The sequence below is a fragment of the Streptomyces sp. NPDC107546 genome (assembly GCF_055639175.1).
Map to the genome: position 1 here is coordinate 1,152 of NZ_JBVKBA010000008.1, position 113,639 is coordinate 114,790.

The following is a 113,639-nucleotide window of genomic DNA, read 5'->3' on the forward strand; positions in this document are numbered from 1 at the left end:
GCGCCGTGATGACAGCCGCGAGGTCCGTGGCTACCGCCGTGACGACACCCGTTCCGAGGGCGGCTACCGCCGTGACGATCGGCCGTCCGGCCCGCGCCGTGATGACAGCCGCGAGGTCCGTGGCTACCGCCGTGACGACACCCGTTCCGAGGGCGGCTACCGCCGTGACGATCGGCCGTCCGGCCCGCGGCGTGATGACAGCCGCGAGGTCCGTGGCTACCGCCGTGACGACACCCGTTCCGAGGGCGGCTACCGCCGTGACGATCGGCCGTCCGGCCCGCGGCGTGATGACAGCCGCGAGGTCCGTGGCTACCGCCGTGACGACACCCGTTCCGACCGCGGCGGTTTCCGTGGGCGTGACGACCGCGGTGGACGTCCCGGTGGCTTCCGTGGGCGTGACGACCGCGGCGGTCGCCCCGGAGGCTTCCGTGGCCGTGACGACCGGCGTGGCGACGACCGGCGTGGCGACGACCGCCGCGGTGGCGGCGGCCGGTTCCGCGAGGACCGGGACCGGGAGCGCGAGCCGATCAAGCGGCTGCCGATCCCCGAGGACGTCACCGGGGAGGAGATCGACAAGGACGTACGGCAGGAGCTTCAGAGCCTGCCCAAGACGCTCGCCGAGGATGTCGCCAAGAACCTGGTGATGGTCGCCCGGCTCATCGACGAGGACCCGGAGAGCGCATACGCGTACTCGAGGGTGGCGCTGCGCCTCGCGTCCCGCGTCGCCGCCGTGCGCGAGGCGGCAGGCTTCGCCGCGTACGCCAACCACAAGTACGGTGAGGCGCTCGCCGAGTTCCGGGCCGCCCGGCGTATGACGGGCAGCGTCGACCTGTGGCCCGTCATGGCGGACTGCGAGCGTGGTCTCGGCCGGCCCGAAAAGGCGCTGGACATGGCCGGTGCGCCCGAGGTGCACAAGCTCGACAAGGCCGGTCAGGTCGAGATGCGGCTGGTGGCAGCCGGTGCGCGCCGCGACATGGGGCAGCTCGACGCGGCGATCGTGACGCTGCAGAGCCCCGAGCTGGCGTCCAACTCCGTCCAGCCGTGGACCGCGCGGCTGCGGTACGCGTACGCCGACGCGCTGCTGGCCGCCGGTCGTGAGGGCGAGGCACGTGAGTGGTTCGCCAAGGCCGTCGAGGCCGACAGGGACGGCAGCACGGACGCTTCCGACCGGCTCGCCGAGCTGGACGGTGTGGAGTTCGTCGACGCCTTGGACGAGGGCGAGAGCGAGTCCGACGCAGCCGGGGACGACGGCGACAACGACTGACGCCGGTAGGCGACACCGGGACGAGACAGGGCGGGACCCCAGCGGGTCCCGCCCTGTGGCATGTCAGAGCTCCAACGCTCGCAGCACCAGCCCCGACGCCGGTTTCGGGCCGAAGGACGTCGACTTGCGCGGCATCGTCACGCCCTGGCGGGCCAGTTCGCGGACGACCTCCTCGCGGACCGGGTGCATCAGGACCGCCGTGCCGCCGTCGCGCTCCGCCTTCTCGACCGTGGCGGCCGTGTCGTGGATGTAGGCGATGTGTTGCGGCGAGTCCTCGGGGATGCGCCAGACGTGTTCCAGGAGCGCGGCGTGCAGGACCGTCGCGTCCAGCGTGCGCCAGGCCTGGGGGCGGTCCGCCGGCACCGTACGGGCCAGGAGGTCCTGGGACGGCTGGTCGACCAGGTGGAAGGCGCCGTCGCCGGCGAGGAGGTAGGCGTTGCCGGCGCAGGCGGCGTCGGCCAGCACCTCCAGGGCCTCGGGCAGCGGCAGGCGCAGGTCGCGTACGCGGAACAGACCCTCGAGGGCGGACAGCGCCTCGGCGACCGGGAGCCGGTGCAGGAGGCGGTGGATCGCCCGGACCCGCAGCGGGTAGCGGACGGTGTCCACCAGCAGGACCAGGCCGTAGTCCCATGGGCTGGGGGAGGGGTGCTCCGCGCGTAGACGCACATAGGTCGCCCAGCGGTGGTGGCCGTCGGCGATCAGGGCCTGGTGCCGGGCCAGATCCGACCGGATCTCCGCCAGGGCATCAGGATCCGTCACCGACCACAGGCGGTGGCTGAAACCGTCCTCCGTGGTGGTGGCCAGCAATGGCAGGCGTTCGACGGTGCGTTCGACGACGGCCGTCGCGCCGGTCTCGGAGCCGGTGCCGCGGTAGGTGAGCAGCAGGGGTTCGAGGTTGGCGCAGGTGGCGCGCATCAGGGCCGCACGGTCCGCGATGACGTGCGGCATGACGTCCTCGTGGGGCAGCACCACCCCCTCCGAGGGCTCCGAGACACGCAGCGCCCCTATGAGGCCGCGCTGGAGCACCCCGCCGCCCCGCTGCTCGTAGACGTACAGGCCGGGCTCGGTGTCCGTCCTCAGGACGCCCTCGGCGAGCCAGCGGCGCAGGGTCTCCGCCGCCTGCTTGGTGCGCGCCGCCGGGGTGGCCGCCTGGGGCAGTATGAGGCGCACGATGTTGTGCGGGTCGGCCGACTCCAGATGGAGGAGTCCGTCCGGGCGCACGACGACGTCGTACGGCGGCGAGGTGACCGCGGCGAGGCTGCCGACGCGGTCAGGGTCGTAGCGCAGGCCCCGGAAGGGGGCCAGGTCAAGGCCCGTGTGCGCCGGTACGTCCCCGCGACCTGCAGTGTTCATTGATGCATCGTAAGTGCGTCAGTGCCGTGCGGGATGATCGGGGGAAGGCGATCGAACGAGGAGCGATGCGTAATGAGCCAGACCGTCAGGACGCGGCCCGAGGGCAGTGACGCACCCCTGAGCGAGGCGTACGACACGGCGCTGCTCGACCTGGACGGCGTGGTGTACGCGGGCGGGAGCGCGATCGCGCACGCCGTGGAGTCGCTGGGCGCGGCGAGCCGGGGCGGGATGCATCTGGCGTACGTGACGAACAACGCGCTGCGTACGCCGGACGTGGTGGCCGAGCATCTGACGGGGCTGGGGATACCGACGGGTGCCTCGGACGTCATCACGTCGGCGCAGGCGGTGGCCCGGCTGATCAGCGAGCAGGTGCCCGCCGGGGCGCGGGTGCTGGTGATCGGCGGCGAGGGTCTGCGGGTCGCGCTGCGGGAGCGGGGGCTCGTGCCGGTGGAGTCGGCCGACGACGACCCGGTGGCCGTGGTGCAGGGCTATGGCGGGCCCGAGCTGCCGTGGGGGCGGTTCGCGGAGGCGTGCTACGCCATCGCGCGCGGGGTTCCGTGGTTCGCGTCGAACACGGATCTGACGATCCCGAGCGCCCGAGGTATCGCGCCGGGGAACGGGGCGGCCGTCGAGGTCGTACGGATCGCGACCGGCGCGGAGCCGCAGGTGGCGGGCAAGCCGCTGCCGCCGATGCATCGCGAGACGATTCTGCGCACGGGCGCGCAGCGGCCGCTGGTGGTGGGGGACCGGCTGGACACGGACATCGAGGGCGCGTTCAACGGCGGAGTCGATTCGTTGCTGGTCCTGACGGGCGTGACGGACGGCGCGCAGCTGCTGGCGGCGCCTGCGCAGCACCGGCCGACGTACGTGGACGCGGATCTGCGCGGGCTGCTGACGGGGCAGCCGGAGGTGGTCGCGGCGGGCGGCGGTTTCCGCTGCGGCGGCTGGACGGCGACAGCGCAGGAGGAGAGGTTGCAGCTGGAGGGTGACGGGGAGGCCCTGGACGGGCTGCGGGCGCTGTGTGCGGCTGCCTGGGCGGCAGCCGGGGAGGGTTCCTGCGGGCTGGACGGCGCGAAGGCGCTGGCGCGGCTGGGGCTGTGAGCGGAGGGGACGGCCGGTCGAGACGTAAGCGAGGGTAGGCTAACCTAACTTGGGTGTTGGTCGACAGCCCTCCCGAACCGCGCGCGGACTCCGCCCCCGCGCCCCCGACCCGCCGGGCGATACGGTCCCTCGGGCTCCTCGTCTCGGTCGTGATCCTGGCGTTCATCGCGCTGGCGAGCATCGCGATCGGGGCCAAAGGGCTCTCGCCGGCGGAGGTCTGGCACGGCCTGTTCCACGACTCGGGGACGTACCCCGACGTCGTGGTCGGCGACCGGCTGTCGCGCACGGTGCTCGGCCTGCTCGCCGGCGCCGCGCTCGGTCTCGCCGGTGCCGTCCTGCAGGCGCTCACCCGCAACCCGCTGGCCGATCCGGGCCTGCTCGGCATCAATGCGGGCGCGTCCGCTGCGGTCGTCACCGCCATCACGTACTTCGGTGTCACCAGCCTGAGCGGCTATGTGTGGTTCGCCTTCCTCGGCGCGGCCGCCGTCGGGGCCCTGGTGTGGTTCCTCGGCGGCAGCCGGGGCGCCACACCGGTGCGGCTGGCGCTCGCCGGAACCGCGATCAGCGCCGCGCTCTACGGCTACCTCCAGGCCGTGATGATCACGGACGACGCGGCACTCGGCAAGATGCGCTTCTGGACCGTCGGCTCACTGGCCTCGGCCACGGACGCGACCATCCGGCAGGTCCTGCCGTTCCTGCTGGCCGGTACGGTCCTCTCACTCGCGCTCGCCCGCCCGCTGAACGCCGTGGCGATGGGCGACGACACCGCCCGTGCACTCGGCGCGCACCTGGGTCGCACCCGCGCCCTGTCCATGGCCGCCGCCACCGTGCTCTGCGGGGCCGCGACCGCCGCCTGCGGGCCGATCGTGTTCGTCGGGCTGATGGTCCCGCACGCCGTACGGTCCTTCACCGGCCCCGACCTGCGATGGATCCTGCCGTACGCGACCGTCCTGTCGCCGGTGCTGCTGCTCGGCGCCGACGTCGTCGGCCGAGTCGTCGCCCGGCCCGCCGAGCTCCAGGTCGGCATCGTGACCGCGCTGCTCGGCGGTCCGGTCTTCATCTTTCTCGTACGGCGACGGAGGACGGCCCAACTGTGAAGTCTCAGCATGTCCTCAGGGCCCCCGGCGGGCTGTCCTTCCGACTGGACGTCCGGGCGCTCGCCGTCGTCGTCCTGCTCCTGCTCGTCGCGCTCACCGGGAGCGTGCTGCTGATCGGCACCGGCGACTTCCCGATCCCGGCCGGGGACGTCCTCAGAACACTGGCCGGCGACGGCAAACCGGGTCAGGAGTTCATCGTCACCGAGCTGCGGCTGCCGCGCGTGCTCGTCGGCCTGCTGGTCGGCGCCTCGCTCGGACTCGGCGGTGCCCTCTTCCAGTCCGTCTCCCGCAATCCGCTGGGCAGCCCGGACGTGCTCGGCCTCAATCAGGGGGCGACGGCAGGGGCGCTGGTGGTGATCGTGCTGTTCTCCGGCAACGCCACCCAGGTCGCCCTGGGCGCGCTCGCCGGTGGCCTGGTGACCGGAGCCGCCATCTATCTGCTCGCCTGGAAGCAGGGCGTGCACGGTTACCGGCTCGTTCTGGTCGGCATCGGGGTGTCCGCGATCGCGACGGCGGTCAACGGGTTTCTGCTCACCAAGGCCGACATGGTCGACGCGGCCCGCGCGGTCGTCTGGATGACGGGCTCGCTCAATGGCCGCGACTGGGACCAGGTCGGGCCGCTGTTCGCCCTCTGCGCCGTGCTCGTACCGTTCGTCCTCGGCAACGCGCGTGGGCTGCGGATGATGGAGATGGGCGACGACGTCTCGTGCGCCCTCGGGGTACGGGTGGAGCGCGTACGGCTGCTGCTGATGGTGTCCGCGGTGCTGCTCACCGCCGGTGCCACGGCCGCCGCGGGCCCGGTCGGGTTCGTGGCGCTGACCGCGCCGCAGCTCGCCCGCCGACTCACCCGCTCGCGGCCGAACCTGGTGCCCTCCATGGTCATGGGCGCCACCCTGCTGATCGTCGCCGACTGGGCCTCGCAGCGTCTCTTCGGGGCGGACCAGCTTCCCGTGGGCGTGGTGACCGGAGTCCTCGGCGGCGCCTATCTGCTGTGGCTGCTGGTCACCGAGCGCAGGGCGGGCCGGATATGAGCCCGCGGAAGGGCCGGACATGAAGGCCGTGGGCGGACCGGACACGAACGACACCAGGACCACGAGGAGCACTGTGAACCGCCTCTGCGCCGACGGCGTCACCCTCGCCTACGACCAGCGCGTGATCGCCGAGCGGTTGTCCGTGGAGATACCCGACAACTCCTTCACCGTGATCGTCGGTCCGAACGCCTGCGGCAAGTCCACGCTGCTGCGTGCCCTGTCCCGGATGCTCAAGCCCGCGCAGGGGCGGGTACTGCTGGACGGGCAGGTCATCCAGTCGATGCCCGCGAAGAAGGTCGCGCGCACCCTGGGCCTGCTCCCGCAGTCCTCCATCGCACCCGACGGGATCACCGTCGCGGATCTGGTCGGGCGCGGCCGGTACCCGCACCAGGGACTCCTGCGCCAGTGGTCCGGCGAGGACGAGCGGGTCGTGAAGGAGTCCATGGCACGGACCGGCGTCGAGGAACTGGCCGACCGCTACGTCGACGAGCTCTCCGGCGGCCAGCGGCAGCGCGTGTGGATCGCCATGGCGCTCGCCCAGCAGACCCCGCTGCTGCTGCTCGACGAGCCGACCACCTACCTGGACATCCAGCACCAGATCGACGTGCTCGACCTGTGCGCGGAACTCCACGAGGAGCAGGGGCGCACCCTGGTCGCGGTCCTGCACGACCTCAACCACGCCGCCCGGTACGCCACCCATCTCATCGCCCTGCGCGGCGGCGGGGTGGTCGCCGAGGGAGCCCCGAACGACATCGTCACGGCCGAGCTGGTGGAGGAGGTCTTCGGCCTGCGCTGCCAGGTCATCCCCGACCCTCAGACGGGAACGCCGCTGGTGGTCCCGGCGGCGCGCAGGGCACGGGCACAGGCGGCCGCCGCTGCCGCTAAAGAAGCTTCCTGAGGCGGAACAGGTCCCGCAGTCCGGCCTCCAGCTTGACCCGGCCCGAGCCCCACGCCTTGGCGAAGTGCAGTTCCCCGTCGACCATCGCCACCAGGTCGTCCCCGGCCATGGCGAGTCTGATCTGGGCCTTCTCGCGCGGTGGCCCCTGGAGCGTGTCCAGCACCTCGATCCGGCCGTCCTCGAGGCGGCCGACGAAGGTGACGTCCAGGTCGGTGATATGGCAGCTCAGCGAGCGGTCCAGGGCCGCGGCCTCCCGCACGTCCCCTTCGGCGCCCGTCAGGTTGTCCGAGAACTTCTCGAGTGCGCTGCGGCACTCCTCAATCGTCGCCATCGTGAGCGACGGTACCTCAGAGCCTGTCAGCGCTTCGCGGTAGCGTCGTGGCATGAGCGACTCTGTGACGGAGACCGGGGCCCGGGCCCTGGCGGAAGCAGCGGCACCGGGGCCGGATGCTCCGGCCGACTCCGCGTCCGGGCCGGCGGACGTCCCCTCCGCGCCCGCCCCGCTGAACGTGCCCCGGACCCCCACCGGCGACGCCGATGTGGACGCGGCCCTGGAGCGTCTCGCCGACGCCGACCACCTCGCCACGGACGGGCACATCGAGGTGTACGAGGATGTGCATCGGGGGCTGCGCGACGCGCTCACCGCGCTCGACGCCCGACCAGGGCCTCCGGCTCCCACCCGTCACCAGACCACCACCCCTCAATGAGACCCTTCGGGCCGTACCTTTTGAATGACGTACGGGAACAGGAGCTGAACCGAACGTGGCAGGAGTCGCACGCCGCCGTCTCGACGCGGAGCTGGTCCGCCGGAAGCTCGCGCGCTCACGCGAGCACGCCGGCCAGCTGATCGCCGCCGGCCGGGTCACCGTCGGCAAGACCGTCGCGACGAAACCCGCCACGCAGGTCGAGACCGCTGCCGCGATCGTGGTGGCACGGGACCACAGCGACCCCGACTACGTCTCGCGCGGCGGCCACAAGCTCGCCGGCGCCCTGAAGGTCTTCGTCCCCCGGGGCCTGGTCGTCGAGGGACGGCGGGCGCTGGACGCCGGCGCGTCCACCGGCGGCTTCACCGACGTCCTGCTGCGCGCGGGCGCCGCGCATGTCGTCGCCGTAGACGTGGGATACGGACAACTCGCCTGGTCTCTCCGGAGTGATGAACGCGTCACCGTCAAGGACCGTACGAACGTACGCGAGTTGACGCTCGAAGCGATCGATGGGGAGCCAGTGGATCTTGTCGTGGGGGATCTGTCCTTCATCCCGCTCGGACTGGTGCTGCCCGCCCTGGTGCGGTGCGTGAAGCCGGACGCCGACCTGGTGATGATGGTCAAGCCGCAGTTCGAGGTGGGGAAGGAACGACTGGGCAGCGGCGGCGTGGTGCGCAGCCCGCAGCTGCGCGCCGAGGCCGTGCGCCAGGTGGCCGAGCGGGCCGCGGAACTGGGACTCGGGGTGAACGGCGTGACAGCCAGCCCGCTGCCCGGGCCGTCGGGCAATGTCGAGTACTTTCTGTGGCTGCGAGCCGGAGCACCCGCGCTGGACCCGGCCGACGTTGACCGTGCTGTGGCGGAGGGGCCGCGTTGACAACGAACCGAGCTCGTACTGTTTTCCTGCTGGCCCACACCGGTCGGTCCGCCGCCATCCGCAGTGCCGAGCTCGTGGTCAAGGGCCTGCTGCGCTCCGGGATCGGTGTGCGCGCTCTGGAGGACGAGGCGGCCGACCTTCCGCTGCCGGACGATGTGCAGCTGGTCAAGGAGGCCACCCCGCAGTGCCTCGACGGGTGCGAGCTGCTCATCGTGCTCGGCGGTGACGGCACCCTGCTGCGCGGCGCCGAGTTCGCCCGCGCCTCCGGGGTGCCGATGCTGGGCGTCAACCTCGGCCGGGTCGGCTTCCTCGCCGAGGCCGAGCGCGACGACCTCGACCGGGTCGTCGACCGGGTGGTGATGAAGGCGTACGAGGTCGAGGAGCGCATGACGGTCGACGTCGTCGTGCACAGGAACGGCGACATCGTGCACACCGACTGGGCGCTGAACGAGGCGGCCGTGCAGAAGGTCTCCGCCGAGAAGCTGCTCGAGGTCGTCCTGGAGATCGACGGGCGGCCGGTGACGGGGTTCGGCTGCGACGGCATCGTGTGCGCCACCCCCACCGGGTCCACCGCGTACGCCTTCTCCGCGGGTGGGCCCGTGGTGTGGCCGGAGGTGGAGGCGCTGTTGATGGTGCCGATCAGCGCGCACGCGCTGTTCGCCAAGCCGCTGGTGACCTCGCCGGACTCCGTGCTCGCCGTGGAGGTGCAGCCGGACACGTCGCACGGGGTGCTGTGGTGCGACGGGCGGCGGATGGTGGAGCTGCCGCAGGGGGCCCGGGTCGAGGTGCGGCGGGGGGCTGTGCCGGTGCGGCTGGCCCGGCTGCACCACGCTTCTTTCACCGACCGGCTTGTGGCCAAGTTCGCGCTTCCGGTCTCGGGGTGGCGGGGGCGGCCACAGTAGGGGACAACGGTTCGTCCGGTGCGGGTCCGTCGTGGCTTGGCGCTCCCCCAGGTTCCCGGCTTCGCTCGAACAGGGGGACCCCCATCGCGGCGGAGTCGCACATCGACACGGCCCCGCACCCCCTTCCGGGGCGCGGTGTACCCCCTGGAGTGACATGGGCCGCTCGCACTTCTCCCCGCCGACCTCGTAAGGTCTTCCCCGTGTTGGAGGAGATGCGGATACGGTCTCTCGGAGTCATCGACGACGCGGTCGTCGAGCTGTCGCCGGGCTTCACCGCGGTGACCGGTGAGACGGGTGCGGGCAAGACCATGGTCGTCACCAGCCTCGGGCTGCTGCTCGGCGGGCGCGCCGACCCCGCACTCGTGCGGATCGGGGCGAAGAACGCGGTCGTCGAGGGCCGGATCGCCCTGCCCGAGGACGCCTCAGTCGCCGTACGCGCCGAAGAGGCCGGGGCCGAGCTCGACGACGGGGCGCTGATCGTCAGCCGTACCGTTTCCGCCGAGGGACGCTCCAGGGCGCACCTGGGCGGGCGTTCCGTGCCCGTCGGCGTGCTGGCGGAGCTGGCCGACGAACTGGTCGCCGTGCACGGGCAGACCGACCAGCAGGGCCTGCTCAAGCAGTCCCGGCAGCGGCAGGCGCTGGACCGGTACGCCGGGGACGCCGTCGCCGTACCGCTCGCCAAGTACCAGGAGGCCTACCGGCGGCTGCGCGCGGTCTCCGCCGAGCTCGACGAGATCACCACGCGCGCCCGTGAGCGCGCCCAGGAAGCCGACATGCTGCGCTTCGGGCTCGAGGAGATCGCGGCCGTGGAGCCGCGGCCGGGCGAGGACGTGGAGCTGGCCGAGGAGGCCGAGCGGCTCGGGCACGCCGAGGCGCTGGCGTCTGCGGCGACGGCCGCGCACACGGCGCTCGCGGGCAACCCCGAGGATCCCGAGGGCGTCGACGCCTCCACCCTGGTCGCGGGCGCCCACCGGGCGCTGGAGGCGGTGCGGTCGCACGACCCGGCGCTTGCGGGGCTCGCCGACAGGATCGGGGAGATCGGCATCCTGCTGGGCGATGTGGCCGGTGAGCTGGCCGGGTACGCCGACGACCTGGACGCCGACCCGCTGCGGCTCGCGGCCGTGGAGGAGCGGCGGGCCGCACTCACCGCACTGACCCGGAAGTACGGCGAGGACGTGGGCGCCGTTCTCGCCTGGGCCGAGCAGAGCGCCACCCGGCTGACCGAACTCGACGGCGACGACGAGCGGATCGAGGAGCTGACCGCCGAGCGGGACGCCTTGCGGGCCGAACTGGGAGGTCTGGCACAGGAGTTGACGGACGCGCGGGCGGAGGCCGCCGAGCGGTTCGCCGCCGCCGTCACCGCCGAGCTGGCCTCACTCGCCATGCCGCACGCACGCGTGTCGTTCGAGATCCGGCAGACCGATGACCCGAACGGGGTCGAGGTCGGCGGGCGTACGGTCGCCTACGGGCCGTCGGGCGTCGACGAGGTCGAGCTGCTGCTCGCCCCGCACCCCGGCGCGCCGCCGCGACCCATCGCCAAGGGCGCCTCGGGCGGTGAGCTGTCGCGCGTGATGCTCGCCGTGGAGGTCGTCTTCGCGGGCACCGACCCCGTGCCGACGTACCTCTTCGACGAGGTCGACGCGGGTGTCGGCGGGAAGGCGGCGGTCGAGATCGGGCGCCGGCTCGCGAAACTCGCGAAGACCGCGCAGGTCGTGGTCGTCACCCATCTGCCGCAGGTGGCGGCATTCGCCGACCGACAGCTGCTGGTGGAGAAGACCAACGACGGCTCGGTCACACGCTCCGGGGTGAAGGTCCTGGAGGGCGAGGACCGGATCCGTGAGCTGTCCCGGATGCTGGCGGGCCAGGAGGACTCGGAGACCGCCCGCGCCCACGCGGAGGAACTGCTGGCCACGGCACGGGCGGACCGGTAGGCCACGGTCCGGACCTCTTGGACACGGTTTTGGACCTGTGGGGCACGGCTCCGGCGGGCGGCTTAGGGTGGCGGGATGATCACGCGTACCCGCAGGACCGTTTCGTTCGCGCTCGCCGCCGCCGTCACCCGGGCCGCCACCGCCGCCCTGCGTGCCGCGGCACCGGGCGGGCGGGAGCGTTGGGAGCGGACGAACCACGCCGGGCGGACCGTCGTGCTCTACCCGGGGCCCGCGGTGGCCGCGGCGGCCACGGCCGGGACCTGGCGGGTCTGCCCGGCGGCCGGGTTCGCGGTGCTGGCCGCCGGTGCCTGCGGGGCCTACGACGACATCGCCGGCGCAGGCGACCCGCGGCGGGGGTTCCGGGCGCATCTGTCGGCCCTGCGGGACGGTGACGTCACCACCGGTGCCGTGAAGATGTTCGGGATCTCGGCCGCCGCCCTCGCCGCGGGGGCCGTGCTCAAGGAGCGGCCCCTGGACAAGGTGCTCGCGGGTGTGGTGATCGCCGGAGCCGCGCACTTCGTGAACCTCGTGGACGTACGGCCCGGGCGCGCCGCCGGGGCCGTCCTCGCGCTGGCCGCCCCCGGGCTGCTGCGCAAGGGCGCCTGCGGGGAACTGGCCGCCGTCGCGATCGGGGCCGCGGCCGCCGCCCTCCCCGACGACCTGGGCGAGCGCGCGATGCTCGGCGACACCGGGGCGCACGCCCTGGGTGCCGCGTTCGGCGCCGCCGCCGTAGTGGGCAACGGGCGGGCCGGAGTCCTGGCCCATGCGGTCGCGTTCGTGGCCGCGGCGGTGTGCGGGGACAAGGTGAGCGAAGCGGCGAGGTCGTGGCGGATCGGGCAGCTGCCCGTGGCCCCCCTCCCGCCGGCCACCGTCTCACCCGTGTGAGTGACCGCGGCGCGCCCCCGGGCGCCCCCCGCACCGATCCCGCCCGCGCCCGCCGGTGCCGCAACACCCGCGCGCCCTGGCATCCTTGAGTCAACCGCGGTCCACCTCGCGCGGTCCACGCCCACCGCGCGATCCTTCTGTACGTTTCTTCGTGACCGTCCGACGCCGAACCAGGAGCCCCGGCCACGTGAGCCTCGCCAGCAGCCCCTCACCGCACGGCCGGTCGCCGCTGCGCACCGTGCAGGTGCTCGGCGGGGGCAGCGCGGGCAGCAGTGCGCACGTGCGCACACTGGCGGCGGGGCTGGTCGCCAGGGGCGTGCGTGTGACCGTGTGCGCCCCCTTCGCGGCCGAGCGCACCTACGGTTTCACCGGTGCCGGCGCGCAGCACGTCCCCGTGCCCCGCAGCACGGACCCCGCCTCCCTGGCCGCGCTCCGCATCGCCTGCGGCGACGCCGACCTGGTGCACGCGCACGGTCTGCACGCGGGCCTGCGCGCCGCGCTCGCCCTCGGCGGACGCCGCACCCCGCTCGTCGTCACCTGGCACACCCGGGCACACGCCGAGGGCGCCCGCGCCCATCTGCTGCGCCTGCTGGAGCGGCGGGTGGCCCGGGCCGCGTCCGTCGTGCTCGGCACATCGTCCGACCTGGTCGAACGGGCCCGCCGACGGGGCGCCCGCGACGCCCGGCTCGCCGCCGTCGCGTTCCCCGCACCCCGCAAGCCCACCGAGTACGAGGACCCCGACCGGCTCCGCCCCAAGCTCCGCGCGGAACTCGGCGCCACCGGCCGTCCGTTGCTCATGGCCGTCGGCGCCCTCGACCGGCACCGCGGCCACGACGTGCTGCTCGACGCCTCCCGCGCCTGGCGCGGCATCGACCCGGTGCCGCTGGTCGTGATCGCGGGGGAGGGGCCGCTGCGCACGGTGCTGCAGCGGCGCATCGAGGACGAGGGGCTCCCGGTTCGGCTGCTGGGGCGGCGCGAGGACGTGGCGGAGCTGCTGGCCGCCGCCGACGTCGCGCTGCTGCCCAGCAGTTGGGAGTCCCGGTCCGTGCTCGCCCAGGAGGCCCTGCACGCGCGCGTGCCGCTCGTCGCCACCGACGTCGGCGGCATCCGCGAACTCGTCGGCGACGCCGCCGAACTCGTCCCGTACGGGGACGCGGACGCGCTTGCCACCGCCGTCCTACGCCTCCTCGACGACCCGGCCAGGCGCGAGACGCTGAAGGAGAAGGGCACGAGGCAGGCCGCGACCTGGCCCACCGAGGACGAGACGGTCGCCCAGGTCCTCAGTGTCTACGACGAGTTGACCCAGGTGCGGCCCTACCCCTGAGGACGGTCAGGGCACGTGCCGGCGTGCCCGCAGCGCCAGGCTCAGCGTCAGGACCGTCTGCGGGTCGTCCAGATCCGTGCCCAGCAGCTCCCCGATCCGCGCCAGCCGGTTGTAGAGCGTCTGCCGGTTCAGATGCAGCTCGCGGGCCGTCTCCGCCTTGCGGCCCGCATGCGCCAGATACGCCTGAAGCGTCGGCAGCAGCGGCGGCTTCGAGCGGTCGTCGTGCTCCCGCAGCGGGCCGATCGCGCGGTCCACGAACGCCGCCAGGTCCGGATGGTCGCGCAGCCGCCACAGCAGCAGGTCGATGTCCAGACGGCGGGCGTCGTACCAGGGCAGCTCCGGCAGCCCCTGCGCCGCCGTCGCGGTCTCCGCCGCGTGCCGCAGCCCCGCCGACGCCGAGGCCCAGCCACCCGCCACCCCGACCACCACCACCGGCGGCCTGCCGCCCGGCCGCCGCATACCCGCCCGCTCCACGCCCGCCCGCAGCGTCGCGGCCACCCGGTCGGCGACCGCGGCCCGCTCCGACTCCGAGCGCAGCCCCAGCAGCAGCGGCACCCGCCCCTCCACCGGCCGCACGCCCAGCAGCACCGGCACGCCCAGCGACGCCAGCTCCTCCGCGACCGCCCGCGCCAGCACCGCCCAGCCCCCACCGCCCGGCGTCGGCCCGTCCGCGAGGCGCATCACCACCGGCAGCAGCGGGCTGCGGCCCGGCTTGAAGCCCAGCACCCGGGCCTGGGCGGGCGCGTCCTCGGCGGCGATCCGGCCCTCGGCGAGGTCGGTGAGGAAGTCGCCGCGCCCGCGCGCCGCCAGCTCCTCCTCCTGCCGGGCCTGCATCAGCACCACGGCGAGGCTGCTTGCCGCCCGCTCGGCGGCGATCCGGTGCACCGGCGCCACCGGCCCGCTCACCGGGAGCAGCACCAGCCGGGCCCGTACGGACCCCGCGCCGGGCCCGCCGCCGGGCACGTCCACGATCACCGTTCCGGCGGGCGGCGCGTCCTTGTGGTGGCCTCGCAGCCCCTCCCACACCTGCAAGGGGTCCGTGTCCGCGGGGCCGGTCCCGGCGGCGTAGAGCAGCTGACCGTCGGCGGTCTCCAGGAACACCGGATTGCCGCCGAAGTCGGCCAGGATGCCCAGGACCTGCGGCACCCCGCCCCCGCCGAGCAGCGCCTCGGTGCAGCGACGGTGCACTTCCTCGGCCCGCTGGAGCAGCGCGTAGTGCCCGTTGACGATCTCGGTGTGGATCTCCTCGGTGACCGTCACGAACGGCACCTCGCGGTGCAGCTGCACCAGCGGCAGCCCGGCGGCCTTCGCCGACTCGACGAGGGTGGCGGGCAGCCGGGTGAACCGGGTGCCCAGCTCCACCACCAGGGCCGCGATACCGCGCTCGGCCAGCGTGCGTACGAACGCCCGCTGGTCGGCGGGGCGGGTGCCGAGCCCGTACCCGGTGGTCAGCAGCAGCTCACCGCCCTTGAGCAGCGAGGCGATGTTCGGCACCTCGCCCGCGTGCACCCAGCGCACCGTGCGGCCCAGCCGGTCGGCGCCCGCCAGCACCTCCGGCAGCCCGCTGCGCAGCCCGGGCAGCTCCAGCGCCCGCCGCACCGTGATCCCGGCGCCCTCGGTGCCCGGGAGGTCGAAACGGCTGTCCATGCGGCGACGCTACCTGCGCCGACGCCCCGGGCACAGCGCCGGGCCCCGGTCAGAGGGGCTGGATGTTGTGGTTGTAGCGGAACACGTTGTCCGGGTCGTAGCGCCGCTTGACCCGCGCCAGCCGGTTGAGGTTCTCGGTGCCGAGGCCGGCCACCACCCGGTCCCTGCCCTCGTCCCCGATGAAGTTCAGATAGACCGCGCCCGTGCGCCAGGGCCGGACGTCGGCGCGCACGTCCCGGACCCACCGCAGGGCCCTCTCGTCGTCGGCCGGGTCCTCCCAGACGCCGAAGGGGTGCACGGTCCAGGAGGCGTCCCGGTAGGGGACCGGGTACTCGGAGGGCCCGGCGGCGATCGCGCCGCCCTGGGGGAACAGCACGTGCCGACAGGAGCTGGGAACGGGCATCGAGGGGGCGCGGGCGCAGAAGACGTCGACCAGTTCGTCGGGCAGGCCGGTCAGATACTCGGCCGACCAGTGGTTCCGCAGTCCGGGCGGGTTGTCGAGCATGCACTGGACGTCGGCGTACGGCATCGCGGACACGACCTCAGCCGCGTGCGGCAGTGCCAGCAGCGGCTGGGCGAGCCCCCGCAGGTCGTCCTCGCCGCCGACGTACGTGACCAGCACGGCGCACAGCAGCGTCCCTACCAGGTGATCGGGGACGAACGGCTCGGGCGGACCGGTGATGTACAGCACGGCGCCGCCCACCTCCGGCGGACCGGTGGCGATGACGTCGCGGTAGGTACGGACCGCCTCCGGGCCGGTCTCGGGCACGAACATGAGCAGGGCGAGGGAGAACTCGGGCAACTCGTGCAGTTTCAGCGTGAGCGCGGTCGCGACACCGAAGTTGCCGCCGCCGCCGTGCAACGCCCAGAACAGCTCCGGGTGCTCCCGGGCGGTGGCGAGCACCGTGGAGCCGTCCGCGGTCACCAGTTCGACGCCGAGCAGGTTGTCGACGGCGAGGCCGAAGGCCCGGTCCAGCCAGCCGTTGCCGCCGCCGAGCACGAAGCCGCCGACGCCGGTGCTGGAGACCCGGCCGCCGGTGGTCGCGAGCCCGTGGGGCTGGGTGGCACGGTCCAGATGGCTCATCACCGCTCCGCCCTCCACCCGCACAGACGCCGATCCGGGATGGACCGTCACCCCGTGCATCCGGCGCAGGTCCACCACCAGACCGTTGTCGTTGAGCGCCATGCCCGCGACGCTGTGTCCACCGCCCCGAACGGCGATCTTCAGATCCAGCTCCCGGGCGAAGCGCACCGCCCGTACGACGTCGGCCTTCCCCTCGCACTGCGCGATCACGGCAGGATGGCGGTCGATCATCGCGTTGAAGACCGTCCGTGCCCCGTCGTAGCCCGGATCACCAGGGGCGAAGACCTCGCCGGCCAGCTCCGCCCGGAGCGCGGCGAGCGCCGTGCGCGCCTTCGAAAGGGGAGCCATCGCAGCCGCCCCCTTCCAGCCGGGGTACAGATCCGACTTCAGCGTAGGCGGGCACGGCACAGCGGTCCTGTCCGGCGGAGAGCTCAGCCCCCGTACGCCCCGGAAGCCGTCAGCCGCAGTGCCGTGTCGATCAGCGGCACGTGGCTGAACGCCTGCGGGAAGTTGCCGACCTGACGCTTCAGGCACGGATCCCACTCCTCCGCGAGCAGCCCCACGTCGTTGCGCAGTGCCAGCAGCTTCTCGAACAGCTTGCGGGCCTCGTCCACACGGCCGATCATCGCCAGGTCGTCGGCCATCCAGAACGAGCAGGCGAGGAACGCGCCCTCGTCACCCGGCAGGCCGTCCACGCCCTCCTCGTCGCCCGAGGTCGGGTAGCGCAGGATGAAGCCGTCCGACGTGGACAGCTCGCGCTGGATCGCCTCGATGGTGCCGATCACCCGCTTGTCGTCCGGCGGCAGGAAACCCATCTGCGGGATCAGCAGCAGCGAGGCGTCCAGCTCCTTGGAGCCGTAGGACTGCGTGAAGGTGTTGCGCTCCTTGTCGTAGCCCTTCTCGCACACGTCCCGGTGGATGTCGTCGCGCAGCTCGCGCCACTTCTCCAGCGGGCCGTCCGCGTCGCCGGACTCGATCAGCTTGATCGTGCGGTCCACCGCCACCCAGGCCATCACCTTGGAGTGCACGAAGTGCCGGCGCGGGCCGCGCACCTCCCAGATGCCCTCGTCCGGCTCGTCCCAGTGCTGCTCGAGGTAGCGGATCAGCTTCAGCTGGAGCAGGGAGGCGTAGTCGTTGCGGGCGAGCCCGGTCATATGGGCCAGGTGCAGGGCCTCGGTGACCTCTCCGTACACGTCCAGCTGCAGCTGGTGCGCGGCACCGTTGCCCACGCGCACCGGGGCCGAGTTCTCGTAGCCGGGCAGCCAGTCCAGCTCCGCCTCGCCCAGCTCCCGCTCGCCCGCGATGCCGTACATGATCTGCAGGTTCTCCGGGTCGCCCGCCACGGCCCGCAGCAGCCACTCGCGCCAGGCGCGCGCCTCCTCGCGGTAGCCGGTGCGCAGCAGCGACGACAGGGTGATCGCCGCGTCCCGCAGCCAGGTGTAGCGGTAGTCCCAGTTGCGCACGCCGCCGATCTCCTCCGGCAGGGACGTCGTGGGCGCCGCCACGATGCCGCCGGTCGGCGCGTACGTCAGGGCCTTCAGGGTGATCAGCGAGCGGATGACGGCCTCGCGGTAGGGGCCGTGGTACGTACAGTGCTCGACCCACTCGCGCCAGAAGTCCTCGGTCGCCTCCAGCGACTGCTCGGGCTCCGGCAGCGGCGGCGGCTCCTTGTGCGAGGGCTGCCAGGAGATCGTGAACGCGAACCGGTCACCGGGTGCGACCGTGAAGTCCGCGTACGTGGTCAGACCCTTGCCGTAGGTCTCGGCCTCGGTGTCGAACCACACGGAGTCAGGTCCCGCGACGGCCACCGTGCGGCCCTCGTGCTTGTGCACCCACGGCACGATGCGCCCGTAGGAGAAACGCATGCGCAGAGCCGACCGCATCGGCACCCGGCCCGTGACGCCCTCGACGATCCGGATCAGCTGGGGCGCGCCGTCGCGCGGCGGCATGAGGTCGATGACCCGGACCGTGCCGCGCGGGGTGTCCCACTCGGACTCCAGGATCAGCGACTCGCCGCGGTACGTGCGCCGGGTCGCCCGCGGCGGCTCGGCGTCCGACGCGTGGGCCGGGCCCAGCCGCCAGAAGCCGTGTTCCTCCGTGCCGAGCAGTCCCGCGAAGACGGCATGGGAATCGAAGCGGGGCAGGCACAGCCAGTCCACGGTGCCGTCCCGGCAGACCAGCGCCGCGGTCTGCATGTCTCCGATGAGTGCGTAGTCTTCGATGCGCCCGGCCAATGCAACTCCAGTCGAACGGCCACGTCGCCCCGAGGGGCGGTCGCTCTGTGCGGTCATGGGGGTCATGAGAAACGCGTTGTCCACCGACCCATTCGAAAATGATGCAGTCGATGTTCAACGAACTGACGAGCTCTTGTTGTTCCGGTGACCGGCGGGGGTGGTGCCGTTTTCCGGGAGGGCTCGGCAGAGAGTGTCCGAGCAGGATACGACGCACGTACATGATCCGCGTGCCCCGCCGGGCAACCGGGCTGCCCCGAACGAGTGAGCCGTGGGTGAAACACCGGTGAAAACCTCTTAAGGTTCGCGCGTCCGTGGTGACACGTGCGCGGAGCGTGGCCGGAAGCAGTCCCCTCGCGGCGCTGATACGCTGGTAGCCCGTGGACCGGTGGGCTCGAAACCCCCGAACCGCAGCGACGGCACCCCCGAAAAAAATACTTCGGGACCCAGCCGTACCGCACCCCAGACCGCGACCACGGGAGCCCCCTCTTGGCCATGCCGCCCGCTGCTTTTCGAAACAGCAAAGCCACGACGACCAAGCACATCTTCGTCACCGGGGGTGTCGCCTCCTCGCTCGGCAAGGGTCTGACCGCCTCCAGCCTCGGCATGCTGCTCAAGGCCCGGGGCCTGCGCGTCGTGATGCAGAAGCTCGACCCGTACCTGAACGTCGACCCGGGCACGATGAACCCCTTCCAGCACGGTGAGGTGTTCGTCACCAACGACGGCGCCGAGACCGACCTGGACATCGGGCACTACGAGCGCTTCCTCGACCGCGACCTGGACGGCTCGGCGAACGTCACCACCGGGCAGGTCTACTCGACGGTGATCGCCAAGGAGCGGCGCGGCGAGTACCTGGGCGACACCGTGCAGGTCATCCCGCACATCACCAACGAGATCAAGCACCGCATCCGGCGCATGGCCACCGACGAGGTGGACGTCGTCATCACCGAGGTGGGCGGCACGGTCGGCGACATCGAGTCGCTGCCGTTCCTGGAGACCGTCCGCCAGGTCCGCCACGAGGTCGGCCGCGACAACGTCTTCGTGGTGCACATCTCGCTGCTGCCCTACATCGGCCCCTCCGGCGAGCTGAAGACCAAGCCCACCCAGCACTCCGTGGCCGCGCTGCGCAACATCGGTATCCAGCCGGACGCGATCGTCCTGCGCTGCGACCGCGAGGTCCCCACCGCGATCAAGCGCAAGATCTCCCTGATGTGCGACGTCGACGAGGCCGCCGTCGTCGCCTGCCCCGACGCCCGCTCGATCTACGACATCCCGAAGGTCGTGCACTCCGAGGGCCTCGACGCCTACGTCGTCCGCAAGCTGGACCTGCCCTTCCGCGACGTGGACTGGACGACCTGGGACGACCTGCTCGACCGGGTCCACAACCCCGAGAACGAGGTCACCCTCGCCCTGGTCGGCAAGTACATCGACCTGCCCGACGCCTACCTCTCGGTGACCGAGGCGCTACGCGCGGGCGGCTTCGCCAACAAGGCCCGGGTGAAGATCAAGTGGGTCACCTCCGACGACTGCAAGACCCCGGCGGGCGCCAAGAAGCAGCTGTCCGACGTTGACGCGATCTGCATCCCGGGCGGCTTCGGCGACCGGGGCGTGTCCGGCAAGGTCGGCGCCATCCAGTACGCCCGTGAGAACAGGATCCCGCTGCTCGGCCTCTGCCTCGGCCTGCAGTGCATCGTGATCGAGGCCGCGCGCAACCTGGCCGGCATCCCCGACGCGAACTCCACCGAGTTCGACGCCGCCACCGCCCACCCGGTCATCTCCACCATGGCCGAGCAGCTCGACATCGTCGCGGGCGAGGGCGACATGGGCGGAACGATGCGGCTCGGCATGTACCCGGCCAAGCTCGCCGAGGGCTCGATCGTGCGCGAGGTCTACGACGGCAAGGAATACGTCGAGGAGCGCCACCGCCACCGCTACGAGGTGAACAACGCCTACCGCGCCGAGCTGGAGAAGAAGGCGGGCATCGTGTTCTCCGGGACGTCGCCCGACGGCAAGCTCGTGGAGTACGTGGAGTACCCGCGCGAAGTGCACCCTTACCTGGTGGCGACCCAGGCGCACCCGGAGCTGCGCTCCCGCCCGACCCGCCCGCACCCGCTGTTCGCGGGCCTGGTGAAGGCGGCCGTGGAACGCAAGAACGGGAAGAACGGCAAGTAACACAGGGCCTGTACGGTGGCCGGGGTACGCGTCCTCACGGAGGCGTACCCCGGTTTCGTGCAAGGCGTGGGAGGAACAGGGCGACATGGCGACGATCAAGGACACCGCCGAGGAGTGGGAGATCCGGGCGAGCGAGACCCCGTTCGTCGGCAACAAGACCTCCGTCCGCACCGACGACGTGGTCATGCCGGACGGCTCGGTGGGGCGCCGCGACTACCAGGTCCACCCCGGGTCCGTGGCCGTCCTCGCCCTCGACGACCAGGACCGGGTGCTGGTCATCCGGCAGTACCGCCACCCGGTGCGCCAGAAGCTGTGGGAGATCCCGGCCGGTCTGCTCGACGTCCCCGGTGAGAACCCGCTGCACGCCGCCCAGCGCGAGCTGTACGAGGAGGCGCACCTCAAGGCCGAGGACTGGCGTGTGCTGACCGACGTCTACACCACGCCCGGCGGCTGCGACGAGGCGGTGCGTATCTTCCTCGCCCGCGACCTGTCCGAGGCCGACGGGCAGCGCTTCCAGGTGGAGGACGAGGAGTCCGACATGGAGCTGGCCCGGGTGCCCGTGGCGGACCTCGTGGGGGGCGTCCTGGCGGGCGACCTCCACAACAACTGCCTCGCTGTCGGCGTGCTGTCGCTGGTCGCCGCGCGGACCGGCGAAGGCCTGGACGCCCTGCGCCCGGCCGAGGCTCCGTGGCCGGCCCGGCCGTTCCAGGCGTGACGCCTCCGGCCCGGACGCCTGCCTCAGGGGCTCCGCTCCTTCGCCCCCGGAGCCTTTGGTCGTACCATCGCCTGATCCGATCGGGGGACCTGTGCGCCGTGCTCCGCCGGGATCGTCGCGGAGCGTCAACTAGGCTCTGACAGCGACCCGCCCGAGGCTTCGGCGGGCCCGTGTGCGCAGTGGACGGGAGCGTGGCCCGTGACGGATCAGGCGGTGGACACAGACGGCGGCGTGCGATCGGACAGCGATCCGCGTCCTGTTGTCGGCCACGGTCGGTTCCTCGGTCGCACACGGGAGTTGAAGGAGCTCCGTGCCGACATCGAGCGCGCAGGCCTGGACACCCTCTCCGGACGCAAGGCACCCCGCGCCCGCGTGCTGCTCGTCGCGGGCCGCCCCGGTTACGGCCGCACCGGGCTCGCCGAGGAACTGGTGCGCCAGGTCGCAAACGCCTACCCGGACGGCGTGCTGCGCGCCCGCCTCAGCGAGCCCGACGGCACCCCCGTCCCCACCGAGCGCACCGCCCGCGAGCTGCTGAGCGCCCTCGGTGTGCCCACCCCGCCCGGGGCCGACGAGGACGAGCTGGGCCAGGCGGTGCGTGAGGCCCTCACGGGGCGCCGTGCGCTGCTGCTGCTCGACGACGCGGTGTCCGCCGAGCAGGTGGACGCGGTGCTGCCGGACGCGCCCGACTGCCTCGTCGTCGCCGTAGCCCAGGGCCCGCTGACCGGCATCGCGGACGTGCGCCCCTGCACCCTCGGCGGCCTCGACACCAAGGCCGCCCTGGAGCTGCTCACCCGGTACGCCGGCTCCGTGCGCGTCACCGTCGACCCACGTGCCGCCGAGGGGCTCGTCGAGGAGTGCGCGGGCCAGCCCGCCGCCCTCGTTCTCGCCGGCGGCTGGCTGGCCGCCCAGCCCAAGGCCGCCGTCGCCGACCTCGCCCGGCACCTGCGTACCGGCACCGAGGACGGACCGCCGCTGGCCCGCGCCTTCCGGCTCTCCTACGAGGCGCTGCCGGGTCCCGCCCAGCGGATGCTGCGCCTGCTGTGCCTGGCCCCGGCAGGTCTGCCGGATCCGCACACCGCCTCCGCGCTGGCCGGCTGCCCGGTGGACACCGCCCGCACCGCCCTCGACGACCTCGTGGACCGCGGCTTCCTGCGGCGCCTTGCGACACCGCTGCCGCAGTACGAGGTCCCGGGCTGCCTGCTGCCCCTGCTGCGCGCGCTCGCCGAGCGTCACGACCGCCCGGCCGAGCTGCAACTGGCCCGCGCCCGGATGCTGGAGCGGACGGTACGGCTGCTGCAGTCCTGCCGGGCGATCACCGAGACCGACAGCCCCCAGGCCCGCGAGAAGCTCACCGGGCTGCCCCGCGAGTTGCGCTTCGCGAGCCCCCGAGCGGCCGAGGACTGGCTGCGCCTACGCCAGCCCGCGCTGCTGGCCTCGGCCCGGCTCGCGGTGGCCGACGGCGAGCTGGACACCCTCGCCCGGCGCCTGATGGCCGCACTGGTGCGGGCCATGGTCGCCCACTTCGGCACCCGGGCGGCCGCGCCCGAGCTGTACGGCATCCACCGGCTCGTCCTCGATGTCGCCGAGCGCCGCGGCCTGCACCGCGAGAAGGCGGCGGCCCTGCTGAACCTCGCCGACGTGGACGCGCGGACCGGCCGCACGAGGGAGGCACTGGCCCGCTACCGGGACGCGCTGGACGCCGCACGGGCCGGCAACGACCCGTATGCGACCGGCCGCGCGATGGAATCCGTAGGCGGCGCCCACCAGGAGCTCGGGGACTTCGACCGGGCGGCCGACTGGTACGGCAGGGCCCTGGCCCATCGCCTCGCCCGCGACGAGCGCGCGGAGGCCGCGCGACTGTACGGTCGCCTCGCCACCGTCCAGACCTATGCCGGCCGCTACGGCGAGGCGCAGCGCAACTGGCGCGCGGCGATCGCTTCGCACCGCAGGAGCGGCGATGTGGCCGCGCACGCCCGGGCGTTGAGCGAACTGGCCCGCGTCCAGGAGTACGCCGGACGTCCCGAGGAGTCGCTGCGCACCTGCGAGGAGGCCGTCGAGTGGGCGCGGCAGGCCGACGACACCCGGCTGCAGGCGGCGCTCGGGCTCCGGGTCGCCGACACCCTGGAACGTCTCGGCGACCCGGCGGCCGCCGCCCTGCACCGGTCGGCGGCCGAGCGCATGCTGGGAGACGGCGCGCAGGAGGGCCCACCGGTCCCGGAACACAGCGCTAACGCCTGCGAAATCCGTAGTACACCCGCTGAAGATTGATGCAATGAAAGGCTAGACAGCGGGAACACCTTCATTAAACTGGCTTCGCCGCACGTTCTCCTGCGGTGTCTCCCGGTGTGCTCCCGTGCGTCCGGGTATGTCTTGCAATGCCCCCACATTCCCTGAGCCAAGGACCGTGATCGACGTGAAGGTCGGCATCCCCCGCGAGGTCAAGAACAACGAGTTCCGGGTGGCCATCACCCCCGCCGGCGTGCACGAGCTGGTGCGCCACGGCCACCAGGTCGTCGTCGAGCGGAACGCCGGTGTCGGCTCCTCGATCCCGGACGAGGAGTACATCGCCGCAGGCGCACAGATCCTGGACACCGCCGACGAGGTGTGGGCCACCGCCGACCTGCTGCTGAAGGTCAAGGAGCCCATCGCCGAGGAGTACCACCGCCTCCGCAAGGACCAGACGCTCTTCACCTACCTGCACCTGGCCGCCTCCAGGGAGTGCACGGACGCCCTGCTCGAGTCCGGCACCACGGCGATCGCCTACGAGACGGTCGAGCTGTCGAACCGGGCGCTCCCGCTGCTCGCCCCCATGTCCGAGGTCGCGGGCCGGCTCGCCCCGCAGGTCGGCGCCTACCACCTCATGGCCGCCAACGGCGGTCGCGGTGTGCTGCCCGGCGGCGTCCCGGGCGTGCCCGCCGCCAAGGCCGTCGTCATCGGCGGCGGCGTTTCGGGCTGGAACGCCGCGCAGATCGCCATCGGCATGGGCTTCCACGTCACCCTGCTCGACAAGGACATCAACAAGCTCAAGGAAGCCGACAAGATCTTCGGCACGAAGATCCAGACCGTCGTCTCCAACGCCTTCGAGCTGGAGAAGGCCTGCCTGGACGCCGACCTCGTCATCGGCGCCGTCCTCATCCCGGGTGCCAAGGCCCCCAAGCTGGTCACCAACGAGCTGGTCTCCCGGATGAAGCCCGGAAGTGTCCTTGTCGACATCGCGATCGACCAGGGCGGCTGCTTCGAGGACTCGCGCCCGACCACGCACGCCGAGCCGGCCTTCCGGGTCCACGAGTCGGTCTTCTACTGCGTCGCCAACATGCCCGGCGCCGTCCCCAACACCTCCACCTACGCGCTGACCAACGCCACGCTGCCCTACATCGTCGAACTCGCCGACCGGGGCTGGGTCGAGGCCCTGCGCCGCGACGCCGCGCTGGCCAAGGGCCTCAACACCCATGACGGCAAGGTGGTTTACAAGGAGGTCGCCGAGGCACACGGCCTGGAGCACGTCGAGCTCGAGTCCCTGCTCGGCTAGGTCGTCACCAGGCCGGCCACGGGTACGGGTTCGATTTCCTGTGCCCACAAGGCGATAGGTCAACAGGCCTCGTCAACACCGCTCATCCGGCCGGACCTTGCCCGACAAGGTCCGGCCGGGTGTGTGTATGGTCACTTTGCGACACTCGTTCAAGTCGCCTCGAACGTAACCCTTCCACCGTTTCGCACACCGGTGAAACCGGGCGAACGACGCCCGGACGCCCTTGACAGCGGGATGTTTCATTGCCGACACATCGATCCGGGTCCGGCGGATTGTGTTGCTGCGGACCGCCGACACGCCATAGAGTCGCCAACCGTCGGCATGGTGCCACGCTGACCTATCTAGAAGTTTCCTGGTCACCAAGGAGGTAAGACGACTTGTGAATGAGTCGACATTTACTCCCGGGGGTGGTCAACCAGGAATGCCTGCGCGGGGCACGGGCCCCAGGGGGCTCGAGGCTGTCGGCTCCGTTGCTGTCCGTACCTTCGCAGCCCACCAGAGCCAGAGCCCCCACATGGCTCAGACAGCACACCAGAGCATGGATGGCCAACACGTGAACGCCATGTCCGGCGACGGAAGTGGCGGAGTCCACAACCACTTCGCCGACTACGAAGAGCTGCCCGAGGGGCACTTCTACGACCCCGACGCCGAATACGAGCCAGATCCCGAGTACGCGGCCACGCTCGCGCCCGACGCGGCCCGGCAGCGCCGCGAGCGCATCGGCCCCACCGGCCGCCCACTGCCGTACTTCCCGATCCCCGGACCGCTGACCGATCACGGCCCGGCCACGATCATCGCGATGTGCAACCAGAAGGGCGGCGTCGGCAAGACCACGTCGACCATCAACCTGGGTGCCGCGCTCGCGGAGTACGGGCGCCGGGTGCTGCTCGTCGACTTCGACCCGCAGGGCGCGTTGTCCGTGGGCCTCGGCGTGAACCCCATGGAGCTGGACCTCACCGTCTACAACCTGCTCATGGAGCGGGGCATGTCGGCGGACGAGGTTCTGCTGAAGACCGCGGTCCCCAACATGGACCTGCTGCCGAGCAACATCGACCTCTCGGCCGCCGAGGTCCAGCTGGTGTCGGAGGTCGCGCGCGAGTCCACGCTCCAGCGGGCGCTCAAGCCGCTGCTGCCGGACTACGACTACATCGTGATCGACTGCCAGCCCTCGCTCGGCCTGCTCACCGTGAACGCGCTCACCGCGGCGCACAAGGTGATCGTGCCGCTCGAGTGCGAGTTCTTCGCGCTGCGCGGTGTCGCGCTGCTCACCGAGACCATCGAGAAGGTCCAGGAGCGGCTCAACCCCGACCTCGAGCTCGACGGCATCCTCGCCACGATGTACGACTCCCGGACCGTGCACAGCCGTGAGGTCCTCGCACGCGTCGTCGAGGCGTTCGACGACCACGTCTACCACACGGTGATCGGCCGGACCGTGCGCTTCCCGGAAACCACGGTCGCCGGTGAACCGATCACCACGTACGCCTCCAACTCCGTCGGTGCCGCCGCCTATCGCCAGCTCGCCAGGGAGGTGCTCGCCCGGTGTCACGCCGAGTGAGTCTGCCGGGGGCCGACGAACTGTTCCGTACCACCGGGGGAACGGCGCTCCAGGCGTCCACTCCCAGGCGCCAGGCCAATGGCGAGGCCCGGGTGCCGGCTCCCGCGGGCGAGAGCGACCCGGCGGCCCCGGCGGAGGACGCACCGCCGTCGGTGCCCGTGCAGGGCGGCGACGGGGAGGGCGACGAGCACGTCGCGGCGGACGCGGAGGCCGGGGAGTCCCGTGCACGGTCCGCCGCCGCGGAGCGGACCGCGCGGCGTGGCGCGGCGGCGCAGGAAGGTTCTGCCGGTTCCTCCGCGGCCTCGTCCACGGCCCAGCAGCGCAAGCGGGGGCGTGCGGCCGGGCGGCGGCCCAGCGGCCGCGAGCGGCACGACGAGAAGATCACCGTGTACGTGTCCGCGGAGGAGCTGATGGACCTCGAGCACGCACGGCTGGTGCTCCGGGGCGAGCACGGGCTCGCGGTGGACCGCGGGCGGATCGTGCGGGAGGCCGTCGCCGTGGTGCTGGCGGATCTGGAGTCCCGAGGGGACGCGAGCATTCTCGTACGTCGGCTCCGGGGGCGGTAAGAGGTAGCCTGCGACGGCTATGACCTCGAACGACGGCTCCGCTTCCGCTACCGGTTCCTCCGGCTTGGGCGGGCGTCGGCGTGCGCTGGGGCGGGGCCCCGGAGCGGCACCGGTCGCACCGACGGCGCCTGCCCAGGAGGCGGAGCCGCTCGAAGAGGCAGCGCCGGCCGCCGATCCCGAACCTCGGCCCGAACCCGAAGCTCGGCCCGACCCCGAAGCTCGGCCCGATCCCGAACCCGAACATCGGCCTCGGCGGGAACCCGAGTCTCGGCGTGAACCTGAGCGTCGGCCTGGCCCCGAGCCTCGGCGCGAGCCTGAATCCCCGCCTCAGCCCCGACCGGGGGTCGCGGACGAGGAGCCCCAGGCCCCCGCACCTGCCGTCGACGAGACCGAACCCGGCGACGGTGTCTTCAAGGTCCGGCTCGACAACTTCGAGGGGCCCTTCGATCTGCTCCTGCAGTTGATCTCCAAGCACAAGCTCGACGTGACCGAGGTCGCCCTGTCCAAGGTGACCGACGAGTTCATGGCGCACATCCGGGCCATGGGTCCGGACTGGGACCTGGACCAGACGACCGAGTTCCTCGTCGTCGCCGCCACGCTGCTCGACCTCAAGGCCGCGCGACTGCTGCCCGCCGCCGAGGTGGAGGACGAGGCCGACCTCGCGCTGCTGGAAGCCAGGGACCTGCTGTTCGCGCGGCTGCTGCAGTACCGCGCGTACAAACAGATCGCCGAGATCTTCAACCGGCGCACCGACGACGAGGCCCGGCGGTATCCCCGTACCGTCGGCCTCGAGCCCCACCATGCCGAGCTGCTGCCCGAGGTCGTCATCAGCATCGGGCCCGAAGGGTTCGCGAAGCTCGCCGTCAAGGCGATGCAGCCCAAGCCCAGGCCGCAGGTGTATGTCGACCACATCCACGCCCCGCTCGTCAGCGTGCAGGAGCAGGCCGGGATCGTCGTGGCCCGGCTGAGAGAACTCGGGGAGGCCAGCTTCCGGGCGCTGATCGAGGACACCGACGACACCCTCACCGTCGTCGCCCGCTTCCTCGCCCTGCTGGAGCTGTACCGCGAGAAGGCCGTGGCGCTGGAGCAGGAGGCCGCCCTCGGCGAGCTGGTCGTGCGCTGGACCGGTGGGGACGGGGACACCGACGTCATGGTCACCGACGAGTTCGACCGGCCGCCAGAGGAGCCCGAGCCGGCCAAGGAGGAGGAGGAGAAGGCGTGAGCGAGGACACCATCGACGCACCGGCAGGGCTGAACACCGTCGCCGGCCTCGACCTCAAGCCCGCTCTCGAGGCCGTCCTCATGGTCGTGGACGAGCCCGCCACCGAGGAGCACCTGGCGAAGATCCTGGAGCGGCCCCGGCGGCAGATCGCGGACGCGCTGCGCGAGCTGGCGGACGAGTACACCGTGCAGGGCCGCGGCTTCGAGCTGCGGTTCGTCGCGGGCGGCTGGCGCTTCTACACCCGCGCCCAGTACGCCCCCGCCGTGGAGCGGTTCGTGCTCGACGGGCAGCAGGCCCGCCTCACCCAGGCCGCCCTTGAGACCCTCGCCGTGGTCGCGTACCGTCAGCCGGTCAGCCGCAGCCGCGTCTCGGCGGTGCGCGGAGTGAACTGCGACGGGGTCATGCGCACCCTCCTCCAGCGCGGTCTGGTCGAAGAGGCGGGCACGGAACCCGAAACAGGTGCGATCCTGTACAGGACGACGAACTACTTCCTGGAGCGGATGGGCCTGCGCGGCCTGGACGAGCTTCCGGAGCTCGCGCCCTTCCTCCCGGAGGCGGAGGCGATCGAGGCCGAGACCCAGGAGGGCGTACCGTCGTTCGACCCGGACGCTCCCGATGCTCCGGACGCAGACGACGATCACACGACGAAGACGACGACGGAACTTTGATGCGAAGCAGCGGCAGCGGCAAGAGCGGCGGACGCGGTAACTACCGCGGTGCCGGCAACGACAGGGACCAGAAGCAGGGGCAGGGCCGCCCCCGCAAGCCCCGCCCCGAGGAGCGCCGCTACGACGTCGGCCCGGGCGCGACGAAGGACGGCCCGAAGTCCGGGCGCGGCGGCGCGGCCCGCGGTGGCGCCAAGGGCGGCCCGAAGCAGTCCCAGCAGTCCCAGCAGCGGGGCGGGCGCGGTCGTACGGCCCCGGCGCGCCCGCGCGAGTACGAGGCGCAGATCGAGGAGCGCAACCGCGAGCGGTACGCGGGCAAGAAGGACCTCAAACTGCCCAAGACCTTCCCGGGTGCCGAACAGGAGGGCGAGCGCCTGCAGAAGGTGCTCGCGCGCGCGGGCTACGGCTCCCGGCGCGCCTGCGAGGAACTGATCGAGCAGGCCAGGGTCGAGGTCAACGGCGCGATCGTCACCGAGCAGGGCCTGCGGGTCGACCCCGAGAAGGACGAGATCAAGGTCGACGGGCTGACCGTGGCCACGCAGTCGTACCAGTTCTTCTCGCTCAACAAGCCGGCCGGTGTCGTCTCCACCATGGAGGACCCGGAGGGCCGCCAGTGCCTCGGCGACTACGTCACCAACCGTGAGACCCGGCTCTTCCACGTCGGCCGGCTCGACACCGAGACCGAAGGCGTCATCCTGCTCACCAACCACGGTGAGCTGGCCCACCGGCTGACCCACCCCAAGTACGGCGTGAAGAAGACCTACCTCGCGCACATCGTGGGCCCGATCCCGCGCGACCTGGGCAAGAAGCTCAAGGACGGCATCCAGCTGGAGGACGGGTACGCGCGCGCGGACCACTTCCGGGTGGTCGAGCAGACCGGCAAGAACTACCTCGTCGAGGTGACCCTGCACGAGGGGCGCAAGCACATCGTGCGGCGCATGCTGGCGGAGGCCGGGTTCCCTGTGGACAAGCTGGTCCGCACCGCGTTCGGGCCGATCACACTGGGGGACCAGAAGTCCGGTTGGCTGCGGCGGTTGTCGAACACCGAGGTCGGCATGCTGATGAAGGAAGTCGATCTGTAACGCCTGAGAACTCGGTGCTTGATGCCGGGTGGCGTCTGCGGCTTGGTCGTGGTTGATCGCTCCCCCACGTTTCTGGACTTCGCTCGAACAGGGGGGAGCCCCATCGCGGCGGAGCCGCACATCGTCACAGCCCCGCGCCCCTATCGCGGCGCGGGCTTGCCCTACGCTGGTGACCTGATGTTTTCCGTAGATCAGCAAGGAGCACCACCGTGGCGGTACGAGCGGTTCGTGGCGCCGTTCAGCTCGAGCGGGACGAGGCCGGGCACATGGACGAGCAGGTCGGTGCCCTGCTCACCGCCATCCTGGAGCGCAACGGGCTGACCACCGACGATCTGATCAGCATCTGGTTCACGGCCACGCCCGATCTGCACAGCGACTTCCCGGCGGCAGCCGCCCGGGGGCTCGGCATCGTCGACGTGCCGCTGATCTGCGCCCAGGAGCTGGACATCGAGGGCGCGATGCCCCGGGTCGTCCGCATCCTCGCCCACATCGAGTCCGACAAGCCGCGCGCGGAGATCGCGCATGTCTACCTCGGTGCCGCCGCCGCTCTGCGCAAGGACATCGCCCAGTGAGGACCGCACTTGTCATCGGCACGGGGCTGATCGGCACGTCCGCGGCCCTGGCGCTCGCCGCCCGCGGGGTCACCGTGCACCTCGCCGACCACGACCCTGAGCAGGCCCGTACGGCCGCCGCGCTCGGAGCCGGGACCGACGAGGCGCCCGAGCGTCCGGTCGACCTGGTGATCGTCGCCGCCCCGCCCGCCCACGTGGCCGCCGCGCTCGCCGACGCCATGCGGCGCGGCCTCGGGCGCGGTTACCTCGACGTGGCCAGCGTCAAGGGCGGACCGCGTCGCGAGCTGGAGGCGCTCGGCCTCGACCTGACCCCTTACATCGGCACACACCCCATGTCGGGCCGCGAGAAGTCGGGCCCGCTGGCGGCCAGCGGCGACCTCTTCGAGGGGCGGCCCTGGGTGCTGACCCCGACCCGGGACACCGACACCGAGGTGCTCAACCTCGCCCTGGAGCTGGTCTCGCACTGCCGTGCCGTGCCCGTCGTCATGGACGCCGACGCCCACGACCGGGCCGTCGCGCTCGTCTCGCACATGCCCCACCTGGTCTCCAGCATGGTCGCCGCGCGCCTGGAGCACGCCGAGGAAGCGGCCGTACGGCTGTGCGGGCAGGGCATCCGGGACGTGACCCGGATCGCGGCCTCCGACCCCCGGATGTGGATCGACATCCTGTCCGCCAACCCGGGCCCGGTCGCCGACCTGCTCTCCGAGATCGCCGCCGACCTCGACGAGACCGTCCAGGCCCTGCGGGCCCTGCAGTCCTCCGACGAGGCCAAGCGGCGCGAGGGCACCGAGGGGATCGAGGACGTGCTGCGCCGCGGCAACGCCGGGCAGGTCCGGGTGCCCGGCAAGCACGGCAGCGCCCCGCGGGCGTACGAGACCGTGGCCGTCCTCATCGACGACCAGCCCGGCCAGCTGGCCCGTATCTTCGCGGACGCGGGCAGGGCCGGGATCAACATCGAGGACGTCCGCATCGAGCACGCGACGGGGCAGCAGGCCGGCCTGGTCCAGCTGATGGTGGAGCAGACCGCCGCCCCGGTGCTGAGCGCCGCGCTGCGGGAGCGGGGCTGGGTGATCAGGCAGTAGGGCGGCCGCAGAACCGGTCACAGGTCCGCGCCGGGCGCTGCGGCAACCGGGTGACGAGCGGGCCCGGCATACCGGGCCCTGCGAGCCAGTAACCTTGTCCGGGGCGCCCTCGCGTCCCGCCCGTCCACCCACCCGCCACACCCCACCAGGAAGGTGTTCCCACCGTGGAAAACGGCGCCGCCCGGACCGCCCCGGCAGTGATTGTCGCCATCGACGGCCCCGCCGGCACGGGCAAGTCGAGCACGTCGAAGGCTGTGGCCGCACAGCTCGGGCTCAGCTACCTGGACACCGGCGCCCAGTACCGGGCGATCACCTGGTGGATGGTGAACAACGGCATCGACATAGCGGACCCCACGGCCATCGCGGCGGTGGCGGGCAAGCCGGAGATCGTCTCCGGCACCGACCCGAAGGCCCCCACCATCACCGTGGACGGCACGGACGTCTCCGGGCCGATCCGTTCCCCGGAGGTCTCCTCCAAGGTCAGCGCGGTCAGCGCGGTGCCCGAGGTGCGGGCCCGGATCACCGAGCTGCAGCGCTCGCTGGCCGCCTCCGCCGAGAACGGCATCGTCGTCGAGGGCCGCGACATCGGCACGACCGTGCTGCCCGACGCCGACCTGAAGATCTTCCTCACCGCCTCCCCGGAGGCACGCGCCGCCCGCCGCAACGGCGAGCTGAAGGGCGTGGACCTGCACACCACCCGAGAGGCGCTGATCAAGCGGGACGCGGCCGACTCCAGCCGCAAGACCTCCCCGCTCGCCAAGGCGGACGACGCGGTCGAGGTGGACACCACCGACCTCACCCTGCAGCAGGTCATCGAGTGCGTCGTCACCCTCGTCGAGGAGAAGCGGGCCGGGAAGTGACCGAGGCTCCTTCCGCGCGGAGCGCCGAAGTCGGGCGACGTATCGGCGTCCCGCTGATGTACGGGCTGTGGAAGCCGCGCGTGCTCGGCGCGTGGAGGGTGCCCGCGAGCGGCCCGGTGATCCTCGCCGTGAACCACTCCCACAACGTCGACGGGCCCATGGTCATGGGCGTGGCGCCCAGGCCGACACACTTCCTGATCAAGAAGGAGGCGTTCGTCGGCCCCCTGGACCCCTTCCTGCGCGGCATCGGCCAGCTGAAGGTGGACCGCACGTCCGCCGACCGCACGGCCATCACCCAGGCGCTCGGCGTGCTCCAGAACGGGGGAGTCCTCGGCATCTTCCCCGAGGGCACCCGCGGCGAGGGCGACTTCACCTCGCTGCGCGCCGGGCTCGCCTACTTCGCGGTCCGCAGCGGGGCGCCGATCGTCCCGGTCGCGGTGCTGGGAAGTTCCGAGCGACGGGGACGGTTGATAAAGGGGCTGCCCCCGCTGCGCAGCCGCATCGACGTCGTCTTCGGCGACCCGTTCCAGGCGGGTGACGGCAGCGGGCGGCGTACGCGCAAGGCGCTGGACGAGGCGACCGTGCGCATCCAGAAGCAGCTCACCGAGCACCTGGAAAACGCCAGGCGTTCCACCGGGCGCTAGGCGACACTTGAGTAGTGGATCATCGTAGGCGCGGTGCTCCACCGATCACCACGATGAACGAGGTACGGACTTCATGAACGACCAGATCCAGCCCGACGGCTCGGCCGAGCACGAGTACGAGCACGGGGCGCTCGGTGACGCCGAGTACGCGGAGTTCATGGAGCTCGCCGCGGAAGAGGGCTTCGACCTCGAGGACGTCGAGGGCGCCATCGAGGAGGCCGGACACGGCCCGCTCCCGGTGCTCGCCGTCGTCGGCCGCCCCAATGTCGGCAAGTCGACCCTGGTGAACCGCATCATCGGCCGCCGCGAGGCCGTCGTCGAGGACAAGCCCGGCGTCACCCGCGACCGCGTCACCTACGAGGCCGAGTGGGCGGGCCGCCGCTTCAAGGTCGTCGACACCGGCGGCTGGGAGCAGGACGTCCTCGGTATCGACGCCTCCGTGGCCGCACAGGCCGAGTACGCGATCGAGGCCGCCGACGCGGTCGTGTTCGTCGTCGACGCCAAGGTCGGCGCCACCGACACCGATGAGGCGGTCGTCCGGCTGCTGCGCAAGGCGGGCAAGCCCGTGGTGCTCGCCGCCAACAAGGTCGACGGCCCGAGTGGCGAGGCCGACGCGGCGTACCTGTGGAACCTCGGCCTCGGCGAGCCGTACCCGGTCTCGGCGCTGCACGGCCGTGGCACCGGCGACATGCTGGACGCCGTCCTCGAGGCCCTGCCCGAGGCGCCCGCCCAGACCTTCGGCGCCGCCGGGGTCGGCGGACCGCGCCGCGTCGCCCTGATCGGCCGCCCGAACGTCGGCAAGTCCTCACTGCTGAACAAGGTCGCCGGCGAGGAGCGCGTCGTCGTCAACGAACTTGCAGGCACCACCCGCGACCCGGTCGACGAGCTGATCGAACTCGGTGGCAGGACCTGGAAGTTCGTCGACACGGCCGGCATCCGCAAGCGGGTGCACCTCCAGCAGGGCGCCGACTACTACGCCTCGCTGCGCACCGCCGCCGCCATCGAGAAGGCGGAGGTCGCGGTCGTCCTCATCGACGCCTCCGAATCCATCTCCGTCCAGGACCAGCGCATCGTCACCATGGCGGTGGAGGCGGGCCGTGCGCTCGTCCTCGCCTACAACAAGTGGGACACCCTCGACGAGGAGCGCCGCTACTACCTGGAGCGTGAGATCGAGACCGAGCTGGGCCAGGTGGCGTGGGCGCCGCGGGCGAACGTCTCGGCGCGCACCGGCCGCCACATGGAGAAGCTGGTCCCGGCGATTGAGACCGCCCTCGCGGGCTGGGAGACCCGGGTGCCGACGGGCCGCCTCAACGCGTTCCTCGGCGAGCTGGTGTCCGCGCACCCGCACCCGGTCCGCGGCGGCAAGCAGCCGCGCATCCTCTTCGGCACGCAGGCGGGCACCAAGCCCCCGCGGTTCGTGCTCTTCGCCTCCGGCTTCATCGAGGCGGGCTACCGCCGGTTCATCGAGCGGCGGCTGCGCGAGGAGTTCGGCTTCGAGGGGACGCCGATCCACATCTCGGTCCGCGTGCGCGAGAAGCGCGGCAAGAAGAAGTGACGTGACGTGAAGGGCCGGCCTCGACGGAGGCCGGCCCTTCACGTGTTCTGCGTCCTCTGCCGCCCCGCTCACAGTCCCCTGCGTGGTGCGGGCGGCAGCGCCGGGACGTGGTGCGTGCCGCGCGCGTGCCGCGCCACCTGCTGCCACACGCTGGCCGCCGAGGCCGTATGGCCGTGGTGGGCGGCCAGGTGCCCGGTCCCGTGCTGGGGGGACGCGGAGAAGGCGGTGAAGCCCAGCTCCTCCTCGCCGCTGCGGTCGCCCGGGCACGCCCGGAAGGCCCTGACGTACTCGGCGTAGAGCGCGTCGTAGATCGGCGTGGCGGAGGGGGCCTGGGCCGCTGCCCCGGAGCGGATCGGCTGATAGGACTGGCGGCGGGGGACGTCATATGCGTGCACGTAGGTGCCAACGACCCCGCCGCTCAAGGGATGCGCACGATTAGTCCGCTTCGTCGGCAGCGGCGGCGCCCTGAAGAGAGCCCAGGCCTCAGATGCCCGCCAGCGGCAACGCCGCGGCCACGAGGTTGCCGTTCGCCGCCGCCCTGTCCAGTGCCTCACGCAGCAGGTCCTCGCGCGGCTGACGCCCGATCGATCCCACCGGCGCGGCGAACATCAGCACCTGCTGGTGCTTGTTGGCGGCCGCCCGCCACCCGTCCGTCACCTGCAGCGGCTGGTGGGCCTGCCACCATGCCACCGGCTGCCCGCCGTGCGCCCCGGGCTGCAGCACCGCGTGCAGCTGGCCCACGGCGAGCAGCACCGACCAGCCGTGCAGCACCGGCGGCACCGACTCGATCGCCGTCAGCGGCGTGAAGCCCTGCTCGATGAGCAGCGGCAGGAAGTCGTCGCCGATCCCGGTCGTGCCCGGGCGCGCGATCGGCGCGGTCGGCTCCACGACGAGCGCCGGGTGCAGCTCTCCGGCGAGCAGGACGAGTCCGCTGGTGACACCGAGCACCGCCTGCTCGGGGACGGCCGTGCCGGGCCCGTGGTCGGCGGTGATGGAACGGACGGCGCCCTGGAGCTGTTCCTCGGTGACCTGGACGACCTGGGAGGGCAGGCAGGTGGCGTGGGCGAAGGCGAGGACGGCCGTCTCCTCGCCGACGAACAGGACGGTGCTGGTGCGCTCCTGGTCGGAGTCGCCCGGGGTGCGGCAGGAGGTGCAGTCGTAACTGCCCGGGGTGTTGTCTCCGGCGAGCAGCCGGTCGGCTTCTTCGTCGCCGATCTCGGCGCGTACGGCGTCGCTGACGTCGAGCATGCGCGGCACGGGTGGCTCCCTCGGGATGCGGTACGTGACGGTGCCGGGTGGCTCCCGGCCCATGAGCCCGGGGGTCCCCGGCTCATGAAGATGACAACGGACGATCTGTGGCCGGAGTCACGCCCGAAGGCGAACGGAATCGAACCAACCAGCGCGCAGGGTGAAGCTCGCTGCGGAATCGGTTACTCCATGTCAACTTCTCTCGGTTCGCTGCGAGTTGGTTCCGTGAACTGACTCACAGCCTGTCGCGTTCGCTGGTCGACAAATCCGGAAATCAGCGAATTAAGTGGGTGGCCTAAAATCGACGATACCCGCGGTAACGGCCAACTGGCCTGGAATGACATGGAGTTGGTTGATTCCGGGCCGCCGACCTCCTTACATTCCTCCGCCGTGTGCAACGAGCACCGCCCGGGTACGTCCACCGGCCGCGCCGCACAGCCGGCGCGCAGCACCACCTCCGGCGGACGGGGCGGAGTGCGACGACCGCGTTCCATGCGCGGGACGGCGCGCCTCGCCTTGGGGGATCCGGGTCTGTGGAGAGGGAATTACATGTCTGAATGTGCCGATAACGCCCGTAAGACTCGTACGACCCGTAACTCGGCGGTCCTCGCCGGCGCGGCCCTGCTCGCCCCGCTCGGACTGCTCGCCGCGACCGGCAACGCCGCCGCGGCCGACGGTGGAGTGTGGGACCGCATCGCCCAGTGCGAAAGCGGCGGGAACTGGCACATCAACACCGGCAACGGCTACTACGGAGGACTGCAGTTCTCCGCCGGCACCTGGCGCGCGTACGGCGGCACGGCCTACGCGCCGACCGCCGACCAGGCCTCCCGGCAGGCGCAGATCGCCGTCGCCACCAAGGTCCAGCAGGCCCAGGGCTGGGGCGCCTGGCCGGTCTGCTCGCAGCGCGCCGGAGCCTACGGCAGCGCGCCCGCCGCGTCGGGCGCCGAGGTGAGCACCCGCTCCTCCTCGAAGGCGACCACCACCGAGTCCGCCCCCGCGAAGCAGTCGTGGAAGGCGCCGCAGCGCTCGACGGGCCACGTCAACCGCAGCGCGTCCCGCGGTGACTACACCGTGCGCCAGGGCGACACGCTCAGCGGCATCGCCGAGCGGCACGGCACCACCTGGCAGCGGCTGTACGAGCGCAACAAGGCGGTCATCGGCGGCGACCCCGACCTGATCGTTCCCGGGCAGCGACTCGAACTCTGACCGCGCCCGCTCCTCGGGCCCCGACGTCACAGCGGGACGTCGGGGCCCGAGGCGTTCGTGCACGGCGGACGGGCCACCGCACACCGCGCCCGGGCGCAGCCGGCCCCGCCTTCGACGACGCGCACGAGCCGCCCGACCGTGGGAGGCTGAGAGGACGCGGAGGGCCGGCTCGGCCGGGGCGGTGTGTACGCCTGTCGCGGTGTACCGCATTCACCGGCCCCGCCCCGTCCGGCTGCGCGGTTCGGTCCACCGCACCCGGGCGGTGCCGCTCGGTGGCGCCCAGACAGTTCGGAAGGCCGGGCGCAGCGCACTGAGAAGGGGGCGCCCCGCATGATGACCGAGGCCCCACGCGCCGCCCTGCCCGTTTCCGCCGACTGCGTCGCCGACACCGCGGGGGGACTGACCTTCGACATCGGCGGCACCGCCGAGGCGGGCCCCGCCCATCTGGTGCTGCGCCGCCGCGACGGCGAGGAGTGCGCGCTGCCACTGGCTCCCGCCGAGGGCGGCCGGCTGCGCGCCGCCCTGCCCAGCAGCGTCGATCTGCCCGAGGGCCGCTGGGACGCCTACGCACGGTTCGCCGAGGACGAGCCGCATCCCCTCGTTCCGGGTGTCAACGACCTGCGGTCCCTCGTCGACCGCGTGCCCGGTGAAACGACCGCCCGGATCGCCGTCCGCATCCCGTACACCACCAGGCAGGGCACCTTGGCCGTCCGCAGCTGGCTGCGCGCCCCGCACGCCGAGGCGGAAGAACTGCGGATCGCGCAGGGTGCGTTGACGGTGAGCGGCCGGCTGTACGGCAGCGGGCTCGCGCCCGACGCCTATACCGAGGTCCGCGAGCGGACGGGCGCCAAGGAGGTGCTCCGCGCGGACGTCACCGCCCGGGAGTCGGAGTTCGGCTTCACCGTGCCCTACGCGCCGCTCGCCCCCGGAACCTGGGACCTGTGGCTGCGCCCGGCGGGGGAGGAGGGGCCGCGGGTGCGGATCGCGCGGCTGCTGGACGACGTCGTGGACAAGAAGCCGGTCTTCCGCTACCCGAGGGCGGCGGTGCGGGCGCAGCACGGCGAGGTGCGGGCCTGGCCGTACTACACCGTCGACAACGACCTGTCGGTGACCGTCAGTGCCGTGAGGTGACCCGCCTCCCGTATCCCGCGGACAGAACCTGTCCGCGGGGGCTGGCAGACTCGGGCCCATGCTGGACACCTCGGCCCGACTGCTGCGCCTGCTGTCCCTGCTCCAGGCCCACCGCGAATGGTCCGGGGCCGACCTCGCGCAGCGGCTGGGAGTCAGCCCCCGCACCGTCCGCCGTGACGTGGAACGGCTGCGCGAGATCGGCTATCCCGTCAACGCCAGCCCCGGGACCGGCGGCGGCTACCAGCTCGGCGCCGGGGCCGAGCTGCCGCCGCTGCTGCTGGACGACGACGAGGCCGTCGCCGTGGCCGTGGGGCTGCGCACGGCCGCCGGACAGGGCATCGAGGGCATCGGCGAGAGCTCCGTCCGCGCCCTCGCCAAGCTGGAGCAGGTGCTCCCCGACCGACTGCGCCACCGCGTCGGCGCCCTCAACGCCTTCACCGTGCCGATGCTGCGCGGGCCCGCGCCGTCCCCCGTCGACCCGGGCGTCCTCACGGAGCTGGCCCACCTGTGCCGGGACGCGGAACGGCTGCGCTTCGAGTACCGCGATCACGACGGCGCCGCCACCCGCCGTACGGTCGAGCCGCACCGCCTGGTGTGCACCGAGCGCCGCTGGTACCTGGTCGCCTGGGACCTCGACCGCGACGGCTGGCGCACCTTCCGCGTCGACCGCGTCACCCCCAGGCCGCCGCACGGCCCCCGCTTCACCCCGCGCACACCGCCTGCCGACGACCTGGCCGCGTACGTGTCGCGGGGCGTCTCCACGCGCGCGTACGCCGCGCAGGCCGTTCTACGGCTGCTGGTGCCGCTGCACGAGGCGGCCGAGCGCATCTCCCCGTCGGCCGGGACCCTGGAGGCGGAGAGCGACGGGAGCTGTCTGCTGCGCACCGGGGCCCCGAGCCTCGAGGCGATGGTGGTTCATGTGATGATGACCGGCTTCCCCTTCGAGATCCTGGAGCCCGCCGAGCTCACCGAGACCATCAGGACGGTTCGTGACCGGCTTGATGCCGCTCTGGCTCGGGCTGGGGGGCCTGACCGGCGTACAGCGGATGGTGCAGGTCGAACGCCGGGGACTCCGAGCGGATCCGGGGCAGCGTGACGAAGTTGTGCCGCGGCGGCGGGCACGAGGTCGCCCACTCCAGGGAGCGGCCGAAGCCCCACGGGTCGTCGGACTCCACCTTCGGCGCGTACTGGGCGGTGCGCCACACGTTGTAGAGGAACGGCAGCGTCGACAGGCCGAGCAGGAGCGCGCCGAGCGTCGAGACGGTGTTGAGCGCGGTGAACCCGTCGGCGGCCAGATAGTCGGCGTACCGGCGCGGCATCCCCTCCGCGCCCAGCCAGTGCTGCACCAGGAACGTGGTGTGGAAGCCGATGAACAGGGTCCAGAAGTGGATCTTGCCGAGCCGTTCGTCGAGCATCCTGCCGGTGAACTTGGGCCACCAGAAGTAGAAGCCGCCGAAGGTCGCGAAGACGACGGTGCCGAAGACCACGTAGTGGAAGTGGGCGACCACGAAGTACGAGTCGGTGACGTGGAAGTCCAGCGGCGGCGACGCCAGGATCACCCCGGTCAGCCCGCCGAACAGGAACGACACCAGAAAGCCGGTCGCCCACAGCATCGGCGTGTCGAACGACAGCGAGCCCCGGAGCATCGTGCCGCTCCAGTTGAAGAACTTCACCCCCGTCGGCACCGCGATCATGAAGGACATGAACGAGAAGTACGGCAGCAGCACCGCCTGCGTGGCGAACATGTGGTGCGCCCAGACGACGATCGACAGGCCGGTGATCGCCATGGTGGCGCCCACCAGCGTCAGATAGCCGAAGATCGGCTTGCGGCTGAAGACCGGGATGATCTCCGTGATGATCCCGAAGAACGGCAGCGCGATGATGTAGACCTCGGGATGGCCGAAGAACCAGAACAGGTGCTGCCACAGGATGGCGCCGCCGTTCGCGGACTCGAACACCTGCGAGCCGAACCGCCGGTCCGCCTCCAGGACCAGCAGGGCCGCGGCCAGCACCGGGAACGCCATCAGGACGAGGATCGACGTGAACAGCGTGTTCCAGGTGAAGATCGGCATCCGGAACATCGTCATCCCCGGCGCGCGCATCCCGACGATCGTCGTCAGGAAGTTCACCGCGCCGAGGATCGTGCCGAAGCCGGCCAGCGCGAGTCCCAGGATCCACAGGTCGGCGCCGATGCCCGGTGTGTGCTGGTGGCTGTTGAGCGGGGCGTAGGCGAACCAGCCGAAGTCGGCGGCGCCGTCCGGCGTCAGCAGCGACCCCAGCACGATCAGCCCGCCGAACAGGAACAGCCAGTACGACAGCATGTTCAGCCGCGGGAACGCCACATCGGGGGCGCCGATCTGCAGTGGCATGATCTCGTTCGCGAAGCCCGCGAAGCTCGGGGTCGCGAACAGCAGCAGCATGATCGTGCCGTGCAGGGTGAAAAGCTGGTTGTACTGGGTGTTGCTCATGATCTGCAGACCGGGCCGGGCCAGTTCCGCGCGCATCAGCAGCGCCATGACGCCGCCGATCAGGAAGAAGCCGAACGACGTGACCAGATAGAGGTGGCCGATCTTCTTGTGGTCGGTGGTCGTCAGCCAGTCGACGACCAGCCGCCCGGCCCGCCTCCTCGGTACGGGCCCCGCGATCGCCCGCGCCGTGTCCGTGCCCATGCTTGCCTCTCGCTCGTCGCGCCCTGGGCCTGCCGACGCCCGCGGCTCGGCACTTCCGCGGGCTCACGTCATGCTGCGCGCGCCGCCGACGGCTCCGACCGCAGACATACGGGGATTCTGTGCTGAAGCCGTGTGTTTCTTATGCGGAGTCAGCCGGCGCGGACTCTCCCGGAATCGGAATGGAAAGAGCCGTGGTGAACTGCGTACCTGGCTTTCCGCAGGGTTATTCCGAACCCCTTCCGACCGTGGTCAAGCTAGCCCCGAATTGCGTTCGGCGGTGTGCGCGGCGCGACCGGAACCGCCCGTACGTGTGACGCCGTTGGGGCGAAACGGGTGTCGTGGTCCTGTGACAGAAGTGTGATCGGAGGGGTATCAGGGTCCCGTGTGGCGTTCCGGGCTTCCGCCTCGGGAGCCCGCGGCCTACGGTGGCGGCATGGCACCCCATCCCACACCTGACGCCGAACCCGAGGACTCCCCGGAGCGTTACGTCGGCCTGGAGGCCGGGCAGGCCGAGCGGCTGGCCCGCGAGCGCGGCTGGCGCACGGTCCGCTCACTGCCGCCGGGTTCGATCATCACCATGGAGTACCTCTTCGGACGGATCAACTTCGAGGTCGAGGGCGGCAGGGTCAAGCGCTCCTGGAAGGGCTGACCGAACCGCACGCACCCATGACGAAGGCCCCGGCTCCTGCGAGCCGGGGCCTTAGCCCTGCGGGGAGGCGGGTGTGCGTACCGGTCCCCGCGCTGTATGTCGCTCAGCCGCCCGCCAGGGGCCGGGCCGGGGCGGTGCCGCGGGAGGCGCGGTCCGAGTGCGGCGGGCGGCGGCTGCCCACCGGGGTGACCGGGGTGCGTTCCGCCCGGGTCATGTGCGGTCCCGGGGCCAGGTACGCCGGTGAGCGCGACCCGCGGCCGGCGGTCACCGGCTCCCACGCGGGCGCCGGCTCCTCGGCGGCGCGCGGGGTGACCACCAGCGATGGGGCGCCGACCGGAGCCGGGGCGGGCACCGGGGCGGCACGGCGGCTGCGCAGGCGGTCCCTCAGCGCCAGGATGTGGACCTCGGCGGTGGCGATCGGCGACTCGAAGCAGGGCAGCGCCAGCAGGATCAGCAGGCCCGCGGCCCAGCCGAGGAGGACGTCGCTCAGCCAGTGCGTACCGAGGTAGACGGTGGTCATGCCGACCCCCAGGGAGGTCACCGCGGAGAGCGCGGACAGCCAGCGTCTGGCTCGCGGCGTGGAGGCCAGATAGGCGAGGATGCCCCAGGTCACCACGGCGTTCGCGGTGTGACCGGAGGGGAATATATCGCCGCCGCGCCACATCTCGTTCGACCCGATCATGGTCGCGTAGTGCGGTCCGAGACGGCCCATGCCGTACTTGGCGGCACCGACCGTGATGTTGAGCAGCAGCAGCGCCGCGGCCAGGGTGAGCAGCGGGCGCAGGGTGTGCTGCCGCCAGGAGCGCCAGCCGAGCCAGGCCGCGACCATCACCGCGGTGGGGCCGCGCTGGCCGAGCACCACGTAGTAGTCGAGGAACGCGTGGATCTGCGGCCACTGCTGGTACGGCCGGAAGAACATGACCTGCCAGTCGAGCCGGACCAGCCAGGAGGAGACGACGACAGCCCACACGATCGCCAAGTAGAAGGCCAGAGTTGCCGAGAAGAGAACCACTCGGTGCCGGCTCATCCTGGGCACGTCAATGTGGGCCGGTCGGCTCGGCTCACGGTCCAACCGGGCGAAGACCCGCTCCCAAGGGCTCAGCTTTCGTTCGGTACGCACTCAATCGACGTTACAGCGGGTGAGCTGTGAACCCGCCCGAATCACTGGGGTTGTGATGACGATGTGATGTGGGATTCCTCTCAACAGAGCGTTTATTTCAACGGATTCCGCAATGAGCTGCGAGGAGTGACCTTCAATTCCATTGATCCTCGGGGGTCCGCGTTTATGGCCCTTATCTATTCGTTCACCGAATGCTGGGGCTCAATTCCCCGGCCGATCACCGCCGTCGCGGAGTGGATCACAGGGGACCGGAGGTGTTCAGCCACAACGCTCCGTAGACGGCCGATGCCACCGCGACACCGCTGAGCACCGACGCCGACGTCGATGTCCGTCCCCGGGCGAGAGCACGCGCGAGGGGCAGCAGCAGGGGGAAGGCGGGCATCAGGAGGCGCGGTTTCGAGCCGAAGTAGCTTGCCGCGCCGAGCCCGAGCGCCGTGACCACGCCCGTGTACACGAGCAACGGCAGCGGCTGGCCCTGCCGTACGCACACCACGTACAACCAGACGATCAACGCGACCCCGGCCACCAGGCCCACGCCCGCCGGCACCGAGGCCGGGGACGTGAACTTGGCGGCGGCGAAGCGCGCGAAGGCGTAGCCGGCGTCGAAGCCGTTGCGCCAGCCCGCCTGGACGTCGAGATAGCCGAGCGGGCCCCGGCCGGTGCGATGACCGACCCACAGGACGTACCCGGCGGCGCCGACCGGGGCGAGGAGCATCCCCAGCGCCCGGCGGAAGGGGCCGTCGGGCCGCCCGTTCACCGCCGACACGCCCCGGTCGCGTACGTACGAGCGGATCGTCGCCACCCACACGGCCGCCACCACGGCCGCACCGACCGGACGGGTCAGGCCCGCCAGCGACGCGAGCACGCCCGCACTCACCCAGCGGTCCGTCAGCACCGCGTACAGCGCCCAGGCGGCGAGCGCCGTGAACAGGGACTCGCTGTAGGCCGTCGACTGCACGATCCCGACCGGCAGCACCGCCCACACCAGCACCGCGCAGACCCCGACGCGGCGCCCGTACACATGGTCCGCGACGGCGAAGATCCCCCAGGCCGCGGCGAGCGAGGCGAGCGTCGAGACGGCCAGGCCCGCGTCGGCGTACGACAACGGGGTGAGTGCCGCGCCGAGCCGCTCCAGCCAGGGCAGCAGCGGGAAGAACGCGAGGTTCGAGTGCACGTCGCCGTTCGGCAGACGGACCTCGTAGCCGTAACCGAGCGCGGCGATCCGGGTGTACCACAGCGAGTCCCAACGGGCGCTCAGCAGCGTGTGCGGGCTCGTGCCGCGCGCCGCGCTCCACACGGCGAGCACGACCAGCCCCAGGGCGCGCACGGCGGCGTACCCCGCGAGGGCGGGGGCGGCCCGGCGCACGGTGCCGGTGGGGGGCGGCACCGGGCGCATTGCAAGATCGGTCACGCGCTCGATTATCGGCGCCGTACGGAACCGGAGCGGGCATCCGCACGTGGTGGACGGGGGAGGCGTGGCGCATACCACACCCTCCCCCGGGGGAACGTGAGAGGTCTGCCACTCGACGGTCGGGGGAACTCGCGTACGCTGACCATTCACTCGCTTTGTTGCGTGGGCCGGGAGTACCGCTCCTCCCGGCCGCTACCGCGGGGACGCCCCACCCCGTGGATCCGCCGAAGCGAGGGACCATCTGGGAGGTACGTACATGTCCGGGACGACCACGGCCGCCGCTCGGCTGCGCCGTAGGACGGCCGGGGCGGGTGCCAACCGCTGGGTCGTGCTCGTCGTCCTCTGTGTGAGCCTGCTGCTCGTCGCCCTCGACGCGACCGTGCTGCACGTGGCGATGCCCGCCGTCACCGAGGACCTCAAGCCCGGCGCGATAGAACTGCTCTGGATCGTCGACACCTATCCGCTCGTCTGTGCCTCGCTGCTGATCCTGTTCGGCACGCTGGGCGACCGGATCGGCCGCAGACGCGTCCTGCTGCTCGGCTACGGACTCTTCGGAGTCGCCTCCGGTGTCGCCGCCCTCGCCCAGGACGCCCAGGTGCTGATCACGGCACGGGCGCTGCTCGGCGTGGGCGGCGCGATGATCATGCCGGCGACGCTGTCCATCCTGCGCCAGGTGTTCCCCGACCGGCGCGAGCGGGCGCTGGCGATCGGCATCTGGAGCGCGGTGGCCGCCGTGGGCGCGGCGGTCGGTCCGCTGCTCGGCGGCTTCCTGCTCGAGCACTTCTGGTGGGGGTCGGTCTTCCTGATCAACATCCCGCTGATGCTGGTCAGTCTGCCGGTCGGACGGCTGCTGCTGCCCGAGTCGAGGGGGGAGCGGGACGGCCCGTGGGACGTGGTCGGTGCGCTCATGGCGGCGGGCGGTCTCTTCGGGCTGGTGCTCGCAGTGAAGCGGCTCGGCGGCGGTGAGGCGCCGTTCGGCCCGGCCACACTGCTGCCGCTGCTGGTGGGCGCGGTCCTGCTGGTGGGTTTCGTACGGCGGCAGCGACGCCGCGCACACCCCCTGGTGGACCTCGGGATGTTCGCGCGTCCGGCGTTCAGCACATCGGTGGGGTGCATCGTGCTGGCGATGCTCGCGCTGGTCGGTCTGGAGCTGATCGCGGCGCAGTACCTGCAACTGGTGCTGCGTCTGTCGCCGCTGCAGACGGGCCTCAGGCTGCTGCCGCTGACGTTCGCGGCGATGGCGGCGGGCCTGGTGGGCTCCCACCTGCTGCACCGGTTCGGCCCGCGCCGGATGGTCGCCGTCGGCTTCTGCCTCACCGCCGCGGCGGTGCTCCTGCTGACGGCGATGGGCGGGGAGGACGACCCGGCACTGCTGCTGTCCGGTTTCGTGCTGCTGGGCTTCGGGCTGGAGACCACGCTGTTCGCGGCGTACGAGTCGATGCTGAGCGAGGCGCCGCAGGAGCAGTCCGGTGGCGCGGCGGCGATCGGCGAGACGTCCTACCAGCTGGGCGCGGGCATCGGCATCGCGCTGCTGGGCAGCGTGATGAACGCGGCGTACGCGCCCGGGCTGTCCTCGGTGCCAGGAGTCCCGGCGGGGGCGTCACGGGCGGCGGGGCACTCGCTGGGGGAGGCGTACGAAGTGGCGGACCGGCTGGGCGGGGCGCGGGGCGCCGCACTGCGCCACGCCGCGCGGGACTCCTTCGTGCACGGTCTGCATGTGACGCTGCTGGTGAGTGCGGGGCTGTTGCTGCTGGGGGCCGTGATGGCGGTGAGGCTGCCGCGGGTGATGCACTGTGAGGCGTCTCCGGCGGGGGTGCCGACATCGCGCGAGGCCGCCGACACACGCGTCTCGGCGTAGCCGGGGCCCTGCCCACCCCGGGTGGCGAGTTGCCGGGTGGGCCCGGCCCGGTACTGGACGTGGAGCGCACCGCGCCGTAGCGTCGGCCCCGTCCAACCCTGGCTAGCGCTGTTAGTTTTCAGTGTCACGGAGGCTGCACCCATGACCGCGTCCTCGACGTTGCCGCCCTTCGACCCGGCCGACCCGCTGGGGATCGACGACCTGCTGGACGCCGAGGACCGCGCCATCCGCGACACCGTACGGACCTGGGCGGCGGACCGCGTGCTGCCCCACGTCGCCGAGTGGTACGAGAAGGGGGAGCTGCCCGGCATCCGCGAGCTCGCCCGTGAGCTGGGCGGCATCGGCGCCCTCGGTATGTCCCTCAGCGGCTACGGCTGCGCCGGAGCCAGCGCCGTGCAGTACGGGCTCGCCTGCCTGGAACTCGAGGCCGCGGACTCCGGCATCCGGTCCCTGGTCTCCGTGCAGGGCTCCCTCGCCATGTACGCCATCCACCGCTACGGCAGCGAGGAGCAGAAGCAGCGGTGGCTGCCGCGCATGGCCGCCGGGGAGGTCATCGGCTGCTTCGGGCTCACCGAACCCGACCACGGCTCCGACCCCGCCTCGATGCGGACGTACGCCAAGCGCGACGGCACCGACTGGATCCTGAGCGGCCGCAAGATGTGGATCACCAACGGCTCCGTCGCCGGTGTCGCCGTCGTCTGGGCGCGCACCGACGACGGCATTCGAGGGTTCGTCGTCCCCACCGACAGCCCGGGCTTCTCCGCCCCGGAGATCAAGCACAAGTGGTCCCTGCGCGCCTCCGTCACCAGCGAGCTGGTACTGGACGACGTACGGCTGCCCGCCGACGCCGTACTCCCCGGTGTCGCCGGACTCAAGGGACCGCTCAGCTGTCTCTCCCACGCCCGCTACGGGATCGTGTGGGGTGCCATGGGGGCCGCCCGGTCGTGCCTGGAGGCCGCAGTGGAGTACGCGAAGAGCAGGGAACAGTTCGGCAGGCCCATCGGGGGGTTCCAGCTCACCCAGGCCAAGCTCGCCGACATGGCGGTCGAACTGCACAAGGGGATTCTGCTCGCCCACCATCTGGGGCGGCGCATGGACGCGGGACGGCTGCGTCCCGAACAGGTCAGCTTCGGCAAGCTCAACAACGTCCGCGAGGCCATCGAGATCTGCCGCACCGCGCGCACGATCCTCGGCGCCAACGGGATCTCCCTCGAGTACCCCGTGATGCGGCACGCCACCAATCTGGAGTCGGTGCTCACCTACGAGGGCACCGTCGAAATGCACCAGCTCGTGCTGGGCAAGGCGCTCACCGGACTCGACGCCTTCCGCTGACCCGGAGCCCGGGAGCGGGCAGGGCCGGTGAGCGGCCCTGCCTCAGCTCTGGTTGAAGAAGCCGTCGCCCTGCCGGCTCGCGGTGTCGCCACTGACGATCTCCGTGTTCGCCGGGGTCAGCAGGAACACCCGGCTGGAGACACGGTCGATCGAGCCGCGCAGGCCGAAGATCAGCCCGGCCGCGAAGTCGACCACCCGCTTGGCGTCGCCGGACTCCATGTTGGTGAGGTTCATGATGACCGGGACCCCGTCCCGGAACAGCTCGCCGATGGCCCGGGCGTCCCGGAAGCTGTCCGGGGTGACCGTGCCGATCCGGCGGCCCTTCTCCTCCGCCGTGTCGGAGGCGACCTTGACGCGCGGGTCGGTCACCCAGGCGTCGCCGTGCTCCTGGTCCTCGGCGTAGTCGTCGTCGTAGTAACGCTCGTCATCGTTGTCGTCGACGAGGCCGAGCCAGGCACTCGCCTTGCGCACCGATCCCATGGACGCCTCCTCTCACAGCGGTCTTTTTTCATGCCTTCCGCAACCCCATGGTCGTCCATGATGCGGATGTGGCGCCAAGGGGATAGACGCCGCGCGGGGGTTTCGTGACGGTACTGGTGCACAGCGGATCCGTCGAGAGGCCGTGTGCCCCAAGAGTTCGGGCTCAGACGCCTGCTGACTATGAGTGAAATACGATTTGTCGCGGCGTCCGGGTGACGGTGGGTGCGTACGGGTGAACGAGGCGGCGGATAATCTGCCGCAGCCAACCATCGTACGAGCCACGGGGGAGTGTCGTGTTCGGAATGGTCCGGCCCTGTCGCCACGGGCTCAGCGAGGGCCTGAGGCCCAGTGGATGGCGCACTTGTGCGGGCTGTGCCTCGCGCTGCGCCGGGACCACGGACAGCTCGCGCACATCGTTACCGACTGCGACGGCCTGCCGATCTCCGTTCTGACGCAGGCTCAGGCAGAGCGGACCGCCGGCCGCGGCGCACCGCCGGTCCCTGCCCGCTGCGCGGGATGTGCACCGTGTCCGTCGCGCGGGGGGAGGGGGCACGGCCGGTCCCCCCTCCTGGCCGTCACCGAAGCGACCGAGACCGCCACCGCGGCCGCCTTCGCGTACACCGCGGTCCTCGCCGGGCGCCCCGGCAACGCCGCACCGCTCGCCGAGGCCGGCCGGCTCTTCGGGCGGCTCGCGCACGTCCTGCTCGTCCACGAGCTGCGGCGCTCGGTGGACCGGGCCTTCGGCGCCCAGTCCTGCGGGCACGGCCCCCGGGGCGCCTTCGGGCCACCGCGGCAGGACGGTCCGCACACCACGGAGGATCTCTCGAAGCCCGGCAAGCGGGGCTTCCTGGCCGGCTGCGCGGTCGCCGTGGGGCTGTGCTGCACCTACCAGGTGTGCTGCGCCGACGAGTTCGAAGGACCGTGGTCGCGGAAGAGGCGCGAGGGGTGGTGCAACAAATACGACTGCGAGGGCGACTGCGACTGCGGCGATCGCGGCGACTGCTGTAAGTGCTGCGACAACTGCTGTTCCTGCGGCGACGGATGTGACTGCGGCTGCGACTGCTGAAGTCCGTCACTCAAAACAAGCACATGATCCGGTGACCAGTGCGCCATGGAGATCGTTGGCCGGGGCAGAACGATTTTCTGCCCCTCCGACCATTCGTCCTCCATATAAGGCACTTAAGGCACTCCATCAGTGGACGTCACACCCCCCACCACCCGCGCCAGGCTGCTGAGGTTTCTCGTCCTCGCCCTCGCCGTCCTGCTCGCCCTGCTCGGCGCGGCCGCCGCCCAGCAGATCTCCGAACACCGCGACGCGGCCGCCACCGCCGACCACGCCCGGCTCGAGATCGCCCTCCAAGGGCTCGTCCACGAGCTGCAGAAGGAACGCGGGCTGACCACCGGATACGTCAGCGGCGTACGGCAGTTCGGCGCCAAGCTGCCCGCGCAGCGCAGAGCCACCGACATCGCCCGCGCCCGGCTGGAACGAGAGCTGCGGGGCCGTGACGATGCTGCCGCCGCCTCTGTGCGCGCGTCCCTGGGACGGCTCGAAGGGCTCACAGCGATCCGCCGGCACGCCGACGACGGCACCGGCACCTTCCAGGAGACCTTCGCCTCCTTCAGCACCGGCATCACCGTCCTCGACTGGCTCGAGCTCGGCCTCGACGACGTGTACGACGTCCGGCTCCGGGCCGCCTGCCGGGCGCTCGACATCCTCGGCGAGGCCAAGGAGTCCGCCGACGAGGAGCGCGCCATCGTCCTGGGCTCGGTGCGCACCGGACGGTTCCGCGGCGACGACTACAACCGCTTCCTGCAGCTCCGCGCGGCCAGGCTCGCCGCCCTGGAGAGCTTTCCGCGCTCGGCCACCGCGGCCCAGCGACGGCGCCTGGACGCCGCGCTCGGCACCCCCGAGGCCGAACGCGCCCTCGCCTACGAGAGCGTCGCCGTGCACGCGGACGGCCGCCTCGCCACGGCCGCCGTTCCCCCGATGGGCTGGTGGGAGTCCATGACCTCCACCGACGACGGACTGCGCGCGGTGCAGATGTCGCTCGGCAAGGACGTGGAGGAACGCGCCGCCGCACTCCAGAGCGCCGCCCAGCGCGATCTGCTGTTGTTCGTGCTGTTCGCGTTCGGTACCGTCGCCACGCTCGGCCACCTCGCCCTCGACTGCGTCCGATCCGTCTCGACTCCGCTCGCCGTCCTGGCTCAGCAGGCACTGGAGGTGGCCGCCACACAGCTGCCGCGCGCCGTCGCCGCCGGGAGGCACGGCAGTTGGCTCGAGCACCCCGGCCCACCCGCACCGCTCGCGGTGCCCGGCCGGGCCGGGGCCGAGGTGCTCCACGTCGCCGAGGCGTTCGACCGCGTGCAGCGTGTCGCCTTCGACCTCGCCACCGAGCAGGTACCGCTGCGCCACGCGCCCCTTGGCGACGCGGCGGAACCCGTCAGTTCTTCAGCTCCGGAGGCGAGATCTGCGACGTGCTGATCGCCGAGTCCGTCGTCCCCCACTTCTTCAGGATCTTCTCGTACGTTCCGTCGGCGATCAGATGGTTCACCGCGGCCTGGAAGGCCGCTGCCAGCTGCGTGCCCTTCTTGAAGGCGAAGCCGACGTCGAGGCGGTGGTACTCGTTCAGGAACTTCAGACCCGGTTGCTGAGCGACCGCGTACCGCAGGCCGTTGATCGTCGACATGACCACATCGCTGCGGCCCTGCTGCAGGGACGACCACAGCGCGCCCGACTCGCTGTACGTCTGCACGCCGTAGGCCTTTTTGCCCGCGTCCGTGCAGACGTGCTTGTTCCTCTCCAGCGTCGCCTCGAAGGTCGTGCCGGCGCCGGTCGCCACGTTCAGCCCGCACAGCTGCTTCAGGTCGGCGATCTTCGTGAGGTCGCTGTCCTTGCGGGCGGCGAAGCCCTGACCGTCGTTGATGTAGGTGACGAAGTCGATCGTCTTGCGCCGCTCGTCGGTGACACCGAAGTTGCTCGCACCGAAGTCGTACTTGCCGCTGCCGAGCGCCGGCAGGATCGCCTCGAAGCTCGCCGGTTCGAGCTTCAGCCTGATCCCGAGCGCCTTGGCGACGGCGTTCGAGAAGTCGATGTCCTGCCCGACGAGCGTCTTGCCGTCGTCCAGATAACTGGTGCCCGGCAACTGGCCGGAGACGGCGACCCCCACGGTGAGGTCGTGCACGCCCGCCGGCAGCAGCTTGGCGGCGGGCTCGTACGCCTTGACGGCCGACACGACGTCCGTGGCCGGGATCTTCCCGGCCCTGGCCACGGCCCGGGCATCGGTACCCCCCGATCCGGACGCGTCGCCGGAACCGCACGCGGTGAGCGACAGAGCTGCCGAGACAGCAAGGGCGAAGAGGGTGAAAAGCCTCGTGTTTGTACGTGTCAACGTACGCATGGGTCAGCGGTCTCCTGAGAGCGGAAGTGACAGCGCGCGAGGGAACGCGAAGAGGGGAGGGCGCGTGTGAAGGCGTGGAAAGCGCGTGGGCGAACGCGGAAGAGGCCCTGCCGATCAGGACGTACAGGGCGTGCAGAGCGTCAGGACGTGCAGAGCGTCAGGACGTGCAGAGCGTCAGGACGTGCAGAGCGTCAGGACGTGCAGAGCGTGAGGACGTGCAGGGCGTCAGCTCAACAGGAACAGGACCACACACGACCGAAGTCGATGTGGGAGCGGGTGACCAGCCGCTGCTGTGGGCGCATGTGCCAAGTGGAACAGGCATCCGTTTCCCCGTCAACCGACTTGAGACGCATGACTCACAGTGTGGACGGCCTTGACAGTGCGGGGAAACGGCCACGTACGCTCAGGGCACGGTCCTGCTGAGGGGCTCGGCCGTACAGCGCCTGTGTGAAGGCACCCACCCGTGTTCGACTCGACGTATCACGGAGCCTTCGCATGTCCTCCGAGACCCTCGCCACACCGGCCGCGGCTGCCGAAGAAGCCGCACCCCCGCGTCTCGTCCCGCGACGCCACCCCGGTCAGTGGGCCGCGGCCCTCGTGGTCCTGGTCCTGCTCGGTTTCGCCCTGACCTCCATCGTGCGCAACGAGGCGTTCCAGTGGGACGTCGTCGGCGCCTACTTCACCTCCACCGCCGTCCTGCGCGGCCTGTGGCTGACCCTCTGGCTGACCGCGGTCGTCATGGGCCTCGGCTTCGCCCTGGGCACCCTGCTCGCCGCGGCCCGGCTGTCCGCCAACCCGGTGCTGAGGAGCGTCAGTTGGGGTTACGTCTGGCTCTTCCGCTCGGTGCCGATCCTGGTGCAGCTGCTGTTCTGGTTCAACATCGGCGCCCTGTACCCGCACATCCTCGGCGTGAAGACCGTGAACCTGTTCGGCCCGGTCACCGTCGCCGTCGTCGGCCTGACCCTGCACGAGGCCGCGTACGCCGCGGAGGTGGTGCGCGGCGGCATCCTCTCCGTCGACCGGGGCCAGATCGAGGCCGCGCAGGCGCTCGGTCTGAGCCGGTGGCAGCGCTGGTGGCGGATCGTGCTGCCGCAGGCGATGCGGTCCATCGTGCCGCCGGCCGCGAACATGCTGATCGGCACCCTCAAGGGCACGTCCATCGTCAGCGTCATCGCCGTCCAGGACCTGCTCTACTCGGCGCAGCTCATCTACCACCGCACCTACCAGGTCATCCCGCTGCTGATGGTGGCCACGCTCTGGTACGTCATCGTCACCTCGGTGCTCAGCGTCGGCCAGTACTACGTGGAGAAGCGCTACGCGCGCGGTGCGGAGCGCACACGATGAGCGGTGACCGACCTTCGCTGGTGATCGTGGGGGCCGGGCCGCGGGGGACCGGTTTCCTGGAGCGTATCGCCGCCAACGCGCCCGCCCTCTACGCCGGTTCCGAGCTGGACGTGCACTTGGTGGACCCGTATCCGCCCGGCGGCGGACGCATCTGGCGCCAGGCCCAGTCGCCGCTGCTGTGGATGAACTCGCACGCCGAGGACGTCACCATGTTCACCGACGAGACGGTGACCATGGCGGGCCCGGTGCGCGAGGGCCCCACCCTGCACGAATGGGCGGGCGTCGGCGGGCGTCTGTTCGCCGACCGGCAGCGGCAGGGCGCGTACCTGCGCTGGGTCTACGAGCAGACGGTCGCCGCCCTGCCGCCCGGTGTCCGCGTCCATCACCACCCCCGCCTCGCCGTCCGGGTCGACGGCCCGCGCGACGGCCGGCAGCGGGTCTGGCTGGAGGGGCGGGCCGAGCCGCTGACCGCCGATCTCGTGGTCCTCACGCTCGGCCACCTGGACGCCGAACTCGACGACGAGCAGCGCGCGTTGGCGTCGTACGCCCGCACGCACGGCCTCGTCCATCTGCCACCCGACTTCACGGCCGACAGCGACCTGTCACCGCTGAAGGCCGGCGAGCCGGTCCTCGTGCGCGGGTTCGGGCTCGCCTTCGTCGACCTCATGGTGCTGCTCACCGAGGGGCGCGGCGGACGGTACGAGGGGGACGCCTACGTGCCTTCGGGACGCGAACCGGTCCTGTACGTCGGCTCCCGGCGCGGCGTGCCCTATCACTCCAAGATCGGCTACGACTGGACGGGGGAGAGGCCGCCGCTGCCCCGGTTCTTCGGGCCCGCCGAGGTCGACGCGCTGCTCGCGCGCCCCGAGGGCTTCGACTTCCGGCGCGATGTGTGGCCGTCGGTCGAGAAGGAGCTCGGCTTCGCCCACTACCACCGGCTGTTCACCGCCCATCCCGAGCGCACCGCGGTCGCCTGGAGGGACTTCGAGGAGAAGTACGCGGTGTCGGACTCGGCCTCGCTGCCCGCGCTGGTGGCCGCCGCCGTCCCCGACCCCGCCGACCGGCTCGACCTGAGCGCCCTCGACCGTCCGCTGGACGGAGTGCGCCACGCCTCCTTCGACGACGTCCAGGACGGTCTGCGCCGTTACATCGAGGCCGACCTGGCCCGGCGCCACGACCCCGCCCACAGTCCGGACCTGGCGGTCTTCCTCGGGCTGCTCTCCGTCTACGGGCAGTTGGTGCGGCTCGGCGACATCGGACCCTGGTGGCACGGCTTCTTCAGCTACCTGGCCTCCGGTCCGCCCGGGACACGACTGCGGCAGATGCTCGCGCTGTCACGCGCGGGGGTGCTGAAGTTCCTCGGCGCCGACATGACCGTCACCGCCGAGGACGGCGTCTTCCGGGCGTCGAGCGGCACCGTGCCCGGCACGTTCGTCGAGGCCCGCGCGCTGGTCGAGGCGCGGCTGCCGCACCCCACGGTCGAGCGCACCCGCGACCGGCTGCTGCGGGAGTTGCACGCGGACGGCGCGGCCGCCACCGCCGAGGGACTGCTCGCCGTGGACGCCGCCGACGGGCGCGTCCTGGACCGCTCCGGCCGCCCGCATCCCCGGCGCTTCGCGCTCGGCCCGCACACCGACGCCCGGGGTTCCGGCGCGTTCACCCGGCCCCGCACGGGCGGGCCCGCGTTCCGGCAGAACGACGCGGCGGCACGGGCGGCACTCACCGTCCTGCGCGACCCGTCCACGGCGCTGTGACACCCCATCATCCACAGAAAGGTTTCACTCGAGATGACCCCATCGCACGGTCGGGGGCTGTTGCACCTGGCCGCCGCCGTCGACCAGCGGGAGGCCCGTGATGTCGACCGCCATGTCGAGGCGGTACGGCTCGCGGAGCGCGGTGCGCTCGACTTCGTCACGCTCGGCGACCACTCCTCCTGGCCCGGCCCCCAGTGTTCCGGGGCTCCTGGCCCCGATGCGCTCGCCGTGCTGCACCGCGCCGCGCCCGCAACCCGCCGTATCGGCCTGGTGCCCAGCACGTCCACGGAGCCGTCCCGTGTCCGGGCGGCCCTCGCGACCCTGGACCGGGTCAGCGGCGGCCGGGCGGGTTGGTACCCCGACCCGTCGGCGACCGAGGCAGACACCCGGCTGGGAGCACCTGGGCCTGCCGCGGCCCGCCCACCGGTACGTCGTGACAGGGGGAACGTCATGACGCCGCGCTCCGTGCGACGTTCCCCCGAGCAACGTGTTCCTCCGATCGGGCGCCGCCGATGGGTTCTTCCTCGTACCGCATCCCACCACGCTGCGCCCGCACCCCGGGCGCACGTGTCCCATATGGAAGGGTTGACCACATGACGACGGACGCATCCGACGAGTGGAAGCAGTGGCACGAGCACCGCATCGCGCAGGTGTCGGAGCCGTACGGGCCGCTCGCGTTGACCGGTACCTACTGGCTGGAGGATTATCCGGACGGTCAAATTCCGGACATTCCCGGGCGGTGGACGGACGACGGTGACGCGGTGGCGCTGACGGCCGACGAGGCCGACGGACTGACGGTCGACGGGCGGTCCTTCACCGGTGAGGTCCGCCTGGACGCCGACGCCGGGCCGGTGAGCGCGGCCCGTGTCGCGGCCGGCGAGCGCCGCCTGGTCGTCCTCGCCCGCGAGGGCGTGTGGGGCGTGCGCGACTACGACCCGGCCGCCCCGGCACGCCGGGACTTCCGGGGAATCGACGCCACGCCCCACGATCCGCGCTGGTCCGTCGAGGGGCACTTCACCCCGTACGGGGAGAGCCGCACCGTACGCGTCGAGAACGCCGACGGACGTCACCGCGGGCTCGGCCTCGGGGGAGTGCTCGCCTTCACTCTCGACGGACAGGACCTGACCCTCCAGGTGTCGGTCGAGGGCGATGGCTCGCTGTGGGCCGTGTTCGCCGACGCCACCAGCGGGGACAGCAGTTTCCGCTTCCGGTTCCTGCGGCCGCCCGCGCCCGACGCCGAGGGGCGCACGACCGTGGACTTCAACCGCGCGCTGTTGCCGCCCTGCGCCTTCGCGGACCACTTCATCTGCCCCTTCCCGCCCCCGGGCAACACGCTGGGCGTCGCGATCGAGGCGGGGGAGCGCACGCTGCTGTAGACACAAGGCGCCACCGGGCTGCTGTCAATCCCTGTGGACCCTAGAGAAGTTAAAGACTGCACGGCCGAAAGGCGCCCTTGCGTCCTTCGGTCAGGCGGCCGAATACTCCCCCACAGCGCTTGTCAGGGGCACGGCGTGTTCGGAATCCGGATGACCGGCCCCCGGCTGCGACTCACGGGCCCCATCCCCCACGTGGGCCCCCGACTTCCCTTGGAGGGGAACGACAAGTGAGGTTCAAGCGCACCAACCCCACGAGCGGCCTCGCGAGACGGACCCGGCTGATCGCCGTGGCCACCGGACTCCTGGCCGCGGCCGCGTTCACGGTCCCCAGCGCGAACGCGAGCAACGCACCGACCTTCAGCGCGAACCAACTCACCAAGGCGAGCGACTCGGTGCTCAAGGCCGATGTCCCGGGCACCGCCTGGGCCGTCGACCCGAAGACGAACCGCGTCGTCGTCACCGTCGACAGCACGGTCTCGAACGCCGAGATCGCGAAGATCAAGCAGGAGGCCGGCGGCAACGCCGGTGCCCTCACGATCAAGCACACCCCGGGCAGGTTCAACAAGCTGATCTCCGGCGGCGACGCCATCTATGCGAGTAGCTGGCGCTGCTCGCTCGGCTTCAACGTGCAGGACAACAGCGGGAACTACTACTTCCTGACCGCCGGTCACTGCACCGACGGCGCGGGCACCTGGTGGTCGAACTCGTCGCACTCGACCACGCTCGGCACCACGGCCGGCTCCAGCTTCCCCGGCAACGACTACGGCATCGTGCGCTACACCAACAGCTCGGTGTCCAAGTCCGGCACCGTGGGCAGCGTCGACATCACGAGCGCGGCCACGCCCTCCGTGGGCACCACCGTCTACCGCCGCGGCTCGACCACCGGCATTCACAGCGGCCGCGTCACCGCGCTCAACGCGACGGTCAACTACGGCAACGGTGACATCGTCTACGGCCTCATCCAGACCACGGTGTGCGCCGAGCCCGGCGACTCCGGCGGCCCGCTCTACTCCAACAGCGGCGTCGCCTACGGTCTGACCTCCGGTGGCAGCGGCGACTGCACCTCCGGCGGCACGACCTTCTTCCAGCCGGTCACCGAGGCCCTGAGCGCCTACGGCGTCCACGTCTACTGACGCCGAGGACCTCCACGCCGGCACACCCGCACGGCTGACCTGCATCCAGCAGCAGGCGAGCCCCCGCACGCAACCCGCGTGCGGGGGCTCGCCCTTGTGGCATCCCGGGTCTACCGTCGAAGGCACCGAGCACGCACCTGATGCGCCCACTTCGGACCCTGGGGGCCGGCATGGTCGAGGAGCTGGTGGCGGCGGGGGCGGCACTCGCGTCCGCCGGGGCCGTCTACGCGATGGCGGCGGTCCGGGTCGTCAAGCAGTACGAGCGGGGAGTGGTGTTCCGCCTCGGGCGGCTCAGGCCCGAGGTGCGGGGACCCGGGCTGACGCTGGTCGCGCCGCTCGTCGACCGGCTTCGTCGGGTCAACATGCAGATCGTGACGATGCCGGTGCCCGCGCAGGAGGGCATCACCCGGGACAACGTCACGGTCCGGGTGGACGCCGTGGTGTACTTCCGGGTGACCTCCCCGGCCGACGCGATCGTCCGGGTCGAGGACTACCGGTTCGCCGTCTCGCAGATGGCGCAGACCTCGCTCAGGTCCATCATCGGCAAGAGCGAGCTGGACGACCTGCTCTCCAACCGGGAGAAGCTCAACCAGGGGCTGGAGCTGATGATCGACAGCCCCGCCGTGGAGTGGGGCGTCACCATCGACCGCGTCGACATCAAGGACGTGTCGCTGCCGGAGACCATGAAACGGTCCATGGCCCGGCAGGCCGAGGCCGACCGCGAGCGGCGGGCCCGCGTCATCAACGCCGACGCGGAACTCCAGGCGTCGAAGAAGCTGGCGGAGGCGGCACAGCAGATGGCCGAGACGCCCGCCGCGCTGCAACTGCGACTGCTGCAGACGGTGGTGGCGGTGGCCGCCGAGAAGAACTCGACGCTGGTCCTGCCCTTCCCGGTGGAGCTGCTGCGGTTCCTGGAGCGGGCCCAGCAGCCGGTGGCGCCGCCTCAGCCGCACCCTTCTTCTGGCTTGATTCCGGACCCTGGAGGGGTGGGTTCCGGACAGGACTAGACCACAGCGGCCGCGTAGGGAGAACCCTGCCGACCTGTGTGACGGGGATCGGAGAGGGATGTCCCTGCCCGTGCTGCCGACGGAGCTCCCGCGCCTGCCCGGCCGGAAGGGGCGAGTCTCTTATGCGTGGATTGCCGCTGTTTGTGCCTGAGGCGCGCCGGGAAAGAGGTGTCGTACGACAGTTCGAAAATTGGTCTATGGTGGGGGCGAGGGAGATGGGAACGAACGTTCGAGAGCTATGTGGGTGGCTCACGGGTACAGGAGGTGCGTGTGCCGGGTTTCACGCATCTGCACACCGTCTCCGGGTTCTCCCTGCGGTACGGCGCCTCGCACCCGGAGCGGCTGGCCGAGCGCGCCGGTGAGCTGGGTATGGACGCCCTCGCGCTCACCGACCGGGACACCCTCGCGGGCACGGTCCGGTTCGCCCGGGCCTGCGCGGCGGCGGGGGTCCGGCCGCTGTTCGGGGCGGACCTGGCGGTGGCGGAGTACGAGCCGGTGCGGCGCGAGAGGCGCCGTGCCCCCGTGCGCGGCGGTGCCTTCATCGATGAGTCGACACCCCGCGCGGTCTTCCTCGCCCGGGACGGCGCCCGCGGCTGGGCCGACCTGTGCCGCCTGGTCTCCGCCGCCCACTCCCCCAAGCTCTCGGCTTCGCTCGAGCAGGGGGGACCCCCATCGGGGGGCTCCCCGCTGCTGCCCTGGGCCGACAACCACGCCGACGGCCTGACCGTCCTGCTCGGCCCCGACTCCGACGTGGGTCGCGCCCTCGCCGCCGGGCGCCCGGACCGCGCGGCGAACCTGCTCGCACCCTGGCGTGAGGTCTACGGCGACGCCCTGCGCCTGGAAGCCGTCTGGCACGGCCGCACCGGTACCGGCACCGGTCCCGGCTCCCTGCGCCTGGCCGCGCGCACCGTCGGCTTCGCCGCCGAGCAGCGCGTCCGGCCCGTGCTCAGCAACGCCGTCCGGTACGCCGACCCCGGTCTCGGCCCGGTCGCCGACGTCCTGGACGCCGCCCGCCGCCTGGTCCCCATCGACCCCACCAAGGAGCTGGACTCCGGCGAGGCCTGGCTCAAGGACGCGGGCGCCATGTTCGAGATCGCCGAGCGGGTGGTGGAGGCGGCCGGCTTCCGCCGCGACACCGCCCACCGCCTGCTGGAGCAGACCCGGGCCACGGCCGCCGAGTGCCTGGTCGACCCCGAGGACGACCTGGGCATCGGCACCGTCCACTTCCCCGAACCGCATCTCGTCGGCGCCGGCCGCCGCACCGCCCAGCGCGCGCTCGCCTCCCGGGCGGCGGCGGGCATGGTGCTGCGCGGCTACGCCGGCCGCCGGGACTACTGGGAGCGGATGCACGAGGAGCTGGACATCATCGCCCACCACGGCTTCGCCTCCTACTTCCTCACCGTCGCCCAGGTCGTGGACGACGTGCGGAAGATGGGCATCCGGGTCGCCGCGCGCGGTTCCGGCGCGGGCTCCCTCGTCAACCACCTCCTCGGTATCGCGCACGCCGACCCCATCGAGCACGGGCTGCTGATGGAGCGCTTCCTGTCCAAGCGGCGCATCGCCCTGCCCGACATCGACATCGACGTGGAGTCCGCTCGCCGCCTCGAGGTCTACCGGGCGATCATCGACCGGTTCGGCACCGAGCGGGTCGCCACGGTCGCCATGCCGGAGACGTACCGCGTGCGGCACGCCATCCGCGACGTGGGCGCCGCCCTGTCCATGGACCCGGCCGAGATCGACCGCATCGCCAAGTCCTTCCCGCACATCCGCGCTCGCGACGCCCGCGCGGCGCTGGAGGAGCTGCCCGAGCTGAGGCGGCTGGCGGGGGAGAAGGAGCGGTACGGTCCGCTGTGGGAGCTGGTCGAGGCACTCGACGCCCTCCCGCGCGGGGTCGCCATGCATCCGTGCGGGGTCCTGCTCTCCGACGCCTCCCTCCTGTCCCGTACGCCGGTCATGCCGACCAGCGGCGAGGGCTTCCCCATGTCGCAGTTCGACAAGGACGACGTGGAGGAGCTGGGGCTGCTCAAACTCGATGTGCTCGGGGTGCGGATGCAGTCCGCGATGGCGCACGCCGTCGCGGAGGTGAGGCGGACCTCCGGCAGGCGGATCGACCTGGACTCCCTCGCGCCGGGCGACCCGGCGACGTACCAGCTCATCCGCTCCGCCGAGACCCTGGGTTGCTTCCAGATCGAGTCGCCCGGCCAGCGGGACCTGGTCGGGCGGCTCCAGCCGGCCGGCTTCCACGACCTGGTCGTGGACATCTCCCTGTTCCGGCCGGGGCCGGTCGCGGCCGACATGGTGCGGCCGTTCATCGAGGCGCGGCACGGGCGGGCACCCATCCGCTATCCGCACCCCGACCTGGAGGGGCCGCTGAAGGAGACGTACGGCGTCGTCGTCTTCCACGAGCAGATCATCCACATCGTCGACATCATGACCGGCTGCGGGCGCGGCGAGGCGGACCAGGTGCGGCGCGGGCTGTCCGACCCTCAGGCGCAGGGGCGGATCCGGGTGTGGTTCGCGCAGCGGGCGGCGACGAACGGATACGACGCGGAAACGATCCAGCGGACCTGGGAGATCGTCGAGGCCTTCGGCTCCTACGGCTTCTGCAAGGCGCACGCGGTCGCCTTCGCCGTACCGACGTACCAGTCCGCGTGGCTGAAGACCCATCACCCGGCCGCCTTCTACGCGGGGCTGCTCACCCACGACCCCGGGATGTACCCGAAGCGGCTGCTGCTGGCGGACGCGCGGCGCCGGGGTGTGCCGATCCTGCCGTTGGACGTGAACAAGTCGGGCGTCGCCCACCGTATCGAACTGGTGTCTGAATCACCTGATTCCGGCGGGCCTTGGGGCCTCCGCCTCGCCCTCTCCGACGTGCACGGCATCAGCGAGGCCGAGGCCGGGAGGATCGAGGCCGGGCAGCCGTACGCCTCCCTCCTCGACTTCTGGGAGCGGGCCCGGCCGAGCCGTCCCCTCGCCCAGCGGCTCGCGCAGGTCGGCGCGTTGGACGCGTTCGGCGCCAACCGCCGCGATCTGCAACTGCACCTGACCGAGCTGCACCGGGGCTCCCGGGGCGCGGGCGGCGGTCAGCTCCCCCTGGCCGGCGGACGGAGGACCGCACCGGCCGGGCTGCCCGACCTCACCGCTCAGGAGCGGCTCAGCGCCGAGCTGGGCGTGCTGTCCATGGACGCCTCGCGCAACCTGATGGACGACTACCGCACGTTCCTCGACGAGCTGGGCGTGATCTCGGCACGCCGGTTGCGCGACGCCCGGCACGGCGAGACGGTGCTGGTCGCGGGCGCCAAGGCGGCCACCCAGACCCCGCCGATCCGCTCCGGCAAGCGGGTCATCTTCACCACGCTCGACGACGGCACGGGCCTGGTCGACCTCGCCTTCTTCGACGACTCCCACGACACCTGCGCCCACACCGTCTTCCACTCCTGGCTGCTGCTGGTGCGCGGAGTGGTGCAGCGGCGCGGACCGCGCAGCCTCAGTGTGGTCGGCTCGGCCGCCTGGAACCTCGCCGAACTGGTCGAACTGCGCGCCGAGGGCGGCCTCGACGTGGTGGCGGAGCGGCTGGCGGAGCCCGCGGCGCACCGGCCGGACGGTGACGGGGACGCGGCGAGGGGCCGACGCATCCGGATGTCCACGGGGTACGAGATGAACCCCTGGGCCGACATGCGTCCCGCGGGCGAGGGCCCGGCGGGCGGAAGGAAGTTGTGGCACCAGAGTCCGGGGAGTGCGGGATGACCATCCTCTGCGTACGTTTCCAGCTGCCCGAGCTGTACGAGGCGGCCCTGCCGGGGCTGCTCGGGCTCCTCGAGGAGTTCACGCCCGTCGTCGAGGCGCTGCCGCCCGACGCCGCGCTCGCCGACCTCGGGGGAGCGGAGCGGTACTTCGGACGGGACGCCGTCGAGCTGGCCAGGCTGATCCGCGTACGGGCCCTCGCGCACCACGGGGTCGACTGCGCGATCGGGGCCGGGCCGGGGCCGATGCTGGCCCGTATGGCCCTCGGGGAGACGGCGCCCGGGGAGATCCGGGTGGTGCCCGACGACCCGGACGCCATCACGGAGTTCCTGGCCGACCGTCCGGTCCGCGCGCTGCCCGGAGTCGGCGGCACAACCGCCCGCACCCTGTGCGAGTACGGGCTCGACACCATCGGCAGGCTCGCCGCCGCGCCCCCATCGACGGTGCAGCGGCTCATCGGCGCCCGGGCCGGCCGGGAACTGCACGAGAAGGCGCAGGGCATCGACCGCGGCCGGGTCGTGCCCAACGCCGCCACGCGTTCCCTGGCTACCGAACGCACCTTCCAGCGCGACGAACTGGACCCGGACCGCCACCGCCGCGCCCTGCTGTCGGCCACCGAGGAACTGGGCGCCCGGCTGCGCGCCGTGGAGCGGGTGTGCGGCAGGCTCACCCTCACCGTGCGCTACGCCGACCGCTCCGCGACGACCCGCACCCGCACCCTCGCCGAGCCGACCGCGCACTCCGCGGCGCTCACCGCCGAGGCGTACCGCATGTACGAGGCGCTCGGCCTCCAGCGCGCCCGCGTCCGTGCGATCGCCCTGCGCGCCGAGGACCTGAGCTCCGCCGACCACGCGGCCCACCAGCTCACCTTCGACCCGGTGGACGAGAGGGCCCGCCGCATCGAGGAGGTCGCGGACCGCGCGCGGGCGAAGTTCGGGCCCCGAGCGGTGATACGGGGGTCGCTGGCCGCGTAAGGCGTCAACTCGCCCACGGGGGTCTGATAGGCGTGCCGTCCTCGAGCACCGTCTCGGGAGGTCGCGGCGGACGCCGTGCGGTCATGTGTGGAGCGGCTCGGGGAGGGTGAAATCCGTTCGCCACAGCGCCAGTTGCTGCGTATCGCGCCCTATGGGCGGATCGAACCCGTCTGGTGATGAGTCGCCGCATACGTTCAGGGCATTACCAGGAATCGCTGCTGCGGTCAGCTATCACTGGAAGTTTTTACTGACGCGTAACTTCACTTGTCCGCTACTCGTTCGTAACTTGACGAGTGAACAGCATCCCGTGATCCGGATCACAGGGCGCAAGGTCATCGCTTCTCCCCCGAGCCGCAAGGAGATCACCCGATGCTGCCCTGGAAACGCCTGCTCAGACCGCTTGCCGCCCTGGCGCTGACCGCCGCGGTCGCCTTCGTCCCCGCCGCCACCGCCGAGGCCGCCGCCCCCAGCGCCGGCTGGAACGACTACTCCTGCAAGCCGTTCGCCGCCCACCCCCGCCCGGTCGTCCTCGTCCACGGGACCTTCGCGAACTCGGTCGACAACTGGCTGGCCTTCGCCCCCTACCTGGAGGACCGCGGCTACTGCGTCTTCTCGCTCGACTACGGCCAACTCTCGGGCGTCCCGCTCTTCTACGGCCTCGGCCCCATCGACCGGTCCGCGCAGCAACTGTCCGTCTTCGTCGACAAGGTGCTCGCCGCGACCGGCGCCGCCAAGGCCGACATCGTCGGCCACTCCCAGGGCGGCATGATGCCCCGCTACTACCTCAAGTTCCTCGGCGGCGCCGCCAAGGTGAACACCCTCGTCGGCATCGCGCCCGACAACCACGGCACCACCCTGGACGGACTCACCAACCTGCTGCCGTACTTCCCCGGTGCGCAGGACCTCCTCTCCGCGGCCACGCCCGGGCTCGCCGACCAGGTCGCCGGGTCCGCCTTCCTCACCAGGCTGAACGCGGGAGGCGACACCGTGGCCGGCGTCCACTACACGGTCATCGCCACCAGGTACGACGAGGTGGTCACGCCGTACCGCTCCCAGTTCCTGAGCGGATCCGACGTCCGCAACGTGCTGTTGCAGGACCTGTGCGGGGTGGACCTCTCGGAGCACGTGACGATCGGGCTGTCCGACCGGATCGCCTTCCACGAAGCGGTCAACGCCCTCGACCCGGTCCACGCCACCGCCACCACCTGCGCGTCGGCGTTCAGCTGAAGCGCCGCCGGGGCCTGTCCGGCCTGAGCCGCCGGACAGGTCCCGGAGTGAGGGGCGAACAGCAAGCTAGCCCCAGGAAGCCGTGAAATCGCCTGTTCGGGGCCGGTGGTGGAGATCCTTAGGGTCCCGTTAAGGGGGTGCTGAACCTGCGATCAGGGTAAGTACCGTTCGCCCACGACGGATGTCACGGAAGACGCCGGTACGACCGAGGGGATCAGGGCGGGCCGGCTCTGCACGAACGCGCTGATGGGGGAGAACCGGACGATCTACCCGAAGTACGGATACGAGGTCGTCGGGCGCCGTGTCGACGGGCCGTACGACCGGGTCCACTACCGCAAGCGGCTGGGCTGAGGGCGTCAGCGCCGGCAGTCGAGCGCGACCGCTGTCAGTCTCATCCGCGGGGGCACCCGACCTCCATGACGGTCGGACCGAGAACAGACCCTGCGTTCCGGGTCAGCCGTCCGGCCACCAGACGCGGGCGATGTCCTTGCGGACCTCCGGGCGCTCGGTGGGGCGCTCGTCGGCCTCCTCACGCGCCCGGCGGGAATCGGTCCTCTTCAGGGGCTTGTGCACGGTCACTCGGCGCATGGCTGCCTCCTTGTGCCTACCGGGTTCCGCGTCCGCGCGGAGGTAGACCCTTTCGGCGAGGGTTCCTCATCGGTCGAGGTATGTCTGTGGCGGCTGTCACGATTCGACTGTCAGTGGCGGCTGCCACCCTGGCGTCATGAACCGGGACATCAACACGGACATGACCAGGAACATGGCCCAGAACAGCGGACCCCAAACCTCCGCGGGCACAGACCCCGGCGTGGACTGGGACGCCGAGGCCGCCACCTTCGACGCCGAACCGGACCACGGACTGCGCGACCCGGCGGTGCGCGATGCCTGGGCCGCCCGGCTGGGTACGTGGCTGCCGCGACGGCCGGGCGAGGTCCTGGACCTCGGCTGCGGCACCGGCAGCCTGTCCCTGCTCGCCGCCGAACAGGGACACCGGGTGACAGGGGTGGACCAGTCACCGGCCATGGTCGCGCGTGCCCGCGCCAAACTCGCCGGCCGCGACGCGGTCTTCCTGGTCGGCGACGCGGCGACGCCACCGGTCGGCGAACAGCTCTTCGACGCCGTCCTCGTCCGCCATGTCCTGTGGACCCTGCCCGGCCCCGACCGCGTCCTGCGCCACTGGCGGGACCTGCTCCGCCCCGCCGGCCGCCTGGTGCTGGTGGAGGGCGTGTGGGGGACGGTGAGCCCGGTCGGCATACCCGCCGACCGCCTGACCGCCCTGCTCGCGCCCCTCGCCAGGGATCTGCGCGTCGAGCGGCTGTCGGAGGACGCCCGCTTGTGGGGGAGGGAGGTGGACGACGAGCGCTACGCGGTGGTCGCGGTCGTCTGACGGACGGCTCGGTGGGCGGGTCGGTGCAGCAGGGCCTGGAAGCCTCCTTCCCTGGCCAGGACTTCGAGCTGGTCCAGGGCGTCGACGGCGGCCGCCGCGGCCGCCGGGTCCCTGGCCGCCAGGCCGCTCACCGCGAACTCGTCCTCGTCCAGGCGCAGTACGGCCGTGCCGTCCGCCGAGCGCCACAGGTCCAGGTCGAGGTCCTCCACGACGAGTTCGCGGCCGGATACCGCGGCGGGGCGGGTGATGTCGCAGTACCACCCCTTGAGCGTGCCCCGGCCGTCCCTGACCTCCTTCACCGCGTACCACCGGTCGCGCCAGTAGTACTCGGTGAAGACGTCACCGGGCTCGAACCGTACGAAGCCGAAGTCACGGACGCCGTCGCCCGCCCAGGGGGCGCGTACGGCGATCCGGGTGCCGTCGTCGTGCAGCAGCTCGGCGGGATAACGGATCTTCGTCCGGCCCGCCTTGACCAGGACGACGTCCAGGAGGGGCGCGGGTTCAGCCGAGTTCGCGGACATAGCGCACCTCCGTGCCGCAGATCTCGTAACCGAACCACTTGTTGATCGCGATCATCGGGCCGTTGCCCGCGTCGTTGCCCGTGAACGCCTCCGTGAAGCCGGCGGAGCGGGCGCGGTGCAGGGAGTGGTTCTTGGCGAGCTTGGCGAGGCCCCGGCCGCGGAAGGCGCGGGCCGTGCCGGTCATCACGGTGCCGTAGCGGGTGCCGCCGTCGGTGCGGGCCGCGCTGAACGCTGCGGGGCGGCCGTCGACCACCGCCACCGAGGTCAGCTCGGGGCTGAAGAGGGGGTGGCGCCAGGTCCCCTCCAGCCAGGCCTCGTAGTCGGTGAACTCGTATTCGATGTCGCTCGGCTCGTCGGACATCGTCTCCGCGTCCAGTGCGAACAGGGGGCGAGGGTCGTCGGCGAAGTCGGCGCCGGTGCGCAGCTCGACGCCCGGCGGGGGGTTCTGGAGCGGGGGCAGGGTGCCGTTCGCCAGATCCAGGCGGAGGAAGTGGGCGGAGCGGCTGCTCTTGTAGCCGTGCCGTTCCGCGAAGGCGCGGTTGCCGGGCTCGTCCAGGACCCAGGCGAAGAGTCTGGTGGCGCCCACGGAGGCCAGGTGCTCCTCGGCGGCGCGGACGAGGCGCGAGCCGGCGCCGCGGCGGGTGCGTCCCGGGTGCACGTAGACGTTGAGGTTGCCCTGGCCGGGCTCCCGGCTCTCATGGGCGAGGTGAACCTGGGCCGTGCCGATGATCTCGCCGTCCTCCTCGGCCACGAGCGGGCGGTAGTGGGCGTCGGGATGCATGTGGGCCGCGTCGTAGGCGATGGACTCCGGGGTGTACAGGATGAAGGGGAGGGCGAGGTGCCGGACCCGGGCGAAGCCCTCGGTGTCGGCTCGTACGTCGGGGCGGAGGTCGCGCACGATCACTGTCATGGGGGCGCACGGTATCCGGGCCGGGCGCGGGGGTGCCTCTCATTTTCCGGTGGGTGCGGGAGAATCGGGCCGTGACCTTGAAGATCCACATCGATGGGAGCGCGCCGCCGTACGAACAGGTGCGGGCGCAGATCTCCGAGCAGGCCCGGGCGGGGGTGCTGCCGGTCGGGTACCGGCTGCCGACCGTACGGGGACTGGCCGAGTCCCTCGGCCTCGCGGCGAACACGGTGGCGAAGGCGTACCGGGCGCTGGAGGAGGACGGGGTGATCGAGACACGGGGACGCAACGGAACGTTCGTGGCTGCCGCCGGCCCGGCCGCGGAGCGGGAGGCTGCTGCCGCCGCCTCCGCCTACGCCGAAAGGGCGCGACGGCTGGGGCTGGGTGAGGACGCGGCGTTGGCCGCCGTGCGGGATGCCCTGCGGGCGGCTTACGGGGGTTGAGCAGTGCGGTCGGCCGCCTGCCGGGTCCGCAGGGTGGCGGGGGAGAGGTCGGCACGGCCGGTCTCGCCGTGATGGCTGATCGCCGTTGCGGGGGGAAAGAGGGGACGCACCGCTGCGGCGGGAGACGGTCACGTTGCCGTACCCGTGGATGGGGCGGGCAGCCTTCGTGGCGTGCGTGTCACCCGCATGCCCGCCGTGGTCGCCAACCGCGCGAAGACCGTCGCGTCCAGGACCGCCGCCGCGTGGGGATCGTTGTTGAAGTAGGCGTAGACGTCCACCTCCTCCGGCCACGCCGCCCCGATCCGCTGGACCCACGTGGTCAGGGACCGGCGGCCGTAGCGGGGCCACGGGCGCGCCCGCCCCGTGTGGAAGCGGAGGTAGCCCCAGTCCGTGGTGCGCCACAGCGGGGTGACCGGGCGGGACAGGACGTCGGCCCAGCACAGGGCGGCGCCCCGCGCCTCCAGCACGGCGTGCACCTCGGGTGTCCACCAGGAGTCGTGGCGTGGCTCGACCGCGACCCGGGTGCCGGGCGGGAAGCAGGCGAGGCAGTCGTCCAGGAGCGGCGGATCCGCGCGCAGGGTGGGCGGGAGCTGGAGAAGGACCGGGCCCAGGCGGTCGCCGAGCCCGGCCGCGTGGCTCATCAGCCGGTGCACCGGTTCCTCGGGTTCCTTGAGCCGCTTGATGTGCGTCAGATAGCGGCTCGCCTTCACCGCCACCACGAAGTCCTCCGGCACCCGCTCCCGCCAGGCCTCGAAGGTCTCCCGCGACGGCAGCCGGTAGAACGCGTTGTTGATCTCGACCGTGGCGAACCGCGTCGCGTACTCCTCCAGCCACAGCCGCATGGGGACGTCCGCCGGGTAGAGGACGTCCCGCCAGTCCCGGTACTGCCACCCCGACGTGCCGACGAACAGGGTCATATGTCCATCAAAGCACCGGTGGCCGTCGTGGCGCCGGTCGTGACCCGCTCCAGGTGTCGTGCCCGCGGCGGGCTTCGTGTCCCTACAGGTACAGCCCCGCGCCCGCTCCCGCCCGCTGGTCCGGCACCGACGCCGGGGACGTGCCCCGCCGCAGCGCGTACAGCTCCGCCAGCGTCGCTCCCTCGCGGCCCACCCCCTCCTCGCGGCCCAGCCAGCTCACCGCCTCCGCGCGGGTGAGCGGACCGACCTCGATACGGGCCAGGCAGCGGCCGGGCCGGACGACGGCCGGGTGCAGGCGCTCCAGGTCCTCGTTCGTCGTCACGCCCACCAGCACGTTGCGGCCCTGTCCCAGCAGTCCGTCCGTCAGGTTCAGCAGGCGGGACAGCGCCTGGCCCGCCGTGTGCTTCGCCTCGCCGCGGATCAGTTCGTCGCAGTCCTCCAGCAGGAGCAGCCGCCAGCGGCCCTTGCCCGCCGTGTCCTCCTCGCCGATCGCGATGTCCATCAGATAGCCGACGTCACTGAAGAGCCGCTCGGGGTCCAGGACGCAGTCCACCTGGCACCAGTCCCGCCACGAGCGGGCCAGAGTCCGCAGCGCCGAGGTCTTGCCCGTGCCCGGCGGGCCGTGGAGCAGCAGCAGACGGCCCGCGATGTCCTCCGGCGTCGTCTTCATCAGCCGGTCCATGGCGTCCGCCACCGGCGCCGTGTAGTTCGGGCGGACCTCCTCCCAGGTGCCCGCCGAGATCTGCCGTGTCGTACGGTGCGGGCCGCGCCGCGGCGACACGTACCAGAACCCCATCGTCACGTTCTCCGGCTGCGGCTCCGGCTCGTCGGCCGCGCCGTCCGTGGCCTCGCCCAGCACCTTCTCCGCCAGCTCGGCGCTGGTCGCGGTCACCGTGACGTCCGCGCCGCGGTTCCAGCGGGACACCAGCAGCGTCCAGCCGTCGCCCTCGGCGAGCGTCGCGCTGCGGTCGTCGTCGCGGGCGACCCGCACCACCCGGGCGCCCGGCGGCAGGAGCGTCGCCCCGGACCGTACCCGGTCGATGTTCGCGGCGTGGGAGTAGGGCTGCTCGCCCGTCGCGAAGCGGCCGAGGAACAGCGCGTCGACGACGTCGGATGGGGAGTCGCTGTCGTCGACGTTGAGCCGGACCGGCAGAGCGTCGTATGGGTTGGCAGACATGCCGCCATGATCCGTCACGGGGCCGCCTGGTGCATCCGCTTTCCGTGGTGCGCCGGATGTGTCGCCTTTGCCTGGTGTATACCCAGCGGATCAGACCCTTCCGGTACGTGCTGTTACCTGGCTGTCGCAGCCGAAATCTGTCCGCGGCCCAAGGAGCGCCGTTAGGGTGGCCCATGATGGGACGTCATGGGTGGAGTTCGGGGGAACGGCGGTGGCGACTCACCGCACTGCTCGGCGTGGCCGTGGCCGCTCTGGCTCTGGTGGTCACCCTGATCGGCACACTGCCCGGGAACGGCGCGAGCGTCAGAGGCACGACACGCGACGGCGACAAGGTGCACGGCACCCCCGCCACCGCGCCCGAGGTGACGAAACCGGACGTCGGCTGGGGCTTCACCCACACCCAGTACAGCGCCGACCAGGGCAGCGACGCCGCCACCGAGCGCGTCGAGGGGCTGCTGTCCGCGGCCGGGCTGCCGCAGAACCAGGCCATCATGGGGTGGGGCGCCGACAACCCCGAACCGGTCAAGGGCCGTTACGACTTCGCGGCGATGGACCGCCGTATCGACTTCGTCCGCAAGACCGGCGGCACCCCGGTCGTCACCCTGTGCTGCGCCCCGGACTGGATGAAGGGCGGCAAGGAGGGCGCGGACAACACCGACTGGAGCCGGACCGCCCTCGAGACCGCCCCGAGGCCCGACCACTTCAAGGACTACGCCGCCCTCGCCGCGACCGTCGCCAGGCGCTACCCGGACGTGCGCCACTTCATCGTCTGGAACGAGTTCAAGGGCTTCTGGAACGACTCCAAGGCCCGCTGGGACTACGAGGGCTACACCGAGCTGTACAACCTGGTCTACAAGGCGCTCAAGCAGGTCAACCCCAAGATCATGGTGGGCGGCCCGTACCTCGTCATGGACAGCGTCGACCCGCGGCAGAAGGAGAACGCCTCCACCGCCCTGCGCGGCCCCTGGGGCGCCATGGACCAGCGGATCATCGACGCCTTCAGCTACTGGAACACGCACAAGGCGGGTGCCGACTTCGTCGTGGTGGACGGCTCCAGCTACACCAACGACGACGAGCTGCTTCCGAACGAGTTCGCCGTGACCGACAAGTTCACCGCCGTCGGCGCGTGGGTGCGCCGGCAGACCCACGACCTGCCGCTGTGGTGGGCCGAGTACTACGTCGAGCCCGCCGACGGCAATGACGAGCGCAGGGGCTGGAGTGAGGACCGCCGCGTCGCCGTCCAGGCCGCCGGAATGATCTCCCTGGTCAGGGGCGGCGCGTCCTCGGGCTTCTACTGGAACCCGGAGGACGAGAAGGGCACCGACTGCCCCGGCTGTCTGTGGACGCCGACCGGCACCGCCGCCGGCGGCCGGGCACTGCCGATGTACGGTCTGGTGTCCCGGTTCTCCAAGGAGTTCCCGCCCGGCACCGCGTACCGGACGGTGACGGTGGCCCCGGACGACCTTCCGAACGTCCGCGTCCTCGCCACCGACAAGGTCGTGCTGGCGGTGAACACCTTGAGCCGCACGATCAGCGCCCAGGTCGACGGCAAGCGGTTCGACATGAAGGCGTACGAGGTGAAGTGGCTGCCGCGCTGAGCCGCTGCACCCCGTACGGCCCCTCAGGCCCCCGCAGGCCGCGTGAGCCTCAGCCCTTCCCCATGGTCAGGAACCGCTGCACCAGCGAGGCCAGCAGCACCGCCAGCAGCGGCAGCGAGAACCAGAAGCTCGACTGCAGCACCCGCAGCTGCCGTACGCCCGGCCGTACCGCGACCCGCACCAGCTCCCGCGCCGTCAGCATCAGCACCAGCGCAACGGCCGCGAGCCCTCCGACCACCGACCACGGCGTCCAGGTCACCCGCGGGCCGATCGGGCCCGGATGGGGCTGCGGAACCTCGCCGGCGGGCTGCTTGCGCAGCGCGTACAGGGTCACGTCCTCGTTGACCAGGACCTTCTTCAGCTCCTGGCGGTCGTCCAGGTTCCTGATGAGCCGGGACTCCCAGGTCGCCGAGTAGCCCACGTCCATCTGGAGATACGTCACCTGGCTGCGGTTGACCATGAGGTACGAGTTGGGACCCGCGTCCTTGAGCGACTTGACCAGGCCCGAGACCAGGACCGGATCGGTGGGCGCCAGGGTCGGCACATAGTTCACCTTCTCCATGTCCCTGGCGCCCCACGGCATTGCCGGTGTCACGTCGTTGACCGTGTCGTTGCTCAGCCACAGCAGCCGTACCGTCGGCTTGTCGTGCGCGTACACATAGTCCATGGCCACGACCTCACCCGGGCGGATCCGCTCGAACGGCTCATTGCCCCAGCGGGCCACCAGGAAGCCGCCCATCAGCAGCAGGCCCGCCATCATGGCCGCGAGCGGAGCGAGGCTCACCCGGTCCTTGCCCCGCTCCCCGGCCGTCACGCCGGCGCGCGGGAACAGGGCCAGCGCGCAGAGCAGAGCCGCGCCCGGCACCGCGAACATGAACACGCGCAGCGCCATCTCGCCGCCGTAGGACTGCATGCCGAAGCCCAGGAACGGCACGAAGGTGAGCACCAGCAGCGACCGCTCCCGGTACCTGTGCTCGCGCCGTCGCCACCAGCCCCAGCAGGCGAACGCCATCACGACGCCGGCGAGCAGCACGCGCGTGTACAGCACCAGCTTGTGCGTCGAGTCGCCGCCCTGGATACGGCCGGAGACGGACGTCGACACATTGCTGCCGACGCCGCCGACGCCGCCGAAGAGTTCGTCGAAGTGCCCGGACCAGTACGGCTCCGCCATGAAGCCCAGCCAGAACATGACGAGCACCGCGAACAGGACCGGCAGACCACGCAGTTCGGAGCGGCCCACCAGGACGAGCACCGCGAGCACGCCCAGCATCATGAACGGGGTGAGCTGGTGGGCCGGGACGCTCGCCGCGTACAGGGCGATCAGCACCATGAGCAGCACGGCCCGCTGCCCGCGGCTGGTGGGCTCCACCTCGGCCTCGCCGGGGCGCCGCCTGGTCCACAGCACCCGCGGCGCGCGGAACCAGACCAGCAGGATCGCCACGAAGGCGAGATAGAACAGATACGTGAAGCCCTGCGGGGAGAAGTAGTCCTGGCCGACCCAGCCGCTGAGCACGAAGATCCAGACGCCGGTCCACTTGGCGCGCCAGCTCGCCCGCATCGAGCGGACCAGCAGGAACATCGGCGCCAGGTAGAGCAGCTGGATGGTCAGCGGCCACCAGCGGATGACCTCGGTGAGGTCGGTGACCCCGCAGGCCTTGGCGACGAACGCGGCCACCGCGAAGAATCCGGGCCAGCTCCAGCGGGCGTCCAGGAACGGCACGGCCGACCCGGTGCGGTCGATGTAGTCGAGGAAGCCGAGGTGCTGCCAGGCCGTCGGGAACCGCGGCTCGCTCTCGATCACGGCGGGCAGCGCGTGCAGTGACACGACGGTGGCGAGCAGCGTGGCAAGGAGCAGGAGCTTGTGCTCGCGGCCGCGCCACAGCAGGGCGGCGAACACCACGACGAGGAGTGCCGCGCCGAGCAGGGTGGGCAGCGGCAGCACGGAGATCAGCCCGAGGCCGCCCATCCGGTCCAGGGAGGCGTCGTTCAGTCCCAGGGCCGGTACCCAGTACAGCAGGAGCGCGAGGACGAGCAGACAGCCCAGCCCGATCGGCCCCAGGGGAAAGCCGGAGACGCGCGAGTCGTCCGTGGCCGGTCGCGCCCCCGCGGCCGAGCCGCCCGATGTCGCCTCCCGCGCCCCTTCCGCAGGGCTGTGCGGCACCGGTGTTCCCATGGGAGGGGTGCCCGGCCCCGGCCGCACGTCCGGCCTGCGTTCCTGGTGGTCGAAGTCCACGTGGACGCCGAGCGCCAGGGTGTCCGCGTCCAGCTTCTTCGCCCAGGACGGGCCGTTCCTCGGTTCGGGGATCTCGAGGTCGGCGAGGTCCCCGTCCGGTGCCGCGTCCTCGGGCACCGCGTCCGCCGGGGCCGTGCGCACGATCTTGAGCAGCTTCGGTGCGGCGATCGCCACGATCACCGCCAGGCTGGAGATCTCCGCGACGCCCGCCCCGGTCAGCCCCATCCGGGGCAGCAGCAGGACGGTCAGTCCCAGTACCAGGACGCACAGCAGGCCCTGGAGGTAGGCGAGCCCGGAGGTACGGCTCTGGGCGCGCAGTACCGCGAAGTACGTCTCCATCACGACCCGCAGCAGGGCGCCGACCGCGAACCAGCGCAGCAGCGGAGTCGCCGCGTGCGCGTAGCCGTCGCCGAAGACGTGCAGGATGACGGGCGCGCCCAGGAACAGCAGCCCGCACACCGGCAGCATGATCCGGGCCATGCGCTTCAGCGCCGCCCGGGTGTTGGCGGCGAGCCGCGCCGGGTCGTGCGAGCCCTCGACGGTGAGCGAGGCGCCCATGTTGATGGCGAGCAGGTTGACCGTGCCGCCGATGGTCGTCGTGATGTAGAAGTACGCGTTCTCCTCCGAGCTGACCTGCGAGGCGATGATCACCGGCACGAGGTAGACGACGGCGAGGGAGAACAGCGATCCGGTGTAGTCACCGGCCAGGAACCTGCCGATCTCCTTGAACGCCGGTGGATCGGCGTGGTCCTCGGTCGCCTTGACGTGTCGTGGGACCAGGCGCCGGAACACCAGCCAGCCGAGCGGTACCACGGAGGTGCCGATCGCCAGCACCCAGGAGACGAAGACGCCGGTCGTCGGGATGGCGGCCGCGAGCCCGACCAGCAGCGCGAGCTTCACCGCGGAGAACACGGTGTTGCCGACCGGTACCCAGGGCGCGCTGCGCAGCCCGGTCAGCACCCCGTCCTGGAGCGTGAGCAGGTTCCAGGCGACGACGGCCACGATGAGGCCCAGGCCCTTGACCGACCCGTGCAGGAAGCGGTATGACGGCCCCCACACGTCGAGCGTCAGCAGGAAGATCGCCGCCGCGGCGGCCACGACGGCCGAACTCGCTGCGTACGTACGGAAGATGAGGCGCCCGGTGGCGCGCCCCGCGACCGGGATGAAGCGGGCCAGGGCGCCCGTCAGCGTCACCGCGGTGAGCCCGGCGAGCAGCTTCATCGCGGCGATCGCGGCCGAACCCTGGCCGACCGCGGCGTCGGAGTAGTAGCGGGCCGCGACCAGCCAGTAGCCGAGGCCCAGCACCGCGGAGATCCCGGTGTTGAGCATCAGCGCGTAGGCGTTGCGGAACAGCTGGTTGCCGCCGCTTGGGACGCCGCCGCCCCTTCCGGGCAGACGGAGGCGGCGGCCCGACGGCTGCCCGGTTTCCGCGGTCGTGGCCTCACCGGCCTGGGTTGTGGTGGTCGTGTCAGACACGGGAACGGATGGCCTTCCGGCGGACCTGGCGTGCTCTTCGGACCATGGCGTACCCCTTGGTCAGGGCGCGGTCCCTGGCGAAGGTGCGGGCGATCGCACGACCCTGGACGAGCCGCTCGAACTCCTCGACACCGGTGGTGCGGCGCACGGTGACCCGCTGCAGCGCGTACGGGCCCTGGCGGCGGCGCGCGAGAGCGTTGCCCACGGCGAGCGACTGACCGAAGCCCGCCTCGCGCACGATGCGGCGCACTCGGCGACTGGAGTAGCCGTACGGATAGGCGAACGACTCCGGGCGGGCGCCGAGTTCGTCGGCGATGATCTCCTTGCAGCGCAGCAGCTCCAGCCCGAGCGCGTCGTCGGGGAGCTGGTCGAGCTGCGGGTGCGTGTGGCTGTGCCCGCCGATCTCGACTCCGGCGCCCACGAGGTCGCGGACCTGGTGCCAGTCGAGCATCGTGTCCAGGCCGCCGCCGGTGTCGTGGGCGCCCCGGATCCAGCCGGTGGAGACGAACAGCGTGGAGGCGAAGCCGTGCCGCACGAGCACGGGCAGCGCGTGCCGGTGCACGCCCTCGTAACCGTCGTCGAAGGTGAGGAGGACGGGCCGCTCCGGCAGCGGGCCGCCCTCCCGCCAGCTCCTCGCCAGGGCGGCCGTGGTGACGGGCGTGAACTTGAGGTCGGCGAGCAGGGCCATCTGCTCGCGGAACGCCTCGGGCGCCACCGACAACTCGCGCGTCGCCTCGTTGGGCGCCGTGGCCACCGAGTGGTACATGAGGATCGGCACGGGCTGGTCGCTCATGCGGCCGCCCCCTCACCGTCCGGGATGCCGGCCAGGGCGAAGGTCGCGCCAGTCCTGCGCGCCCGGACGCTCCCGACCAGGTACCCGCCCGCCGCCGTCAGCACCCCGGCGACGATCGCACCGGCCCGGCCCGCTCCCCCCGGGCGGGCCAGCAGCGCGTCGCGCAGGCCGCGGCCCACCCCGGCGGGCAGCACCCGGGTGGTGTAGCGGCGTTCGGACTCCAGGCCCTTCTCGGCACCGACGCTGCGGGCCACGAGCGCCTTGGACAGGCCCTCGGCGTAGGTGCGGGTGCGGAAGTACGCGAAGTGCTCGCGCGGCTGAGGCACCCGGTGGTGGATCACCGCCCGGTCGTCGATCAGCAGGATCGCGTCGGGTCTGGCCCGGGTGAGGCGGATGCACAGCTCCGTCTCCTCGCAGCCGAGGGGACGCTTGTCGCCGTCGCGTCCGATGCCCGTGGCGAAGCCGCCCGCCGCGTCGAACGCGCTGCGACGGAAGGAGGCGTTGCCGCCGAGGACGTTGCGCACCCGGACCCGGCCGGGCGGCAGCCCCTTGTACGTACAGCCCACCACCCAGTCGAACTCCTCCGGGAACCAGGCCGGGCGGCGGCCCGACGCCCAGATCGGCATCGTACGGCCGCCGACGGCCATGACCCGCGGGTCCTCGTATCCTTCGGCGAAGTGCTTCAGCCAGTCCCGCTCGGCCACCGCGTCGTCGTCGAGGAAGGCGATGACCTCCCCGTGCGAGGCGGCGATCCCGGTGTTGCGGCCCGCGGACAGGCCGCGATGACCCGCGTTGGCGAGTACCCGGACCGACCCGTCCTCCCGGGCCTCCTTGTATTCCCCGGCCAGCCTCTCCAGCAGGGTCTCGTTGTGGTCCACGACCAGCAGCGTCTCGCGCGCCGGCCGGGACTGCGTCCGCACCGAGGCGACCGCCGCGAGGATGTCCTCCCAGCGGTCCTCGGTGTAGACGCAGATGACCACGGAGATGTCCGGATCGCTCAAGACAGCTCTCCCTGACCGGAGTTGAGCGCAACGGCGCGCGGACGGCGGCGCAGCGCACGCCGGTTCGAGCGCTCCTTGAGGATCACCTTCAGCACCCGGAGCCCGTCGCGCACCGCGCTCAGATTGCTGGTGCCGTGGATGCGGAGGTACTCGTGGCTGGGTATCTCCTGCACCTTCAGACCGGCCTTCACCACCCGGATGTTCATCAGGGTCTCGACCTCGAAGCCGGTGCAGTCGAGGTCGATCTTGTCCAGGCAGTGCCGCCAGAACGCGTTGTAGCCGTAGCACAGGTCGGTGTAGCGGGCGCCGAACTTGGCGTTGACGATCGCGCACAGCACCCGGTTGCCCAGCTTGCGGATCGGCGTCATGTCGGAGGTGCCGCCACCGTTCGCGAACCGCGAGCCCTTCGCGAAGTCGGCCCCGGACACCAGTGCGGAGACATAGCTGACGATCTCCTGACCGTCCGCCGAGCCGTCCGCGTCGACCATCACGATGATGTCGCCGGTGCACGCCGCGAAGCCGGTGATCAGGGCGTCCCCCTTGCCCTTGCCCCGCTGCTCGACGACCTTCACGTCAGGCCACAGCTCGCGCGCCACCTCCACGGTGTCGTCGGTGGAATTGCCGTCCACAAGCACCACTTCGTGAATCCAGTCCGGAAGGGTCTTGAAGACGTAGGGGAGATTCTCCGCCTCATTCATGGCGGGGATCACCACGCTCACCGGCGGCGCGATGGCCAGGTGAGAGGAGATCGGCCGGTACTTCCCCTGCGTTAACGGACCTTGATCCGAAAAGGCAGGGCGCAGAACAGAACTCATGAGTCTTGTCCCTCTCGTCCGGTCGGACCGTCCGCCCCTGGACGGTCCGGCTCTGTGTCCGGTTCGAAAGGGGGGTTCTCACCGACGGCATGCGGCATGGATCTCCGTGCATGCCGGGTGAGCTGGCAAAGTGGCCGTCTGCCGGGAAAGCGGCAGCCGGTCGCGCGGCACGACTCGTACGACCTCGCAGGTCGCCGAGCACGGCACCCCCCTACCGCGCCCCGCGCCGGAACCATCGCGGTACCTGAGCCCTCCCCTGGAGCCGCATGATGATGGACCGATGCGGGTTGATGTATGACGGTATTGACGATTGCGACGATATGGCAAGACCTGTGACAGCGTCCGCGTTTTTGTTGGTATGGCCGTAACTCAACTCCTCGAACGGATTTGTCCCATCCGTTTGAGTGTCCGAACGGCCGGCTCGAAGAGTTCCGGCCGCGACAGCACCGCATCGCGCGGTGCCCGGACCGGGGCGCAACGGGCCCCGTGTCCGAACACGGCAGGGTGACAAGGCGTCACCCACCCTTCCGGCTCGGAACGTTTCCGTGCCTTCAGGGAGTCCTTGTATTCCGCTCGGGGCGGGGGCTTCGGCGTCGTCGGCGGAGTCGCCCACGCCACCCGGCCGGCCTGCTTGGGCCCGCGGGGACGTTGCGCGTCGATGTCCACGTCCTCAGCTCCGATTTCGTGCCGCGCGGCCGCGGTACCGCCGTACCAGGACCGGCAGGAGGACGAGGGCGCTGATCACGGTCACCGCGACGATCCCGCCGGTGACGGACCACCGGTGCACCGCCAGCATGCCCTGGGCGACCAGAAGGTCGATCGCGATCGCTCCCGCCACGGACACCACCGTGCGGGGATAGGGTTTCAGCCCCCTCAGGGCGGCTCCCACGGCCGCCGCCGGCGCGGCGAGCAGGAAGAACAGGGTGAACGGGCCGCGCAGTGGTGAGTCGGAGCCGCTCAGCGCGAGGATCGCGCCGACCGCCGCGACCGCGACGGCCATGCCCGCGAGCAGCGGAAGCAGGTCCCTCCCCGGACCCTGCCCCGGCCACCCGTCTCTCTCTGGTGAAGGTGGCTTGATGCCTAAGGTCTGCATTGGCGACTTTGCCCCCCGAAGCGCCGGATGCCGGGCTTCAATGTCGCGCAGTGAGCGGGAGGGCGTCAAGATGCGAAAACCGCCCGTGCGGGTTCTCGGCCTGCTTCAAACATCCGTTCTGCGGGGGTGAGTCGGGCGGACCCCGAAAAGTATTGGCATGGACACTTCCTGTCAACGCGCGTAGCTGCTATGCCGGTTGTGGCAGAGATCCTGCTAAAGGGAGGTTCCATGAGACGTTCCCGATATGCCGCCTTTATGAGTTCGCTCCTTCTCGCCCTCGGTCTCGTCCTCACCGGGGCCGCGGCGCAGGCGGCCCCTCTCGCCGCGGCCACCGGGTATGTGGCACTCGGCGACTCCTACTCCTCCGGTGTCGGAGCCGGCAGCTACATCAGCTCCAGCGGCGACTGCGACCGCAGCACGAAGGCCTATCCGTACCTGTGGCAGGCCGCCCACGCACCCGCCTCGTTCAGCTTCATGGCCTGCTCCGGCGCCAAGACCACCGATGTGCTGAACAATCAGCTCGGCACCCTGGGCGCCTCCACCGGGCTCGTCTCGATCACCATCGGCGGCAATGACGCGGGCTTCTCCGACGTCATGACGACCTGTGTGCTCCAGTCCGACAGCGCCTGCCTCTCCCGGATCACCACGGCGAAGGCGTACGTCGACTCGACCCTGCCCGCCCGACTGGACACCGTCTACTCGGCGATCCGCGCCAAGGCCCCCTCGGCCCATGTGGTCGTGCTGGGCTACCCCCGCTTCTACCAGCTCGGCACCACCTGCCTCGGACTGTCCGGAACCAAGCGGTCGGCGATCAACGGCGCCGCCGACCACCTCGACGCCGCCATCGCCAAGCGCGCCGTCGACCACGGCTTCACCTTCGGCGACGTCCGCACCGCCTTCAGCGGCCACGAGATCTGCTCGGGCGACTCCTGGCTGCACAGCGTCGACTGGCTGAACATCGGCCAGTCGTACCACCCGACCGCGGCCGGTCAGTCCGGCGGCTATCTGCCGGTGCTCACCGGTGCGGCCTGACGGTCACGAACCCCACGAGGAACCCGACGGTCACGAACGTCACGAAGAAGAGGGGGAGGCCCCGCCCGACGGGGTCTCCGCCGCACAGGTCACCGAGAACGGCACCGACTCGGACGTGACCTCGACCGGGCTGCGCACCTCCACGCCGATCGCGTTCCGCACGGAACCGCCCTCCTCGTACGTGGTCACGATGACCTGCCGCTGCTTGGTCTTCGCGTCACCCGCCGCGAACGACAGCGTCTTCCAGCCCGGGTCCGAGACCTGTCCCGTCTTCGTGACCCAGCGGTAGGACACATCGACCGGAACGCTGCCCACGGTGAACGTCGCCGTGAACGTGGGCGCCTTGGCGTCCGGAGGCGGACAGGCCCCCGCGTAGTCGGTGTGCGTGCCCGTGACCGTCACCCGGACCGACTGGGTGGGCGGGCTCGTCGTACGACTGCCCCCGCTGCCGCCGCCGGTCGAGGTCCCGCGGGTGGGGGAAGCAGCCCGCGACGTGCTCACCTCCGGGCTGTTCGGGGGCCCGCCGCTGACCGTGCCGCCCTGCGTGGCCCCGCTGTTCGTACCGCCCGTGCCGTTCCGGTTCACCAGCGCGTACGTCAGCCCCGCCACCGCCAGGACGAGCGCGGCCAGGCCCGCGACCAGCACGACGCCGGCCCGGCGGTTGCGGGGCGGTGGCTCGGACGGAACGGCGTACGCGGGTGCGGGTGCGGGTGCGGGCCTGGTGGCGGCCGGCGGCGGAAGCGGGGCGGTGGGCGGCTCCGTCGGACCTGGGAACGCCGCGACCGTCGGCGGGTGGGCGGCGGCACCCGTGCGCGGGGTGCCGCCCGCCGCGATGATCCGCAGGTCCCGCTCGGCCCGGTCGGCCGGGATCCGCTCGGCCGGGTCCTTGCGCAGCAACCCCTCGATCACCGGAGCCAGCGGGCCCGCGCGGCGCGGCGGCGGCAGCTCCTCGTCGACGACCGCGCGGAGCGTGCTCAGCGGAGTGTCGTGCCGGAACGGCGAGTTGCCCTCGACCGCCGCGTACAACAGCACACCGAGCGACCAAAGGTCGGACTCCGGTCCGGGAGTACGCCCGAGCGCCCGTTCCGGAGCGAGGAACTCCGGGGAGCCGATGACCTCGCCGGTCATGGTCAGCGCGGAACTGCCCTCAACCATGGCGATGCCGAAGTCCGTGAGCACCACCCGGCCGTCGTTCGCCAGCAGCACGTTGGCCGGTTTCACATCGCGGTGCAGCACCCCGGCGGCGTGCGCGGCGCGCAGGGCCGCCAGCACCTCGGCGCCGATGTGCGCGGCGCGCTGCGGGGAGAGGGCGCCCTCCGCGTCCAGCAGGTCCGACAGGGCGATGCCGCGGACCAGTTCCATCACGATCCAGGGGCGGCCGTCCTGGTGGGCCACGTCGTAGACCGTCACCACGTTCCGGTTCGCCACCCGGGCCGCCGCCCAGGCCTCCCGCTCCAGCCGGGTGTACATGCGCTGGACCTCGGGCGAGGGAAGCCCCGCCGGTGCCCGCACCTCCTTGACGGCGACCTCGCGGTGCAGGACCTCGTCGCGGGCCCGCCAGACCGTCCCCATGCCGCCCTGGCCGAGGGGGGACAGCAGACGGTAGCGCCCGGCGATCACACGTTCACTGCCCGGTTCTTCGGACACGGGCCGTCCCCCATTCGCATCCGCGCGATGTATCCACGTATCCACTCCGCGTGATTTCTCCCCAAAAGTAGCTCAACCGAGTGCGGATGCCGCCCCCTTGAACACCAGTCCGGCGCCCAGGGCGAGGACCACGAAGGCGGATCCGAGGGGCGCGGTCCTGCGCACCAGGGTGGCCGCCGGGTTCTGGGTCCAGCGCGGGCGCCGGTCCAGGAGGCGGTTCATCCCGCTGCCCAGCTTGACCACGGCGAACCCCGCCGCGGTCAGCGTCAGGGCGAGCCCGACGCCGTACGCGACGACGAGCAGCAGCCCGAACCAGGCCTGGCCGAGCGCGGCGGCCCCGACGAGGACGACGACGGCGGAGGGACTGGGGACCAGCCCGCCGGCGAAGCCGAGGAGGATCGTGCCGCGGAGGGTGGGGGCGGTGGGGTGGGTGTGGGGGATACCGCCGTGGGAGTGGGTGGGGGTGTGTGCGTGACCGTGATCCTGGCCGTGGGCGTGATGTTCGTGCTCGTGGCCGTGCTCATCGGGGCGCCCGTCGGCGTGTGCATGCGCGTGCCCGTGGTCGTGTGCGTGTCCGTGGTCGTCCGTGTGCCCGTGCCCGTGGGTCTGGCCCCGGTTGCGCCAGGCCCGGCGCACGAGGGACGCGCCCGCCAGGGTGACAAGTGCGCCGCTCGCCATCCCCAGCCAGGCGATCACCGACGGCGCCGCCGCCGAACCGGCCGTGACCAGCAGGCCGAGGGCGACCACGCCCAGGGTGTGGGTGACCGTCACCGACGCGGCCAGCGGAAGCACGTCCCGGAGCCTGGCCCGGCCCCCGCGGGCGGCCGCCGTCGCCGCCATCAGGGTCTTGCCGTGGCCCGGTGCGAGAGCGTGCATCGCGCCGAGGCCGATGGCGACGACCAGGGCGAGCGCGGCGAAACCGAGCGTGAGGTGGTGGCGGGCGACCAGGTTGTCCAGGGCGCGCGTCCAGCGGTCCGCGCCGCGCGGAAGGATCGAGGCGGCGGGCGCGTCCCGCTGGTCATCGGCCAGGGCGGGGCCTCCCGGGCGCACCCGGAGCGAGGCCTCGACGGTGTCGGCCGGTGAGGAGAGCAACTCCTTCGGATAGCTGGTCAGTTCGCGGGACGCGGACGTCTGCGGCACGTCGGACGCGGTCAGCGTCATACGGTCGCCGCGGGCGGTGATCTCGCTCCAGCCGGGCCCGGTGGCGGCGCCCGCGCTGTGGAAGCCGACGGCGAGGGTGTCGCCCTTGGGCAGCGGTGCGGTCAGCCGGCACTCCACGCGCAGGGTGTTCAGCCCCGCCTGCCCGGGCCGCAGCTGGGCGCGGCTGGTACGGACGCTCAGCGGGGCCGGGTGTCCGCCGACGGTGAGCGTGCTGCCCTCGGCGGCCTTCGCGCAGCGCTGACGGGCCCATGCGGTCAGGCCGAGCCTGGTGATGTCGGGCCTTGCCTGGGTGGCGGGGATCTCGGCGAGATCCTCGACGTGGTCGACGCGCATCTGCCCGGGCGCGGCGACCAGGCCGTCGTAGCGGTTGACGGTGAAGTTGCCGAGCGGGTGGGCGCTCGCGGCCGAGGCGGGGCCGAGGACGAGCGCGCACAGGGCCGTGAGGAAGGCCACGCCACAGGCGGCGATACGAGGGGTGTTCACCGCGTCGCCTCCAGGGCCCTGCGGGCCTCCCGCGCGCCCAGCGGGGAGAAGCCGGGGTTCAGCTTCAGCGCGGCGGTGAGGGAGGCGCGGGCCTGGTCGGTGTCACCGGTGGCGCGCTCGATCATGCCGCGGTGGTAGAGGAAGGCCGCGTTGCGGTAGCCGGTGGCCGTGGCCTGCCGGGCGTAGGCAAGGGCTTCCTGGTCGCGGCCGTTGACGTGCAGGGCCCAGGCGAGGGCGTCGGCGGTGTGCACGGTGTGGCGGCGTGCCCACTCGGCACGGGCGGCCTTCAGCGCGGCCGCGCGGTCGCCGTGGTCGGCGGCGGCGAGAGCGGTGTCGAGGTCGGCGTCGACCCCGTTGGCGCGGGCGAGGGAGACCCAGGCGTCGACGAGGGCGTACTGGTCGCGGGCCTTGGCCAGGTCACCGGACGTGCCGCGCGCCTCGTACAACTCTCCCAACTCCACGAGCGGCTGGGGCAGCGGATACCGCTCCACGACCTGCTCCATGCCGCGGACCGCGCCGGCCGTGTCGCCCTGCGCGGCCTGGGCGCGGGCGCGGCCCTCGAGGGCGGGGAGGTAGGTGTCGTCGGCGGCGAGGGCGCGGGCGTAGAAGTCGAGGGCGGTCTCGTACTGGCCCTGGTTCCAGGCGAGCTGACCGAGCGCGGTGGCGACGTACGCGGTGTCGCCGCGGGAGGTGGCCGTGCCCAGGGCCTGCTCCAGGACGCGGCGGGCGGTGCCCACGTCGCCGCGCAGTTCGTGGACGTAGGCGTAGCGGGTGAAGACGGGGACGCCCGGGTGGCGGGAGTCGGCCAGGTCGGCGGCCTTCGAGGCGTCGGCGTAGCGGCCGAGTTCGACGAGGGCGTCGATACGGGAGCACAGGGCGCGCTCGCTGTAGGGGTTCTGCCGCAGGGCCTGGTCCGCGTAGTCCAGGGCGCCGGTGAAGTCGTGCCGGGCGGCGGCGAGGGCGGCGCGGCCGGCGAGCGCGGCGTCGTTGCCGGGCCGGACCCGCAGCGAACGCTCCAGCGCGCGCTGGGCCTGCGGATAGCGGGAGGGGTCGCCCTTGGTCCGGGCCTGCTCGACGTAGGCGAGGCCGAGGGTGGCCCAGCTGCCGTAGTCGCGGGGCTGGGCTCGGAGGTGAGCCTGCAGCGCCCGGATGCCGCTGTCGAGATCGCCGCCCGCGAGCAGCTCGGGCGACACCCCGCCGGGCGTCGAGGCGACAGGCACGGTACCGCTGTCCCGCAGCACCCCGACGACCACGGCCCCGGCGGAGAGCGCGACGGCCAGGGAGGCGGCACAGACCGCGAGCTGTACACCCCGCCACCGCCGCCCGGCGGCGGAGAACCGCCGCACAGCGGCGACCCGCTCGTCGGCTGCGGCGGGGGACTCCGCCGTCCCGGCAACCTGTGCTTCGGTGGCCTCAGCCTCGGTGGCCTCAGCCTCGGTGGCCTCCGGTCCGTCGGCCGGTGGCGAAGGTGCCGTCTGTCCGCCGCCCTGCGTGTCGGCCGATGCCTGCTCCTCGGGTGCCGGCTCCGTCGTACGGGCCCTGCAGGCCTCCTCCTCCGCCTTCGGCGCGGCCGACTCGGTGACCTCGGCGCCGTCCCGGGCGGAGTCGGCCGCCGGGGTCTGAGCCGGGTCCGGGTCGTCGGCTCGTTCGTCCGGCGCGTCGGCGCCCCCGGCGCCGAAGGCACGCTCCCAGGCCTCCCTGACGGCCTCCTCGGGCCCGGTCTCCGCGGTGCGGAGCGTCGGCCTCCCGGGGGCGGCCTGCTCACGGTCGCCGTGGCCGGTCTCCGGCGCGTTGTCGTTCGTACGCGGGGACATGCCCTCTCCTCGATCTGCTGGGCGGAAAACGGGGTGGCGCGGCCCGCGCCGTGGGGGACGGGGAAGTGCGGGCCGCGCCGGTTCGGGGGACGGCGACCGGCCGTCAGTACGCGCGGTAGCGGGTGCGGCGGCGCCACCACATCAGGGCCGTGCCGATCAGCAGGACCCCCGCGACGCCACCGGCGGCGGACGTCGCGATCAGCGTGGTGTTCGTGCCGGCACCCGTCGCCTGCAGTCCGTCACCCAGCTGGTTGCGCACGTTGTTGCCGGTGCCCTTCGCCAGCGGGCCGCGCGACCCGGACGTCGGCTGGGCGAGGTACGGGAAGGAGTGCCCGAACTTCTGGTCGTTCTCGTCGACACCGTCGCCCAGGTCGTTCTTGGAACCGACCAGCTCGCCCTCCACGACCTGCAGCGCCTCGTCGATCACGTCGTCGGTGAGCCGGCGCCCGTTGGGGAAGCCCGCGTTGTCGCCGTCCAGCACGCCCAGCCGCTTCGGGCTGGCACTCGGCTTGATCGAGGTGTTGAGCCGCAGCTCCTCCGCCGGCCGCACGTACGGCGGCTGGTTGAGGCCCTTCACGCCCTTGAGGAACACGTCCACGAGGTCGTTGCGCGGCTCCGAGGGCGCCTTGATCTTGTAGATCGCCTCGATGAGCTTCGGCAGCTCCGGGTTCGTCACGTTCTTCAGGAACTGCGCGTCGTCGTACGGCGAGGACGCGTTGAACTTGTCCTTGTCCTTCTGCGGGTTGACCACCTCGTTGACAAGTGGGTTGCCCAGCCGCGAGACCTGCGACCAGTACCCGCGCGCGTCCTTGCGCTGGACCGTTCCCCAGATTCCGACGACCGGCTGGTACGACGACTCGCGGATCAGGTGGGTCGGCACCTGCAGCGCCAGGGAGTTGACGTTGTAGCCCTTGAGGGTGTCGTTGCCGACCTCCGAGAGGTTTCCGCCGTACAGCAGGTCGAAGACCCGCAGGTCCGCGAAGAACGGGTCGTCGGCCTGCCCGGCGAAGGTCGTCGCCCCGCCCGCGAGCTTGTACACCGCCTCGTCGCGCAGCTTGCCGTAGTCCGGCATCGACGCCTTGCCGACGTTCGACGGGGCGACCGGCACGCTGTCCGCGATCCTCGTCTTCGACACCAGCTTCTGCTTGTGCAGCTTGATGAGATCGATGTCGTAGGTCTGAGTGACGTTCAGATCGGGGTCCTTGAGGCTGTCGACCGGCCCCGTGTTGTAGAGGAAGGTGTTCTTGTTCTTGACGTGCGTCTTGAACGTGTAGCGGAAGACCAGATCGCTCTGCGCGTCACCGTTGTTGTCGACGTGGAGGTCGTACTGCGCGTCCTCCGCGAACGTGTAGAAGTTCGGACCGCCCGCCGGCTCCTCGAACGGGACGAAGTTCGCGATGATCGTCGTCGTGTCCGGCTTGTCCGGGCTGACGAACGCGTACAGGTCGGTGTTGTCGTACTGCGGCTGCCCCGAGATCAGCGGGGCCTCCCGGTGGGAGGAGGCGGAGGCCGCCCCCGGTTCCAGCGCGGTCACGCCGGCGGCTGCGAGCCCGCCCGCCGCCAGCGCACCACAGATGAGGGTCGCGATCCCCCTACGACCCACGCCGCTCCTGGAGATAGGTGTCATGCCGTCCGTCCTCAGTGCCAACTTGCCTGACGCACAGGGATACGGAGCGATCGCCCGGACGGCTTGGTCGGATCCCAAAAAACTTTTCCTGCCTGCTCGACCCGCGTTTCGGCCCCGCTGATCCGTATCCCTTCCGAAGGGGAGTCAGCAGCGAACGCCCAGTGGAGCGAGCATGCCGTGCACGGCGTCGGCGAGGGGGGTACGAGTGGAGGCGGACGAACTTCTGGTGCTCGTGGCCGGAGGCGACCAGAAGGCCTTCGAGGAGCTGTACGGACTGGTGTCAGGGCCGGTCTTCGGCCTGGTCCGCCGGGTCCTGCGGGATCCGGCGCAGTCGGAGGAGGTGGCGCAGGAGGTGCTGCTCGAACTGTGGCGCTCCGCCCCCAAGTTCGACCCCCGTCGCGGCAGCGCTTTGTCGTGGATCCTCACCCTCACCCACCGCCGCGCCGTCGACCGGGTGCGCAGCGCCCGCGCGGCCGGCGAACGCGAGCAGCGCGAGGCCCGGCGCGCCCACCATCCCGCCTTCGACCAGGTCGCCGAGGAGGTGGAGGCCGGCCTGGAACGCGAATGGGTGCGCCGCTGCCTGGACCGTCTCACCGCCCTGCAACGCCAGTCGGTCACGCTCGCCTACTACGACGGTTACACCTACCGTGAGGTGGCCGAGCGGCTCTCACTGCCGCTCGGCACGGTCAAGACGCGGATGCGCGACGGACTCACCCGGCTGCGCCAGTGCCTGGGAGGGGTCGCATGAGCATCCTCGGCCGACTGCTGCGCCGCGAGGACCTCCATTCCCTGGCCGCGCCCTACGCCCTGGACGCCCTCGAGCCCGCCGAACGCGTCCGCTTCGAGAGGCACCTGAAGGGCTGTGACCGCTGCGCCGCCGAGGTGCGGGACCTGTCCGAGGACGCGGTGCGGCTCGCCTGGTCGACCACGGCCCTGGCCCCGCCCGGCCTGCGCGACCGGGTCCTGAGCGCCGTACGGAACACCCCGCAGGACCCCGCGCCCGGGCAGGGAGCGTCCCGCGTCCACGAACCGCACCTGCCGCCGCATGTCTGGGGCACGGCGCCACCGCCGCCGCGCACCCGTGCGCCCCGGCTGCGCCCCCTGTTCGCCCCGCTGGTCACCGCCACGGCCGCGGCGGCCCTCGTCGTCGCAGCGCTCTTCGCCGTGCAGGCGACGCGGACGCAGGACCGACTCGACGCCGAGCGCGCCCAGGCACGTGAGATCGCACACGTTCTCGCCGCCCCGGACGCCCGTGCCACCAGCGACCGGGATGCCAGGGGCCGAGGAATCGGAGTGATCGCCTCCGCATCCCAGGGGCGCGCCGTCGTCACCCTCCGCGGACTGGGCGCACCGCCCAGCGGCCGTGTGCACCAGCTCTGGCTGATGCGCCCGGGCGTGCCACCGCGCTCCCTCGGGCTCTTCGACGGCGACACGCCCCTGGTCGCGAGCGGACTGACCAAGTCGGCGACGTCACTCGCCGTGACCGTCGAACCCGACGGAGGGTCACCGCAGCCCACCGGCCAGCCGCTTGTCCAACTCGCCCTGCACTCCATCGGTTTCGGAGGGTAGTCGTCAACGGTTCGTCAACGCCCTTATGGGGAAGGTGAATCCTGTGCCCGCGATACACGCGTGCCACGAGAGAGCGATAGGGTTACTCTGCCCGGGCCGGGTGGACTCGTACGGGTGGGGAGTGACATGGAACAGATAACAGTGCGCAGCAGGGCCAGGGTCCCTGCGATCACCTGCGGGAGCAGCGCGACCAGTTCGCGCCTCGACCGCCATCTCTCGGTGCTGGCCGGCCCCGCCGTCCCGCAGCGCGAGGCGGCCGAGGCGACCTCGCTGATGCGTGAGCTCACCGCGCGTGACGCCGCGCACGGCCGTAGCGGCAGGGGCGGACGCATGAGCGGTGTCTCGCTCTTCGCACCGCTGCGCCGGCTGCGTCGTTCGCTGTTCGGCGGGCGCTGAGCGTCACCCGCGTTCCCTCAAGGCCCGCGCTCAGGCCGTCACACCGTCCCGGCGCAGCGCTGCGATCTCCTCGTCCGTCATCCCCACGGCATGCAGCAGCGCCTCGGTGTGCTCCCCGAGCGCGGGCACGTCCCCCATCCGCGCCTCCGTACCGCCCGGCAGCGTGATCGGCGGCAGCAGCGCCCGCAGCGGCCCCACCGGTGTCCCCACCTCCCGCCACCGCTCCCGGGCCGCCAGCTGAGGGTGCTCCGCCACCTCGTACAGGTCCCTCAGGCGCGCGCAGGCGATGCCCGCGCCCTCCAGCCGGGTCATCGCCTCGTCGGCGTCCAGCGCGCCCAGGGCCTTGCCGACGAGCGCGTCCGTGCGGTCCCGGTGAGTGACCCGCGCCGCGTTCGTGGCGTACGCCGGATCGTCCGCCAGCTCCGGCTGCCCGAGCACCTGTTCGGCGAGCCGCCGCCACTCCCGGTCGTTCTGCACGGACAGCAGCACGCGCCCGCCGTCCGCCGTCGGATAGGCGTCGTAGGGCGCGATGACCGCGTGCGCGAGGCCGGTGCGCGCCGGGGGAGTGCCGTCGTGCATCGCGTGGTGCAGCGGATGCCCCATCCACTCCGCGAGTGCCTCCAGCATCGAGACCTCCACCGGCCCGCCGCGCCCGGTGGTGCCCCGCCGCACGAGCGCCGCGAGCACCCCCGAGAACGCGTACATGGCCGCCGCGATGTCGGCCGCCGGGATCCCCGCCTTGACCGGCTGCCCCGGCGTGCCGGTCACCGACACCAGTCCCGCCTCGCACTGCACGAGCATGTCGTAGGCCCGCTTGTCCGCGTACGGCCCCGACGCCCCGTATCCCGAGATGTCCACGGCGACCAGTCGTGGATGTGCGGCGCACAGTGTGGCCGCGTCCAGGCCGAGCCGGGCCGCGGCCCCCTGCGCGAGGTTCTGCACGAACACGTCCGCGTCCGCGATCAGCCGCCGTACGACGTCCAGTCCGCGCGGGTCCTTCAGATCCAGGGCGATCGACTCCTTGCCACGGTTGCACCACACGAAGTGGGAGGCGAGGCCGCGGGCGGCGGTGTCGTAGCCGCGCGCGAAGTCGCCGCCGTCGACCCGCTCGACCTTGATGACCCGGGCACCGAGATCGGCGAGCTGGCGGGTCGCGAAGGGCGCCGAGACGGCCTGTTCGACGGCGACGACGGTGATGCCCTCCAGGGGCAGCGGCAGACGGTCCATGGGCGGGATCATGACCCGTCGGCGGCGTCCTTGTCAGCAGGCGGTCACCGGGGCCGCGCGTAGCGGCGTACGGCGAGCGGCGCGAACACCGCGATCAGCACCGCGCACCAGGCGAGCGCTCCGGCGACGGGATGCGCCACCGGCCAGGCGGCATCCCGGGGTACGGGCGCGTTCCCGAACAGGTCCCGCAGGGCGGTGGTGACGGCGCTGATCGGGTTCCACTCGGCGAGGGTGCGCAGCCAGCCGGGCAGGTTGTCCGTGGGGATGTAGGCGTTGGACAGCAGCGGCAGAACGAAGGTCGCGCCGCCGAGCTGGCCGGCGGCCTCCTCGCTCCGGGTGAGCAGCCCCAGGTGGATCCCGACCCAGGTCGACGCGAACCGGAAGAGCAGCAGCAGGCCCACCGCACCCAGCGCCCCCGCCGCCGACCCCTCGACCCGCCAGCCCACGGCGAGCCCCACCAGCAGCAGCGGAACCGTCCCGGCGGCCGTGACGACGAGGTCGGCCACCGCCTGCGCGACCGGCACGGCGGCCCGGCTCACCGGCAGCGTGCGGAAGCGGTCCATCACGCCCCGGTGGGAGTCCTGGGCCGCCTGGAACATCCCGGTCATGACCCCGCCCGCGGCGGTCGCCACCAGCAGCCCCGGCACCAGGAAGCTCCGGTACTCCGCCCCGGGCGTCGCAAGGGCGCTGCCGAAGACGTACCCGAAGAACAGCAGCATCGTGATCGGCATGGTCTGGCTGAGGATCGCGAGCCCGGGGTTGTTCCGCACGCGGCGCAGCTGCCGGCCCACCATCGCGGTGCCGTCGTACATCAGCGCGGTCATGCCACCAGCTCCTTGCCGGCCGTGAGACGCAGGAAGACGTCGTCGAGAGTCGGCGGGCGCAGACTCGTGTCGAGCAGCGGCACGCCCGCCGCGTCGAGTGCGCGTACGAGGCGTGGCAGGGTGAGGGTCGGGTCGGTGGTGACGGCGCCGACGGCGCACCGGTCCTGGTCGAGCGACGGCTCCGCGCCGGTGAGGTGGTCGAGCACGCCGGCGGCCTTCGTCAGGTCGTCCCGGTCGGCCACGACGACCTCGGCGTAGGAGCCGATGAGTGCCTTGAGGTGCGCGGGCGAGCCGGTGTGCGCGATCCGGCCCCGGTCCACCAGGGCGATCTCGTCGGCCAGGTGGTCGGCCTCCTCCAGGTACTGGGTGGTCAGCAGCACGGTCGTGCCCTGCTCCTTCAGGGCGCGCACGGCCTCCCAGATGCGGTTGCGGCCTGCCGGGTCCAGACCGGTGGTGGGCTCGTCGAGGAACAGCACGTCGGGGCGGTGGACCAGGCTCGCGGCCAGGTCGAGACGGCGCCGCATGCCACCCGAGTACGTGGACACGGGCCGGTCGGCCGCCTCGGTCAGACCGAAGCGCTCAAGGAGCTCGCCGGCCCGCTCGGCCGGTCCCCGCACCCGGTGCAGACGGGCGAAGAGCCGCAGGTTCTGACGCCCGGTGAGGTCGCCGTCCAGCGACGCGTACTGCCCGGTCACGGCGATCCGCCGGCGCACGGCGTCCGGCTCCCGCAGCAGATCGTGGCCCGCGACCCGGGCCGACCCGGCGTCCGGGCGCAGCAGGGTGGTCAGCAGCCGGACGGCCGTGGTCTTGCCCGCGCCGTTGGGACCGAGCAGCCCGCAGACCGTGCCCTGTGCCACCGCGAGATCCAGTCCGCGTACGGCATGGACCTCCCCGAAGTGTTTCGCCAGCCCCTCACTAAGTACAGCGTACGTAGTAGTCATGGGTCGACCATAGCGCACTACGTACGCTGTACGTAACTAGGATGGTGGTCGAGGTGATGACCGATGGCGGGCCGAGCGGCCGAACCCGAAGTGATCTGGGCGCGCCCCGAGCGCACGGGTCGAGGTCCCAAGCCCGGGTACAGCCGGGCCGACATCGCGGCCGCCGCCGTGCGGATCGCGGACGCCGAGGGGCTGGACGCGGTCTCGATGCGGCGCGTCGCCGCGGAGCTGGGCTGCGGCACGATGTCGCTGTACAACTACGTCCCCCGCAAGGAGGACCTGTACGAGCTGATGATGGACGCCGTCAGCGGTGAGCACGAGCTGTGGGAGCCGTCGGGGGACTGGCGCGCGGACATGCTGAGGGTCGCCCACCAGACCCGTGCGCTGATGCACCGCCACCCCTGGCTGCCGAACCTGATGTCCCCGGTGTACGGGTTCAGTCCGAACGCCCTGCGCTACCTGGAACACTGCCTGGCCTGCCTGGACCCGGTCGCGGTGCCCTCCGGCACGAAGATGGAGCTGATCGCGATGATCAACGCCGTCGTGACCATGCACGCGGCGACCGAGCTGTCCACCGCCGAACGCACCCGGTCGCTGCCGTGGTCCGCTGATCAGGAGCATGCGGTGCGGACCGCTTATCTCGGGGGGCAGTTGGCGAGCGGCGCCTATCCGCGGATGGCGGCGGCCCTCACCGAGTATTCCGGGTCCGTTGACCTGGAGGCCGCGTTCGAGCGGACCCTGGGCAGGGTTCTCGACGCCTTCGATCCGGCCTGATCCAGAGGGAAGACCCTGGCGCCGCAGCACTGCCGCGGCACTAGACCAGCGCGAACTGCCCCTCCGGGCCCTCCTCGTGGTGGTCCAGCACAGAGGCCGGGCGGCGTGCCGCCTCCGGTACCGGCAGCAGCCCCGCCGCGCGCAGTTCGGTGGCCGTGATGGGCGCCGCGACGTTCAACTGCGCCTGCCGCGGCCGTACTTCCGCCAGCAGGGCCAGGACCGTGATCAGTTCCAGCAGCTCCGACGTCCAGTTCTGCGGCCAGGTCGCCGGGCGGATCGCGGTCAGCGCGCCCGGCACCCCCTGCGCCGTACGGGCCGTGAACCACTGTTCCAGCACCCGGACACCGGCCACCTCGAAGTCCCAGGCCTGCGGCGGTACCGGGGCGATGCGGCCCTCGTCGACGTGCAGGGTCTCCTCGTCACGGTCGTAGTGGAGGGTCAGGGGCCGGGAGGGAAGCGGGGCGCGGACGTAGGGGCGACGCCCGCCCGGGAGTTTCGGGCGGTCGCCGTCGCGGCGCATGAGCCACAGCATGCGGCGGCCCAGCTCGACGCCCCGGCTCCAGAGATCGGGGTCCGCGGTGAGGGGGACGGTGAGAGCGGGGCCGGGGCGCACCGTCGCGACGATCCAGGCCAGGACGTCCACAGGAGCGGGGGAGTGGCCGAGGCGGGACGTCAGGTGCTCCAGGAGGCCGGGGGCGAGGTTGGGTTCCCCGGCCCCGGGGCGGCGGTACAGCGGGCGGATGCGGCCGGGGCGGACCAGCGGCAGGAGGGACGTCGCGAGCAGGAGGGGGCCGCCCGCGTCCGTGGCCGTCTCCACGGCGAAGATCTGGTGCTCGTCCGCCACCCGCCACAGCTCCGGCCGCGCGGCGTCGATCAGTCGGTGGTCGGGGATCAGCCACTGCTCGTCGAAGGGGGCCAGCAGGACGCGTATCGGCTCCGAACAGGGTCCCGACGCGCGCGACAGCTTCTCCGTGCCGCTCGTCTGGCCGGGCAGCCGGCCGACCGCCGAGTGCAGGGTGCGCGAGCGCGTCGGCTCGAACAGAGCCTCCCGGTCGGGGCCGTCGGCCTTCATGAGGGCGTCCCAGCGGGCCTTGAGGGACGCCGCGTCGGGCGCCGAGGGCCAGGCACGGCCCGGCCGCGGGGATGCGACGGACCACGGCATGAGGTCCGCGAGCAGCGGAGCGTCGTCGTGCGTCACGCTGGGCATCGTACGACTCGCTCACGTGGCCTCGAGGGTGACCGTGAAGGAGAAACGGTCCCCCCGGTAGTGGATGACGGCCACGTCCAGTGCGCGCCCGTCGCCGTCGTAGGTCACCCCTGTGTAGTGCAGGATCGGGCTGAGCAGCGGGACTTGGAGGAGCTGGGCCGTCTCCGGGTCGGCGAGCCGGGCCTCCACGGTGTCCGTGATGCGGCTGATGTCCGCGCCCACGACGTCCCGCAGCACCTTGGTCATCGGCCAGCGAACCAGGTCGTCCAGGTCGATGCGCTCGGCCAGTTCGGGGCGTACGTAGTTGCGGGCGTGGTTGGTGGGGTCACCCGTCTTCTCGTCGCTGCGCAGCCGGTGGTACGTCGCCACCTCGGCCAGATCCGGGAAGTGCTCGGCGAGTTCGCCCGGCACCGGGCGCCCGCCGTGGTCGAGCAGTTCCGTCGTCATACCGGACTGCTGGGCCACGATCGCGTCCACCGAGCCCAGCAGCCGCACCGGGGCTCCCCTTTGCGCGCTGGGCTCGATGAACGTGCCGCGCCGGCGGTGGCGTGTGATCAGACCCTCGTCCTCCAGCTCCTTCAGCGCCTGCCGCATGGTCAGCACGCTGACCCCGTAGTGCCCCGCCAGCTGCTCCTCGGTGGGCAGGCGCAGCGGATCCCCGGGCGAGCGGCCGAGTATCGAGGCGCGCAGCGACTGCGACACCTGGTACCAGAGCGGCAGCTTGCGGTTCAGGACGATCGAGTCGGGGGCGAAGGAGGTCACGGGCCATCCGTACCGGTAGGGAGTCCTCAGCGCAAGGGCGAGCGGAAGTGGCGTTCGAGGCCCTGCCACACGTCGTCGTACCCGCGTTGCAGGTGCTCAGCCCGGGCGGCCTGCGGGGTGAGCGTCACCGGCCAGCGCGTCTCGAACATGAACGCCAGCCCGTCGTCGATCTTCTGCGGCTTGAGCTCGGCCGCGCTCGCCCTCTCGAACGTCTCGCGGTCCGGGCCGTGCGCCGACATCATGTTGTGCAGCGAGCCGCCGCCGGGCACGAAGCCCTCCGCCTTCGCGTCGTAGGCGCCCTCGACCAGGCCCATGTACTCGCTCATCACGTTCCGGTGGAAGTACGGCGGCCGGAACGTGTCCTCGCCCACCAGCCAGCGCGGCGCGAAGACCACGAAGTCCACGCCCGCCAGACCAGGGGTGTCGGACGGGGACGTGAGCACCGTGAAGATGGACGGGTCCGGGTGGTCGTACGAGATGGTCCCGAGCACATTGAAGCGGCGCAGGTCGTAGATGTACGGCACATGGTTGCCGTGCCAGGCGACGACGTCGAGCGGTGAGTGGTCGTAGGTGGCCGTCCAGAGGTCGCCGCAGAACTTGTTCACCACCTCCACCGGACCGTCGACGTCCTCGTACGCGGCCACCGGCGCCCGGAAGTCCCTCGCGTTCGCGAGGCCGTTGGCGCCGATCGGACCGAGGTCGGGGAGGCGGAAGGGCGCGCCGTAGTTCTCGCACACATAGCCGCGCGCCGACTCATCAAGCAGCTCCACACGGAAACGCACCCCGCGCGGGATCAGCGCCACATGGCCGGGCTCCCCGTGCAACATCCCGAACTCGGTGTGCAGCAGCAGCCCGCCGCGCTCCGGAACGATCAGGAGTTCGCCGTCCGCGTCGCTGAAGACCCGCTCCATGGAGGCGTTGGCGTGGTAAAGGTGCACGGCCATGCCGGTGCGCTGGGTGGCGTCGCCGTTGCCGCCGAGGGTCCACAGGCCCGCGAGGAAGTCGGTCCCCGCCGCGGGCTCCGGCAGCGGGTTCCAGCGCAGCCGGTTGGGGTCGGGCACCGCCTCGGTGAACGGGGCCGTGCGGATCGTGCCGTTGTCCGAGCGGGTGAACGCCGGGTGCGCCGCCGAGGGGCGAATCCGGTACAGCCACGAGCGGCGGTTGTGCGCCCTCGGCTCGGTGAACGCCGTACCGCTCAGCTGCTCCGCGTACAGCCCGAGTGGGGCGCGCTGCGGCGAGTTGCGGCCCTCGGGCAGGGCGCCCGGGACCGCCTCCGAGCTGTGCTCGTTGCCGAACCCGGAGAGATAGGACAGCCCCTCCGCGATCTTCCTCGCGTCCCCGCTCATCACCGCTCCCTCGTCGCTGATTCCTATGTATCACCGTAGGATTCGATGGACGGGTGCGCAAGGGGGAGGGGGTGGAGGAGAGGGGGAGAAGGAGGTGGAGGCCGAGTGCAACCGGCGGGGGACACGAGAACCCGACTTCAGGGGGATCCGGCCGTCCGGGAGGGCGCAATACGCTCTCCGGCATGTCGTGGACGCGCGGACCGCTCGTCGCGCTCGCGGTGGGCGCCCTGCTCGGCGGCGCGGCGGGCTGCGCCTCCAGCGAGGCGCACGAGCGGAAGGGTGAGGTGTCGGCCTCACCGGTGGGCAAGGTGCTGGACGACACGGACGAGGGAGGGCGGCACTACCGTGAGATCGACAGCAAGGGCGCGCCCCAGGTGGCGGTCGAGGTGCAGCCGGCCTCGGGTGGCGCCTGGGACGTGCGGCTGACGGTCCGCCACTTCCGCTTCTCCCCTCCCGGTGTGCGCCCGGTGGCCGTGGCCGGCCGCGGCACGGCCCGCCTCTACCTGGACGGCCACGCCCTCACTCGGCTGCGGACCCCCGACTACCGCCTGCCCGGCCGGCTGGTCCCGCGCGGCACACACCACGTCACGGCCCGGCTGTACGCGGACGACCAGACGGTGTGGGCGGTGCACGGCAAGCCGGTGGAGAGCACGGCGGACATCACGGTGTCCGGGACGGAGCAGACGCCGAACCCGGCGTCCGGGACGGCGCAGACGTCGAGCCCGGCGTCCGGGACGCGGGAGACGCCGAACCCGGCGTCCGGCGCGGAGGAGGAGGCGCCGAGCTCCGCGAGCACGAGATGAACTCCATGCACGCCCGATGAGTGTAAAGGCCACCGATTCCCGTACAGAGAAGCGAGGTTCACCTGCACCCGGCGGAAAGGCATGATGAAGCCCGTGCCCCAAGCGACATCGCTGCGCCGCGCGCCCGTCCAGCGCCGTAGCGCCGAACGACTGACCAGAATCCTCGACGCCTGCGCCGACCTGCTCGACGAGGTCGGTTACGACGCCCTCAGCACCCGGGCCGTGGCCCTGCGCGCGGGCGTCCCCATAGGCTCCGTCTACCGCTTCTTCGGCAACAAGCGGGCCATGGTCGACGCCCTGGCCGAACGCAACCTGGAGCGCTACACCGAGCGCGTCACGCACCGCCTGGCCGAGGCGCAGGGCGAGGGGGGCTGGCGCACCGCCATGGACGCCATGCTCGACGAGTACCTGGACATGAAGCGCACGGCGCCCGGCTTCTCCCTCGTCGACTTCGGCAACCAGATCCCGGTCGGCGCCCGTCACGCCGAACCGAACCACCGCGTCGCCGACCGCCTGACCGAACTGCTGTCGGCGTACCTCGGCCGAGAACCGGACGAGGCCCTGCGCCGCACGCTGCTGATCGCGGTGGAAACCGCGGACACCCTGGTCCACCTGGCCTTCCGGGTGTCCCCGGAGGGGGACGAGGAGATCATCGCGGAGATGCGGGAGCTGCTGCGGGCGTACCTGGGGAGGGCGCTCGACTAGTCGGGGCGTGGCGGGCTGTGGTGGGCGTCACCGTGCGGCCCGGGGGCTCCCCAGCGTGCATACCGGTCGGTATGCTCGCCCTGTTCGTGCGTCATCGCCGTCGCCGTCCCACCGGGAGGACCCGTGTCCCGCACCGCCCTGCGTATCTGCCCCCTCTGCGAGGCCACCTGCGGGCTGACGCTCACCATCGAGGACACCCGGGTCACCGGCGCGCGCGGCGACCGGGAGGACGTGTTCAGCAAGGGGTTCATCTGCCCGAAGGGCGCCTCGTTCGGGGCCGCCGACTCCGACCCGGACCGGCTGCGCGGGCCTCTGGTGCGCCGGGACGGGGAGTTGCGGGAGGCCACCTGGGAGGAGGCGTTCGACGCCGTCGCCGCCGGGCTGCGGCCGATCGTCGAACAGTACGGGCCGCACGCCGTCGGCGTCGTCCTGGGCAACCCCAACGTGCACACGGTGGCCGGCGGTCTCTACCCTCCCGTCCTGCTCGCCGGTCTCGGCACCCGCAGCGTCTTCACCGCCTCCACGCTGGACCAGATGCCCAAGCACGTCTCCAGCGGGCTGCTCTACGGCGACGCGAACGCCATTCCCGTCCCCGACCTCGACCGGACCGACCACCTGCTGCTCATCGGCGCCAACCCCCTCGAATCCAACGGCAGTCTGTGCACCGCCCCCGACTTCCCCGGCCGGCTCAAGGCCCTGAAGGCCCGCGGCGGCACCCTCACCGTGATCGACCCGCGCCGCACCCGCACCGCCCGGCTCGCCGACCGGCACGTCGCCATCCGCCCCGGCACCGACGCGCTGCTGCTCGCGGCGATGGCGCACGTCCTGTTCGAGGAAGAGCTCGTCGACCTGAAGGACCTCGCCCCGCACGTCCAGGGGGTCGACGAACTGGCTGCGGTCATAGGGGACTTCACCCCCGAGGCCGCAGCGGCGGCGTGCGACGTCGACGCCGGCACCATCCGCACCCTCGCGCGCGAGCTCGCCGCCGCCCCCACCGCCGCCGTCTACGGCCGCATCGGCAGCTGCACCGTCCCGCACGGCACCCTCGCCAGCTGGCTCGTCGACGTCCTGAACGTCCTCACCGGCAACCTCGACCGGCCCGGCGGTGCCCTCTTCCCGCTGTCGGCCACCGACAGGACCCCCCGTCCCGCCGGACGCGGCCGCGGCTTCGCGCTCGGCCGCTGGCACTCGCGGGTGCGCCGGCACCCCGAGGCCAAGGGCGAGCTGCCGATCTCCGCGCTCGCCGAGGAGATCGACACCGCCACCGACGAGGACAGCCCGGTCCGCGCCGTCATCGCCATCGCCGCCAACCCCGTGCTCTCCGCCCCGGACGGCGACCGCCTCGACAAGGCGCTCGGCTCGCTCGACTTCATGGTCAGCGTCGACCCGTACCTCAACGAGACCTCGCGCCACGCGCATGTCGTCCTGCCGCCGCCCCCGCCCTCCCAGGCGCCGCATTTCGACTTCGCCTTCAACACCCTCGCCGTGCGCAACCAGGTCCGCTACACCCGGGCCGCCGTGCCGCTGGAGCCCGGGCGCATGGCCGAGACCGAGATCCTCGCCCGGCTGATCCTGGCCGCGACGGATTGGGGCATCCCCTGCTCGAGCGGAGCCGAGAGCTCGGGAAAGCACGGCGCCGATCCGTCCGCCGTCGACGACCTCGTCATCGGCCAGACCCTCGGCAAGGCCGTCACCGAGTCCCACTCTCCCGTCCACGGCCGGGAACCGAAGGAGCTTGCCGCGCAGCTCAGCGGCGACAGCGGCCCGGAGCGGCGGCTCGACATGATGCTGCGCCTCGGCCCCTACGGCGACGGGTTCGGCGCCCGCCCCGACGGGCTCACCCTCGAGAAGCTGCTCGCCCACCCGCACGGCATCGACCTCGGCCCGCTCCAGCCCCGGCTGCCGCAGCCGCTGAAGACCGTCAGCGGCAAGGTCGAGTTGCTGCCGGAGCCCATCGCGGACGACCTGCCGCGCCTGAAACAGGCACTGAGCGAGCGCGCCGACGGGCTCGTCCTCGTCGGCCGGCGCCACCTGCGGTCCAACAACAGCTGGCTGCACAACGTGCCCGCACTCACCGGCGGCTCCAACCGCTGCACCCTGCACATCCACCCCGAGGACGCCGAGCGGCTCGGACTCCTCGACGGCGATCCCGTACAGGTCAAGGGCGCCGGGGGAGCGGTCACCGCGCCCGTGGAGATCACCGACGGCATCCGGCCCGGGGTCGTCAGCCTTCCGCACGGCTGGGGCCACGACCGGCCCGGCACCCGGATGAGCCACGCCGCCCTGGACCCCGGAGTGAACGTCAACCAGCTCCTCGACGGCAGTCTGCTCGACCCGCTGTCGGGCAACGCGGTGCTCAACGGCGTGCCCGTCGAACTCGCGCCGCTCCCCGCACCACGCTGACCTGGAATTTTGCGCTTATTGCTCGCACGTCAACTACTTGTTAACCCTTCTTTACGCGACCTAACGTCAACGCACCCCCGGCCCCCGTGGGGGTGTTCAAGGGCGAACGTTAGGTATCCACTCATGCTGACCATCCTCGGCTTCGCCATGATCGCGACCTTCCTGGTCCTGATCATGATGAAGAAGATGTCGCCGATCGCGGCGCTCGTGCTGATCCCCGCGCTGTTCTGCGTGTTCGTCGGTAAGGGCGCCCAGCTCGGTGACTACGTCATCGACGGCGTCACCGGCCTCGCTCCCACCGCGGCGATGCTGATGTTCGCGATCGTCTACTTCGGTGTGATGATCGACGTCGGTCTCTTCGACCCGATCGTGCGGGGCATCCTGCGCTTCTGCAAGGCCGACCCGCTCCGCATCGTCGTCGGCACGGCGGTCCTCGCCGCGATCGTCTCCCTCGACGGCGACGGCTCGACCACCTTCATGATCACGGTCTCGGCGATGTACCCCCTGTACAAGCGCCTGAAGATGAGCCTGGTCGTGATGACCGGTGTCGCCGCGATGGCCAACGGCGTGATGAACACCCTGCCGTGGGGCGGTCCCACCGCCCGCGCCGCGACCGCGTTGAAGCTCGACGCCAGTGACATCTTCGTGCCGATGATCCCCGCCCTCGCCGTCGGCCTGCTGGGCGTCTTCGCCCTCGCGTACGTCCTCGGCCGCCGCGAGCGCAAGCGGCTCGGCACGCTGACGTTGGACGAGGTCCTCGAGCCGCAGGAGGCCGAGACCGTGCTCGTCGGGGCGGGCGGCTCCGGCGGCGGTACCGGCAAGGGACGCACGGCCACCGGCGCCTCGGGCTCCGGCACGGACGCCGACGCTCCCGAGCCCGCCGCCGAGGACGGCTTCCAGGGCCTCGACCCGAACCGGCCCACCCTGCGCCCCAAGCTGTACTGGTTCAACGCGCTGCTCACGGTCGTCCTGCTCACCGCCATGATCATGGAGTGGCTGCCGATCCCGGTCCTGTTCCTGCTCGGCGCCGCGCTCGCGCTCACCGTCAACTTCCCGCACATGCCCGACCAGAAGGCCCGCATCGCCGCGCACGCCGAGAACGTCCTCAACGTCGCCGGCATGGTCTTCGCCGCCGCCGTCTTCACCGGCGTCCTGCAGGGCACCGGCATGGTCGAGCACATGGCCAAGTGGCTGGTGAACAACGTCCCCGACGGCATGGGCCCGCACATGGCCCTCGTCACCGGCGTGCTGAGCATCCCCCTCACGTACTTCATGTCCAACGACGGTTTCTACTTCGGCATCCTGCCGGTGCTCGCCGAGGCGGGCCAGGCGCACGGCGTGTCCAGCCTGGAGATCGCCCGGGCCTCGCTGGTCGGGCAGCCGCTGCACATGTCCAGCCCGCTGGTGCCCGCCGTCTACGTCCTCGTCGGCATGGCCAAGGTGGAGTTCGGCGACCACACGCGGTTCGTGGTCAAGTGGGCCGCGCTGACATCGCTGGTCGTCCTCGGGGCAGGGATCCTGTTCGGCATCATCTGATCACTCGTGGAGGACGTTCTCATGGGGCCCGGTGGGAACCGCGGCTGGCTGCTCCGCCTCGTCATCGCCTTCGGCTTCGCGCAGGGGGCGGTGTCGATGGCGCGGCCCGCCGTGTCCTACCGGGCTCTCGCGCTGGGCGCGGACGACCGGGCGGTCGGTGTGATCGCCGGTGTGTACGCGCTGCTGCCGCTGTTCGCCGCCGTACCACTGGGCCGCCGTACGGACCACGGCCGGTGCATGCCGCTGCTGGTGACCGGCGTGATCCTGATCTTTGGCGGCTGTGCGCTCAGCGGGGCCGCGGGCTCCCTCGCGGCGATGGCCGCGTGGAGCGGCGTGATGGGCCTCGGCCACCTGTGCTTCGTCATCGGCGCCCAGTCGATCGTGGCCCGCCAGTCGGAGCCCCACGAACAGGACCGCAACTTCGGCCACTTCACCATCGGCGCCTCCCTCGGACAACTCGTCGGCCCGATCGCGGCCGGCGCCCTGATCCACGGCCCGGACCGGGCGGCGACCAGCGCGCTCGCCCTGCTGGTGGCGGGCGCGGGCGCCGCGGTCGCGTTCACCTCGCTGTGGCACATCGAGCTCCGTACGGCCACGACGGCCCGTACCGCGCGCGGTGACCGTGTCCCCCTGCACCGCATTCTGCGCGCCCGCGGCGTACCCGCCGGCATCCTGATCAGCCTCGCCGTGCTGTCCGCCACGGACATCCTCACCGCGTACCTGCCGGTCGTCGGCGACCACCGCGGCATCGCCCCGGCGGTCGTCGGCCTGCTGCTGAGCCTTCGCGCGGCGGCCACCATCGCCTGTCGTCTCGTCCTCACGCCGCTGCTGCGACTGCTCGGCCGGACCGTCCTGCTCGCCCTGACCTGCCTGCTGGCGGCGCTGCTGTGTGCCGGGATCGCGCTGCCGGTGCCGGTGTGGGTGCTCGGCGCGATGCTCACCGTGCTCGGGTTCTGCCTGGGTGTCGGGCAGCCGCTGTCCATGACGACCGTCGTGCAGGCCGCACCCGACGACGCCCGCTCCACCGCCCTCGCCCTGCGGCTGACCGGCAACCGCCTCGGCCAGGTCGCCGCGCCCGCCGCCGCAGGACTGGTCGCCGGAGTGGCGGGCGTGGCCGCGCCGTTCGTGATGCTGGGCGCGCTGCTGCTGCTCTCCTCCGGGATCGCGCTGCGCTCGCCCGCGAGAGAACCGCACAAGGCGGACTCCTCCGTGCGGCGGGGCGCGGTGGCCGACCGGACCTGACGCCGGCTCCAGTCCGTCCCTCACGGCCGACCTGATCCGGGACACAGGCCCTACGCTGACCTCCCGGAGCCCCTGGCGCCGCAAAACTACCGGCGCTAGTTTGGGGCGCGGACGACGCTGCCCCGCCCGGGAGGAAGACGATGAAGGCACATGACGGCATGTACATCGACGGCGCCTGGCGCCCCGCCGTCGGCGCGGACACCATCGAGGTCGTGAACCCGGCCGACGAGCAGGTCATCGGCCGGGTCCCGGCGGGCACCGCCGAGGACGTCGACGACGCCGTACGCGCCGCCGGTGCCGCCTTCCCCGCCTGGGCCGCCACCGCCCCGGCCGAGCGGGCCGCCCGTCTCGCCGCCCTGCGCGACGTGCTCGTCGCCCGGAAGGACGAGATCGCCGAAACTGTGACGGCGGAGCTGGGCTCCCCGCTCCCGTTCTCGCAGAACGTGCAGGTCGGCCTGCCGATCGCGGTCGCGGGATCGTACGCCGAACTGGCCGACACGCACTCCTTCGAGGAGAGGGTCGGCAACTCCACCGTCTACCAGGAGCCGGTCGGCGTCGTCGGCGCCATCACCCCCTGGAACTACCCCCTCCACCAGATCGTCGCCAAGGTCGCCCCGGCGCTGGCGGCGGGCTGCACGGTCGTCCTCAAGCCGGCCGAGGACACCCCGCTGACCGCCCAGCTCTTCGCTCAGGCCGTCCACGAGGCGGGCGTACCGGCCGGGGTCTTCAACCTGGTCACCGGCCTCGGCCCGGTCGCGGGCCAGGCGCTCGCCGAGCACCCGGGCGTCGACCTGGTCTCCTTCACCGGCTCCACGGCGGTCGGCCGGCGGATCGGCGCCACGGCGGGAGCCGCCGTGAAGAAGGTGGCCCTGGAACTGGGCGGCAAGTCCGCGAACGTCATCCTGCCGAGCGCGGACCTCGCCAAGGCGGTCAACGTGGGCGTCGCGAACGTCATGTCCAACTCCGGCCAGACGTGCAGCGCGTGGACGCGGATGCTGGTGCACCGGGACCGGTACGAGGAGGCGGTCGAGCTCGCCGCGACGGCGGCGGCGAAGTACGGGGACCGCATCGGCCCGGTGGTGAACGCCAGGCAGCAGGCGCGGGTGCGCGGTTACATCGAGAAGGGCCTCGCGGAGGGCGCCCGCCTGGTCGCGGGCGGCCCCGAATCCCCCCGGGAACGCGGCTACTTCGTGCAGCCCACCGTCTTCGCCGACGTCACCCCCGAGATGACGATCGCGCAGGAGGAGATCTTCGGCCCCGTACTGGCGATCCTCCCCTACGAGGACGAGCAGGACGCCCTGCGGATCGCGAACGGCACGGTGTACGGGCTGGCCGGCGCGGTATGGGCCGGGGACGACGCGGAGGCGGTCGCGTTCGCGCGGCGCATGGAGACCGGGCAGGTCGACATCAACGGCGGACGCTTCAACCCCCGCGCCCCCTTCGGCGGTTACAAGCAGTCCGGGGTCGGCCGCGAGCTGGGCGCGCACGGCCTGGCCGAGTACCTGCAGACCAAGTCCCTCCAGTTCCAGGAGCGTTGAGCCAGATGGTCGTCCGTGCCGCTGTACTGCCCGCCGTCGGTGCCCCGTTGGAGGTCACCGGGATCGAGCTGCCCGAACCAGGCCCCGGCCAGGTTCGGATCCGGCTGGCGGCCGCCGGGGTCTGCCACTCCGACCTGTCCCTGTCCAACGGCACCATGCGGGTGCCGGTGCCCGCCGTCCTCGGCCACGAGGGCGCGGGCACGGTGGTGTCGGTGGGGGAGGGCGTCACCCATGTCGCCCCTGGTGACGGGGTGGTCCTCAACTGGGCGCCGTCCTGCGGGAGCTGCCACGCCTGCGCACGGGGCGAGGTGTGGCTGTGCGCCGACGCGCTCACCGGCGCCGGCGCCGTCCACGCCCGGCGCACGGACGACGGCACGGATCTGCACCCCGGTCTGAACGTCGCCGCGTTCGCGGAGGAGACCGTCGTCGCGGCGTCCTGCGTCCTCCCGGCCCCGGACGGCGTGCCGCTGACCGACGCGGCCCTGCTGGGCTGCGCCGTCCTCACCGGATACGGGGCCGTGCACCACGCGGCGAAGGTACGGCCGGGGGAGACGGTCGCGGTGTTCGGCGTCGGCGGGGTGGGACTCGCGACCCTCCAGGCGGCGCGGATCGCAGGGGCCGAGAGGATCGTCGCGGTGGACGTGTCCCCCGCGAAGGAGGAGTTGGCGCGAGGGGCGGGCGCGACGGACTTCGTGCTCGCCTCCGACACCACGCCCCGCGAGATCCGCGGCCTCACCGGCAAGCAGGGCGTCGACGTGGCGGTGGAGTGCGTGGGCCGGGCGGCCACCATCCGCGCCGCCTGGGACTGCACCCGCCGCGGCGGCCGTACGACGGTCGTGGGCATCGGCGGCAAGGACCAGCAGGTCACCTTCAACGCCCTGGAGATCTTCCACTGGGGCCGCACGCTGACGGGCTGCGTCTACGGCAACTCGAACCCGGCCGAGGACCTGCCGGTCCTGGCCGAGCACATCCGGGCGGGCCGCCTGGACCTGGGCGCGCTGGTGACGGAACGGATCGCGCTGGAGGGCATCCCGGCCGCCTTCGACAACATGCTGGCGGGCAAGGGCGGCCGGGCGTTGGTGGTGTTCTGAAGCCCTGCGTTCGCCGCCCTGCGTTCGTCCTGTGTCCTAGGACTCGGCGGCCGGTACCTGCTCGGGCGTGGTGTGCGGTTCCGGGGCCGGAGCCGGCGTGCGGGTACGCGACCGTGACACCGCCACTCCGGCCAGGCACAGCGCGCCACCCCCGAGCGTCACCGGCCCCGGCACCTCCTGGAGGAAGAGCCAGGACATCAGGACCACCAGCGCGGGCACCGCGTACGTCGTCGCGCCCATGCGGCTCGCGGTCGTACGGGCCAGGGCGTACGCCCAGGTGGTGAAGGCGAGCGCGGTAGGAAAGACCCCCAGGTACACCATGTTGAGCGTGGCGGACACCGGCGCGCGGGCCGCGTCGTGCACCAGCTGCCCGGCGAACGGCAGACAGGCGACCGCGCCCACCAGACACCCGAACGTCGTCACCTGCAGCGCGCTCGCCGCACCCAGCGCGGGCTTCTGCGCGACGACACCGGCCGCGTAGGCGCCCGCGGCGAGCAGGCACAGCACCACCCCGAGCACCGAGGAACCCCCGTCACCCGACATCGACAGGCCCACGGTCACGGCACCGGCGAACGACACCGCCATGCCCGCGAGCAGGCGCGGCGGCATGGCGTCCCCCAGCAGCCGCGCGCTCAGCAGCGCGATCAGGATCGGCCCGATGTTCACCACCAGCGCGGCGGTCCCGGCATCGACCTGCTGCTCGCCCCAGTTGAGCACGACCATGTAGAAGCCGAACCACAGCAGCCCGGATATCGCGATCCCGCGCCACGCCGCACGCGGCGGCAACCCCTCCCGCCGCAGAAGACAGATCACCCCCAGCGCCAGTGCCCCGGCCAGCAGCCGACCGAGCGCCAGCGCGCCCGGCGCGTACGCGGCGCCCGCGCTGCGGATCGAGACGAAGGCGGAGGCCCACAGCAGCACGGTGATGGTGGCCGCGCAGGCGGCCGGACGGGAGGGGGAGGCGTTCATCATTCTCCAGAGGCTAGGAGGGCAGGGGCGGTGACGCTCGCGGATTTCGGACGGGACGGCGCCGTCGGTCGGAGGGGCCGTCCGGGGGCGTGCGCTCGGCGGACGGGCCGTCGAGAGGGTGGGTCAGCCCAGCGCCGCCGCATCGACCCCCAGCAGTTCCGACAGCGCGCGCTCGCCCTCGGCGGTGACCTTCACGGCCCGCTCGGAGCCGATGCGGACGCACCATCCCGCGTCCAGGGCGTGCCGGCACAGGGCGGCTCCCGCGACCCCCGCCAGATGGGGGCGGCGCTCGGTCCAGTCGAGGCAGGCGCGGGCCAGCGGTCGGCGGCCCTTGAGGTCGAGGCGGATACCGGCGGTGCCGAACCAGGCCAGGCCCGCGTCCGTGAGGGCGAAGCCCGTGTCCTGACGCAGGAGGCCCTGTTCGGTCAGCGCGTCCGTGACGGCGATGCCGAGCCGCCCCGCGAGGTGGTCGTAGCAGGTGCGGCCGCGGGCCATCGCGGACCCGGCGCCCGCCTCCCGCAGCGTGCGCGGACGCCCGGCCCCGGTATCCGGTGCCACCTGCGCGGCGAGGTCCTCGACGAGCTGGGCGACCCGCACGTCGGCGAGCCGCACGTACCGGTGCCGTCCCTGCCGCTCCTCGGCGAGCAGCCCGCCCGCGACGAGCTTGCCCAGGTGCTCGCTCAGCGTCGAGGCGGCGACCCCGGCGTGCCGCGCCAGCTCACCGGCGGTCCACGCCCGGCCGTCGAGCAGCGCCAGCAGACAGGCGGCCCGCGTCTCGTCGGCGAGCAGCCCCGCGAGCCCGGCGAGCCCGGCCGCCCTACCGTCCTTCCTCGTCGTCATGCGTCCAGCATCGACCACGGACACTTCGGTGCCCGCCGAAGGGTCCCCCGCCTGTCCTACACGGGGCGCTTCACCTGCTCGTACTGCCGCTCCAGTCCGTCCAGCAGGGCCGCCAGTCCCGTCTCGAAGGCCCGTTCGTCGATCTTCTCCTGCCGCTCGGCGAGGAGGTGGGCCTGCCCGAGGTGGGGATAGTCGGCCGGGTCGTACGCCGTCGCGTCGCCGACGAAGCCGCCCGCGAACGAACCGAGCGCCGAGCCCATCACGAAGTAGCGCATCAGTGCGCCGATGGAGGTGGCCTGCGCGGGCGGCCACCCCGCGTCGACCATCGCCCCGTAGACCGCGTCCGCGAGGCGCAGCGCGGCCGGGCGGCGGCCGGGCCCGCGGGCCAGGACGGGAACGATGTTCGGGTGGTCGCGCAGCGCGGCGCGGTAGGAGACCGCCCAGTCGTGCAGCGCGGTCCGCCAGGGCCGGCCGTCCTCGAACATCGACAGATCGACCTGCGCGCTCACCGAGTCGGCGACCGCCTCCAGGATCTCGTCCTTGGTGCGGAAGTGGTTGTACAGCGACGGGCCGCTGACCCCGAGTTCGGCGGCGAGACGGCGCGTGGAGACGGCCGCGAGGCCTTCCGCGTCCACCAGCGCCCGCGCCGCGGCGACGATGCGGTCGGTGCTGAGGAGGGGCTTGTGCGGTCGGGCCATGGCGCACATAGTAGGGCTGCGCCCCGGAAACTAGCGGTGCTAATTTAAATGTGCCGCATTCAATGATCTGCCCGAGGGGTGACGCATCGTGAACCTGGAGCTCAGCGAGGAGCAGGTGGCCGTGCGACGGCTGGCCGAGGAGTTCGTGACCCGCGAGATCGCCCCGCACGCCGTCGCCTGGGACCGGGCCGAGGAAGTGGACGGCTCGATCGTCAAGAAGCTCGGCGAGGTCGGCTTCCTGGGGCTCACCATCGACGAGGAGTACGGCGGCTCGGGCGGCGACCACCTCGCGTACTGCCTGGTGACGGAGGAGCTGGGCCGCGGAGACTCGTCCGTGCGCGGAATCGTGTCCGTCTCGCTCGGCCTCGTCGCCAAGACGATCGCCGCCTGGGGGAGCGAGGAGCAGAAGCGCCGCTGGCTGCCGGGGCTGACGTCCGGGGAGTACGTCGGCTGCTTCGGGCTCACCGAACCGGGCACCGGCTCCGACGCGGGCAACCTCACCACCAGGGCGGTACGCGACGGCGACCAGTACGTGATCAACGGCACCAAGTTGTTCATCACCAATGGCACCTGGGCCGACGTCGTCCTCCTCTTCGCCCGCTCCACCGACGCCCCCGGTCACAAGGGCGTCTCCGCCTTCCTCGTCCCCACCGACACCCCCGGCCTGACCCGCCGCGCCGTCCACGGCAAGCTCGGCCTGCGCGGCCAGGCGACCGCCGAACTGGTCCTTCAGGACGTCCGCGTCCCGGCCTCCGCGATGCTGGCCCCGGAGGGCAAGGGCTTCTCCGTCGCCATGTCCGCGCTCGCCAAGGGCCGGATGTCGGTGGCGGCGGGCTGCGTGGGCATAGCCCGGGCCGCGCTGGAGGCGGCGGTGACGTACGCCGGCGAGCGCGAGCAGTTCGGCCGGACCATCGCCCACCACCAGCTCGTCCAGGAACTCCTCAGCGACATCGCTGTCGACGTGGACGCCGCACGGCTGCTGACCTGGCGCGTCGCCGACCTGATCGACCGCGGCCTGCCCTTCGCCGTCGAGTCCTCCAAGGCGAAGCTGTTCGCCTCCGAGGCCGCCGTCCGCGCCGCGAACAACGCCCTGCAGGTCTTCGGCGGCTACGGCTACATCGACGAGTACCCGGTGGGCAAACTGCTGCGCGACGCCCGCGTGATGACCCTCTACGAGGGCACCAGCCAGATCCAGAAACTGGTCATCGGGCGGGCGCTGACCGGGGTTTCGGCGTTCTGAGTACCGTCTTGAGTACGTGTGCGGATGTGCCGGCGCCGCCGTCCGCCGACCCTGGTGCGCATGAGTGAGACTCCGGTCAGACAGCAGAACACGGCCGCCTTCTACGGACAGGCCGTGGCGTCCTTCGCCATCGCCCTGGTGGCCACCGCCGTCGGGATCTTCCAACTGCACGCCGACGCCTGGGTGCGGGCCTTCCTCGGGATCGCCGTCCTGTACCTGGTGACCTCCGCCTTCACCCTCGCCAAGGTGATCCGGGACCGCCAGGAGGCCGGGCAGATCGTCAGCCGGGTCGACCAGGCCAGGCTGGAGAAGCTGCTCGCCGAGCACGACCCCTTCGAAAAGCTCTGAGCGGGCACGCTAAGCGCCCGCTCACCTTCGGAGGTATGGTGTTCGTCCTGCCAGTGGAAGGGGCGAGCGATGAGTACGGCGGAGGAGACAGCCGGCGGCGAGGTGGAGCCGTGGGCCGAGGTGACCCCGGACGCGGCCCGGCGGCTGCTGGTCGCCGCGGTCGAGGCCTTCGCCGAGCGCGGCTACCACGCCACGACGACCCGTGACATCGCGGGACGCGCCGGTATGAGCCCGGCCGCGCTCTACATCCACTACAAGACCAAGGAAGAGCTGCTTCACCGCATCAGCCGCATCGGTCACGACAAGGCCCTGGAGATCCTGCGCACCGCGGCCCGGCGCGAGGGCAGCGCGACCGAGCGGCTCGCCGACGCCGTGAGCTCCTTCGTCCGCTGGCACGCCGGGCGGCGCACCACCGCGCGCGTCGTGCAGTACGAACTGGACGCGCTCGGCCCGGACGCCCGCGCCGAGATCCTGGCCCTGCGCCGCCAGGTGGACGCCGAGGTGCGCGGGATCGTCGAGGACGGCGTGGCTGCGGGCGAGTTCGACGTGCTGGACGTGAAGGGGACGACGCTGGCCATCCTGTCCCTGTGCATCGACGTCGCCCGTTGGTTCAACGTCAACGGGTCCCGGACCCCCGAGGAGGTCGGCGCGCTCTACGCCGACCTCGTGCTGCGGATGGTGGGGGCGCGGAAGTAGGCGCCCCCACCCGGTCGGGGGTCAGAGGTAGTAGCGCGCGACCGACTCGGCGACGCACACCGGCTTGTCGCCGCCCTCGCGCTCCACGGTGAAGGCGACGGTCACCTGCACGCCGCCCCGCACCTCCTCGACGCCGGAGATCGTCGCGGTGGCGCGCACCCGGGAGCCGACCGGGACCGGGGCGGGGAAACGGACCTTGTTGGTGCCGTAGTTGACGCCCATCTTCACGCCCTCCACCCTGATCAGCTGCGGCCCGAAGAGCGGGAGCAGCGACAGCGTGAGGTAGCCGTGCGCGATGGTGGTCCCGAAGGGGCCCTGGGCCGCCTTCTCCGGATCCACATGGATCCACTGGTGGTCGCCGGTCGCCTCCGCGAACAGGTCGATCCGCTTCTGGTCGATCTCCAGCCAGTCGGTGTGTCCCAGCTGCTCGCCCACCGCCGCCTTGAGCTCGTCGGCGGACGTGAAGGTCCTCGGCTCTGCCATGTTCCCGGCCTCTCGCGTCACGAAGTCACCATGTCTAAGCAACTGCTTAGCATGGTCGGGTGCGGCACCGGTGTCAACGGACGGCGCCTGTGCCGCGGTGGGTAGGCTCCGGAAGGTGCCCCAGATCCCCGAGAAGATCCACGAGCTGACCGTCGGCCAGTTGTCCGCCCGCAGCGGCGCCGCCGTCTCCGCCCTGCGCTTCTACGAGTCCAAGGGCCTGATCAGCAGCCGCCGCACCGCGGGCAACCAGCGCCGCTACTCCCGGGACGCACTGCGCAGGGTCGCCTTCGTACGAGCGGCGCAACGGGTGGGCATCCCGCTGGCCACGATCCGCGAGGCGCTGGCGCAGCTCCCCGAGGAGCGCACACCCACCCGCGAGGACTGGGCCCGCCTCTCCGCGACCTGGCGCTCCGAACTGGACGAACGGATCAAGCAGCTGAGCCGCCTGCGCGACCACCTGACCGACTGCATCGGCTGCGGGTGCCTGTCCCTGGAGACGTGCGTACTGTCCAACCCGGACGATGTGTTCGGCGAACGGCAGTCGGGCTCCCGCCTGCTGGTGGAACGCCGCAAGCGGTAGCCGCCCTTGCGGGCGCGTCATGCCTCGCCCGGAGCCTTGACGGCCCGGGGCCCCAGGGCGGCACGGGTGGGCACTGGGGGAGCCGCTGACAACGGGGGTGCGGCATCCCCGGCGCACCCCCTCGATCCGGACCCTAGGCCGACACGAGCAGCCGCGCGCGCCTGGTCCGTGCCAGGGTCCCGGGTGTCAGCACGTGAGACGGCACCAGGATGCCGCAGTCCGTGCAGACCGGGCCCGACGACGGCTCATGGGCCAGGTCGTATCTCCAAGTGAGACGCTCACCGGCGCACACCGGACACGATGAGCCCGGCTCGCGCTCCAGTGCGGCGATGAGCCGGCGCAGCACCTCCGCCAGCGGTTCATGAGGGTGGACGCGCGGGTCGTCGCACCACGCGACCCCGAAACCGCCCCACGTCAGCCGGTGCCAGTCGTCCACGCTGCCCGGCCGGCGCAGCCCGTCGTGCTTCTCCTTCTTGCGGCGCTCCGTGAACTCGGCCTCGTAGGCGAGCCACACGGACCGGGCCTCCTCCAGTTCCTCCAGTGCGGCCACGAGCCGCGCCGGATCGGGGGAGCGGTCCTCGGGGCCGAACCCGGCCCGGGAGCACAGATGGTCCCAGGTCGCCCGATGCCCGTAGGGGGCGAACTTCTCAAGGCACTTGCGCAGTGAGTAGCGCCGTAGTGCCAGATCGCACCTCGGATCACGGACCTGTCTCGCCAGACTTCGGAAACCGGCCATCGCCCTGCACCTCCGTCACAACTGCACCTGTACTTCGGTCACTTCGGCGTCGTCCTGGGGACGTCGCCGAATAGACGTATCGACACGCGATTCGGCTCCATCGGATTTCCGATGACCTCCATGAGCACTTGCCGGACGGTTGAAAAACTGACGCATGTTCATCTTCAATCGCGGGGATACCGGCGGTAACGTCCGCCCGCCCATACCCCGTCGGGAGGAGCTGCCATGCCACGGCGCACCCCACGCACCGCCCTCGACAGACTGAGAACTCCTCGCAGAACCACCAAGTTCCTCAAGGCCGCATCGATATGCGTGCTCATCGCGGGGCTTTTGTCCCCGACCGCCGCGGCCACCGTCCAGGCGGCCACGGGCACCGCGGAGGCGGCGTCGTCGAACGACTACTGCGGCGGCCAGTGTTCGGACATCCTCCCGCCCGGCGAGAACGGCAACGCCACCCTCGCGCAGATCCTGCTCAACCAGGCCTTCGGTACCCAGCCCGGCCATGCCGAGGACCAGCTCCGCCCCTATGCCAACCTGGCCACCGGCTACTCCACGCTCACCGACGCGAAGATCAACGACTTCTTCAACGACGCCTCGTTCGGCGTCCCGTCCGATCAAGTCGCCTCCACCGAGAAGCCCGCTGGTCGCGGCGACGTGACGATCGTCCGCGACAAGAAGACGGGCGTCCCGCACATCACCGGTACCACCAGGTACGGCACGGAGTTCGGCGCCGGGTATGCCGCGGCTGAGGACCGGCTGTGGCTGATGGACGTATTCCGGCACGTGGGCCGCGGACAGCTCACCTCCTTCGCGGGCGGCGCCGCCGCCAACCAGGGCCTCGAGCAGGAGTTCTGGCGCAACGCGCCCTACACCGAGGCCGACCTCCAAGCACAGATCGACAACGCGGTGGCCGCCGCCGGCGACCGCGGCAAGCAGGCCCTCGCCGACGTGGGCGCCTACCTGGCCGGGGTCAACGCCTACATCGACGCCTCCGACTCCGGCCGCTACTTCCCCGGCGAGTACGTCCTGACCGGCCACAAGGACGCCATCACCAACGCCGGCACGATCGAGCACTTCAAGGTCACCGACCTGGTCGCGCTCGCGTCCGTCATCGGCGCGCTCTTCGGCTCCGGCGGGGGCGGCGAGGTCAACAACGCGATCTCCCTACTGGCCGCCCAGTCCAAGTACGGCGTGGAGGAGGGCACCAAGGTCTGGGAGTCCTTCCGCGAGCGCAACGACCCCGAGGCCGTCCTCACCGTCCACGACGGCGAGAGCTTCCCGTACGCGACCAAGCCGTCGAGCCCCCAGGGCGAGGCGCTGCCCGAGGCGGGCTCGGTGACCCAGGAACCGCTCGTGTACGACCGCACCGGCAGCGCGGCGACCTCGAGCGCGGCCAGCGCGTCGAAGACCGCGGCCGCCACCGCCCTGGCCTCCGCCAAGCGTGGCATGTCCAACGCCCTGGTGGTGAGCGGCAAGTACACCGCGAGCGGTCACCCCATCGCCGTCTTCGGACCGCAGACCGGCTACTTCGCGCCGCAGCTCCTGATGCTCCAGGAGATCCAGGGGCCCGGCATCAGCGCACGCGGCGCCTCCTTCGCGGGCCTGAGCATGTACGTCGAACTGGGCCGCGGCCAGGACTACTCGTGGAGCGCCACCACCTCCGGCCAGGACATCATCGACACCTTCGCGGTCGAGCTGTGCCAGGACGACTACCACTACCTGTACCACGGCACCTGCACCGCCATGGACGAGATCGAGCAGAAGAACTCCTGGTCACCGACCACCGCCGACTCGACCGCGGCCGGCTCCTACACGATGCGCGTGTGGCGTACGAAGTACGGGCCCGTGGAGTACCGCGCCACGGTCGGCGGCAAGAAGGTCGCCTACACCACCCTGCGCTCGTCCTACCTGCACGAGGCCGACTCGATCATCGGCTTCCAGATGCTGAACGACCCCGACTACGTCAAGAGCCCGAAGGACTTCCAGAGCGCGGTCCAGCACATCAACTACACGTTCAACTGGTTCTACGCCGACTCCCAGCACACCGCGTACTACAACAGCGGCGACAACCCGGTGCGGGCGAGCGGTGTCGACGCCGAGTTCCCCGTATGGGCGCAGGCGGCGTACGAGTGGCGCAACTGGGACCCGGCGGCCAACACGGCCGACTACACCCCGCCGTCCCAGCATCCCAACTCCATCGACCAGGACTACTACATCTCCTGGAACAACAAGCAGGCCAAGGACTACACGGCCGCTCCCTGGGGCGAGGGCTCGGTCCACCGAGGCAACCTGCTCGAGGACCGGGTGAGGAAGCTGGTCGCGGCCGGCGGGGTGACCAGGTCGTCCCTGGCGAAGGCGATGGCGGACGCGGCTCTCGCGGATCTGCGCGCCGAGGACGTGCTGCCGAAGCTGCTGAAGGTCGTGGGCAGCTCGGCGGTGACCGATTCGACGGCCGCGGCGGCAGTGAGCAAGCTGCAGGCGTGGGTGTCGGCGGGCGCCCGGCGCACGGAGACCTCGGCCGGCTCCAAGACCTACGCCGACGCCGATGCCATCCGCATCCTGGACGCCTGGTGGCCGCTGCTGGTGAAGGCCGAGTTCCAACCGGGCCTCGGCAGCGACCTGTACACCGCCTTCGGCAACAACCTGCCGATCGACGAGTCCCCGTCGGCCGCGCACGGTCCGACCGGCTCGCATGCCGGAAGCTCCTTCCAGTACGGCTGGTGGAGCTATGTCGACAAGGACATCCGGGCGGTCCTCGGGGAGTCGGTGCAGGGCCCGCTCGCGCAGAAGTACTGCGGCGGCGGCAGCCCGAGCGCCTGCCGTGACATCCTGATCAGCACGCTGAAGCAGGCGGCGGGCATGACCGCCTCCCAGGTGTACCCGGGCGACGACCAGTGCTCGGCCGGTGACCAGTGGTGCGCCGACTCGATCGTCCAGCGCACCCTGGGCGGTAT

Annotated in this window: 98 protein-coding genes and 2 pseudogenes (1 of these 100 only partly in view); 63 read left to right on the forward strand and 37 right to left on the reverse strand. The window is 71.9% G+C overall.

The window, feature by feature from the left end; all coding sequences use genetic code 11:
* The first annotated feature begins 535 nt into the window (after positions 1-535).
* Positions 536-1,264, forward strand: coding sequence for a tetratricopeptide repeat protein (locus tag ACZ7L1_RS13745; RefSeq protein ID WP_471437385.1), 729 nt, complete (start codon positions 536-538; stop codon positions 1,262-1,264).
* Between the two features lie 63 nt (positions 1,265-1,327).
* Here the strand turns inward: ACZ7L1_RS13745 and ACZ7L1_RS13750 are convergent, their stop codons facing one another.
* The gene (locus tag ACZ7L1_RS13750; protein WP_471436959.1) at positions 1,328-2,617 is read right to left on the reverse strand and encodes a DUF1015 domain-containing protein; all 1,290 of its coding nucleotides are present in this window, start codon (positions 2,615-2,617) and stop codon (positions 1,328-1,330) included.
* Positions 2,618-2,689: 72 nt separating this feature from the next.
* Here ACZ7L1_RS13750 and ACZ7L1_RS13755 point away from each other — a divergent pair, with 72 nt between their 5' ends.
* The 4 genes from ACZ7L1_RS13755 to ACZ7L1_RS13770 are packed head-to-tail and all read left to right on the forward strand — an operon-like array spanning position 2,690 to position 6,744.
* On the forward strand, positions 2,690-3,718 hold the full coding sequence (locus ACZ7L1_RS13755) for an HAD hydrolase-like protein (protein ID WP_471436960.1): 1,029 nt from the start codon (positions 2,690-2,692) through the stop codon (positions 3,716-3,718).
* A gap of 53 nt (positions 3,719-3,771) precedes the next feature.
* Complete coding sequence (locus ACZ7L1_RS13760) at positions 3,772-4,815, forward strand: FecCD family ABC transporter permease (RefSeq protein WP_471436962.1); 1,044 nt, start codon at positions 3,772-3,774, stop codon at positions 4,813-4,815.
* Positions 4,812-5,846 carry a FecCD family ABC transporter permease gene (locus ACZ7L1_RS13765; RefSeq protein WP_471436964.1) on the forward strand — a complete coding sequence of 345 codons (1,035 nt, stop codon included), beginning with the start codon at positions 4,812-4,814 and terminating at the stop codon, positions 5,844-5,846. The genes ACZ7L1_RS13760 and ACZ7L1_RS13765 overlap by 4 nt, the downstream gene beginning before the upstream one ends.
* A 19-nt stretch (positions 5,847-5,865) precedes the next feature.
* Positions 5,866-6,744 carry an ABC transporter ATP-binding protein gene (locus tag ACZ7L1_RS13770; RefSeq protein WP_471436966.1) on the forward strand — a complete coding sequence of 293 codons (879 nt, stop codon included), beginning with the start codon at positions 5,866-5,868 and terminating at the stop codon, positions 6,742-6,744.
* On the opposite strand, the gene ACZ7L1_RS13775 is transcribed toward ACZ7L1_RS13770, so the two are convergent.
* Positions 6,728-7,075 (reverse strand): SCP2 sterol-binding domain-containing protein, encoded by a 348-nt coding sequence (locus tag ACZ7L1_RS13775; protein WP_471436967.1) that lies wholly within the window; start codon positions 7,073-7,075, stop codon positions 6,728-6,730. The genes ACZ7L1_RS13770 and ACZ7L1_RS13775 overlap by 17 nt on opposite strands.
* Positions 7,076-7,127: 52 nt before the next feature.
* On the opposite strand from ACZ7L1_RS13775, the gene ACZ7L1_RS13780 reads away from it, so the two are divergent.
* From ACZ7L1_RS13780 to ACZ7L1_RS13805, 6 genes are all read left to right on the forward strand, one after another.
* The gene (locus ACZ7L1_RS13780) at positions 7,128-7,451 is read left to right on the forward strand and encodes a hypothetical protein (protein WP_471436969.1); all 324 of its coding nucleotides are present in this window, start codon (positions 7,128-7,130) and stop codon (positions 7,449-7,451) included.
* A gap of 55 nt (positions 7,452-7,506) precedes the next feature.
* Entirely contained in the window at positions 7,507-8,322 is an 816-nt protein-coding gene (locus ACZ7L1_RS13785) for a TlyA family RNA methyltransferase (protein ID WP_471436971.1), read from the forward strand.
* Positions 8,319-9,224 carry an NAD kinase gene (locus tag ACZ7L1_RS13790; protein WP_388997309.1) on the forward strand — a complete coding sequence of 302 codons (906 nt, stop codon included), beginning with the start codon at positions 8,319-8,321 and terminating at the stop codon, positions 9,222-9,224. The genes ACZ7L1_RS13785 and ACZ7L1_RS13790 overlap by 4 nt, the downstream gene beginning before the upstream one ends.
* 212 nt (positions 9,225-9,436) lie before the next feature.
* Entirely contained in the window at positions 9,437-11,155 is a 1,719-nt protein-coding gene (gene recN, locus ACZ7L1_RS13795) for a DNA repair protein RecN (RefSeq protein WP_471436974.1), read from the forward strand.
* A gap of 75 nt (positions 11,156-11,230) precedes the next feature.
* Positions 11,231-12,040 (forward strand): hypothetical protein, encoded by an 810-nt coding sequence (locus ACZ7L1_RS13800; RefSeq protein WP_471436975.1) that lies wholly within the window; start codon positions 11,231-11,233, stop codon positions 12,038-12,040.
* Positions 12,041-12,227: 187 nt separating this feature from the next.
* The gene (locus ACZ7L1_RS13805) at positions 12,228-13,364 is read left to right on the forward strand and encodes a glycosyltransferase family 4 protein (RefSeq protein ID WP_471436977.1); all 1,137 of its coding nucleotides are present in this window, start codon (positions 12,228-12,230) and stop codon (positions 13,362-13,364) included.
* 6 nt (positions 13,365-13,370) lie between these two features.
* On the opposite strand, the gene ACZ7L1_RS13810 is transcribed toward ACZ7L1_RS13805, so the two are convergent.
* The 3 genes from ACZ7L1_RS13810 to ACZ7L1_RS13820 all read right to left on the reverse strand — a co-directional run bounded on the left by ACZ7L1_RS13810 (position 13,371) and on the right by ACZ7L1_RS13820 (position 18,329).
* On the reverse strand, positions 13,371-15,011 hold the full coding sequence (locus ACZ7L1_RS13810) for a PucR family transcriptional regulator (protein WP_471436979.1): 1,641 nt from the start codon (positions 15,009-15,011) through the stop codon (positions 13,371-13,373).
* 49 nt (positions 15,012-15,060) lie between these two features.
* Positions 15,061-16,443: an FAD-binding oxidoreductase gene (locus ACZ7L1_RS13815; protein ID WP_471436981.1), complete on the reverse strand. Its 1,383-nt coding sequence runs from the start codon at positions 16,441-16,443 to the stop codon at positions 15,061-15,063.
* An 83-nt stretch (positions 16,444-16,526) separates the two neighbouring features.
* Positions 16,527-18,329: a glycoside hydrolase family 15 protein gene (locus ACZ7L1_RS13820; RefSeq protein ID WP_471436983.1), complete on the reverse strand. Its 1,803-nt coding sequence runs from the start codon at positions 18,327-18,329 to the stop codon at positions 16,527-16,529.
* Positions 18,330-18,821: 492 nt separating this feature from the next.
* On the opposite strand from ACZ7L1_RS13820, the gene ACZ7L1_RS13825 reads away from it, so the two are divergent.
* The 14 genes from ACZ7L1_RS13825 (at position 18,822) to der (ending at position 34,545) form a co-directional block, all read left to right on the forward strand.
* The gene (locus tag ACZ7L1_RS13825; protein WP_471437387.1) at positions 18,822-20,498 is read left to right on the forward strand and encodes a CTP synthase; all 1,677 of its coding nucleotides are present in this window, start codon (positions 18,822-18,824) and stop codon (positions 20,496-20,498) included.
* Positions 20,499-20,583: 85 nt separating this feature from the next.
* Complete coding sequence (locus ACZ7L1_RS13830) at positions 20,584-21,213, forward strand: NUDIX domain-containing protein (protein WP_471436984.1); 630 nt, start codon at positions 20,584-20,586, stop codon at positions 21,211-21,213.
* Between the two features lie 198 nt (positions 21,214-21,411).
* Complete coding sequence (locus ACZ7L1_RS13835) at positions 21,412-23,481, forward strand: tetratricopeptide repeat protein (protein ID WP_471436986.1); 2,070 nt, start codon at positions 21,412-21,414, stop codon at positions 23,479-23,481.
* Between the two features lie 136 nt (positions 23,482-23,617).
* Positions 23,618-24,742: an alanine dehydrogenase gene (gene ald / locus ACZ7L1_RS13840; RefSeq protein ID WP_471436988.1), complete on the forward strand. Its 1,125-nt coding sequence runs from the start codon at positions 23,618-23,620 to the stop codon at positions 24,740-24,742.
* A 421-nt stretch (positions 24,743-25,163) separates the two neighbouring features.
* Entirely contained in the window at positions 25,164-26,297 is a 1,134-nt protein-coding gene (locus ACZ7L1_RS13845; RefSeq protein ID WP_471436990.1) for a ParA family protein, read from the forward strand.
* Entirely contained in the window at positions 26,282-26,863 is a 582-nt protein-coding gene (locus tag ACZ7L1_RS13850) for a hypothetical protein (RefSeq protein ID WP_471436992.1), read from the forward strand. The genes ACZ7L1_RS13845 and ACZ7L1_RS13850 overlap by 16 nt, the downstream gene beginning before the upstream one ends.
* A 19-nt stretch (positions 26,864-26,882) precedes the next feature.
* On the forward strand, positions 26,883-28,085 hold the full coding sequence (locus tag ACZ7L1_RS13855) for a segregation/condensation protein A (protein WP_471436994.1): 1,203 nt from the start codon (positions 26,883-26,885) through the stop codon (positions 28,083-28,085).
* A complete protein-coding gene (scpB, locus tag ACZ7L1_RS13860) occupies positions 28,082-28,753 on the forward strand; it encodes an SMC-Scp complex subunit ScpB (RefSeq protein ID WP_471436996.1) in 672 nt (223 codons plus the stop codon). Before ACZ7L1_RS13855 ends, scpB begins: the two co-directional genes overlap by 4 nt.
* Complete coding sequence (locus tag ACZ7L1_RS13865; protein ID WP_471436997.1) at positions 28,753-29,832, forward strand: pseudouridine synthase; 1,080 nt, start codon at positions 28,753-28,755, stop codon at positions 29,830-29,832. Before scpB ends, ACZ7L1_RS13865 begins: the two co-directional genes overlap by 1 nt.
* A gap of 209 nt (positions 29,833-30,041) precedes the next feature.
* Complete coding sequence (gene aroH / locus ACZ7L1_RS13870; RefSeq protein WP_471436999.1) at positions 30,042-30,404, forward strand: chorismate mutase; 363 nt, start codon at positions 30,042-30,044, stop codon at positions 30,402-30,404.
* Entirely contained in the window at positions 30,401-31,486 is a 1,086-nt protein-coding gene (locus ACZ7L1_RS13875) for a prephenate dehydrogenase (protein WP_471437001.1), read from the forward strand. The genes aroH and ACZ7L1_RS13875 overlap by 4 nt, the downstream gene beginning before the upstream one ends.
* A 164-nt stretch (positions 31,487-31,650) precedes the next feature.
* Positions 31,651-32,346: a (d)CMP kinase gene (cmk, locus tag ACZ7L1_RS13880; protein ID WP_471437002.1), complete on the forward strand. Its 696-nt coding sequence runs from the start codon at positions 31,651-31,653 to the stop codon at positions 32,344-32,346.
* Positions 32,343-32,990 (forward strand): lysophospholipid acyltransferase family protein, encoded by a 648-nt coding sequence (locus ACZ7L1_RS13885; protein WP_471437003.1) that lies wholly within the window; start codon positions 32,343-32,345, stop codon positions 32,988-32,990. Before cmk ends, ACZ7L1_RS13885 begins: the two co-directional genes overlap by 4 nt.
* 73 nt (positions 32,991-33,063) lie before the next feature.
* Complete coding sequence (gene der, locus ACZ7L1_RS13890) at positions 33,064-34,545, forward strand: ribosome biogenesis GTPase Der (RefSeq protein ID WP_471437004.1); 1,482 nt, start codon at positions 33,064-33,066, stop codon at positions 34,543-34,545.
* Positions 34,546-34,613: 68 nt separating this feature from the next.
* Here der and ACZ7L1_RS13895 read toward each other — a convergent pair whose 3' ends face one another.
* Together ACZ7L1_RS13895 and ACZ7L1_RS13900 are read right to left on the reverse strand one after the other, a co-directional pair.
* Positions 34,614-34,940: a hypothetical protein gene (locus ACZ7L1_RS13895; protein WP_471437005.1), complete on the reverse strand. Its 327-nt coding sequence runs from the start codon at positions 34,938-34,940 to the stop codon at positions 34,614-34,616.
* An 88-nt stretch (positions 34,941-35,028) separates the two neighbouring features.
* Positions 35,029-35,802: a hypothetical protein gene (locus ACZ7L1_RS13900; RefSeq protein ID WP_471437007.1), complete on the reverse strand. Its 774-nt coding sequence runs from the start codon at positions 35,800-35,802 to the stop codon at positions 35,029-35,031.
* A 540-nt stretch (positions 35,803-36,342) separates the two neighbouring features.
* Here ACZ7L1_RS13900 and ACZ7L1_RS13905 point away from each other — a divergent pair.
* From ACZ7L1_RS13905 to ACZ7L1_RS13915, 3 genes are all read left to right on the forward strand, one after another.
* The gene (locus tag ACZ7L1_RS13905) at positions 36,343-36,999 is read left to right on the forward strand and encodes a transglycosylase family protein (protein ID WP_471437009.1); all 657 of its coding nucleotides are present in this window, start codon (positions 36,343-36,345) and stop codon (positions 36,997-36,999) included.
* A 333-nt stretch (positions 37,000-37,332) separates the two neighbouring features.
* Complete coding sequence (locus ACZ7L1_RS13910; RefSeq protein ID WP_471437389.1) at positions 37,333-38,130, forward strand: hypothetical protein; 798 nt, start codon at positions 37,333-37,335, stop codon at positions 38,128-38,130.
* A gap of 58 nt (positions 38,131-38,188) precedes the next feature.
* Positions 38,189-39,226: a helix-turn-helix transcriptional regulator gene (locus ACZ7L1_RS13915; RefSeq protein ID WP_471437010.1), complete on the forward strand. Its 1,038-nt coding sequence runs from the start codon at positions 38,189-38,191 to the stop codon at positions 39,224-39,226.
* Here ACZ7L1_RS13915 and ctaD read toward each other — a convergent pair.
* Positions 39,108-40,799 carry an aa3-type cytochrome oxidase subunit I gene (gene ctaD / locus ACZ7L1_RS13920; RefSeq protein ID WP_471437012.1) on the reverse strand — a complete coding sequence of 564 codons (1,692 nt, stop codon included), beginning with the start codon at positions 40,797-40,799 and terminating at the stop codon, positions 39,108-39,110. The two genes, ACZ7L1_RS13915 and ctaD, sit on opposite strands and share 119 nt — an antisense overlap.
* A gap of 433 nt (positions 40,800-41,232) precedes the next feature.
* Between ctaD and ACZ7L1_RS13925 the strand changes: the two genes are divergently transcribed.
* Positions 41,233-41,448 carry an I78 family peptidase inhibitor gene (locus ACZ7L1_RS13925; RefSeq protein WP_103840735.1) on the forward strand — a complete coding sequence of 72 codons (216 nt, stop codon included), beginning with the start codon at positions 41,233-41,235 and terminating at the stop codon, positions 41,446-41,448.
* 103 nt (positions 41,449-41,551) lie between these two features.
* Here the strand turns inward: ACZ7L1_RS13925 and ACZ7L1_RS13930 are convergent, their stop codons facing one another.
* Both ACZ7L1_RS13930 and ACZ7L1_RS13935 read right to left on the reverse strand, forming a co-directional pair.
* Positions 41,552-42,568 (reverse strand): phosphatase PAP2 family protein, encoded by a 1,017-nt coding sequence (locus ACZ7L1_RS13930; protein WP_471437015.1) that lies wholly within the window; start codon positions 42,566-42,568, stop codon positions 41,552-41,554.
* A gap of 238 nt (positions 42,569-42,806) precedes the next feature.
* Entirely contained in the window at positions 42,807-43,979 is a 1,173-nt protein-coding gene (locus tag ACZ7L1_RS13935) for a glycosyltransferase family 39 protein (RefSeq protein ID WP_471437016.1), read from the reverse strand.
* 256 nt (positions 43,980-44,235) lie between these two features.
* Here ACZ7L1_RS13935 and ACZ7L1_RS13940 point away from each other — a divergent pair, with 256 nt between their 5' ends.
* Both ACZ7L1_RS13940 and ACZ7L1_RS13945 read left to right on the forward strand, forming a co-directional pair.
* Positions 44,236-45,837 carry an MFS transporter gene (locus ACZ7L1_RS13940; RefSeq protein ID WP_471437017.1) on the forward strand — a complete coding sequence of 534 codons (1,602 nt, stop codon included), beginning with the start codon at positions 44,236-44,238 and terminating at the stop codon, positions 45,835-45,837.
* 141 nt (positions 45,838-45,978) lie between these two features.
* The gene (locus tag ACZ7L1_RS13945; protein ID WP_471437019.1) at positions 45,979-47,169 is read left to right on the forward strand and encodes an acyl-CoA dehydrogenase family protein; all 1,191 of its coding nucleotides are present in this window, start codon (positions 45,979-45,981) and stop codon (positions 47,167-47,169) included.
* 42 nt (positions 47,170-47,211) lie between these two features.
* On the opposite strand, the gene ACZ7L1_RS13950 is transcribed toward ACZ7L1_RS13945, so the two are convergent.
* Positions 47,212-47,649 (reverse strand): cell division protein SepF, encoded by a 438-nt coding sequence (locus ACZ7L1_RS13950; protein WP_471437021.1) that lies wholly within the window; start codon positions 47,647-47,649, stop codon positions 47,212-47,214.
* A 352-nt stretch (positions 47,650-48,001) separates the two neighbouring features.
* Between ACZ7L1_RS13950 and ACZ7L1_RS13955 the strand changes: the two are divergent.
* Positions 48,002-48,715: pseudogene (locus ACZ7L1_RS13955) on the forward strand (hypothetical protein).
* Between the two features lie 129 nt (positions 48,716-48,844).
* Positions 48,845-50,131 carry a nitrate- and nitrite sensing domain-containing protein gene (locus tag ACZ7L1_RS13960; protein WP_471437023.1) on the forward strand — a complete coding sequence of 429 codons (1,287 nt, stop codon included), beginning with the start codon at positions 48,845-48,847 and terminating at the stop codon, positions 50,129-50,131.
* On the opposite strand, the gene ACZ7L1_RS13965 is transcribed toward ACZ7L1_RS13960, so the two are convergent.
* The gene (locus ACZ7L1_RS13965; RefSeq protein WP_471437025.1) at positions 50,091-51,047 is read right to left on the reverse strand and encodes an ABC transporter substrate-binding protein; all 957 of its coding nucleotides are present in this window, start codon (positions 51,045-51,047) and stop codon (positions 50,091-50,093) included. The two genes, ACZ7L1_RS13960 and ACZ7L1_RS13965, sit on opposite strands and share 41 nt — an antisense overlap.
* A 495-nt stretch (positions 51,048-51,542) precedes the next feature.
* Between ACZ7L1_RS13965 and ACZ7L1_RS13970 the strand changes: the two genes are divergently transcribed.
* From ACZ7L1_RS13970 to ACZ7L1_RS14015, 10 genes and pseudogenes are all read left to right on the forward strand, one after another.
* Positions 51,543-52,391 (forward strand): amino acid ABC transporter permease, encoded by an 849-nt coding sequence (locus tag ACZ7L1_RS13970; RefSeq protein ID WP_471437027.1) that lies wholly within the window; start codon positions 51,543-51,545, stop codon positions 52,389-52,391.
* Entirely contained in the window at positions 52,388-54,145 is a 1,758-nt protein-coding gene (locus ACZ7L1_RS13975; protein ID WP_471437028.1) for an FAD/NAD(P)-binding protein, read from the forward strand. Before ACZ7L1_RS13970 ends, ACZ7L1_RS13975 begins: the two co-directional genes overlap by 4 nt.
* A gap of 33 nt (positions 54,146-54,178) precedes the next feature.
* On the forward strand, positions 54,179-54,742 hold the full coding sequence (locus ACZ7L1_RS13980) for an LLM class flavin-dependent oxidoreductase (protein WP_471437030.1): 564 nt from the start codon (positions 54,179-54,181) through the stop codon (positions 54,740-54,742).
* Positions 54,739-55,521 (forward strand): DUF1684 domain-containing protein, encoded by a 783-nt coding sequence (locus tag ACZ7L1_RS13985; RefSeq protein ID WP_471437031.1) that lies wholly within the window; start codon positions 54,739-54,741, stop codon positions 55,519-55,521. The genes ACZ7L1_RS13980 and ACZ7L1_RS13985 overlap by 4 nt, the downstream gene beginning before the upstream one ends.
* 227 nt (positions 55,522-55,748) lie before the next feature.
* On the forward strand, positions 55,749-56,654 hold the full coding sequence (locus ACZ7L1_RS13990) for a S1 family peptidase (protein ID WP_471437033.1): 906 nt from the start codon (positions 55,749-55,751) through the stop codon (positions 56,652-56,654).
* 170 nt (positions 56,655-56,824) lie between these two features.
* Positions 56,825-57,661, forward strand: a complete 837-nt coding sequence (locus tag ACZ7L1_RS13995; RefSeq protein WP_471437391.1) for a slipin family protein — start codon at positions 56,825-56,827, stop codon at positions 57,659-57,661.
* A 270-nt stretch (positions 57,662-57,931) separates the two neighbouring features.
* Entirely contained in the window at positions 57,932-61,408 is a 3,477-nt protein-coding gene (locus ACZ7L1_RS14000; RefSeq protein ID WP_471437035.1) for a DNA polymerase III subunit alpha, read from the forward strand.
* On the forward strand, positions 61,405-62,379 hold the full coding sequence (locus ACZ7L1_RS14005) for a DNA polymerase Y family protein (RefSeq protein WP_471437037.1): 975 nt from the start codon (positions 61,405-61,407) through the stop codon (positions 62,377-62,379). The genes ACZ7L1_RS14000 and ACZ7L1_RS14005 overlap by 4 nt, the downstream gene beginning before the upstream one ends.
* A gap of 369 nt (positions 62,380-62,748) precedes the next feature.
* On the forward strand, positions 62,749-63,606 hold the full coding sequence (locus ACZ7L1_RS14010) for an esterase/lipase family protein (RefSeq protein WP_471437039.1): 858 nt from the start codon (positions 62,749-62,751) through the stop codon (positions 63,604-63,606).
* Positions 63,607-63,831: 225 nt separating this feature from the next.
* A pseudogene (locus ACZ7L1_RS14015) lies at positions 63,832-63,957 on the forward strand (GNAT family N-acetyltransferase); the annotation flags it as partial.
* Between the two features lie 102 nt (positions 63,958-64,059).
* On the opposite strand, the gene ACZ7L1_RS14020 reads toward ACZ7L1_RS14015, so the two are convergent.
* On the reverse strand, positions 64,060-64,194 hold the full coding sequence (locus ACZ7L1_RS14020; protein ID WP_471437041.1) for a hypothetical protein: 135 nt from the start codon (positions 64,192-64,194) through the stop codon (positions 64,060-64,062).
* A 172-nt stretch (positions 64,195-64,366) separates the two neighbouring features.
* Here ACZ7L1_RS14020 and ACZ7L1_RS14025 point away from each other — a divergent pair, with 172 nt between their 5' ends.
* Positions 64,367-64,993, forward strand: coding sequence for a class I SAM-dependent methyltransferase (locus ACZ7L1_RS14025; RefSeq protein ID WP_471437393.1), 627 nt, complete (start codon positions 64,367-64,369; stop codon positions 64,991-64,993).
* Here the strand turns inward: ACZ7L1_RS14025 and ACZ7L1_RS14030 are convergent.
* Both ACZ7L1_RS14030 and ACZ7L1_RS14035 read right to left on the reverse strand, forming a co-directional pair.
* Complete coding sequence (locus ACZ7L1_RS14030) at positions 64,969-65,514, reverse strand: ribonuclease FAU-1 family protein (RefSeq protein ID WP_471437043.1); 546 nt, start codon at positions 65,512-65,514, stop codon at positions 64,969-64,971. The genes ACZ7L1_RS14025 and ACZ7L1_RS14030 overlap by 25 nt on opposite strands.
* Complete coding sequence (locus ACZ7L1_RS14035; protein WP_471437045.1) at positions 65,495-66,424, reverse strand: GNAT family N-acetyltransferase; 930 nt, start codon at positions 66,422-66,424, stop codon at positions 65,495-65,497. The genes ACZ7L1_RS14030 and ACZ7L1_RS14035 overlap by 20 nt, the downstream gene beginning before the upstream one ends.
* Positions 66,425-66,495: 71 nt before the next feature.
* Between ACZ7L1_RS14035 and ACZ7L1_RS14040 the strand changes: the two genes are divergently transcribed.
* The gene (locus ACZ7L1_RS14040; protein ID WP_471437047.1) at positions 66,496-66,864 is read left to right on the forward strand and encodes a GntR family transcriptional regulator; all 369 of its coding nucleotides are present in this window, start codon (positions 66,496-66,498) and stop codon (positions 66,862-66,864) included.
* Between the two features lie 128 nt (positions 66,865-66,992).
* Here ACZ7L1_RS14040 and ACZ7L1_RS14045 read toward each other — a convergent pair whose 3' ends face one another.
* Together ACZ7L1_RS14045 and ACZ7L1_RS14050 are read right to left on the reverse strand one after the other, a co-directional pair.
* On the reverse strand, positions 66,993-67,781 hold the full coding sequence (locus ACZ7L1_RS14045) for a DUF72 domain-containing protein (RefSeq protein WP_471437048.1): 789 nt from the start codon (positions 67,779-67,781) through the stop codon (positions 66,993-66,995).
* Positions 67,782-67,863: 82 nt separating this feature from the next.
* Entirely contained in the window at positions 67,864-68,958 is a 1,095-nt protein-coding gene (locus ACZ7L1_RS14050; RefSeq protein ID WP_471437050.1) for a DUF5925 domain-containing protein, read from the reverse strand.
* 176 nt (positions 68,959-69,134) lie between these two features.
* Here ACZ7L1_RS14050 and ACZ7L1_RS14055 point away from each other — a divergent pair, with 176 nt between their 5' ends.
* Positions 69,135-70,556 (forward strand): GH39 family glycosyl hydrolase, encoded by a 1,422-nt coding sequence (locus tag ACZ7L1_RS14055; protein ID WP_471437395.1) that lies wholly within the window; start codon positions 69,135-69,137, stop codon positions 70,554-70,556.
* A 49-nt stretch (positions 70,557-70,605) separates the two neighbouring features.
* Here ACZ7L1_RS14055 and ACZ7L1_RS14060 read toward each other — a convergent pair whose 3' ends face one another.
* The 5 genes from ACZ7L1_RS14060 to ACZ7L1_RS14080 all read right to left on the reverse strand — a co-directional run bounded on the left by ACZ7L1_RS14060 (position 70,606) and on the right by ACZ7L1_RS14080 (position 77,874).
* On the reverse strand, positions 70,606-74,265 hold the full coding sequence (locus ACZ7L1_RS14060) for a lipopolysaccharide biosynthesis protein (protein ID WP_471437052.1): 3,660 nt from the start codon (positions 74,263-74,265) through the stop codon (positions 70,606-70,608).
* A complete protein-coding gene (locus tag ACZ7L1_RS14065; protein ID WP_471437054.1) occupies positions 74,258-75,058 on the reverse strand; it encodes a polysaccharide deacetylase family protein in 801 nt (266 codons plus the stop codon). Before ACZ7L1_RS14065 ends, ACZ7L1_RS14060 begins: the two co-directional genes overlap by 8 nt.
* The gene (locus ACZ7L1_RS14070) at positions 75,055-76,059 is read right to left on the reverse strand and encodes a glycosyltransferase family 2 protein (protein WP_471437056.1); all 1,005 of its coding nucleotides are present in this window, start codon (positions 76,057-76,059) and stop codon (positions 75,055-75,057) included. The genes ACZ7L1_RS14065 and ACZ7L1_RS14070 overlap by 4 nt, the downstream gene beginning before the upstream one ends.
* On the reverse strand, positions 76,056-76,874 hold the full coding sequence (locus tag ACZ7L1_RS14075) for a glycosyltransferase family 2 protein (RefSeq protein WP_471437058.1): 819 nt from the start codon (positions 76,872-76,874) through the stop codon (positions 76,056-76,058). Before ACZ7L1_RS14075 ends, ACZ7L1_RS14070 begins: the two co-directional genes overlap by 4 nt.
* Before the next feature lie 670 nt (positions 76,875-77,544).
* A complete protein-coding gene (locus ACZ7L1_RS14080) occupies positions 77,545-77,874 on the reverse strand; it encodes a hypothetical protein (protein ID WP_471437060.1) in 330 nt (109 codons plus the stop codon).
* Positions 77,875-78,195: 321 nt separating this feature from the next.
* Here ACZ7L1_RS14080 and ACZ7L1_RS14085 point away from each other — a divergent pair, with 321 nt between their 5' ends.
* Positions 78,196-78,999, forward strand: coding sequence for an SGNH/GDSL hydrolase family protein (locus ACZ7L1_RS14085; RefSeq protein ID WP_471437062.1), 804 nt, complete (start codon positions 78,196-78,198; stop codon positions 78,997-78,999).
* Positions 79,000-79,038: 39 nt separating this feature from the next.
* On the opposite strand, the gene ACZ7L1_RS14090 is transcribed toward ACZ7L1_RS14085, so the two are convergent.
* The 4 genes from ACZ7L1_RS14090 to ACZ7L1_RS14105 form a co-directional block, all read right to left on the reverse strand.
* Positions 79,039-80,646 (reverse strand): serine/threonine-protein kinase, encoded by a 1,608-nt coding sequence (locus ACZ7L1_RS14090; protein WP_471437064.1) that lies wholly within the window; start codon positions 80,644-80,646, stop codon positions 79,039-79,041.
* A 72-nt stretch (positions 80,647-80,718) separates the two neighbouring features.
* A complete protein-coding gene (locus ACZ7L1_RS14095; RefSeq protein WP_471437066.1) occupies positions 80,719-82,290 on the reverse strand; it encodes a HoxN/HupN/NixA family nickel/cobalt transporter in 1,572 nt (523 codons plus the stop codon).
* Positions 82,287-84,104 (reverse strand): tetratricopeptide repeat protein, encoded by a 1,818-nt coding sequence (locus ACZ7L1_RS14100; RefSeq protein ID WP_471437068.1) that lies wholly within the window; start codon positions 84,102-84,104, stop codon positions 82,287-82,289. The genes ACZ7L1_RS14095 and ACZ7L1_RS14100 overlap by 4 nt, the downstream gene beginning before the upstream one ends.
* A 103-nt stretch (positions 84,105-84,207) precedes the next feature.
* Positions 84,208-85,731, reverse strand: a complete 1,524-nt coding sequence (locus ACZ7L1_RS14105) for a DUF4331 domain-containing protein (protein WP_471437070.1) — start codon at positions 85,729-85,731, stop codon at positions 84,208-84,210.
* A 205-nt stretch (positions 85,732-85,936) separates the two neighbouring features.
* Here ACZ7L1_RS14105 and ACZ7L1_RS14110 point away from each other — a divergent pair, with 205 nt between their 5' ends.
* The 3 genes from ACZ7L1_RS14110 to ACZ7L1_RS14120 all read left to right on the forward strand — a co-directional run bounded on the left by ACZ7L1_RS14110 (position 85,937) and on the right by ACZ7L1_RS14120 (position 87,696).
* On the forward strand, positions 85,937-86,479 hold the full coding sequence (locus ACZ7L1_RS14110) for a sigma-70 family RNA polymerase sigma factor (protein WP_388997743.1): 543 nt from the start codon (positions 85,937-85,939) through the stop codon (positions 86,477-86,479).
* A complete protein-coding gene (locus ACZ7L1_RS14115; protein ID WP_471437072.1) occupies positions 86,476-87,300 on the forward strand; it encodes an anti-sigma factor in 825 nt (274 codons plus the stop codon). The genes ACZ7L1_RS14110 and ACZ7L1_RS14115 overlap by 4 nt, the downstream gene beginning before the upstream one ends.
* 126 nt (positions 87,301-87,426) lie before the next feature.
* Complete coding sequence (locus tag ACZ7L1_RS14120) at positions 87,427-87,696, forward strand: hypothetical protein (protein ID WP_200421411.1); 270 nt, start codon at positions 87,427-87,429, stop codon at positions 87,694-87,696.
* 30 nt (positions 87,697-87,726) lie between these two features.
* Here ACZ7L1_RS14120 and ACZ7L1_RS14125 read toward each other — a convergent pair whose 3' ends face one another.
* From ACZ7L1_RS14125 to ACZ7L1_RS14135, 3 genes are read right to left on the reverse strand one after another with little or no spacing between them, the layout of a single operon-like run.
* Entirely contained in the window at positions 87,727-88,923 is a 1,197-nt protein-coding gene (locus ACZ7L1_RS14125) for a CaiB/BaiF CoA transferase family protein (protein ID WP_471437073.1), read from the reverse strand.
* 44 nt (positions 88,924-88,967) lie between these two features.
* Positions 88,968-89,747, reverse strand: a complete 780-nt coding sequence (locus ACZ7L1_RS14130) for an ABC transporter permease (RefSeq protein ID WP_471437074.1) — start codon at positions 89,745-89,747, stop codon at positions 88,968-88,970.
* Entirely contained in the window at positions 89,744-90,688 is a 945-nt protein-coding gene (locus ACZ7L1_RS14135) for an ATP-binding cassette domain-containing protein (protein WP_471437076.1), read from the reverse strand. Before ACZ7L1_RS14135 ends, ACZ7L1_RS14130 begins: the two co-directional genes overlap by 4 nt.
* A gap of 63 nt (positions 90,689-90,751) precedes the next feature.
* Here ACZ7L1_RS14135 and ACZ7L1_RS14140 point away from each other — a divergent pair, with 63 nt between their 5' ends.
* On the forward strand, positions 90,752-91,462 hold the full coding sequence (locus tag ACZ7L1_RS14140) for a TetR/AcrR family transcriptional regulator C-terminal domain-containing protein (protein ID WP_471437078.1): 711 nt from the start codon (positions 90,752-90,754) through the stop codon (positions 91,460-91,462).
* 40 nt (positions 91,463-91,502) lie between these two features.
* On the opposite strand, the gene ACZ7L1_RS14145 is transcribed toward ACZ7L1_RS14140, so the two are convergent.
* The 3 genes from ACZ7L1_RS14145 to hmgA are packed head-to-tail and all read right to left on the reverse strand — an operon-like array spanning position 91,503 to position 94,777.
* Positions 91,503-92,669, reverse strand: a complete 1,167-nt coding sequence (locus ACZ7L1_RS14145) for a type ISP restriction/modification enzyme (protein ID WP_471437080.1) — start codon at positions 92,667-92,669, stop codon at positions 91,503-91,505.
* 12 nt (positions 92,670-92,681) lie between these two features.
* Complete coding sequence (locus ACZ7L1_RS14150) at positions 92,682-93,431, reverse strand: GntR family transcriptional regulator (RefSeq protein ID WP_471437082.1); 750 nt, start codon at positions 93,429-93,431, stop codon at positions 92,682-92,684.
* 26 nt (positions 93,432-93,457) lie between these two features.
* Complete coding sequence (gene hmgA / locus ACZ7L1_RS14155) at positions 93,458-94,777, reverse strand: homogentisate 1,2-dioxygenase (protein WP_471437084.1); 1,320 nt, start codon at positions 94,775-94,777, stop codon at positions 93,458-93,460.
* Positions 94,778-94,959: 182 nt separating this feature from the next.
* Between hmgA and ACZ7L1_RS14160 the strand changes: the two genes are divergently transcribed.
* The 7 genes from ACZ7L1_RS14160 (at position 94,960) to ACZ7L1_RS14190 (ending at position 104,095) form a co-directional block, all read left to right on the forward strand.
* On the forward strand, positions 94,960-95,580 hold the full coding sequence (locus ACZ7L1_RS14160; RefSeq protein WP_471437085.1) for a nuclear transport factor 2 family protein: 621 nt from the start codon (positions 94,960-94,962) through the stop codon (positions 95,578-95,580).
* A gap of 84 nt (positions 95,581-95,664) precedes the next feature.
* Entirely contained in the window at positions 95,665-96,285 is a 621-nt protein-coding gene (locus ACZ7L1_RS14165) for a TetR/AcrR family transcriptional regulator (protein ID WP_471437396.1), read from the forward strand.
* A gap of 123 nt (positions 96,286-96,408) precedes the next feature.
* On the forward strand, positions 96,409-98,688 hold the full coding sequence (locus ACZ7L1_RS14170) for a molybdopterin oxidoreductase family protein (RefSeq protein ID WP_471437087.1): 2,280 nt from the start codon (positions 96,409-96,411) through the stop codon (positions 98,686-98,688).
* Between the two features lie 123 nt (positions 98,689-98,811).
* Positions 98,812-100,224 (forward strand): CitMHS family transporter, encoded by a 1,413-nt coding sequence (locus ACZ7L1_RS14175; protein WP_471437089.1) that lies wholly within the window; start codon positions 98,812-98,814, stop codon positions 100,222-100,224.
* 21 nt (positions 100,225-100,245) lie between these two features.
* On the forward strand, positions 100,246-101,466 hold the full coding sequence (locus ACZ7L1_RS14180) for an MFS transporter (protein WP_471437092.1): 1,221 nt from the start codon (positions 100,246-100,248) through the stop codon (positions 101,464-101,466).
* 140 nt (positions 101,467-101,606) lie between these two features.
* Complete coding sequence (locus tag ACZ7L1_RS14185; protein ID WP_471437094.1) at positions 101,607-103,004, forward strand: aldehyde dehydrogenase family protein; 1,398 nt, start codon at positions 101,607-101,609, stop codon at positions 103,002-103,004.
* 5 nt (positions 103,005-103,009) lie between these two features.
* Positions 103,010-104,095 (forward strand): Zn-dependent alcohol dehydrogenase, encoded by a 1,086-nt coding sequence (locus ACZ7L1_RS14190; protein ID WP_471437398.1) that lies wholly within the window; start codon positions 103,010-103,012, stop codon positions 104,093-104,095.
* Between the two features lie 36 nt (positions 104,096-104,131).
* On the opposite strand, the gene ACZ7L1_RS14195 is transcribed toward ACZ7L1_RS14190, so the two are convergent.
* The 3 genes from ACZ7L1_RS14195 to ACZ7L1_RS14205 form a co-directional block, all read right to left on the reverse strand.
* The gene (locus tag ACZ7L1_RS14195; RefSeq protein ID WP_471437095.1) at positions 104,132-105,067 is read right to left on the reverse strand and encodes a DMT family transporter; all 936 of its coding nucleotides are present in this window, start codon (positions 105,065-105,067) and stop codon (positions 104,132-104,134) included.
* Between the two features lie 120 nt (positions 105,068-105,187).
* The gene (locus ACZ7L1_RS14200; protein WP_471437097.1) at positions 105,188-105,904 is read right to left on the reverse strand and encodes an ArsR/SmtB family transcription factor; all 717 of its coding nucleotides are present in this window, start codon (positions 105,902-105,904) and stop codon (positions 105,188-105,190) included.
* 56 nt (positions 105,905-105,960) lie between these two features.
* Complete coding sequence (locus ACZ7L1_RS14205; protein WP_471437100.1) at positions 105,961-106,602, reverse strand: TetR/AcrR family transcriptional regulator; 642 nt, start codon at positions 106,600-106,602, stop codon at positions 105,961-105,963.
* A gap of 88 nt (positions 106,603-106,690) precedes the next feature.
* On the opposite strand from ACZ7L1_RS14205, the gene ACZ7L1_RS14210 reads away from it, so the two are divergent.
* From ACZ7L1_RS14210 to ACZ7L1_RS14220, 3 genes are all read left to right on the forward strand, one after another.
* On the forward strand, positions 106,691-107,842 hold the full coding sequence (locus tag ACZ7L1_RS14210; protein ID WP_471437102.1) for an acyl-CoA dehydrogenase family protein: 1,152 nt from the start codon (positions 106,691-106,693) through the stop codon (positions 107,840-107,842).
* Between the two features lie 60 nt (positions 107,843-107,902).
* Entirely contained in the window at positions 107,903-108,190 is a 288-nt protein-coding gene (locus ACZ7L1_RS14215) for a YiaA/YiaB family inner membrane protein (RefSeq protein WP_103839144.1), read from the forward strand.
* Positions 108,191-108,259: 69 nt separating this feature from the next.
* Positions 108,260-108,886, forward strand: a complete 627-nt coding sequence (locus tag ACZ7L1_RS14220; RefSeq protein ID WP_471437104.1) for a TetR/AcrR family transcriptional regulator — start codon at positions 108,260-108,262, stop codon at positions 108,884-108,886.
* 21 nt (positions 108,887-108,907) lie between these two features.
* Here ACZ7L1_RS14220 and ACZ7L1_RS14225 read toward each other — a convergent pair whose 3' ends face one another.
* The gene (locus ACZ7L1_RS14225) at positions 108,908-109,369 is read right to left on the reverse strand and encodes a MaoC family dehydratase (RefSeq protein ID WP_471437106.1); all 462 of its coding nucleotides are present in this window, start codon (positions 109,367-109,369) and stop codon (positions 108,908-108,910) included.
* Between the two features lie 115 nt (positions 109,370-109,484).
* On the opposite strand from ACZ7L1_RS14225, the gene soxR reads away from it, so the two are divergent.
* Positions 109,485-109,949 (forward strand): redox-sensitive transcriptional activator SoxR, encoded by a 465-nt coding sequence (soxR, locus tag ACZ7L1_RS14230; RefSeq protein ID WP_471437109.1) that lies wholly within the window; start codon positions 109,485-109,487, stop codon positions 109,947-109,949.
* 133 nt (positions 109,950-110,082) lie between these two features.
* Here the strand turns inward: soxR and ACZ7L1_RS14235 are convergent, their stop codons facing one another.
* Positions 110,083-110,685 (reverse strand): hypothetical protein, encoded by a 603-nt coding sequence (locus ACZ7L1_RS14235; RefSeq protein ID WP_471437111.1) that lies wholly within the window; start codon positions 110,683-110,685, stop codon positions 110,083-110,085.
* Between the two features lie 225 nt (positions 110,686-110,910).
* Here ACZ7L1_RS14235 and ACZ7L1_RS14240 point away from each other — a divergent pair, with 225 nt between their 5' ends.
* Positions 110,911-113,639, forward strand: the 5' portion of a protein-coding gene (locus ACZ7L1_RS14240; RefSeq protein WP_471437113.1) for a penicillin acylase family protein. It continues 73 nt past the right edge of the window; only the first 2,729 of its 2,802 coding nucleotides appear in the window; it begins with the start codon at positions 110,911-110,913; the stop codon falls past the right edge of the window.

What these genes read in the sequence shown, in the direction of transcription:
- ACZ7L1_RS14105 (WP_471437070.1), bottom strand. Translation starts at nt 85,731, where the DNA reads ATGACACCTATCTCCAGGAGCGGCGTGGGTCGTAGGGGGATCGCGACC.
- ACZ7L1_RS13965 (WP_471437025.1), bottom strand. Translation starts at nt 51,047, where the DNA reads ATGCGTACGTTGACACGTACAAACACGAGGCTTTTCACCCTCTTCGCC.
- ACZ7L1_RS13830 (WP_471436984.1), top strand. Translation starts at nt 20,584, where the DNA reads ATGGCGACGATCAAGGACACCGCCGAGGAGTGGGAGATCCGGGCGAGC.
- ACZ7L1_RS13825 (WP_471437387.1), top strand. Translation starts at nt 18,822, where the DNA reads ATGCCGCCCGCTGCTTTTCGAAACAGCAAAGCCACGACGACCAAGCAC.
- ACZ7L1_RS14030 (WP_471437043.1), bottom strand. Translation starts at nt 65,514, where the DNA reads ATGTCCGCGAACTCGGCTGAACCCGCGCCCCTCCTGGACGTCGTCCTG.
- ACZ7L1_RS14100 (WP_471437068.1), bottom strand. Translation starts at nt 84,104, where the DNA reads ATGTCCCCGCGTACGAACGACAACGCGCCGGAGACCGGCCACGGCGAC.
- ACZ7L1_RS13975 (WP_471437028.1), top strand. Translation starts at nt 52,388, where the DNA reads ATGAGCGGTGACCGACCTTCGCTGGTGATCGTGGGGGCCGGGCCGCGG.
- ACZ7L1_RS14115 (WP_471437072.1), top strand. Translation starts at nt 86,476, where the DNA reads ATGAGCATCCTCGGCCGACTGCTGCGCCGCGAGGACCTCCATTCCCTG.
- ACZ7L1_RS13980 (WP_471437030.1), top strand. Translation starts at nt 54,179, where the DNA reads ATGACCCCATCGCACGGTCGGGGGCTGTTGCACCTGGCCGCCGCCGTC.
- ACZ7L1_RS13940 (WP_471437017.1), top strand. Translation starts at nt 44,236, where the DNA reads ATGTCCGGGACGACCACGGCCGCCGCTCGGCTGCGCCGTAGGACGGCC.
- ACZ7L1_RS13750 (WP_471436959.1), bottom strand. Translation starts at nt 2,617, where the DNA reads ATGAACACTGCAGGTCGCGGGGACGTACCGGCGCACACGGGCCTTGAC.
- ACZ7L1_RS13950 (WP_471437021.1), bottom strand. Translation starts at nt 47,649, where the DNA reads ATGGGATCGGTGCGCAAGGCGAGTGCCTGGCTCGGCCTCGTCGACGAC.
- ACZ7L1_RS14045 (WP_471437048.1), bottom strand. Translation starts at nt 67,781, where the DNA reads ATGACCCTGTTCGTCGGCACGTCGGGGTGGCAGTACCGGGACTGGCGG.
- ACZ7L1_RS14035 (WP_471437045.1), bottom strand. Translation starts at nt 66,424, where the DNA reads ATGACAGTGATCGTGCGCGACCTCCGCCCCGACGTACGAGCCGACACC.
- ACZ7L1_RS14220 (WP_471437104.1), top strand. Translation starts at nt 108,260, where the DNA reads ATGAGTACGGCGGAGGAGACAGCCGGCGGCGAGGTGGAGCCGTGGGCC.
- ACZ7L1_RS13810 (WP_471436979.1), bottom strand. Translation starts at nt 15,011, where the DNA reads ATGGACAGCCGTTTCGACCTCCCGGGCACCGAGGGCGCCGGGATCACG.
- ACZ7L1_RS14065 (WP_471437054.1), bottom strand. Translation starts at nt 75,058, where the DNA reads ATGAGCGACCAGCCCGTGCCGATCCTCATGTACCACTCGGTGGCCACG.
- ACZ7L1_RS13775 (WP_471436967.1), bottom strand. Translation starts at nt 7,075, where the DNA reads ATGGCGACGATTGAGGAGTGCCGCAGCGCACTCGAGAAGTTCTCGGAC.
- ACZ7L1_RS14020 (WP_471437041.1), bottom strand. Translation starts at nt 64,194, where the DNA reads ATGCGCCGAGTGACCGTGCACAAGCCCCTGAAGAGGACCGATTCCCGC.
- ACZ7L1_RS13905 (WP_471437009.1), top strand. Translation starts at nt 36,343, where the DNA reads ATGTCTGAATGTGCCGATAACGCCCGTAAGACTCGTACGACCCGTAAC.
- ACZ7L1_RS13995 (WP_471437391.1), top strand. Translation starts at nt 56,825, where the DNA reads ATGGTCGAGGAGCTGGTGGCGGCGGGGGCGGCACTCGCGTCCGCCGGG.
- ACZ7L1_RS14055 (WP_471437395.1), top strand. Translation starts at nt 69,135, where the DNA reads ATGGGACGTCATGGGTGGAGTTCGGGGGAACGGCGGTGGCGACTCACC.
- ctaD (WP_471437012.1), bottom strand. Translation starts at nt 40,799, where the DNA reads ATGGGCACGGACACGGCGCGGGCGATCGCGGGGCCCGTACCGAGGAGG.
- ACZ7L1_RS14215 (WP_103839144.1), top strand. Translation starts at nt 107,903, where the DNA reads ATGAGTGAGACTCCGGTCAGACAGCAGAACACGGCCGCCTTCTACGGA.
- ACZ7L1_RS13985 (WP_471437031.1), top strand. Translation starts at nt 54,739, where the DNA reads ATGACGACGGACGCATCCGACGAGTGGAAGCAGTGGCACGAGCACCGC.
- ACZ7L1_RS13910 (WP_471437389.1), top strand. Translation starts at nt 37,333, where the DNA reads ATGACCGAGGCCCCACGCGCCGCCCTGCCCGTTTCCGCCGACTGCGTC.
- ACZ7L1_RS14080 (WP_471437060.1), bottom strand. Translation starts at nt 77,874, where the DNA reads ATGGCCGTCGCGGTCGCGGCGGTCGGCGCGATCCTCGCGCTGAGCGGC.
- ACZ7L1_RS14175 (WP_471437089.1), top strand. Translation starts at nt 98,812, where the DNA reads ATGCTGACCATCCTCGGCTTCGCCATGATCGCGACCTTCCTGGTCCTG.
- ACZ7L1_RS14200 (WP_471437097.1), bottom strand. Translation starts at nt 105,904, where the DNA reads ATGACGACGAGGAAGGACGGTAGGGCGGCCGGGCTCGCCGGGCTCGCG.
- ACZ7L1_RS14085 (WP_471437062.1), top strand. Translation starts at nt 78,196, where the DNA reads ATGAGACGTTCCCGATATGCCGCCTTTATGAGTTCGCTCCTTCTCGCC.
- ACZ7L1_RS14130 (WP_471437074.1), bottom strand. Translation starts at nt 89,747, where the DNA reads ATGACCGCGCTGATGTACGACGGCACCGCGATGGTGGGCCGGCAGCTG.
- ACZ7L1_RS14010 (WP_471437039.1), top strand. Translation starts at nt 62,749, where the DNA reads ATGCTGCCCTGGAAACGCCTGCTCAGACCGCTTGCCGCCCTGGCGCTG.
- ACZ7L1_RS13865 (WP_471436997.1), top strand. Translation starts at nt 28,753, where the DNA reads ATGCGAAGCAGCGGCAGCGGCAAGAGCGGCGGACGCGGTAACTACCGC.
- ACZ7L1_RS14205 (WP_471437100.1), bottom strand. Translation starts at nt 106,602, where the DNA reads ATGGCCCGACCGCACAAGCCCCTCCTCAGCACCGACCGCATCGTCGCC.
- hmgA (WP_471437084.1), bottom strand. Translation starts at nt 94,777, where the DNA reads ATGAGCGGGGACGCGAGGAAGATCGCGGAGGGGCTGTCCTATCTCTCC.
- ACZ7L1_RS13800 (WP_471436975.1), top strand. Translation starts at nt 11,231, where the DNA reads ATGATCACGCGTACCCGCAGGACCGTTTCGTTCGCGCTCGCCGCCGCC.
- ACZ7L1_RS14145 (WP_471437080.1), bottom strand. Translation starts at nt 92,669, where the DNA reads ATGCCCAGCGTGACGCACGACGACGCTCCGCTGCTCGCGGACCTCATG.
- ACZ7L1_RS14120 (WP_200421411.1), top strand. Translation starts at nt 87,427, where the DNA reads ATGGAACAGATAACAGTGCGCAGCAGGGCCAGGGTCCCTGCGATCACC.
- ACZ7L1_RS14025 (WP_471437393.1), top strand. Translation starts at nt 64,367, where the DNA reads ATGGCCCAGAACAGCGGACCCCAAACCTCCGCGGGCACAGACCCCGGC.
- ACZ7L1_RS13780 (WP_471436969.1), top strand. Translation starts at nt 7,128, where the DNA reads ATGAGCGACTCTGTGACGGAGACCGGGGCCCGGGCCCTGGCGGAAGCA.
- ACZ7L1_RS13915 (WP_471437010.1), top strand. Translation starts at nt 38,189, where the DNA reads ATGCTGGACACCTCGGCCCGACTGCTGCGCCTGCTGTCCCTGCTCCAG.
- ACZ7L1_RS13770 (WP_471436966.1), top strand. Translation starts at nt 5,866, where the DNA reads ATGAAGGCCGTGGGCGGACCGGACACGAACGACACCAGGACCACGAGG.
- ACZ7L1_RS13945 (WP_471437019.1), top strand. Translation starts at nt 45,979, where the DNA reads ATGACCGCGTCCTCGACGTTGCCGCCCTTCGACCCGGCCGACCCGCTG.
- ACZ7L1_RS13755 (WP_471436960.1), top strand. Translation starts at nt 2,690, where the DNA reads ATGAGCCAGACCGTCAGGACGCGGCCCGAGGGCAGTGACGCACCCCTG.
- ACZ7L1_RS14185 (WP_471437094.1), top strand. Translation starts at nt 101,607, where the DNA reads ATGAAGGCACATGACGGCATGTACATCGACGGCGCCTGGCGCCCCGCC.
- ACZ7L1_RS14225 (WP_471437106.1), bottom strand. Translation starts at nt 109,369, where the DNA reads ATGGCAGAGCCGAGGACCTTCACGTCCGCCGACGAGCTCAAGGCGGCG.
- ACZ7L1_RS14165 (WP_471437396.1), top strand. Translation starts at nt 95,665, where the DNA reads ATGAAGCCCGTGCCCCAAGCGACATCGCTGCGCCGCGCGCCCGTCCAG.
- ACZ7L1_RS14180 (WP_471437092.1), top strand. Translation starts at nt 100,246, where the DNA reads ATGGGGCCCGGTGGGAACCGCGGCTGGCTGCTCCGCCTCGTCATCGCC.
- ACZ7L1_RS14235 (WP_471437111.1), bottom strand. Translation starts at nt 110,685, where the DNA reads ATGGCCGGTTTCCGAAGTCTGGCGAGACAGGTCCGTGATCCGAGGTGC.
- ACZ7L1_RS14050 (WP_471437050.1), bottom strand. Translation starts at nt 68,958, where the DNA reads ATGTCTGCCAACCCATACGACGCTCTGCCGGTCCGGCTCAACGTCGAC.
- ACZ7L1_RS13970 (WP_471437027.1), top strand. Translation starts at nt 51,543, where the DNA reads ATGTCCTCCGAGACCCTCGCCACACCGGCCGCGGCTGCCGAAGAAGCC.
- ACZ7L1_RS13815 (WP_471436981.1), bottom strand. Translation starts at nt 16,443, where the DNA reads ATGGCTCCCCTTTCGAAGGCGCGCACGGCGCTCGCCGCGCTCCGGGCG.
- ACZ7L1_RS14160 (WP_471437085.1), top strand. Translation starts at nt 94,960, where the DNA reads ATGTCGTGGACGCGCGGACCGCTCGTCGCGCTCGCGGTGGGCGCCCTG.
- ACZ7L1_RS14075 (WP_471437058.1), bottom strand. Translation starts at nt 76,874, where the DNA reads ATGAGTTCTGTTCTGCGCCCTGCCTTTTCGGATCAAGGTCCGTTAACG.
- ACZ7L1_RS14135 (WP_471437076.1), bottom strand. Translation starts at nt 90,688, where the DNA reads ATGACTACTACGTACGCTGTACTTAGTGAGGGGCTGGCGAAACACTTC.
- ACZ7L1_RS14190 (WP_471437398.1), top strand. Translation starts at nt 103,010, where the DNA reads ATGGTCGTCCGTGCCGCTGTACTGCCCGCCGTCGGTGCCCCGTTGGAG.
- ACZ7L1_RS13845 (WP_471436990.1), top strand. Translation starts at nt 25,164, where the DNA reads ATGCCTGCGCGGGGCACGGGCCCCAGGGGGCTCGAGGCTGTCGGCTCC.
- ACZ7L1_RS13925 (WP_103840735.1), top strand. Translation starts at nt 41,233, where the DNA reads ATGGCACCCCATCCCACACCTGACGCCGAACCCGAGGACTCCCCGGAG.
- recN (WP_471436974.1), top strand. Translation starts at nt 9,437, where the DNA reads ATGCGGATACGGTCTCTCGGAGTCATCGACGACGCGGTCGTCGAGCTG.
- ACZ7L1_RS14125 (WP_471437073.1), bottom strand. Translation starts at nt 88,923, where the DNA reads ATGGACCGTCTGCCGCTGCCCCTGGAGGGCATCACCGTCGTCGCCGTC.
- ACZ7L1_RS14005 (WP_471437037.1), top strand. Translation starts at nt 61,405, where the DNA reads ATGACCATCCTCTGCGTACGTTTCCAGCTGCCCGAGCTGTACGAGGCG.
- der (WP_471437004.1), top strand. Translation starts at nt 33,064, where the DNA reads ATGAACGACCAGATCCAGCCCGACGGCTCGGCCGAGCACGAGTACGAG.
- ACZ7L1_RS14195 (WP_471437095.1), bottom strand. Translation starts at nt 105,067, where the DNA reads ATGATGAACGCCTCCCCCTCCCGTCCGGCCGCCTGCGCGGCCACCATC.
- ACZ7L1_RS14140 (WP_471437078.1), top strand. Translation starts at nt 90,752, where the DNA reads ATGGCGGGCCGAGCGGCCGAACCCGAAGTGATCTGGGCGCGCCCCGAG.
- ACZ7L1_RS13855 (WP_471436994.1), top strand. Translation starts at nt 26,883, where the DNA reads ATGACCTCGAACGACGGCTCCGCTTCCGCTACCGGTTCCTCCGGCTTG.